Annotated in this window: 99 protein-coding genes, 4 pseudogenes and 1 CRISPR repeat array; of the genes and pseudogenes, 61 read left to right on the top strand and 42 right to left on the bottom strand. The window is 40.7% G+C overall.

Going from position 1 to position 96666, the window contains the following annotated elements; all coding sequences use genetic code 11:
- From AACV33_RS00870 to AACV33_RS00890, 5 genes are all read left to right on the top strand, one after another.
- Window positions 1-778: TraM recognition domain-containing protein (locus tag AACV33_RS00870; protein WP_182699656.1), on the top strand; the 778-nt coding region annotated here is incomplete at its 5' end.
- A 13-nt stretch (window positions 779-791) separates the two neighbouring features.
- Window positions 792-1325 carry a hypothetical protein gene (locus tag AACV33_RS00875; RefSeq protein WP_182699657.1) on the top strand — a complete coding sequence of 178 codons (534 nt, stop codon included), beginning with the start codon at window positions 792-794 and terminating at the stop codon, window positions 1323-1325.
- Between the two features lie 3 nt (window positions 1326-1328).
- Complete coding sequence (gene mobC / locus AACV33_RS00880; RefSeq protein ID WP_182699658.1) at window positions 1329-2066, top strand: MobC family replication-relaxation protein; 738 nt, start codon at window positions 1329-1331, stop codon at window positions 2064-2066.
- Window positions 2067-2144: 78 nt separating this feature from the next.
- Window positions 2145-4385 carry a DNA topoisomerase 3 gene (locus AACV33_RS00885; RefSeq protein WP_182699659.1) on the top strand — a complete coding sequence of 747 codons (2241 nt, stop codon included), beginning with the start codon at window positions 2145-2147 and terminating at the stop codon, window positions 4383-4385.
- 272 nt (window positions 4386-4657) lie between these two features.
- Window positions 4658-5269 (top strand): endonuclease, encoded by a 612-nt coding sequence (locus AACV33_RS00890; RefSeq protein WP_339379713.1) that lies wholly within the window; start codon window positions 4658-4660, stop codon window positions 5267-5269.
- 49 nt (window positions 5270-5318) lie between these two features.
- Here the strand turns inward: AACV33_RS00890 and AACV33_RS00895 are convergent, their stop codons facing one another.
- From AACV33_RS00895 to AACV33_RS00905, 3 genes are all read right to left on the bottom strand, one after another.
- Window positions 5319-5471, bottom strand: coding sequence for a hypothetical protein (locus AACV33_RS00895; RefSeq protein WP_182699660.1), 153 nt, complete (start codon window positions 5469-5471; stop codon window positions 5319-5321).
- A gap of 81 nt (window positions 5472-5552) precedes the next feature.
- Entirely contained in the window at window positions 5553-6449 is an 897-nt protein-coding gene (locus tag AACV33_RS00900; RefSeq protein ID WP_182699661.1) for an ArdC family protein, read from the bottom strand.
- A 142-nt stretch (window positions 6450-6591) separates the two neighbouring features.
- Window positions 6592-7005, bottom strand: coding sequence for an antirestriction protein (locus tag AACV33_RS00905; protein WP_182699662.1), 414 nt, complete (start codon window positions 7003-7005; stop codon window positions 6592-6594).
- Window positions 7006-7994: 989 nt separating this feature from the next.
- Between AACV33_RS00905 and AACV33_RS00910 the strand changes: the two genes are divergently transcribed.
- Window positions 7995-8270, top strand: a complete 276-nt coding sequence (locus AACV33_RS00910) for an HU family DNA-binding protein (RefSeq protein ID WP_182699663.1) — start codon at window positions 7995-7997, stop codon at window positions 8268-8270.
- Between the two features lie 154 nt (window positions 8271-8424).
- Here AACV33_RS00910 and AACV33_RS00915 read toward each other — a convergent pair whose 3' ends face one another.
- The 6 genes from AACV33_RS00915 to AACV33_RS00940 all read right to left on the bottom strand — a co-directional run bounded on the left by AACV33_RS00915 (window position 8425) and on the right by AACV33_RS00940 (window position 10913).
- The gene (locus AACV33_RS00915; protein ID WP_255458497.1) at window positions 8425-8808 is read right to left on the bottom strand and encodes a hypothetical protein; all 384 of its coding nucleotides are present in this window, start codon (window positions 8806-8808) and stop codon (window positions 8425-8427) included.
- Between the two features lie 2 nt (window positions 8809-8810).
- Window positions 8811-9101: a hypothetical protein gene (locus AACV33_RS00920; RefSeq protein WP_012548868.1), complete on the bottom strand. Its 291-nt coding sequence runs from the start codon at window positions 9099-9101 to the stop codon at window positions 8811-8813.
- A gap of 22 nt (window positions 9102-9123) precedes the next feature.
- A complete protein-coding gene (locus AACV33_RS00925) occupies window positions 9124-9573 on the bottom strand; it encodes a hypothetical protein (protein WP_182699664.1) in 450 nt (149 codons plus the stop codon).
- Window positions 9563-9946 (bottom strand): helix-turn-helix domain-containing protein, encoded by a 384-nt coding sequence (locus tag AACV33_RS00930; protein WP_182699665.1) that lies wholly within the window; start codon window positions 9944-9946, stop codon window positions 9563-9565. Before AACV33_RS00930 ends, AACV33_RS00925 begins: the two co-directional genes overlap by 11 nt.
- Window positions 9947-10016: 70 nt before the next feature.
- Window positions 10017-10463, bottom strand: coding sequence for a RadC family protein (gene radC, locus AACV33_RS00935; RefSeq protein ID WP_255458498.1), 447 nt, complete (start codon window positions 10461-10463; stop codon window positions 10017-10019).
- A 66-nt stretch (window positions 10464-10529) separates the two neighbouring features.
- A complete protein-coding gene (locus tag AACV33_RS00940; RefSeq protein WP_255458499.1) occupies window positions 10530-10913 on the bottom strand; it encodes a type I restriction endonuclease subunit M in 384 nt (127 codons plus the stop codon).
- A 502-nt stretch (window positions 10914-11415) separates the two neighbouring features.
- Between AACV33_RS00940 and AACV33_RS00945 the strand changes: the two genes are divergently transcribed.
- Both AACV33_RS00945 and AACV33_RS00950 read left to right on the top strand, forming a co-directional pair.
- Complete coding sequence (locus tag AACV33_RS00945) at window positions 11416-11703, top strand: type II toxin-antitoxin system RelE/ParE family toxin (RefSeq protein ID WP_182699668.1); 288 nt, start codon at window positions 11416-11418, stop codon at window positions 11701-11703.
- A 9-nt stretch (window positions 11704-11712) separates the two neighbouring features.
- Window positions 11713-12030 (top strand): HigA family addiction module antitoxin, encoded by a 318-nt coding sequence (locus tag AACV33_RS00950; RefSeq protein ID WP_182699669.1) that lies wholly within the window; start codon window positions 11713-11715, stop codon window positions 12028-12030.
- A 160-nt stretch (window positions 12031-12190) separates the two neighbouring features.
- Window positions 12191-14798: direct repeats of the CRISPR family, unit length 28 nt; unit sequence TTTCTAAGCTGCCTGTGCGGCAGTGAAC.
- Window positions 14799-14934: 136 nt separating this feature from the next.
- Here AACV33_RS00950 and cas6f read toward each other — a convergent pair.
- From cas6f to AACV33_RS01015, 13 genes are all read right to left on the bottom strand, one after another.
- Window positions 14935-15486 carry a type I-F CRISPR-associated endoribonuclease Cas6/Csy4 gene (gene cas6f / locus AACV33_RS00955; protein ID WP_182699670.1) on the bottom strand — a complete coding sequence of 184 codons (552 nt, stop codon included), beginning with the start codon at window positions 15484-15486 and terminating at the stop codon, window positions 14935-14937.
- A gap of 8 nt (window positions 15487-15494) precedes the next feature.
- A complete protein-coding gene (gene csy3 / locus AACV33_RS00960; protein ID WP_182699671.1) occupies window positions 15495-16478 on the bottom strand; it encodes a type I-F CRISPR-associated protein Csy3 in 984 nt (327 codons plus the stop codon).
- 24 nt (window positions 16479-16502) lie between these two features.
- Window positions 16503-17474: a type I-F CRISPR-associated protein Csy2 gene (gene csy2, locus AACV33_RS00965; RefSeq protein WP_182699672.1), complete on the bottom strand. Its 972-nt coding sequence runs from the start codon at window positions 17472-17474 to the stop codon at window positions 16503-16505.
- A gap of 1 nt (window position 17475) precedes the next feature.
- Window positions 17476-18822 carry a type I-F CRISPR-associated protein Csy1 gene (csy1, locus tag AACV33_RS00970; RefSeq protein ID WP_182699673.1) on the bottom strand — a complete coding sequence of 449 codons (1347 nt, stop codon included), beginning with the start codon at window positions 18820-18822 and terminating at the stop codon, window positions 17476-17478.
- 226 nt (window positions 18823-19048) lie between these two features.
- Complete coding sequence (gene cas3f / locus AACV33_RS00975; protein ID WP_182699674.1) at window positions 19049-22450, bottom strand: type I-F CRISPR-associated helicase Cas3f; 3402 nt, start codon at window positions 22448-22450, stop codon at window positions 19049-19051.
- Window positions 22447-23442: a type I-F CRISPR-associated endonuclease Cas1f gene (cas1f, locus tag AACV33_RS00980; protein WP_182699675.1), complete on the bottom strand. Its 996-nt coding sequence runs from the start codon at window positions 23440-23442 to the stop codon at window positions 22447-22449. The genes cas3f and cas1f overlap by 4 nt, the downstream gene beginning before the upstream one ends.
- Window positions 23443-23770: 328 nt before the next feature.
- Window positions 23771-28600, bottom strand: a complete 4830-nt coding sequence (locus tag AACV33_RS00985) for an RHS repeat domain-containing protein (protein WP_182699676.1) — start codon at window positions 28598-28600, stop codon at window positions 23771-23773.
- Window positions 28601-28701: 101 nt separating this feature from the next.
- Complete coding sequence (locus AACV33_RS00990; protein ID WP_182699677.1) at window positions 28702-29817, bottom strand: hypothetical protein; 1116 nt, start codon at window positions 29815-29817, stop codon at window positions 28702-28704.
- Between the two features lie 795 nt (window positions 29818-30612).
- Window positions 30613-31074 carry a hypothetical protein gene (locus tag AACV33_RS00995; RefSeq protein WP_182699679.1) on the bottom strand — a complete coding sequence of 154 codons (462 nt, stop codon included), beginning with the start codon at window positions 31072-31074 and terminating at the stop codon, window positions 30613-30615.
- Window positions 31075-31091: 17 nt separating this feature from the next.
- Complete coding sequence (locus tag AACV33_RS01000; RefSeq protein WP_182699680.1) at window positions 31092-31535, bottom strand: hypothetical protein; 444 nt, start codon at window positions 31533-31535, stop codon at window positions 31092-31094.
- A gap of 66 nt (window positions 31536-31601) precedes the next feature.
- A complete protein-coding gene (locus AACV33_RS01005; protein WP_182699681.1) occupies window positions 31602-32063 on the bottom strand; it encodes a hypothetical protein in 462 nt (153 codons plus the stop codon).
- Window positions 32060-32524, bottom strand: a complete 465-nt coding sequence (locus AACV33_RS01010; RefSeq protein WP_182699682.1) for a hypothetical protein — start codon at window positions 32522-32524, stop codon at window positions 32060-32062. Before AACV33_RS01010 ends, AACV33_RS01005 begins: the two co-directional genes overlap by 4 nt.
- Window positions 32524-33504, bottom strand: coding sequence for an OmpA family protein (locus AACV33_RS01015; protein WP_182699683.1), 981 nt, complete (start codon window positions 33502-33504; stop codon window positions 32524-32526). Before AACV33_RS01015 ends, AACV33_RS01010 begins: the two co-directional genes overlap by 1 nt.
- A gap of 859 nt (window positions 33505-34363) precedes the next feature.
- Here AACV33_RS01015 and AACV33_RS01020 point away from each other — a divergent pair.
- From AACV33_RS01020 to AACV33_RS01060, 9 genes and pseudogenes are all read left to right on the top strand, one after another.
- Window positions 34364-34540, top strand: a pseudogene (locus AACV33_RS01020) (IS91 family transposase); the annotation flags it as partial.
- Between the two features lie 65 nt (window positions 34541-34605).
- Window positions 34606-35346, top strand: coding sequence for an IS6 family transposase (locus AACV33_RS01025; RefSeq protein ID WP_182699684.1), 741 nt, complete (start codon window positions 34606-34608; stop codon window positions 35344-35346).
- Window positions 35347-35525: 179 nt separating this feature from the next.
- Window positions 35526-36335, top strand: a complete 810-nt coding sequence (locus AACV33_RS01030) for a tyrosine-type recombinase/integrase (protein ID WP_182699685.1) — start codon at window positions 35526-35528, stop codon at window positions 36333-36335.
- A 465-nt stretch (window positions 36336-36800) separates the two neighbouring features.
- Entirely contained in the window at window positions 36801-37976 is a 1176-nt protein-coding gene (locus AACV33_RS01035) for a DUF3440 domain-containing protein (RefSeq protein WP_182699686.1), read from the top strand.
- Between the two features lie 9 nt (window positions 37977-37985).
- Window positions 37986-38609 (top strand): ParB N-terminal domain-containing protein, encoded by a 624-nt coding sequence (locus AACV33_RS01040; RefSeq protein WP_182699687.1) that lies wholly within the window; start codon window positions 37986-37988, stop codon window positions 38607-38609.
- Between the two features lie 277 nt (window positions 38610-38886).
- A complete protein-coding gene (locus tag AACV33_RS01045; protein ID WP_220488565.1) occupies window positions 38887-39099 on the top strand; it encodes a hypothetical protein in 213 nt (70 codons plus the stop codon).
- 7 nt (window positions 39100-39106) lie between these two features.
- Complete coding sequence (locus AACV33_RS01050; RefSeq protein ID WP_182699688.1) at window positions 39107-39475, top strand: hypothetical protein; 369 nt, start codon at window positions 39107-39109, stop codon at window positions 39473-39475.
- A gap of 21 nt (window positions 39476-39496) precedes the next feature.
- Window positions 39497-41344 (top strand): methyl-accepting chemotaxis protein, encoded by a 1848-nt coding sequence (locus tag AACV33_RS01055; RefSeq protein ID WP_182699689.1) that lies wholly within the window; start codon window positions 39497-39499, stop codon window positions 41342-41344.
- Window positions 41345-41403: 59 nt separating this feature from the next.
- Window positions 41404-44322: an Ig-like domain-containing protein gene (locus AACV33_RS01060; RefSeq protein WP_182699690.1), complete on the top strand. Its 2919-nt coding sequence runs from the start codon at window positions 41404-41406 to the stop codon at window positions 44320-44322.
- 1 nt (window position 44323) lies between these two features.
- Here the strand turns inward: AACV33_RS01060 and AACV33_RS01065 are convergent, their stop codons facing one another.
- Window positions 44324-44497: a hypothetical protein gene (locus tag AACV33_RS01065; RefSeq protein ID WP_182699691.1), complete on the bottom strand. Its 174-nt coding sequence runs from the start codon at window positions 44495-44497 to the stop codon at window positions 44324-44326.
- Between the two features lie 160 nt (window positions 44498-44657).
- Here AACV33_RS01065 and AACV33_RS01070 point away from each other — a divergent pair, with 160 nt between their 5' ends.
- Window positions 44658-45395: an IS6 family transposase gene (locus AACV33_RS01070; protein WP_182699692.1), complete on the top strand. Its 738-nt coding sequence runs from the start codon at window positions 44658-44660 to the stop codon at window positions 45393-45395.
- A 201-nt stretch (window positions 45396-45596) separates the two neighbouring features.
- Here the strand turns inward: AACV33_RS01070 and AACV33_RS01075 are convergent, their stop codons facing one another.
- From AACV33_RS01075 to AACV33_RS01085, 3 genes are all read right to left on the bottom strand, one after another.
- Entirely contained in the window at window positions 45597-46544 is a 948-nt protein-coding gene (locus AACV33_RS01075; protein WP_182699693.1) for a hypothetical protein, read from the bottom strand.
- Window positions 46544-47539 (bottom strand): OmpA family protein, encoded by a 996-nt coding sequence (locus tag AACV33_RS01080; RefSeq protein WP_255458502.1) that lies wholly within the window; start codon window positions 47537-47539, stop codon window positions 46544-46546. The genes AACV33_RS01075 and AACV33_RS01080 overlap by 1 nt, the downstream gene beginning before the upstream one ends.
- Window positions 47540-47695: 156 nt before the next feature.
- A protein-coding gene (locus AACV33_RS01085) for an IS3 family transposase (RefSeq protein WP_182699695.1) occupies window positions 47696-48852 on the bottom strand; the annotation gives its coding sequence in 2 pieces (ribosomal slippage) (window positions 47696-48615 and window positions 48615-48852; 1158 coding nt in all).
- Between AACV33_RS01085 and AACV33_RS01090 the strand changes: the two are divergent.
- A pseudogene (locus AACV33_RS01090) lies at window positions 48850-49263 on the top strand (DDE-type integrase/transposase/recombinase); the annotation flags it as partial. The gene AACV33_RS01085 and the pseudogene AACV33_RS01090 overlap by 3 nt on opposite strands.
- 200 nt (window positions 49264-49463) lie before the next feature.
- Here the strand turns inward: AACV33_RS01090 and AACV33_RS01095 are convergent.
- From AACV33_RS01095 to AACV33_RS01105, 3 genes are all read right to left on the bottom strand, one after another.
- Window positions 49464-49592 carry a hypothetical protein gene (locus AACV33_RS01095; protein WP_255458503.1) on the bottom strand — a complete coding sequence of 43 codons (129 nt, stop codon included), beginning with the start codon at window positions 49590-49592 and terminating at the stop codon, window positions 49464-49466.
- Between the two features lie 141 nt (window positions 49593-49733).
- Window positions 49734-50009 carry a helix-turn-helix domain-containing protein gene (locus AACV33_RS01100; RefSeq protein WP_182699696.1) on the bottom strand — a complete coding sequence of 92 codons (276 nt, stop codon included), beginning with the start codon at window positions 50007-50009 and terminating at the stop codon, window positions 49734-49736.
- Window positions 50006-50326: a type II toxin-antitoxin system RelE/ParE family toxin gene (locus tag AACV33_RS01105; RefSeq protein ID WP_182699697.1), complete on the bottom strand. Its 321-nt coding sequence runs from the start codon at window positions 50324-50326 to the stop codon at window positions 50006-50008. The genes AACV33_RS01100 and AACV33_RS01105 overlap by 4 nt, the downstream gene beginning before the upstream one ends.
- A gap of 264 nt (window positions 50327-50590) precedes the next feature.
- On the opposite strand from AACV33_RS01105, the gene AACV33_RS01110 reads away from it, so the two are divergent.
- The 4 genes from AACV33_RS01110 to AACV33_RS01125 all read left to right on the top strand — a co-directional run bounded on the left by AACV33_RS01110 (window position 50591) and on the right by AACV33_RS01125 (window position 52892).
- Window positions 50591-51226 carry a recombinase family protein gene (locus AACV33_RS01110; RefSeq protein WP_182699698.1) on the top strand — a complete coding sequence of 212 codons (636 nt, stop codon included), beginning with the start codon at window positions 50591-50593 and terminating at the stop codon, window positions 51224-51226.
- 39 nt (window positions 51227-51265) lie between these two features.
- A complete protein-coding gene (locus tag AACV33_RS01115) occupies window positions 51266-51466 on the top strand; it encodes a hypothetical protein (protein ID WP_044583687.1) in 201 nt (66 codons plus the stop codon).
- Between the two features lie 379 nt (window positions 51467-51845).
- A complete protein-coding gene (locus AACV33_RS01120) occupies window positions 51846-52388 on the top strand; it encodes a recombinase family protein (RefSeq protein WP_182699700.1) in 543 nt (180 codons plus the stop codon).
- A gap of 24 nt (window positions 52389-52412) precedes the next feature.
- A complete protein-coding gene (locus AACV33_RS01125; RefSeq protein WP_182699701.1) occupies window positions 52413-52892 on the top strand; it encodes a hypothetical protein in 480 nt (159 codons plus the stop codon).
- A 192-nt stretch (window positions 52893-53084) separates the two neighbouring features.
- On the opposite strand, the gene AACV33_RS01130 is transcribed toward AACV33_RS01125, so the two are convergent.
- Together AACV33_RS01130 and AACV33_RS01135 are read right to left on the bottom strand one after the other, a co-directional pair.
- Window positions 53085-54053: a ParB family protein gene (locus AACV33_RS01130; protein WP_182699702.1), complete on the bottom strand. Its 969-nt coding sequence runs from the start codon at window positions 54051-54053 to the stop codon at window positions 53085-53087.
- A 1-nt stretch (window position 54054) separates the two neighbouring features.
- Window positions 54055-55305 (bottom strand): ParA family protein, encoded by a 1251-nt coding sequence (locus AACV33_RS01135; protein WP_182699703.1) that lies wholly within the window; start codon window positions 55303-55305, stop codon window positions 54055-54057.
- 183 nt (window positions 55306-55488) lie between these two features.
- Here AACV33_RS01135 and AACV33_RS01140 point away from each other — a divergent pair.
- Together AACV33_RS01140 and AACV33_RS01145 are read left to right on the top strand one after the other, a co-directional pair.
- Window positions 55489-55690: pseudogene (locus AACV33_RS01140) on the top strand (IS6 family transposase); the annotation flags it as partial.
- Between the two features lie 318 nt (window positions 55691-56008).
- The gene (locus tag AACV33_RS01145; protein WP_182699704.1) at window positions 56009-57091 is read left to right on the top strand and encodes a formylglycine-generating enzyme family protein; all 1083 of its coding nucleotides are present in this window, start codon (window positions 56009-56011) and stop codon (window positions 57089-57091) included.
- Between the two features lie 78 nt (window positions 57092-57169).
- On the opposite strand, the gene AACV33_RS01150 is transcribed toward AACV33_RS01145, so the two are convergent.
- From AACV33_RS01150 to AACV33_RS01180, 7 genes and pseudogenes are all read right to left on the bottom strand, one after another.
- A complete protein-coding gene (locus AACV33_RS01150) occupies window positions 57170-59611 on the bottom strand; it encodes a LysM peptidoglycan-binding domain-containing protein (RefSeq protein WP_182699705.1) in 2442 nt (813 codons plus the stop codon).
- 15 nt (window positions 59612-59626) lie between these two features.
- Window positions 59627-60220, bottom strand: coding sequence for a DUF4123 domain-containing protein (locus AACV33_RS01155; RefSeq protein ID WP_182699706.1), 594 nt, complete (start codon window positions 60218-60220; stop codon window positions 59627-59629).
- Window positions 60202-62467, bottom strand: a pseudogene (locus AACV33_RS01160) (type VI secretion system Vgr family protein). The gene AACV33_RS01155 and the pseudogene AACV33_RS01160 overlap by 19 nt, the downstream one beginning before the upstream one ends.
- Window positions 62468-62537: 70 nt before the next feature.
- On the bottom strand, window positions 62538-63056 hold the full coding sequence (locus tag AACV33_RS01165) for an Hcp family type VI secretion system effector (protein WP_012548873.1): 519 nt from the start codon (window positions 63054-63056) through the stop codon (window positions 62538-62540).
- A 218-nt stretch (window positions 63057-63274) separates the two neighbouring features.
- On the bottom strand, window positions 63275-63856 hold the full coding sequence (locus tag AACV33_RS01170; protein WP_182699707.1) for a DUF2913 family protein: 582 nt from the start codon (window positions 63854-63856) through the stop codon (window positions 63275-63277).
- Between the two features lie 9 nt (window positions 63857-63865).
- Window positions 63866-64474 (bottom strand): DUF2913 family protein, encoded by a 609-nt coding sequence (locus AACV33_RS01175; RefSeq protein ID WP_182699708.1) that lies wholly within the window; start codon window positions 64472-64474, stop codon window positions 63866-63868.
- 169 nt (window positions 64475-64643) lie between these two features.
- Window positions 64644-64874, bottom strand: coding sequence for a DinI-like family protein (locus tag AACV33_RS01180; protein ID WP_182699709.1), 231 nt, complete (start codon window positions 64872-64874; stop codon window positions 64644-64646).
- A 535-nt stretch (window positions 64875-65409) separates the two neighbouring features.
- Between AACV33_RS01180 and AACV33_RS01185 the strand changes: the two genes are divergently transcribed.
- Window positions 65410-65574: a hypothetical protein gene (locus AACV33_RS01185; protein WP_182699710.1), complete on the top strand. Its 165-nt coding sequence runs from the start codon at window positions 65410-65412 to the stop codon at window positions 65572-65574.
- 283 nt (window positions 65575-65857) lie between these two features.
- Here AACV33_RS01185 and AACV33_RS01190 read toward each other — a convergent pair whose 3' ends face one another.
- Complete coding sequence (locus tag AACV33_RS01190) at window positions 65858-66685, bottom strand: hypothetical protein (RefSeq protein ID WP_182699711.1); 828 nt, start codon at window positions 66683-66685, stop codon at window positions 65858-65860.
- A 501-nt stretch (window positions 66686-67186) separates the two neighbouring features.
- The gene (locus AACV33_RS01195) at window positions 67187-67372 is read right to left on the bottom strand and encodes a hypothetical protein (RefSeq protein ID WP_182699712.1); all 186 of its coding nucleotides are present in this window, start codon (window positions 67370-67372) and stop codon (window positions 67187-67189) included.
- Window positions 67373-67568: 196 nt separating this feature from the next.
- On the opposite strand from AACV33_RS01195, the gene AACV33_RS01200 reads away from it, so the two are divergent.
- From AACV33_RS01200 to AACV33_RS01355, 32 genes are all read left to right on the top strand, one after another.
- Entirely contained in the window at window positions 67569-67808 is a 240-nt protein-coding gene (locus AACV33_RS01200) for a hypothetical protein (protein WP_182699713.1), read from the top strand.
- 111 nt (window positions 67809-67919) lie between these two features.
- On the top strand, window positions 67920-68420 hold the full coding sequence (locus AACV33_RS01205) for a hypothetical protein (protein WP_220488567.1): 501 nt from the start codon (window positions 67920-67922) through the stop codon (window positions 68418-68420).
- A gap of 1 nt (window position 68421) precedes the next feature.
- Window positions 68422-69072 (top strand): isoprenoid biosynthesis glyoxalase ElbB, encoded by a 651-nt coding sequence (gene elbB / locus AACV33_RS01210; RefSeq protein ID WP_182699714.1) that lies wholly within the window; start codon window positions 68422-68424, stop codon window positions 69070-69072.
- A gap of 594 nt (window positions 69073-69666) precedes the next feature.
- Window positions 69667-69873 (top strand): hypothetical protein, encoded by a 207-nt coding sequence (locus AACV33_RS01215; RefSeq protein ID WP_105064454.1) that lies wholly within the window; start codon window positions 69667-69669, stop codon window positions 69871-69873.
- A gap of 214 nt (window positions 69874-70087) precedes the next feature.
- Window positions 70088-70237, top strand: coding sequence for a hypothetical protein (locus AACV33_RS01220; RefSeq protein ID WP_182699715.1), 150 nt, complete (start codon window positions 70088-70090; stop codon window positions 70235-70237).
- A gap of 70 nt (window positions 70238-70307) precedes the next feature.
- Complete coding sequence (locus AACV33_RS01225) at window positions 70308-70514, top strand: hypothetical protein (protein ID WP_182699716.1); 207 nt, start codon at window positions 70308-70310, stop codon at window positions 70512-70514.
- Window positions 70511-70867 (top strand): hypothetical protein, encoded by a 357-nt coding sequence (locus AACV33_RS01230; RefSeq protein ID WP_182699717.1) that lies wholly within the window; start codon window positions 70511-70513, stop codon window positions 70865-70867. Before AACV33_RS01225 ends, AACV33_RS01230 begins: the two co-directional genes overlap by 4 nt.
- Window positions 70864-71178 (top strand): hypothetical protein, encoded by a 315-nt coding sequence (locus AACV33_RS01235; RefSeq protein WP_105064456.1) that lies wholly within the window; start codon window positions 70864-70866, stop codon window positions 71176-71178. The genes AACV33_RS01230 and AACV33_RS01235 overlap by 4 nt, the downstream gene beginning before the upstream one ends.
- Before the next feature lie 12 nt (window positions 71179-71190).
- Window positions 71191-73695: a VirB4 family type IV secretion system protein gene (locus AACV33_RS01240; RefSeq protein WP_182699718.1), complete on the top strand. Its 2505-nt coding sequence runs from the start codon at window positions 71191-71193 to the stop codon at window positions 73693-73695.
- 2 nt (window positions 73696-73697) lie between these two features.
- Window positions 73698-74495, top strand: a complete 798-nt coding sequence (locus AACV33_RS01245) for a hypothetical protein (protein WP_182699719.1) — start codon at window positions 73698-73700, stop codon at window positions 74493-74495.
- A complete protein-coding gene (locus AACV33_RS01250) occupies window positions 74492-75412 on the top strand; it encodes a type IV secretion system protein (protein WP_182699720.1) in 921 nt (306 codons plus the stop codon). Before AACV33_RS01245 ends, AACV33_RS01250 begins: the two co-directional genes overlap by 4 nt.
- Window positions 75413-75432: 20 nt before the next feature.
- Window positions 75433-76161, top strand: a complete 729-nt coding sequence (locus tag AACV33_RS01255) for a VirB8/TrbF family protein (RefSeq protein WP_182699721.1) — start codon at window positions 75433-75435, stop codon at window positions 76159-76161.
- A gap of 5 nt (window positions 76162-76166) precedes the next feature.
- The gene (locus AACV33_RS01260; protein WP_182699722.1) at window positions 76167-77021 is read left to right on the top strand and encodes a hypothetical protein; all 855 of its coding nucleotides are present in this window, start codon (window positions 76167-76169) and stop codon (window positions 77019-77021) included.
- On the top strand, window positions 77021-77392 hold the full coding sequence (locus AACV33_RS01265; RefSeq protein ID WP_182699723.1) for a hypothetical protein: 372 nt from the start codon (window positions 77021-77023) through the stop codon (window positions 77390-77392). The genes AACV33_RS01260 and AACV33_RS01265 overlap by 1 nt, the downstream gene beginning before the upstream one ends.
- On the top strand, window positions 77389-78726 hold the full coding sequence (locus tag AACV33_RS01270; protein WP_255458504.1) for a TrbI/VirB10 family protein: 1338 nt from the start codon (window positions 77389-77391) through the stop codon (window positions 78724-78726). Before AACV33_RS01265 ends, AACV33_RS01270 begins: the two co-directional genes overlap by 4 nt.
- Complete coding sequence (locus tag AACV33_RS01275) at window positions 78723-79100, top strand: hypothetical protein (protein ID WP_255458505.1); 378 nt, start codon at window positions 78723-78725, stop codon at window positions 79098-79100. The genes AACV33_RS01270 and AACV33_RS01275 overlap by 4 nt, the downstream gene beginning before the upstream one ends.
- Window positions 79100-79897, top strand: a complete 798-nt coding sequence (locus tag AACV33_RS01280) for a TcpQ domain-containing protein (RefSeq protein ID WP_182699724.1) — start codon at window positions 79100-79102, stop codon at window positions 79895-79897. The genes AACV33_RS01275 and AACV33_RS01280 overlap by 1 nt, the downstream gene beginning before the upstream one ends.
- Window positions 79897-81333 (top strand): type II secretion system protein GspD, encoded by a 1437-nt coding sequence (locus AACV33_RS01285; RefSeq protein WP_182699725.1) that lies wholly within the window; start codon window positions 79897-79899, stop codon window positions 81331-81333. Before AACV33_RS01280 ends, AACV33_RS01285 begins: the two co-directional genes overlap by 1 nt.
- A 5-nt stretch (window positions 81334-81338) precedes the next feature.
- Window positions 81339-82460: a hypothetical protein gene (locus tag AACV33_RS01290; protein WP_182699726.1), complete on the top strand. Its 1122-nt coding sequence runs from the start codon at window positions 81339-81341 to the stop codon at window positions 82458-82460.
- Entirely contained in the window at window positions 82457-83113 is a 657-nt protein-coding gene (locus tag AACV33_RS01295; protein WP_182699727.1) for a hypothetical protein, read from the top strand. The genes AACV33_RS01290 and AACV33_RS01295 overlap by 4 nt, the downstream gene beginning before the upstream one ends.
- Window positions 83100-84650, top strand: a complete 1551-nt coding sequence (locus AACV33_RS01300) for a GspE/PulE family protein (RefSeq protein ID WP_182699728.1) — start codon at window positions 83100-83102, stop codon at window positions 84648-84650. The genes AACV33_RS01295 and AACV33_RS01300 overlap by 14 nt, the downstream gene beginning before the upstream one ends.
- Entirely contained in the window at window positions 84651-85688 is a 1038-nt protein-coding gene (locus AACV33_RS01305) for a hypothetical protein (RefSeq protein WP_182699729.1), read from the top strand. It abuts the gene before it with no gap.
- Window positions 85689-85720: 32 nt separating this feature from the next.
- Entirely contained in the window at window positions 85721-86212 is a 492-nt protein-coding gene (locus AACV33_RS01310) for a hypothetical protein (protein WP_105064469.1), read from the top strand.
- Window positions 86213-86214: 2 nt separating this feature from the next.
- The gene (locus tag AACV33_RS01315; protein ID WP_182699730.1) at window positions 86215-86682 is read left to right on the top strand and encodes a hypothetical protein; all 468 of its coding nucleotides are present in this window, start codon (window positions 86215-86217) and stop codon (window positions 86680-86682) included.
- A 9-nt stretch (window positions 86683-86691) separates the two neighbouring features.
- Window positions 86692-87651 (top strand): type II secretion system protein, encoded by a 960-nt coding sequence (locus AACV33_RS01320; protein WP_182699731.1) that lies wholly within the window; start codon window positions 86692-86694, stop codon window positions 87649-87651.
- Between the two features lie 36 nt (window positions 87652-87687).
- On the top strand, window positions 87688-88170 hold the full coding sequence (locus AACV33_RS01325) for a hypothetical protein (RefSeq protein WP_182699732.1): 483 nt from the start codon (window positions 87688-87690) through the stop codon (window positions 88168-88170).
- A gap of 155 nt (window positions 88171-88325) precedes the next feature.
- Window positions 88326-89315: a trypsin-like serine protease gene (locus AACV33_RS01330; RefSeq protein ID WP_182699733.1), complete on the top strand. Its 990-nt coding sequence runs from the start codon at window positions 88326-88328 to the stop codon at window positions 89313-89315.
- 225 nt (window positions 89316-89540) lie between these two features.
- The gene (locus AACV33_RS01335) at window positions 89541-89843 is read left to right on the top strand and encodes a hypothetical protein (RefSeq protein WP_182699734.1); all 303 of its coding nucleotides are present in this window, start codon (window positions 89541-89543) and stop codon (window positions 89841-89843) included.
- Window positions 89844-89964: 121 nt separating this feature from the next.
- The gene (locus tag AACV33_RS01340) at window positions 89965-90606 is read left to right on the top strand and encodes a hypothetical protein (RefSeq protein WP_182699735.1); all 642 of its coding nucleotides are present in this window, start codon (window positions 89965-89967) and stop codon (window positions 90604-90606) included.
- A gap of 90 nt (window positions 90607-90696) precedes the next feature.
- Entirely contained in the window at window positions 90697-91197 is a 501-nt protein-coding gene (locus tag AACV33_RS01345) for a lytic transglycosylase domain-containing protein (RefSeq protein WP_182699736.1), read from the top strand.
- Entirely contained in the window at window positions 91194-91682 is a 489-nt protein-coding gene (locus AACV33_RS01350; protein WP_182699737.1) for a hypothetical protein, read from the top strand. Before AACV33_RS01345 ends, AACV33_RS01350 begins: the two co-directional genes overlap by 4 nt.
- 45 nt (window positions 91683-91727) lie before the next feature.
- Window positions 91728-92741, top strand: a complete 1014-nt coding sequence (locus AACV33_RS01355) for a CpaF family protein (RefSeq protein ID WP_182699738.1) — start codon at window positions 91728-91730, stop codon at window positions 92739-92741.
- Between the two features lie 7 nt (window positions 92742-92748).
- Here AACV33_RS01355 and AACV33_RS01360 read toward each other — a convergent pair whose 3' ends face one another.
- A complete protein-coding gene (locus AACV33_RS01360) occupies window positions 92749-93105 on the bottom strand; it encodes a hypothetical protein (protein ID WP_182699739.1) in 357 nt (118 codons plus the stop codon).
- Window positions 93106-93193: 88 nt separating this feature from the next.
- Complete coding sequence (locus AACV33_RS01365; RefSeq protein WP_182699740.1) at window positions 93194-93607, bottom strand: hypothetical protein; 414 nt, start codon at window positions 93605-93607, stop codon at window positions 93194-93196.
- Window positions 93608-93772: 165 nt separating this feature from the next.
- Between AACV33_RS01365 and AACV33_RS01370 the strand changes: the two genes are divergently transcribed.
- The 3 genes from AACV33_RS01370 to AACV33_RS01380 form a co-directional block, all read left to right on the top strand.
- Window positions 93773-94201, top strand: coding sequence for an H-NS family histone-like protein (locus AACV33_RS01370; RefSeq protein WP_182699741.1), 429 nt, complete (start codon window positions 93773-93775; stop codon window positions 94199-94201).
- 2 nt (window positions 94202-94203) lie between these two features.
- Window positions 94204-94485, top strand: coding sequence for a hypothetical protein (locus AACV33_RS01375; protein WP_182699742.1), 282 nt, complete (start codon window positions 94204-94206; stop codon window positions 94483-94485).
- 845 nt (window positions 94486-95330) lie between these two features.
- On the top strand, window positions 95331-96666 hold a 1336-nt coding region (locus AACV33_RS01380; protein WP_182699743.1), incomplete at its 3' end, for an MFS transporter.

Below are 96666 nucleotides of genomic sequence, written 5' to 3' on the forward strand. Positions count from 1 at the left end.
CATCGCCATTTTTTTAGCCGAGCTGAAATACCACTTATCAAAAGCGGCCATCGAAGGATTAGGGGCCGCACGAGATAAAGGCATTCATATCATCATGGATCATCAATCGGTGGCCGATTTAAAAGACTGCCCCGCCGACTTAAATGGCGATGCCGTTGTCGGTGCCGTGGTTGAAAATACCAAGTTCAAATTGGTGTACAAACTTCAAGATCCCGAAACCGCCGAATGGGTCTCAAAAATGTCAGGCACTATTTTAGTGGATGATGAAACTAGACAAATAGAAAGCAGTCGAGTGCTCACTGAAAACGTCTCAACAGATCGCAGTGTTCGCCTTGCTGAACGTTATTTTGTAGACACCAACATGTTGCAAAGTTTGCCTAATGGCGTCAGTTATATTTTCACCCCAAGCGAGCCCCCAAGACCGTCGTTAATATCACCTATCAAAGTAAAAAAGGAAACATTGAAATACCACACAATGCCAGAGCAAAAAGAAATCAAACCCAAAACCCCGCTAGACAAAACAGACAAGGCGGAATTTAGTATTGATTCAAAAGAAACCGAAGACAACCTCTCATCCTCCCCAGAGAAGTCACTCACCGAATCAGCGCCCCAACAGGAAACCGATGAATGTCAAAGTGAGCAAGACTTAAATAAAGACGATCCCAAAGAGAAAAAGAGCTTTGGCTTTGGCGTCGTCACGTCAGAAGACAGCCCCACTGAATTATTGAAAGAAGAATCAGAAAATAAAGCCAACGAATTATTTAAGCAACTAACGTAAAGGAACCTTCCCCATGAAATTTCATAACAAAAAACTGGCCTTACTGTGGCAACATGATTTATTAGCGTCAGCATCAAAAAGAAAACCAATAGATGGGCAATTTATTTTCAGCAGTTTGTTTTCGGTGTACGCCTTTTCAACCAAAAACGATCACACACTGCCCACCGTCTTTGCAAAAAAAGTCATCGAAAAAGTCGGGGATGATCTTCGTGCGTTTCGCCTCTCGATCAAAAAAAACACCGCTCAATTTAAAGAAAGCATCGACCCCATTGAGCTTCGCGTGTTTGAGCCCAGCAACGAATACGACTTAAATCTTGTTCAGGACAAGCTCAGCCCTCAAAACACCATGCTCGTAAAAATATTCCTTGCCACCGATGCCTTCATCATTGAACTCAACAAAGCGTTATTTAATGGCGAGCTGAATAAAGAGCAAAAACAAGCGTACCAAAATGGGGCATTAAACGATCTCACCGTCTTGCTAATGAAGCTCAACAAAACATGCATTGAATTTCATCAACTCAGAAAAACACAATTAGAAAAAGGATGAGGCATGATAATTAGCGATCCAAAAAAAAGAACATCACGAAATGCAGAAAAATTCACGCAAGTCTTAACTTTTTTAAAACAAGAAACCTACAGTGACTTCACTAACCTGATGTTGTTATTGAGCTATAAAAATAGAGCACCATTAGACCGCTTACTAAGAAAAATGAAAAAACATGGTTTTATCGAAAAGTTTGAATATGGGTTTAGGGACATCCAAGTCAAAGTATGGGGCATAACCGGTGAAGGAATGACCGAAGCCGTTGAGTCCGGCGATACCGAAGACTTTCAACACTTTGAACCCTCAAAAATAAAAACATGGACCATGGTTCATCATTTAATGAACCAAGAAGTTCGTATTTACTTAGAGCGTAAAGGGTGGACGAATTGGCAAAATGCCGACCGATATTCATTTAGAAAAAAATACCCTGTGCCTCACCGACCTGACGCCCTGATTGTTGCCCCCAATGGACACACCATTGCGATTGAAACCGAGCGAACCTTAAAAACCAAACCTCGATACCAAGAAATAATAAAGAGTCATTTGCTTGCAAAAAAAGACGACTATTGGATAAAAGTTATTTATGTCGTGCCTGACATAAAAACCAAAATTGCCCTCACTAACCGCTTCAACAACATCACTTACGTCAACATGAACGGCTCACGAATAACCCTGACTGATGAGCACAGAAGTACGTTTCATATATTCACTCTTGATGAGATGAAAACACTCGTCATTACCTAACCCTCTCACTTTTTTCATTAAGGCACTTCACTCATCAAGTTAAGTGCCTTTTTGCTGACTAAAAATTAAGGACACCCCATGCGCGTATTTATCGCTGAAAAACCAAGCCTGGCCGAAGCCATTTGTATTGGCCTAAACGGAAACCCAAAAACCGACAAGAAAGCCGGTTACTATCAAACAGGAAGTGACATTGTCACTTGGTGTTATGGCCACATGCTCGAATTATTCGATCCAGAAGACTACGATCCAAAATACAAGAAGTGGACGCTGGACGATTTACCGATTAAAGCCACTTACCCACCCAAAATGAAAGTCATTAAAAAGACGCAAACTCAATTCAACGTAATTAAAAAACTGATAAAAGAGGCAGACTCGATTGTTCATGCAGGGGATCCCGATGAAGAAGGCAATTTATTAATCGATGAAATATTAACGTATGTGGATAACACCAAGCCGGTATCACGGGTACTCATTTCAGATTTAAATGAAAAGCCGGTTAAAGACGCGATAAACACCCTTCGCCCTAACAATGAGTTTCAACACCTCACTCAAAGCGCCCTTGCCCGCTCTATTGGTGATCAACTGTTTGGTTACAACCTAACGCGAGCTTACACACTCAAAGCGCGTGAGAAAGGATTTGAGAGCGTATTAAACGTAGGTCGAGTCCAAAGTGCGCTTTATGGGCTAATCAATCAACGCACCCTTGCTAATTTGAATCACAGTGAGTCTTTTTACTACTTACTCAATGGTCAATTTTCGATTGCTGGCCACACACTTCATGCCAGGTTAATTCCCAATTCAAGCAGCAGTGAATTGGATGAGAAAAACCGACTCATTGCTGAGCTCGATGCAGCCCTACTTAAAGAGGTTTGTGATGGAAAGTCGTCACACATTCATTCAATCGAAAGTAAAAAAGAATCAAAGGCAGCCCCACTGCCTTTTAATCTGTCCACCTTACAACAAACCTGTGCAAAAAAATGGGGCTACACTGCCACTGAAACCCTTAATGTTGTTCAAAAACTGTATGAAACCCATAAATTATTAACCTACCCGCGCTCAGATTGTCGTTATCTATCTGACGCCCATCTGCAAAAAGCAGGGGATATTATTGAGGCGATTACCCAAACCGATACCACATTAGCCTCGTTACTTTCAGACGCCGACCTAAGCGTAAAACACAGTGCGTTTAATAATGGGAATATTACAGCGCACCACGCCATTATCCCTACAGAGAAAAATGGCCATGCCTGTACGCTTTCTGAAAAAGAAAGCAATGTGTACCGCCTTGTGGCCACGTCGTTTATTGCACTTTTCTATCCGCCATCAAGTCGAGATAAAGTTAAAGCCACAATACATTGTGGTCAACAGGTGTTTGTGGCCACACAAACCACCCTTGATAAACAAGGATGGGAGGTACTTTATAAAGGGGAATACAACGATGAAGCCAACGAAAACACCCTTGATTTAGCGAGCTTGCAAGAAGGCGGTGAAGGCACGTGTGAATTGGTCACTATCGATAAGAAAAAGACCAAACCCCTTAAGTTTTTTACAGAATCAACCCTATTGGCCGCCATGAGTAATGCCGCTAAGTACGTAAGCGATCCTATTCTAAAAAAAGCCCTGGAGGAAAAAGACAAAGGCAACAAATCAGAGCATGGCTCGATTGGTACCGAAGCGACTCGTGCTTCGCACTTAACCAAGATACAAGGAAACACGCACCTTGTGAGTGTCGTCGCCGAAAAAGGCTATAAAGAAAAAGTGTATAAAACCACAACCGCAGGACAAGAGTTCTGCGCCTTATTGCCAGAAGAGATCATTACTCCAGATACATCGGCACTGTGGGCAGATTATCAAGCCAGTATTAAAAAAGGCGAGCTTGATACAAAAACCTTTGTTGGTTACATCGATGCGTACTTGGAAACGCAAGTTCAATTGGTGAAAGACAACGGTGTGGACATCACTGCAGCTGAGCGAATTGTCTGCCCTACCTGCCAAAAAGGAAGCATCACCAAACGCAAAGGAAAGAATGGCGTATTTCATGCGTGCAATCGCTTTCCTGATTGTAAAACCGCGTTTCAAGATAAGAAGGGGAAACCTGATTTTAACCCGACACCAAAAAAGAAAACCGGTCCCTCGAACGCTGAAAAGTTTGGGGCCATCAGTGAAACTGAGTTTTGTAAGCAATGTTCAAAACCATTAGCCAGAAAGCCCGCCAAAAAGGCGGGTTCATTCTGGTGGGGATGCACCGGTTTCCCGAGCTGTAAGGTTCGTTTCTTTGATAAAGACGGCAAACCTGATAGAGATAAAGGGGAATTATAAAGTTTGAGCAAAGGTGCACAAAAAAACACCTAATAACCACATAAAAAACCCAACTGTCTTATTATACATTCGCAATAAAAATCGATAATACCAAGTCATGTTTCTAACCGAAGCATGGCTTTTTTTATTTAATAATAGCCACAATTAGGCGGCAGGTTTCCTATGAATAAGATCCTTATTATCTCTTCATTATTTATCTCTTTCCATGCCTTTGCGGGTGGAAATACAACCATAGATTCTTTCAGTAAAGCAAAAAAACATTAGAAAAAAGTGTGTATTTCGATCATAGGACCACCATTTATTGTGATGCGACATTCGATGCAAAGAAAAACATTACCTTACCGTCAGGGTTTGACTCTGAAAAATACCTAAAACGCTCAAAGCGAGTCGAATGGGAGCACGTCGTTCCAGCGGAAAACTTTGGTCGAACGTTCTCGGAATGGCGAGACGGCAATAAAGCGTGCGTCACTAACAAAGGAAAAGTATTTAAAGGCCGTCGATGCGCAGAAAAAACAAATGACGAATATCGTTTAATGCAATCTGATATGTACAACCTTTATCCTGCTATCGGCTCAGTCAATGCGATGAGAAGTAATTATAATTTTGTCATGCTACCAGGTGAAACGTCCGATTTTGGGGCATGTAAAATGAAAATTGATAATAAAAAAGCAGAGCCACCGGAGAATGCTCGTGGACGCATCGCTCGTAGCTATATGTATATGGAAAGCGCCTACCCTCGCTATAAAATGAGCAAATCACAAAGACAACTGATGAATGCTTGGGATAAACAATACCCAGTGTCAGCATGGGAATGTACACGAGCGCAACGCATAGAGAAACTACAAGGTAATACAAATACAATAATTAAAGAGCGCTGTAATTAATAATAAATACGCCCCATGATACAAAGTATCATGGGGCATTTTTGTGTTATCACAGTGGATATTCAGCAGATAAACCACAATAGTTGCAATCAAAACTTTCAATACCAGTCTCATGGTTTTTATAAATAACACCATAATCAGTACCACAATGAAAGCAATCCACATCTTCTTGAACATCTTCTGAAATAGAACGTATCGTCATTTTGTGTTTCTCCTAAAGCAATAAAAAGAAACACCCCAAAGGATATTCCTTGGGATAGTAAACTTAGTGATAGCAACCGTATCATGCCGCTTTATCTGCATTATGATGGTCAACTACATTTCGTAAAAATTGATGCGCTTTACTGGCTTGACTTGCTGCTTTGAAAATATAACGTTTGTCATCTTTCAATGCCGTCAACCAATTAGCGATATAAGATTCATGTTGAACCTCACCCACAATGCCTAAATCAGCCATGAGAAAAACACTTCCCAATTCAGCAATTAACTCTTCAAACGCATAGTCTTTAGAGCCAAATGCATTGCCATTTTTACGCTCTAATCGGCTTTTGTGCCCCGTCCAATGAGTCAGCTCATGCAATGTCGTCGCATAAGCATCTTCTGTGGTCGAGAACCGATGTAAATCAGGTATCACTATTTCATCCGTAGATGGGCGATAGAAAGCGCGTTGCCCGTTATAAACGATATTCGCACCGGTTGCATGAAGGAAGCGTTCAACGTGCTCTAATGAGCGAACCGGTTCCTCATCATTGGTTGCCACAACAGGGCAATGCATTGACTCTGGTAACCCGTCTATTTGGTCAATATTAAAAACACTGTAGGTTTTTAACATCGCATAGCGTTCTACTTCATCAGTACCCTTATCTGTTTTTTCAATCATATTGTAAAAAAAGATATGAGTGCCTTTTTCCCCTTTGCGAACCTGACCGCCCTTTGCTTTTGCTTGCTTAAAAGTCATCCAAGATGACGACGAAAAGCTCTGCATAGTGGCGCTCATCCATAACAACATAATATTCATGCCGTTATACTCTGCCCCTGTACTTGCATTGGATGGCATACCCGATTGCTCTGTTTTATCCCAAGGGCAAACCCAAGGTTTAACACCAGACTCAAGCGCTTCAATGATTTGATTGGTAATTTGTTGGTAAAAATCCGGTTTATTTTTAGTGTGCGTCTTCATAAGGACGTTTCCTTTCGTTGAATTGATAGCAATGGAATGAACCAATTCAACGGGCATTCGCCAATTAAATTGGCAAATGTGGAACGCGCTTTAGAGCGCTAATGCAGTCGTTGTAGAAATGGAAAAATAGTGGGGTGTTAGGTTAATCAATAAACGCTAAAATAAACTCAGCGTCTTCATGCATTAACGCATAATCACGTAATTGGTGGTAAAGCGCGTACAAGCGTTCATTGTCTTCTTCATCGTCATTACGATGAGCCATCGCCGTAAATTGACTTAACGCCATCAGCGTAATGCAAATACCGTAAGCCTCTGAGCTAAACGTAACGTCTATTTCATTATAAGAATTAACCGCTCTAACAGACTTACCAAGGTCGGGGTACATAAACTTCCCACCATTACTCAGAGACACAAACTGCCAATGAGCTCCTTGATAATCCTTTGAGTACTTCTCTGCAAATGAGAATAGTGTGACTTCAAAGCTCAGAAATTGTGTCGTAATTGATGGTAAAAACGCAAGACGCTCCTTTACAGGAACAATTGATGAAGTGAGCATAATGTCACCTTTAAGATTGGTGGATTGATAAACGGAGTTATCAATCATAGTCTGAGGGCTTTTATGCCACTCAAATTATGAGTGACAGCTAAGTCCAAAGACAGCAATACGCGTTGTATTGCCCTTTCATTATATTAGAGTATGAAAATTAGGCAATAAAAAACCATAAAATGCAGGAATTCGCTTTATCAACAGGATTAAAGATTATGTGAAAACACCAAAATTAATGGTTCTGGTTACGTACTTATTACGGAGTCTGTATCGACGTCATCTAATGATAATTGTGCCGTAACTACTTTTTCCCGATCCAATCATTGCTTCAAAGGACGCATTTTTAAAGTCAGCGTTTAAGCTCTCGAATATTTCATTTTTATTTAATAAATAAAAAAAATGGCTCAGTATAGACTGAGCCAAAAAACCACTACGCATGAGAGATTACCTGTCTAAAAAAATAGTAGTCTTAATAGGTTGTTCCTGGTTGCATTATCTAATCTATTCTTATACGCCTTCTCTTTCTACCGTAAAATCTAACAGGTTGAATTGTAAATTTCAGCATGATTAGCCAACATATAACAAGGCTATACAAGCAGACCCCCCCAAAAAGGTAGTGAAATAAAAGCAGTAAAAACGTTTAACGTGAGTTCTGACATTGGCACTTTATTTAACTTTTCGCTGAGAAATATGACGGCTCAAATTCGCTAACCGTGGAGACTGGATAGGCGTTATCAGAGAACTAACACAGCAAGGGGGAAAATCCTTTTTCGGAAATGAAAACACCTTAAATAAGTATTAAAAGTAACGATTTAAGTCATTTAATTAACGCACAATGACGTCATCATTTACAAAAACTCGTCTACCATTAACCGTAATGGCTTCCCCCAACCAACACTGGGACTGATTTAACTCAATGTTGACTGAGAGTAAATGGTTTTCATTTACGATAATGGCCATTGAATACGAATGATCGTTTATCTATAGGAAATATAAGCATGAACAAGAAAGACTTAGCAACACACATTGCAGATATCGCGGATTTATCACAACAAGAAGCAACAGCGGCGTTAAATGCCACTGTAGAAATCATTACTAACGCATTAAAAGACAGTGAAGAAGTCACGTTGATTGGATTTGGCACATTTAAAGTCAACCCGCGAGCGGCGCGTGAAGGTCGCAATCCTAAAACAGGCGATACCATTCAAATTGCCGCAAGCAATGCACCGGCATTTAAAGCCGGTAAAGCATTAAAAGAAGCGGTGAATGCATAGGATTTAAAAAGCAATCAATCTAGAATGGATTGTCCGCTGAAGAAAAACATTAGTAAAAAATAGGCTATTAAAAGATCGTATTTTTTATTTATGACATTGTACCGTCTATCAGTCGGTACAATGACTTACCCTTATCATCACTCATCTTCTCCCTTTAATAGAAGTCGAAAAGCTGCTTGTGGCATTGATAATGATCATATGCCCCCATCACCAGCTCAGGGATAGAGATCGCATCATCAATCATTGTTTTTTCTATTTGCTTTATTGACCACCCAAAGAAAAGAGGCGAGTCAGAAAAATCACTACCATCCCTCCATTCCCCCTCAATCAACGTCCTACGTAAATCGTTCGTGAAATGCCGAACTGAGCCCCGTCCATATGATCCCCAAATCGACTTATCATTATTTTCAGCCATGAATTTCTCACAAACGTCCAATTGTGCAATTAAACATGGATGGCCCAAAGGCTGCTTAAAATTCTCGCGGACGTCTTTTATTGTGGCACGAAACCATTTGATTTTTTCGACAGTCTCACTCATCTTTAGCCTTCCTGCTCGCCGAATATGACTTCAACAGCCTGTAGGTAATCTTCCGGCGTTTTGTTAGTAAGTAACTTTGCTTTGAATTTATCACCACGTACGTAGCATCTCAAACTCACATCATGGTGCATATTGTTAGGACACAACCCTCGATACTGAGTAAATAGAGAGCTAATTTTTTGACGACCTAAACCAAATGCGCGTATCACCTCTGTTGAGGTGATACGACCCTCGATGGATAACTTCGCATCTATAAATTTAAGCACCGTTTCGTCCAGTAATGCGCGTGACATCTCGATCACCTCTTAATTTAACCTAGCCAAATAAAATAATGTCTTGTTTGCATCGAGCAATCGCTTCATCAAGAGTCGCAAACATTCCTAGAGTACTAGAGCGATCCCATGCACCTCCAGTAAGACAACGGGATTCAAAACGTTTACCTGTTGGCCATGCTGTAAACCAACTTTCTTTACTCCGCTGCTGACTCTCATAGAACTCAGTTTCCGACTCAATTTCAAGTTCGCACCTAAACTGACTCATTCGCGTCACGTAATCTTGATAGGTTCCAAAGGTAAACTCTTCAATATCAATGTATGGACGCCCAAACCAGTGTTCTAACTCCAATGAATGGCGATCTTCATTGGGTGTGCTATCAAAATCATCCCTTAACTTAGGACTGATAAAATAACCCTGCACTCTTTCGCAGGTTTGATTTTCTGGATAATACTCGGGTAAATAATCTGAAATTTTTTGATCAATTGTCATCGTTCATCTCTCCCTTAATATGACACCCTAATCTATATTGCTCTGAAGCTTCAATTATTTCATCAAGAAAAATGACCTCGGCCGCTAATAACATAAGCTGCCAGGCACTGTAATTAATAGGTCGATATTCTTTACTTTCAATATTGCTTTCCCAACGCCTAACCGCTTTACAGCCTTTGTCATTATAAGATCGCCCCACTAATGCCCCGACTCGACTCTGTGTAAAGCCTAAAAGCTGACGTAACGATCTCACCTCTTCAGGTGTAGGCGGTACATGATTTTGATCTGTTATTGGTAATGAGCACGGACGATTGCGAAAGGCTTCAACAGTAACAGGGGGTTCTGTGAGATAACCCGCTTTAATTTTACTCATAATAATTGTCCATTGTTGTATAAATGGGCTGCTTTGCAGCCCTACACTATTTAATCGTCAAACCTGACGATTAAATCCATCCTCTTTTAGAGAAAGCGACCGTCTCACCGCACCCAATAACAAAATGATCAAGCACTCTAACGTCAATTAATGCTAATGCATCCGACAATCGAGCCGTTATTTTTCGGTCGGATTGACTCGGCTCCGCAATGCCAGAAGGATGATTGTGTGTAAATATCACGGCGGCGGCATTATAATGTAATGCTAATTTAACCACTTCACGTGGATACACTGACGCACTGTCGATCGTCCCAACACAATGCTCTACAAACTCAATTAAACGGTGCTGATTATCCAATAACAAAATACCGAATACTTCATGCTCTTTATGTACTAATCGATTAGTACAAAATTCAATTGCTAAATCAGAAGTCGTTAGCTCAGGCGTCGTACGGATTTTTGTTTCAATAATCGCAGCGGCTTGAGCAAGGGTTGTTTTTTCATTTTCAGTAAACATAAGATGCTTCCTAATCATTGAACTTATTATACCGCCCTTTATGGGCGGTTTAAAGGATGAAGTTAATTAATATTCACTTGGCAATAAAATGGTCGTCACACGGCGATCATGCTCAGTAATGATCCAAATGGTTGTCTCTTGAAAATCGTACTGTGACATAATGCGCTCTCCGTTATGGGTCGCTTCATTATTAAGCTCGCCATCTTCCGCCGCCGTTGTGCCCCAATCGCATAACGCGTGACGTTTAACAAATTCATCCATTGCTTCGTGTTTACCCTCGCATAAAATAGTAATCCCTTGCGTCAAAACCACCGTACCTAAAAAGAATGGAATAGGGTCAATGCGTTGCTCTTTGCTCTGAATAATTTCATTTTTGCTTGAGCCTGCCTTTGCTTGCATCGCTTCTGTTTCTTTAGTGATTGTTGAGTTGATAGCTATTGAATGAGTCATGGCTGTTTTCCTATGTTTGAGTGAGTTTTCATCTTCGTTTCGCCTGACTGTTCGATTTCTTGCCATCGTTCTATTGGGCAAGGGCGCGTAGCGTTTATATACCCTTGACCAATAGGTTGTGGTGAGAAACGATTTACAGGAAGTTGCGAGGCGAATGTGAAAACACACACATAGGAAACAATGATTCATGAAAGTGATAGCGACGATTACAAACACTTTAGATACAGAAGAGAACGCCCTTGATGTTGATTTTGGCTCTTGATTTTCTCTTTTTTGATATTGCGATAAGGATTGTCTATCAGGAGCGTAGAGGACGATTAAGCTTGCTTAAATACGGCATCACGTTATCGATGGGAGGAGCTTGCGACAAAAAGCCGGTTAAATCGCCCAGAGATTATTGTCGTTGGATCGACCAATCTCAATGTACACACCTTAACTTGCGCACATTGATGCTGTGCGTTACTATTACCTTATTGATGCACAACCAAGCAGTGCAACGTAAATGTCATTAGAATTTAAAGTAAAGTGGTTAGAGGAATTTTACGAAGAAGATAAACGCCATCGTTTAATCCCTAACAATATTGAAAATGCTTTATATAGAAAGTTAGAGATCCTAGATGCCGCTCAATCTGAAGTTGATTTGAGGATCCCACCAGGTAATCGATTTGAGCACCTAGAAGGCAACCTGAAAGGTTGGTGCTCTATCCGAGTGAACAAACAATATCGTTTAATTTTTCAATGGGTAGATGGTGTGGCTTTACATACCTATTTAGACCCTCATAAGTATTAAGGTAAGTGTATGCGCAAAACAAAACGCCGCCCAGTAAGCGTTGGTGAGATGCTTAAGATTGAATTCTTAGAACCAATGGACATTACATCGAAAGCATTATCTGAAGCGATAGGGGTTCATCGCAACACGGTAAGCAATTTACTTAATGGTGGGATTTTAACCGCACCCCTTGCAATAAAGTTAGCGGCCGCCTTTGGTAACACCCCAGAGTTTTGGTTGAACATTCAGCACTCAGTTGATCTTTGGGACACACGTAATCGTTACCAAGATGAAGCCAAGTTGGTTAAACCTTTATTTATTAGTTTAGAAAAACAAGTTTGTATATAGGCTTTCTCGATTTCTGCAGTATGAAGCTCAACGAGATGTTAATCACCCTAAACGATAGCCGGGGGGTTAGTTTTCCCCGTCCTATTTATTATCATTTATTTAACTCTTCCATCGAAATATGACCCTTTCAAACTATACGTGTTTTCACTTGAGGGTGCGCTTTCTAAGCTGCCTGTGCGGCAGTGAACTTTAACTAAGCTCGATGTTTTAGAGTTAGATTTTTCTAAGCTGCCTGTGCGGCAGTGAACTTTGTAATCATTATCTAATATCCCTCAAGCTATTTCTAAGCTGCCTGTGCGGCAGTGAACCTTCCCAGTGCTTGAAGTTTACGGCACGCATATTTCTAAGCTGCCTGTGCGGCAGTGAACAGTTAACCAGCCGTGGTGAAGATGTGGCGACATTTCTAAGCTGCCTGTGCGGCAGTGAACGCGCTATTGACAGTGAAACTGGTGCGTCTACTTTTCTAAGCTGCCTGTGCGGCAGTGAACGATCTTGATGATATGTTATGGTCCATTCCCAATTTCTAAGCTGCCTGTGCGGCAGTGAACTGCCGCTTGTTTTATGCCGGCTCTCAGGGCCGTTTCTAAGCTGCCTGTGCGGCAGTGAACGTCACCCCATTAAGCACCATATCCCAAGTTGCTTTCTAAGCTGCCTGTGCGGCAGTGAACATTAAAAAGCATGGTTTACTTTTTTATAGGTGTTTCTAAGCTGCCTGTGCGGCAGTGAACTGAAATTAACCATTCTCTTGCAAAATTCTCAGTTTCTAAGCTGCCTGTGCGGCAGTGAACATTTTGATCCAAAAGCTGATATGCCCTTTGAATTTCTAAGCTGCCTGTGCGGCAGTGAACTTAACTGCTGCTTTCTTTTTTTTTATCAAAAATTTCTAAGCTGCCTGTGCGGCAGTGAACGTTAAATAGCGTCATTAGTACGTCATCAGGAGTTTCTAAGCTGCCTGTGCGGCAGTGAACGATCTCTATGCAAGAGTACAACCGCCTAGCATTTTCTAAGCTGCCTGTGCGGCAGTGAACCCGATCGATGTGTCTTTATTGATATTCCTCTTTTTCTAAGCTGCCTGTGCGGCAGTGAACTATCAATAAACACCATATTAACTGATAGTAATTTTCTAAGCTGCCTGTGCGGCAGTGAACAATAAGGAAGGTAATATTTTGAATGCAATAAATTTCTAAGCTGCCTGTGCGGCAGTGAACGGCTTGAGTGACGCATTGTACAATATCGCAATTTTCTAAGCTGCCTGTGCGGCAGTGAACCGATTGGGATTTCAGAGACGACAGTCAGTACTTTTCTAAGCTGCCTGTGCGGCAGTGAACGAGTAAACAACGCCTTTTGGGTTTCCGTTAATTTTCTAAGCTGCCTGTGCGGCAGTGAACGTTTACGGGCAATCAGCACTTTAATTCTTTGATTTCTAAGCTGCCTGTGCGGCAGTGAACTTGATTTCTAATTATTATTTATACCATGTTATTTTCTAAGCTGCCTGTGCGGCAGTGAACATCATATTACTTTTAGCTTTAATTACCTGTCATTTCTAAGCTGCCTGTGCGGCAGTGAACCAATATATCCAAATGAGCCGATAACCCCTTACTTTCTAAGCTACCTGTGCGGCAGTGAACGTAAAGCCACATCAATAAAATTAATCAAAGCATTTCTAAGCTGCCTGTGCGGCAGTGAACAAAGCTAATGATGAACTGCAATATTTCCTTTTTTTCTAAGCTGCCTGTGCGGCAGTGAACACATCATTAAAGGCTGCTTCATCTTCCTTGTTTTTCTAAGCTGCCTGTGCGGCAGTGAACCAAAGGGGCATTTGTTGTTTTTACTCTATTCATTTCTAAGCTGCCTGTGCGGCAGTGAACTCTCAGGTTGATAACCAACAGGCACAGGGATCTTTCTAAGCTGCCTGTGCGGCAGTGAACTTGATCTTGATGAGGACGGTTGTGATAGTGATTTTCTAAGCTGCCTGTGCGGCAATGAACCATACAAAGACGCCGAATACAAGTCAGTAACATTTCTAAGCTGCCTGTGCGGCAGTGAACTTCTAGTAAAAGGCGAGCGATGCTTTTTTATATTTCTAAGCTGCCTGTGCGGCAGTGAACTTCATGCTGGTTTATATTCTATTTGTCCGTTTTTTCTAAGCTGCCTGTGCGGCAGTGAACTGGTTTGTTCGCGAAGTTGGTCTTTTTGATGATTTCTAAGCTGCCTGTGCGGCAGTGAACAAACATAGCAATTACCAAACATGGCGGTAATCTTTCTAAGCTGCCTGTGCGGCAGTGAACTAACATTCCCGACGATAAGAGAAATATTAAGATTTCTAAGCTGCCTGTGCGGCAGTGAACTGGATGATTTACCTGGTATCGATGCGGCGCAATTTCTAAGCTGCCTGTGCGGCAGTGAACCAGTTAGGCCGTCCCTCACTTGTTACCACTAATTTCTAAGCTGCCTGTGCGGCAGTGAACCGACAATCAAGAAAGTGATACACACCCTGATTTTTCTAAGCTGCCTGTGCGGCAGTGAACTTATTTTGTCTGGGTTATCAAGCAAGCCATAATTTCTAAGCTGCCTGTGCGGCAGTGAACTGTCAAACATGGATGATTCATTCTCCAGTGCCTTTCTAAGCTGCCTGTGCGGCAGTGAACTGAGGGGGAAACCTTTAATTTTAGTGCTTTCATTTCTAAGCTGCCTGTGCGGCAGTGAACCCTTATGTTGGCGTTGTCGATTACATATTAGATTTCTAAGCTGCCTGTGCGGCAGTGAACATAGAATATCAGCACAAAAATAAGTTACAACAAGTAGATAAGTAAAAATACCCATTTTTACCTAATTTCTTATACCTATTGTAACTTACTGATTTTATTGACTCGTTTTTAAAGAGCAATTTTTTGGTATTTTTGGTTAAAACCAGGGAACCGTTGCCAATGAACTTAACCCATAACGAGTAAACTGCCCTGCAACTTCCTTATCTTGCAAACTTCCATGCTCAATAAACAGCTTCATCACCTGCCCTGTCGATGAACTTTTTAATTGAACAAATGGTAAGCTCAGCAATGTTTGCTGTTCATTGCCAATTTTCAATGTCGCTTCTTCTGCACTAAGCCAACCCTTAGCAATAGAACGCTTGCGTTTATTGTCCGCACTTTTAGCTTGTTTACGTTTTACGCAACGATATTGACACTCTTCTGGCACCATTAAAGTTAATGTTTGAGTGCAATAATCACGTAAACCTTTAAGCCAATTTAAGTCAAATAACTGTTTTAAATGGGCCTCATCACCGTGCAGACGTAACGTATCCCCTAGCGTTTTACCCACATTTGGAAAGCTAACTCCAATATTAACTTCTTTTAACTCCACCAAAGCTCGATGTAATTTCGCCATCAAATTACTAATGAGTACAGGCTCTGATGCTTCTGGATCAGGTAATACTTTAATATCACAGTAAAATTTCATGATCACCTCTACTCACCAAACACGCCACCGCGGATCAACATCGCCATAATATAATGTTGTTGCTCTTTCTCTGGTTGTTTATCTTTTAACATCCAACCATCCAACAATTTATAAAAATCGTTATTCTCTTTTGGTTGACGATACGCAGCACCGCGATTAGTTACCGAGCCGTATGGTTCAACCGCAATTGGTCCAACCTCTTCAAAAGCCGGATGCCAAGTATCAATCGTGCGTAATGCATTACCAATTTTTTGCGAGTGCATTGCCGCTTGACCATTTAATTGATACAAGAATTTGCTCTTGTCTCCTTTTTCGCCACCCATCACTAATTCCTGTGATGGATACACTGCTTGGCCTTCACCTAAGTGTGTAAATGCTTCGACTTTGATTAGTGCATGATCCTCAACGAGACCTTTTTCAATAATCACTGCTAGTTCATCAACCGACGGGTTGTTATCAAAACTACGTAAATTGAAATCATGACTATCAAACGTAAATTCTTTTCCTTCTGCTGTTACTTTTACTACAACATTCTCGGCACCAACACGGTTGCGCCACAAGAAACGACCATTAGCAATATTCTGAGCATAACGCTTTGCTAACTCAGTAAAGCCTTCTTCCTGTTGGTAAATCTCAATTTTCTCCGCTAATGCGGCTTGATACTCTGGATGATTACAGGTAGATGGCACTTGTAAATCACTCAATACACGCAAGGTAAACTGTACTTTTAATGTATCTGTTTGATGATTTAAGGCTGCAATGTCAACCGTTTGCAAGTTTGCTTTAGATACTTCCGCATCTAATTTAGTTGGATCATTTGCCATTGCTGCTTTTAAGCGATTTGAAATCGTACCGCGCACGGCTTTTTCTCCCACCATAATTGGTGTCCATTCTTGCTGCTGCCAGTTACCTGCAAACATCAATGCATCAGATGGAAGTAATTTTGCTTCAAATGCTAGGACTGACGGTGTTTTTAAGTTTGTTTTAGCCATTTTAAATTCTCTCTGTTTTATAATCTAAATTTCTTCGTCATCTTCATCAAGCTCATCTATAGAAAGCTTAATGATAGGGTCTATAAACGGGTTTGTTTTGGCTACATACCAAGGTTCACAATGCTCATAACGCCAAATTGCATTATCTATGTTTGCTAAACGGTGCGGACTCATCCATTCAGCAATACCATAAGCTGCCTCTGCAAAAACAACCGGAACAGTCGTATCTCGAACCTTTTCAACCTTACCGGCTTCATAAAGAGGCGAGATAGCACAATAGCCCGACATAATTGGCACCAAATAACCCATTTTAGGTTTTGGCACAAAATCCCACTTTGCTTTATTGCTTAGTTCTTCTTGGTCTTCTATATCACTTTCTACGCGAATCGCTTGATATTTTAATTTGTAAAAATCACACCACGCATCAAATACGGTACATTGATCATCTTGTTCATTTTGATTTTTAACGTGCTCAGTTAAATAGTCACTACGATCTAATAGAACAAACCCCGGCATTAAACGACGTAATACTTTTTTATCATCACCTTTGTTAGTCAGCGATATAGATCCAATTTGAATAATTTGACCACCCGCAATTCTTAACCTAGGAATAAGATGTTTCACACTATTAACTAATGAGTTTTCCTGTTCTATTGCGCCACCCAGTAAACCATGTACCTCAATCAATAGAGAGATTGTCATGTTCATACGACCTTCTTCATTAATTGGGGCAGTTGCTCCCTTTTGAGTTAACGGATTACGTGTTAACGCAAAGACATAATCTCCCCACTCTTGAGGTTGCCTTGCGTGAACAATATTTTCATGACTGATCACCGCAACGCCTCCTAATGTGGTAGATAACTCAGAAGGTAACTTACGTGATAGCGCGTGAGCAAATCCCAAAAAATTCGTTATGGCAGGGAAACCATAAGTTAAGCCTGCAATGGCATTAGCATTCTGCACACTAATGTCTTTTAGCAACAAATATCGACTCATATTACAACTCCCTTAATTTTGGTGTCGAACGTTCAAAGTGCTTTAGCTGATGTAAAAACAGCTTTGAAAAATAAGCATGTTCAATATCACTCAAAATATATTTCTCTTTATTACCCTTTAATTTATGAGTTAACCAACCTGCAAAATCAGTAGCGATAAGAGTTAACCAATCGCCTTTTTTACGACTCTGTTGAAAGGTTTCATCGCTGTTATAAACATCTAGCCACAATGCATGATTGGGCTTCATTTTACATTCATCACTATTTGACCAACCTGCATCATCTGTCATCATTTGAATGACAGCTACATGATTTAATACTGTGTCTATTATTGGTAAAAGATAGGCATTATCTCGCTGACGACGTACATGTACATTGCGATCATCTTCTCTTAGGTTTTCAAGAAACAATCGAAAGTCACGTGTCAATGATGCCGTTTTGAAACTTAACTCACGACCAAATAGACTTGAACTACTGACTGGCGGCGAAGCGATACGCTTCCAATTCGGTGGCGCGCAATGTAATAAAAAGGTTTGTCCATGACGTTCATTATTTAATTGCGAAATATTCTGAGGTTTAGAACCACCAAAATTTTGCACAGCAAGATTAAGGAAACGTTCATCCAGATTTTCATGATACTTATCTGCTTTTCTTGCATCACGGATCTCTTTTGAATCGCCATATCGAGTTCGTCTTACTTCATGATATAACTCATGCGCTAGGGATGATGAAAAAAGAGGGCATAACAGATGATATTCAACTGACGTTTTATCTTCGCCAATTAAAGGAAAATACAATTGCTTACTTAAAGTATGACTAGATAGCTTTGTATCACCAAGGGCTTGTTCAAAACCAGATTTCCACTCTTGTAACTGCTCCTCATCGCTAGCAAGAGGACCCAATGCATTAATGTGACCTTGCTGTAATTGAGTAATTAAGCTTTCACCATCACACTCTAGCTTGAGTAATCTTGCAACGTCTAAAGCGGCGGCATTACCTACTGCATCAATTGCTTTCTTAGTTAAAGATGCTGTCACCAAATAGTTTGAATCATTCCACTGTTCGGTCACCAGCATACTACTGGCTTTGGCATCACTGTGAGTAAACTTTGCTGCATGGGTAGCAAGACTTGTCTGTTTTGCTCGTTTTGCTGCATCAGAAAGCCAAACATCAGGGACAAATGATGCTTCTATCGGTGCAGCTGCTTCTGCATAAGTAGCTTTCGCCTCAGTAATTTCAATAAGGTCTTCACTTTTATCTAAGACATTATTTAATGCCTTTTGTAATGGTTCTAGCTTTGTTTCTTTTCGTTGCTGAATATAATCAACAATGGTATTTAATAATGTCATTCCATCAACCTTTTAGAACATTGCTTATGTATCAATTGACTTAAGTTTGGCACCGTCAATAAAAATGATCAACCTAAATGTTATTATTAATTAAATTTATTTTTTAGAGCGTGACATAGCCGTCACTATTCATTAAAATTCACTGACTACTGATAATAGGTAGCTTAGAAATAAATTTTATTCTTAATACTTTAACTACCGTACAGGTAGAGTGTTCAATACATTTTTATGCATTGAACACACCCAACTGCTCATTCCAACTCCAAGTAAGCACCTGGTCTTCTTTTGCTGCTCTTAAGCTAATACCGCCAAAATATTGCCCAGTACTTTCTACTATTTGTTCTAACTGTTCTGCTAAATTGATATAGATGGTTTCTGCATCGGTATTCATCCACCAATAATTACCTTCTGATAACTCAATGCTTTGTGTCACTACTCTATGATTTTGTGGCGTAAATACCCATTTCTTTTGCGTTGTGTCTTTTTGATGCCAACCTAAATCGTCCCACTCATCGGTTTTACACAAAATGAATTCTTCTTGCGAGTCTGATTTTCTGAACCTAGTTTGGTTGATAAACTCACCATTCCAATCAGCATGATAGTTATCTTTCCACCATAACAACGCTTCTTTAGCACTTTGATAATAAGTAACTTTCTGTCCTTGTTTATTTGGAGATTCAGGCAGACCAAGAGCTAGCTTTAATGCTCTATGCTCTTGAATTACAAATGAGTTAACCCCAAGAGCCACTGCTTGTCCCTCAGATAATTTAATCTCTTTTTTTGTTATCTTGGGCTGCTCAATCCGTGAAATTGCAGAGATATTTTCTAACTCACCATTTAATAGTTCATTCAAATCATGAGTCGACAAAGGCAAATATTTACTTTCAAAACCCGGTTTACAGTAAGCTGGGGTATCACCTCTTAATGCTCTGATATTTTTATTCAATACCATTAAATTACTGCTGCTCGGCTCTTGTTGGCGATGACGTTGAATACGGCCAGCTAATTGAATTAATGCTCGTAATGAACTTGGCTCTGCAATTCCCCAGTCATAATCGTGATCTCGCCCAACTTCGACAACCGAAGTGCCAACCACAACAAATATATTATTGGTCGTCGTAGTCGTGTTTAATGCTGCAATTATTTCTGGTTGTTGCCAAAGTTGCGCTTCGTCATATCGAGTCAACGTGTTGTCTAAACGATTCTCTTTGTGAGATCTCACTGCTAATGGAAACTGTGAGTGGTATACACAAAAGTGAAGACTGTAGTCATCTTGTGGCGACATTTCTGACAGGCATTTCATCACATTAATCATTGGGTCAATATTCGCCATTCGCACAACACCACAAGAGACTTTTCGTCCTGAACGGTGCTTTACATGGTGGCGATCGTGTAATTGATGGATCTGGCTATGAATGGTTGTCGCTACCGACTGATAAATATGATCATCGTCTTTCTTGCCACTTAACTCATCATCAAGATGAACGGTGACTAATTCTCCTTTACGCAGTACTTTTTTATTTTCATTCAGTTTCTTAATGCGTTTCTGAACAAATATATCGTTCTCTTCTGTAAATACATCCGCAGTTTTTATCTCGGCGACATGACTTTTATTCTCATCAAACCATCCACACACCACACTTTTTTGATGCCCTTCGGGAAAGTTTGCTTCATTAAAGTGCTTTCTTCCTTCTAAATAGGCGTGATATAACGCACTGATTAATGACGGAGGTAAGGTTGCAGAAGACAATAAAACACGAGAACCTAGCATTCCTGCCCAATTAACCAATCGACATAATGCAGGTAAGTCTTCTAGGCCAAAATCATCAGGCTCATCCAAAATCAGATCTGAGGTTAATAAACGCAGCATAGGTGCAATTTGTTTACCTCCACGCAGGCTTTCAGTTGCAGGCATTAAGTGATCAATGGTGCTAACCACTACAGGCGCACTCACTAGTTGCTCTAACTTAGGGTTGCCTTTTAACCAATGCTTTAAACGTCCATCATAAATTTGACCATCATAACTAATGAAAAGTTGCTCAAAAAAGTCGTCGCTTGATTCGCTGCCAGAACTCGGTTTCTCTTTATTTGATTCTTTATTTACTTGATGCAACGTTTTAACCGCTTGCGAGCCAATTAATACCGCCAGTTCATCGTCACCTAACTTTAGTAAATCACGGTAACTGTCGCCTGTTTGTAATGTTAAAGTTCTTAAGCCTACAGCGACAGAGAAGCGACATCCTTCTCTTTCATCAGCAAGTGCATACATAATTCGAGCATTGGCAATGGTTTTACCACAACCTGTTGAGGCCATATTGATCCCAAAGAAGCCCTGCTTTTCACTTAATCGAGCATACTCTTTAGCTGCTTTATAAGCTTTATCTTGCCATGCAAATTTTTTAGGTGCATTACGGCTGAATAATTTATGCTGCCCAATAGCTGGCAATGCGTATTTCAATGCAGGTAAATTTAACGCAAAATGCATGGCATTATGAGCGACACCTATATTATGCTCATCCAATTGCTGTTTAAACACCGCTTGCCCTTCAAGCTGAGTCGCACTCCTATCGGTATTGGCTTTCGGTAAGTAACCTTTATCTCGCCACTCTAATTGAGAGCGGTCAGCTTCTAAAGAGGAATAATAATGGTCAGATAGCATTAAAGACAAACGTGATAAATGGGCAACAAAACGTTGTTTTAACCATGCTTGGCCATCATTTAATTTTGAATTCTTTAATGTTCGATACGCCAATTTAGACGCTTGTTTTTGCCATGTTTTACTAATAAACGGAGTACCTTGGCTGAAAGTCCAATTACTATTGATTATCTTAAGGTCAATCTGATCTAAGTGTTCCGCATTACTTGAATTCCAATCACAATTAAAAACGTGAGTTAGCCACATTGACATTTTTTCGTTATCTACATTTTTTGTCTGTTCTGTTTGAGGTCTCGGTAAGCGGTGGTGAGATACAATCAACCAAGCGATTAATGTTGCAAATGGGGCTAGCGCTTTAAATGGAGAAAGTGAACCAGTACGATGATCATAATGCAGACCCGTTAATACTGAACATTCAATAAGTTCGCCATTTTCTGAGCGATTAATTTCACTTAATTCAGATAGCCATTTTTGATCTGCCTTTCCTTTTACAAATGCCTCAAATAAGCGTAAAGAGATCCACTCATGTCGATAAGGCTCTCCTTTTGCTCCACTTGTTCCCCGTAACTTTGCTTGAAATAAATCATTAGCTTTACCAAAATCATGAAACAAGCCTGCAATACTGGTTGCATTCGCGATCACTTCTAGCTTATCCCAACCATTTTCCCACTCTTTATGATCAAAGTTTAAACCGGTTCGATTCACTGGCACTACGCCCTCGGCATTAAACTTTAAGCGATTTCCTACCACCCATAAAAACTGGCTGCGAGATCGTGAACGTATCCAATGGCAACTGACCGCGGTGCTTTTACTGGCGGTTTGTCGCAGCATTTTCTTTACGGTTAATAGACCATCTTCGGTAATAATGGTCTGCCATGTGTTATCACCAATGCGGTTAGCAAAAGCATCTAATACTCTACGTGTTTTTTTTAAGGCATTTTTCTCACACTGGGAAACAAAAGTAACCATCATCGAGCTTGCTCTCCATCATCGACCAACTTAGGTTGTTTATACGACAAGGCCACCTCTTTCACTGTATCAAACATAAAATCCAATACTTTATGATCGGTAAACGCTTGTAGCACTTGCTGACGGAACTCTTGTTCAGTATCGTTTTCTTTGGCGCAAATAAATGCCCAAGGCAGCACTATGGTGTCTTTAATCAAGTCCGCGACATCAAAAACTAGAGCTCCTCGTCGGGTTTTTCCATGCATTAAAGCAAAACCATGCGGGATACCTAATACCCATAATGTCGTTGCTGCCAAGCCATACGCCAAATAGTTACCGTGGTTCAAAAAGTCATTGGCTTTATCGGTTGATTGATGTTGTCTTTTAAAGTCTTGTAACTGGACATTGTTAGCGGCAAATTTATATAAATACTTCGTCAACTGCGCCTCTGTTAACAATAAATCACTCTGCTTTGTTGCTGCTTCTGTACGTTCTTCAAACCGTTCAAACGCTACTTGTAGCCCAGTATCTTTTACATTAAATCCTTCTTGCTTTAACTCTCTATCTTTTCCCCAGATCTTTTGTAAAAATATTAGTCTTTCTTGTTGGAAAGCCTTTGCCGCTGCCAAACGTTTTTCGTCGTCAAACCAAAATGACATCCAACCTTGTAAATATTCTGTTGGGCGATATTCACTCTGCGGTGTAAACCATTCAATCGGCTGCTCTGCATCATTAGCCATGTAAAGCGGTGTTCCTCCACCTCCACTAAAACCAACTAAAACCCCCGCTTGAGCCAACATTCTCATCGCGGCTTGAGTAATAGACGTGCCATTACCTAAGAGTAGAACCGTTGTATTGGCTATTGGGATATTAAAGTATTGGTTTTCATTCTTGGCTTCTGTTAAATACAAAACACGACCGTCTTTTTGCATGACTCGGCAATATTCTAGATAAAACATATTTGCACGTTTAGAATGCAGTATGCTTTTAAGATCGGAAGAAGAAAAATTGTCCATATTGCCTTTAATCTCAAAAATTTGAAAAATAAGGGCAATGTTATGCCAAAGAGGTATTTATTGAAAATACAAGTTGTGAACTATTCAGTATTTATGGAATTAATATGTTTAGATACGTAGAGTCGACTGCAATTTGGCAGCCCTTCTCATTCTGGTTACGTTAAATTGCGTGACTCTGTAACAAAAAAGGTCGCTAATTAAATTTAGGCGACCTTTACTGTGATTCTTACTACGGATGTTATGTTAATACCTTATGTGTTTAAGTTTTTATCTACGTTTGCGCTCTGTTCGTTTTGCAATCATCCAGCGCTTTGTTAATTGCTCTCATTTATTTTCTTCTGAAACATTTTAAAAAACCAAAACGTTTATTTTTAACGCTTTTAGGGCTTAGATTTTGCAATCGTTCCAAGTCATTTGCCGATAATAACTCTAAAGGGTGTTTGAGTCGCTCTGACCAGAATTCATGAAAATCGTCCATTTGGGTACCTTGCTCGGCTAACTGCCATCTGACCTGTTGATTCGCTGTACTTTGGGATAAAATTACTTCAGCCATATAGCTGGAATTCATCGATTTAAAGTGAATAGTGTTTATTTCCTCAACATCACTACCCCTGACATACGCAGCTAAAATTTTTGGATTACCTCCGTAATTTTTTGCAGCAGCATCAGCATAGTATGACGCGTTTCCCGACGAATTCGTAATATATATTTTTGTATTAGCTTCACTCCTGATGAGAGCATTTGCTCCTTGCTCGCTAGATCCATGAAAACCAATAAGCCGCATCTCGGAACTACTTTCTCTTTCCCTCAGTTCTACCGCCTCCACTGTTCGGTTACGCCTATCTCTTCTGCGCAGTTTGGAAGACGCTCCTCCCATAGCTACTACTGATGTTAGTCCTAGTATACCCGCTACCACCCCTGCCACCTTCGCACCCTCTGCATTTTCCGAAGCCGCCATGCCTGCACTTGCCGTCACGGCACTAATTTCTGCCACACCCATCATCACCTCTACTCCGGAGGCTCCGCCGGTCGGCGCCATCAGTATCAGCCCAGTAACAATACCCAGTATGTTACCCAGTATGTTACCCAGCGCCGCACCAACACCCATCATGCCACTCGGGTCCGCATAATTCACCGAATCTCCGTGGCAATATCTGTACGGGTTCATGTCTCCACCTGACAGCGCCGATAACGGGTCCTGCGATGTAAAACATCCCAGCGAAGGCTGGTACAGACGTACCCCTTGGCCCAGCATATATCCGCCGCTCACAGTGTCCTTCAGTTCCCCATTGTAACCAAACAAACTGTCGTTTCCGTAATCTTCCCCCCCTGGAGTGTATGTATGCAGATCTGTCTTCGTATTCCGGCTGGTCGCCACCACGCTTCCCTGCCTGTCTGTCGCATACATCTGCGTTTCAGCTCCGACACTGGCCGTTATTACTCCGCCATGGCGGACAAACCTTGTGGCTGTCCCGTTCTCTTCAATACTGTGTACCCGTTGCCCGAGGTAACGGAAGTTACGCTCTCCCACGCGCAATTGTCGTCCGAACGTGTCATATCGGTACACCACACCATTCACCGAACTTACCTGCCCCCGGACGCTATAAGTCAGCGTTTTCTCATTACCCGGTTTGTTGATTGACGTCATATTCCCTTCTGCGTCATAGTCAAATCTGACCGCCTCCGGGTAGCCGTTCTCGCCTTCCGTCAGCGTGTGATTTATGGTCGTCAGCTGTTGTCCTAGGTAGCTGTACGTTCCCGTATCCTGCTCCCCGTTCGGGAACATTGTGACCAACGAGTTTAAATTATCCAGACCGTCATAACTGAACAGCAGACCAATAATACCTCGTCCGTCTTCATCGCGGGGTAACAGCCCTTCTGCATACCCAGATTCCACCGCATAACGGTGCAGGCGGCCCCGCTTGTCATAATCATATGTTTCAGCTATCTGCTCATCCCCCGTTCGGGTTGTCCGCTTGACCAGCCGGTTTTCCTCGTCATACACATACTTATGCTCCAGCCAACTCCCGCGCTGCAGGAACTCTGTTTTCCGCGTTGTCTCCCGTGAAAAAACATCATAGGTCAGTCGCGTGCCCTGAATCATCACCCCGTTTTCTTCCACAAAAACTGCACAGACCCGATTTAAGGCATCATATTCCGTGTGTGTCGTGAACGCGCCGCTCGTTGAATGACTCAGTCGTCCATATTTGTCAAAGGTCTGGCTCTGTGTACCATCAGGTGTAGACTCTTCCAGAGGAATACCTTGTAGGGTATTCCGGAGCACATCAACACTGTACACTTGCTCCCCGGAGGTCTGTACTGTCCGAACCACCATTCCCGTGGCATCATACTGATACTGATAACTGCCGTTATCACAGACCGCTGACTGTAGAAGTCCTTTAGGTGTATCCGGTTGTTGTGCGTAGCTGAACGTCACTGTCTCTTCAGGCTCTTCGTTGTCCCCCACATATGCTGTCACGCCCGTAGACATATCCAGCTCCGGCAGATAACCAAAATCAAGCCGATTACCGTTTCCCGTAATGCAACCGCTGGGGGTGCTGGCAAACTGTTCAAACAGATACTGACGGCGATTTCCTCCGACTTCTGAAGCACTCAGGCGGCCCAGGTCATCAAACGTCCGAGAGCCCAGACTGTTCAGGGTCTCTCCCCTTTTCGCCGTCAGTGAGGAAGGACTCTTGATGATAGGAAATGTCTGTGGATATTCCGCCCGAATTTCAACGCCATCACTGACGCTGTACGACAAAACGCGATCAACGTCATCATAGAGGTTGATGAATGTCTGGTTTTTCAGGGGAGAGATAAATGTTTTCAACCGGTTAAAGCCGTCATATGTTTTCGTCCATTCACTGTACGGCTCGTTTTCACTGGTGCTGCGGAGTTCCTGTTTTACAACAAAACGTGCTTCGCTTTCCACCTGACCGGAAGCATTCCACGTCCGGCGGACCGACGCAGTTCGGGTTCCATCTTCTCCCTGCAGGTATTCCGTGACACTCAACGACAGAGGATCTAGATGGCGTACAAGGGTCGGGCCACTGTTATCAATTTCCCGGGTAATTTCCCCCCAGGCACCGTACTGGTAATCCCGTTGTCGGTGTATCTGGGGTGTATTATCCGGCACAATACCCACTTCATAGTCATAAGAGGATTCGCTGATTTTTCTGCCCTGAGCGTCATACGTTATCTCAGAAATTTTATGCATAGCGCCATTGTTGTCTGAACGATAAACAGCCAACTCTTTTTGTTCGTGGTTGAAATATTCTTTAACGATACCACTTTCAGAAAAAATGGTGACGCAATTGCTTCCCTGCGATTCTAGGCACTCTGCAGATGTTTCAGGATAAGTATATTCCGCCGTAATAATGGACTCATATACGCTCCCCGCGGCCTGCTTCACTGCCGTGCAGCGTCCCAGCACATCGTAACTGTACTCCGTTCTGACACCCTCGAGTGATGTCTGCGCCAGCACCTCACCAGTCCAGTATTCTGTTTCTTCTTCCTGCGTCACCACTGAACCACCGCATCCTGTCAGGGTGGTTTTTGTAACATAACTGTTTCCCTGCCCCGGCAGATACTCCATTGAAGTCACTGTATCCTGCCCGGCGTACGTTTGCGTCGTACTCTTCACCTCTCCGGCATACGGCCCCTCATCAAAATACTTCCGGGATTCCATGTATCCGTGATAGGATAGAGTGTCAGGAGCCACAGGACTGAAAGCCCCGTATCCGCCGGGAAGGGCTTTATAGGTGTACAGGGATGTCCTGGTTTCATTATCCAGAGAAACAACGGTATCTAATTTTTTATAGGCGACCATGCCGAACGGATGGGGGGGACATAACAGTGTGTTGTTCTCGTCTTTTTCACCGGAGGCAGAATAATACACTGATTGCCGGGTGATACCGCTGATGTCTACTTTCTCTTCCAGATTTCCCCACAGGTCAAACTGATATTTTTCTTCAAAAATTGTAGAGGCTTTATCACCCACATAGAAGACCACCGTTTTTTGTGCGGCAAGCTCATACCGAGCATCCAGTGCCGGATCCGACAGGGGTATACTGGCATCTCCATAATATTCATAATTGACAACATACCGGTTCCCGGTGGGGATGTGGGTATCTGTACGCTCTGTCAGTGAATGAAATTTGTTATAACGGTATGTGCTGCGATGCTCTCCACTTGTGGTCGTTACTGTGTATTCATATGCTTCAGCCAGCTCTGCAAGATTGTCCTGAGGTAACGCCCAGTCCACGGACGTATTGTTGCCCCAGTAGTTATTCGCATCCAGAGCGATTTCCTCAAACAGAACCTCAATGTCTGGTTGAAGAGAGGAGAGGCTTTTTTTATAGGAGGACATGGCCGGAATATCGGCGTATAACGCCCCGGCTGGTAACGGCATCCGGTGTCCGTACGTTACCCATTCTGCGGCACCGGTCGGATAGTTCACCTGACTGACGAACTGTAGACCAGTATCAAAATCCTCAAAATACTGAAAATCAATTTTTGCACCATCAGGCTGAGTCACGGACATCAGCATCTGTGCAGACAGTTCCAGCGAGATGGTTTCTTCCTGTTCGCCGCCCGGAAGGTAAGTAAACGTCACCTGCGGGTCCGTGTAATCCACCGCCAGCAGACAGTTATCCTGCTCATCGTAAACCCGATCCAACGTTGCGGGCGTGGTCAGGTTGTATTCAAACCGGAGGAACCGGCCGGATTTATCTACCAGGCGTTTCTGATAAGCGTCACCATAGCGGGTATCAATTTCCAGCTCTTCGATGCTGCCATCTTTGTAATAGATAACGATTAAACCATCCTGTCGGGCCACCCTGATATCATTTAATTTATGTGATAACTGCCAGTTATTGTCATCAAAATCATCCAGTACGATATAGGTTTTATTACGCAGGGTCAGCTGTCGGCTCTGACTCTGGTATGATGATAATGACAGTCCCCATCCTTTTCCGAGTCGCGCATTATCCGATGCGGAATTCATCGGGGAAAACATAAGGGATACATCAGCACAGGGGTTAAGACCGTACTGGCTGTTCAGACTGAATAATGCATGACTGAAGCTGAATATTCCGGTCTGGGGGTCTGGTTGCCCCATGGCTATATTGGTATTATTAAATGCGGATGAATACATACGAAAGCCTCTCTTTTTTTAGATGAAGTGGGGCGTATTTCTTCGTAAAACAGAGCCCCACGGATTAACTATACGGGTGAAAACATCATGTTCCGTCGGCGTTATGCTTTTTCCACTTTGGTGACAGCCCAGTCTCCCCACCAGTTATCATCATTCCAGTTAATGGTAATTTTCATTTTGTTTCCGAAGTTATCCGTCAGCGTGTGTTCATTATCTTCGAAGCTTAATTCAACACAACCATAGTTAACATATTCGCAACGCTGCATCTCGAGCTTTTTCTTTGATAACTTCACCATAGGGATGCCGCCGTCCAGATAGATTTGTTTTACAACGTTTACATCTAGACCCTTGGTGTCCATCCAAGTACCTGACGTAGTTCCTGTATAAACAGTAGCGGCATGACTGGCAGGAAAATTCGAATTGCCATGAATATGGTAATCACCCGTAACTTCATTCCGGGCATCCCCTGTTTCGGAGGTCTGGAGGACATCATTTCCCCTGACATACGAATAATCAGGGGCATATGCCACCTCATAAATGCCAGCGCCAGGAATCCCGTTTCCGGGCATCAGAAACACTCCGCCCTTATGTCCCGGCCAGGAGTGAATCATTGACATGACAGTAAGATAATAACCGGGCTTGGGCGGTTCATGCGTAAAAGCTACACCCAATGGTTCCCAGTGGGTGAGATGATGATTTGTGGGAAAGTCAATATACAGCTTACGCAGATTGGCTCCATCGTAATGATTGCCTGTGTCTTCGATTTTGAGCTTAAATCCTGATGGTTCAAAATCGATAACGCTGACAGTAATGGCTTCAGCTTGTGAAATGCTCACACCACCATATGACGCCAGCACGCTTGTTGTCGTTGCAGAGGTAGGGACTGTAAAATAAACTGGTGCTCTGGTGGTACTGTATGTCTTGTTGTTATTTTCAGATGATAATATTTCTTTTTGCTCTGAAGACGCCACGTCATGACCATACGGGCCTGCCTCACCCCCCATGTGCGTCCAGACAGACATATCCCCGGCCTGGCCGTGGTAAATCGTGAGATTCTTCTGCACATCGCTAATGGCGTCACTTTCAGACACATCCTGGTACTGAATTTCAGCCCAGATCGCCAGCCGCATGATGCCATTGTTATAGACGGTACAGGATTTTTCTATTCCAGTACTTCCGTACTGATGAGTGTAGATATTAAGTAATTTAATGGCCATAACGAATATTCCCCTTATGATTAGATTAACCTCCAGATAAAAAATAGAGGCTTTGTTGCTGAATTTAGTTTATGAGCGGACGCTAACTAAATCGCGGGATCTTTAAACAATATGCGGTTCCGTCGCAAGTAGATGTAGTGACGCGACAGAACCTTTATTTTCAATAGTATCACTATCAATGATTTCCTTTACATGTACATGCTTAAACATTTTCAATGTTTAAGATACAAACAATTAACAATAACCCTCAGGGTTATAAATAAATTAAAGGCATCATTGCAAATTATAATTAATAAGCCCTATATTGAACTGACACCCAATTATTGGGGGTCAGTTCGATATAGGGCTTATCAAAAGATGAAACTGAGCGAGCTCAGAAAAAATTAATTCATTATTTATCGAGATAATATATCAATTGCTACATAGACTTCACGATTAACTCCTATTTAGTTATTCACCTAATATTAACGTTGGATTTTCAATACAGAACACACTTTTATGTGATATGTACCTTCTAGTGTTATTGTGCACACTTTTTTATGAGAGCTTCCAACTGGGGTCTTTATTTTCAAAGGAATAACAAATACCTCATTGGGTTCAAGTAAAATTTTTCCAACTGATTTTTCATTAACAAAGACCTCGAACGTAGTGGGGCTTGATGCTGAATTTTTTACAGGAAAATCGACATCAGTCATATCACTGTAAGCAATAATGTTTTTTTTCGCAGTTGTTATTAAATGTTGGTTTGCTTGAGTTGAAAAAGAAAAACATAATGAAAATATAAATATAAATAACCTAATCACACTCGATTCCTACTGTTAGATCAACTTCGGGCTTACTAACCATTAAATCTTCAGCATTGTATTGCATTGTTAAACTTACCTCGTTATCACCTAACGGTATTGTGTAATAATTAGTATCGTCACCATCTATATCTAAACTCAATGGTTTTAGGTGAAATATAAAACTATCTAAACGATAACTACCACAGAGCTCACCACCATAATTAACTGGGTAATTCATGCATACTGTATTTATCCTGAAATTAATTTTAGGATACTTACCTGAATTGTTTTCCACTTTAAATTTTAAAGACTCACCGGGAATATCTAAAAATCCAAGTACGGCCTCATTACCGTCATAAAATGTCGCTCCGCATACTTGTCGTATTGTTTTTTGAAATGGTATTGATTTGTTGATCATAGAAGAAGCATTAAATGTTATTAATAAACCAAAAAACAATAGCAATAATCGCATATTATCATCTCTTTAAATTAAGGGCATTTTATATGTAACTGGGTTGTTATTTCCATTACCCCTGAAGGTAAATCTTGACTACTTTTAGTTGTACTAGCTTCAATAAAGTGAGTTTCCCCAGCCGTAATAGGAATTGCTATGGAGGCATCGTTATTTGTAAACTCTTCTCCAGTTTCCAATGTATATATTATGTCTTCTTTTTCTAAAAATGAAGAGGGGGAAATAGTAAAAGTACTAATAGACATCTTCACTGAATAAAAGCCGTTATAATTCACTACAAAGCTTACTTTATCTGTCATACTTCCACTGTCTGAAAATTTAATTCCCCCTGTTGCATCATTCACAGTCAATCCACACACAGGTTGAATTTCTCCGCGAAATATTAATCCGTTAAGGTTATCCGCAGCAAATGATGAAGCAGAAAAAATAAGCATAACTAATACAAAAACAATATTCTTCATTGTCGTTATCTCAGAGTTATATTTGTGTATGTAACCGCAATCTACAACACGCATTTATGTGTAAAATTAACTACAATTAAGTTCAAGTAAGGGCGTAATCTCAACCTTTGAATTTGCTTCAAATTCTCCAATATCTTTGTTAGTTACTTTAGCTCTTATAATGTATTCACCTCTTTGAATTGAAAACGAAGCGCTTCCTCCTGTCACATTTGAGAGTGACGCGCCTGTAACCGATTCAAATGAATACTCAATAGTAGTATCTGTGTTACCAAGCAAATCTGTAATAGATTGTTCTGGAATGGTAAGGGTTAAAGCACCTATTGAGTTGCCTATAATTTTTAAATTCACACCACCTTTTTGGTTTGGTTCGTCAGCAAATTGAAGTCCACCATCACCCGTTGCAGTAATTCCGCACTTAGCGGGAATAGTTTCAGTAAAATGAACTATTGCTGAAGCTGAATCTGCTGCAAAAGCAGAAATGGGGGCGAGGCTTAATAATATAATTAATATGCTCTCTTTCATTTTCATTGTTCGATAAACTCCATATTATTTCGGTTAAGAATTCTTTCTTTTTCAGACTTTATTTTTAACATTTCAAGCTCATGCTTTGCCGCATTTAGTTCATTTTCTCGACGTTTAGTTTCTAGTTCCATTTTATATAAAACAGAGCAATCAATTCGTTCGGTTCCACCAAATTGATAAGTCAATCCAGCATATACCCCTTTGTCGCCTTCGGACGTTGAATTAATATTCCATAGACCATTTTGATAATTAGAATCTAAATTCCCATTTTTACCATAACCATTTTCACCATAAACCCCTATTTGAGCGGTAATACCTGTCGCAACGGCAGATTCACAAGTAGTACCATCTGACAACCTAAATTTATCAGTTCCCGATGGGTTTGATATATTTGGTATCATTGTTGCGTACGAGGAAATAGGAGACAGTAAGTAGAAAACTGGCAACAAGAAATCGGACATCTTCATTACTTTATTCCGTTATATTTAATAGGTTTGTCCGTCGACTTAAAATAAATTTCGACTCGACGATTCATTGCTCTTCCTTCTTTCGATTTATTATCAATCTCTGGATAATTTTCACCATTGCCTAAAACAGTGATTTGTGTAGGACTAATTCCTGAATTTATAAAGTAATTAGCAACTGCTAAAGCTCTTTCTTTAGAGAGCTTAATATTATAAGAACTACTTCCTGAACTATCTGAATAACCGATAATCTGTAAAGTATCCAATGGGTTATTATTACGTTTCATTTTTTCTACTATTTTTATCATTTCTTTCGAAACATGAAGTTCTTTCGAATTAAAGGCAAAGATAACACTACTTTCTAAATATATAGAATTTGTAGAAATTAAAGAAAAAGGAGGTGAGTCTACTTTATTACCAACGTTAGGCTCTTTTTTGAAGTAATAGGTTAAACCTATAAAAGTAGAATAAAGATCAGCTCGTTTATCACCATTACCGATGCCATTAATAAATTGATATTCACCTTTTACTGCCCAGTTAGTTGAAAATCGATACTCAGAGCCAAAACCAATGGCCGGTTTAAATTGAGATTTAGAATAAAAAGAAGCATTATCATATAAATAACTAACTCCTACTTTCAAATAAGTAGATAAATTGTCAGTCCACAAATATGGCGTTTTCACACTAAACTGAATATCTCTAAATTCACTATGATTCCAATTTGTCTTTACTATTCCATAGTCATTCACCGCACCTTCAAAAGAAATCCATGGAGCCAATGTATATCCCCCATAAATTCCGTAATTAAAAGATGTTTCATCACACATCATAAATATATCGGAGCAAGCATCATTATAATAACTGGCACCTAAAGCAGTACCAAAATAAAAATCCTTTGTATATAAATTAGATGCATAAATATTAAAACATCTAAATGTAGCTAATAAATAACACATATACATTAGTATTCGATGGCCATTCATTATTACAATTCCTTTCTCTAATCATCCCCATAAGCCCATAAGGTTGACATAACCGTTACTGAGATAGTATTACTCTAGCCAAATAATCAAGTCATAGATAGCATCTATTTTCAATGAAACCCGACATTAGTAGTCCATATATATTCCATATTTCCAGTTATAAATGAGACATGCTTTATAAATATTTTCACATTCTTTTGTTGCTGCATAAACTGTTTGATTCAATAGTATTTTAGGCATAATGATTTCTTGTAAGTGTCTTAGAAAAGACAATCTCATTTTTGTTTCTAATATTAACGATATCTATTTTTAAGAGAGGTAAGTTAAAGATGTAAAAGTTCGCCCAAATAAAATTAAGTTATTCAGGTGGTTTTTAATAATCTAAAATGAGTCGAAATAACCTGTTTCTATTTAACAAATGCATAAGATTGTAATCTACCGAGCAATATGCATATTTTTTAATAACTTAATCGATCGGGGCACATTTACATTTTGTTACTTTATTTAACTTGATAATAAATATTTGTTTATTCCTTTGCAACTCCCCCCTTCTAGGTTCATACCTTTTATTAAACAAAATTTATGCATTTGTTAAATAAACGATGCTTAAATCACCTTTATTTATAATGAAAACCAAATAAACCAATCGACTACCATTTACATCATGAGTCAATAGCGTGTTTTTTTGCGGTCTATGTAGTAATTAATATATTATCTCGATAAATAATGAATTAATTTTTTCTGAGCTCGCTCAGTTTCACCATGATCAAAGGTTTGTTGGAACAATAGGCGCTTACGGCGCAAGTCAAAAGGAGTCAACCTCTTCCATTGTTGCTAATAAATCGTTTATCCTATCGTCATGCACGCATATAAGCCCCTGAAACAATTATTTAATAGTCAAAATAACTGGTTTAAATTTCTTTATAATAACAAAGCTAACCTAAGAGCGCTCGTGATTGAAAATGCCACAAAGATGCTGTCCTGTGGCATGAAAACCACAGAGCGATGGATACAAAAGCAACAACATGTCTTCCCGAGTTTGTTGCAAAAAATTCAGTTTAACGTCAAGATCCCACAATCTTTCATATCATTTTGTAGCTAATGATCAATTCTGAATTTAAATGGAAACACTTTGCACCAGAAATAATTCTTTGGTGTTTACGTTGGTATGGTTCAACACCAATGAGTTACGCAAATCTCAGTGATATGCTCGCAGAGCGAGGCATATCGGTTAATCGCTCCACTATTTACCGTTGGTTTATTGAATATTCCCCTAAATTACGAAAAAAGTTACGCCGCAATTATCAATTCATTAAAACCGACTCATCCTGGCAACTTGATGAAACTTACGTGAAAGTAAAGGGGAAATGGAACTATCTGTACCGAGCGATCAACAAGCAAGGGGAAACTTTAGACTTTTATTTCTCTCACAAGAGAAATAAAGAAGCAGCTTATCAATTCCTTAAACGTTGCTTGAGATATTATGACCAAGAACAACATCCCAAAACGTTAAACACAGATAAACATTCTTCATACGCGAATGCCATTGCACGATTAAAGGAAGAGGGACGACTCCGAGCTGATGTTAAGCAACGCCAAGTTAAAACTCTCAACAATGGTATTGAATCCGATCATGCCCCCATTAAGAAATTGGTTGTGGCCACTAATGGTTTCAAATTGAGGAAGCGAGCTTGGTCAACGATCCAAGGATTTGAATCTTTACGAATGTTTAATAAGGGACAATTTGATTTCTGGTTACGTAATGATAAACGTGAAACCGTAGTACGGGAGAGATCCGCCTTCCTCAATCGCTTATTCAATATTGAGGTCGTTTTTCAATAATAATGAGTTAATTATAAGGCTTATTTATCAACTCAGATTAGTTGCAATAGACCCATAAAGAGAGAAGATAGTCCCATAATTGCATCAAGAAGTAGATTCTTTTTTTTATTGGACGCCTTTACAATTAGTTCTCAGCTACTATAAGCGATTCTGCTCATAAATCTAAAGGAGACTATTATATGGCTTACGTAGAACCAATAAAAAAACGAAAGCAACTTAAGCTTGTAGAAAAATATCTAAAAGACCATCACGACCCTGCCTTTCTTCTTATTTGGAAAATAGGTATAGAAAGTGGGCTTCGCATCAGTGACATTCTTAGGTTACGTTATCGCGATATCAATTTAACTAATGGTCGATGTCAAATTATAGAGAGCAAAGGGACACTTGCTCGAGAAACCAAAGCTAAATATAAAGTATTAAAACAAGTAAAAGAAGAACTATTACTTCATTACCAATCCAAAGGGTTAATTAAAAAAATGGGATGCATATACCTTACCCCATCGAATAAGATTATGTCATTCATACCAAAATCTTGGCAACTAAGCGTGAATGCAAGATTAATCTCCGCAACGAAGGCTGCGCTTCCTGTAACGAAAGAATTTTACTTAAGTTCCTCTGTTATGACGATAATAAAAGAGCGTCAGCGGCAATATAGAAACCTACAATGTGATTCTATCTTTAGTCGAAAAACTCTTTCCAGTAATCGTGCAAAAAAGCAAGAAGGGATATTAACCAGACAAGCATGCTGGCATGTTTTTTCTAAATTAACGACGGTACTAAAAAAAACAGGTGTTGATGTCAAAGTTGGATGCCACACTTTAAGAAAAAGCTTTGCTCGGCACTTATATTTCGCTACAGGAAAAGATATTAGTTTGTTAATGACGATGATTGGACACCAATCAGAGCGAATGAGTTTACGCTATATAGGGCTCTCAAAAGATGAAACTGAGCGAGCTCAGAAAAAATTAATTCATTATTTATCGAGATAATATATTAATTGCCACATAGACCGCAAAAAAACACGCTATTGATTCATGATGCAAATGGTAGTCGATTGGTTTGTTTGGTTTTCATTATAAATAAAGGGAGTTTAAGCATCGTCTATTTAACAAATGCATAAGATTGTAACCTACCGTACAATATGCATATTTTTCAATAAGTTAATTGACTCGAACACATTTTGTTACTTTATTTAACTTGATAATAAATATTTGTTTATCCCTTTGCAACCCCCCCCCTTCTAGGTTCATACCTTTTATTAAACAAATTTATGCATTTGTTAAATAGAAACAGGTTATTTCGACTCATTTTAGATTATTAAAAACCACCTGAATAACTTAATTTTATTTGGGCGAACTTTTACATCTTTAACTTATCTCCCTTAAAAATAGATATCGTTAATATTAGAAACAAAAATGAGATTGTCTTTTCTAAGACACTTACAAGAAATCATTATGCCTAAAATATTATTGAATCAAACAGTTTATGCAGCAGCAAAAGAGAGGATAAACAATATATTAAATGATTTTCCTTACTTTTATGTTTCATTATCAGGTGGAAAGGACTCTGGCGTTCTTCTTAACTTAGTAATCGAAGAAGCAAAAAATCAAAATAGATTACCTATTGATGTCCTTATTATTGATATGGAAGCTCAATTTCATCACACCATCTCTTATATACAGCATTGTGTTGAACGTGAAGAGGTAAATGCCTATTGGATATGTCTTCCCTTAAGCTTAAGGAATGCAAGCTCTCAATTGCAACCTAAATGGACATGCTGGGACAAAGAAGTATCCCACTGGGTTAGACCTCTCCCTTCTCATCCATCCGTAATTAGTGAGCATACTTATTTTGATTTCTATAATTATGCAATGGAATTTGAAGATTTTGTTGCAGGATTCAATCAATGGTTTCAAGAAAAAAAAGGAGGGCTTTGTGCGGCTTTTATTGGCATTCGAGCTGATGAATCACTATATCGTTATAACACCATAAAAAACACCCAAAAGTCCCACTTCAAAGATTTTTTATGGACAACAAAAGAATGTGAAAATGTTTATAAAGCATATCCCATTTATGACTGGAAATCAGAAGATATATGGATTGCTAATGGCAGGTTTCATTGGAAATACAATGCTATCTATGACTTGATGCATTTGGCTGGAGTAACGTTATCTCAGCAACGGTTATGTCAACCTTATGGGGATGATCAGAAAAAGGGGTTGTGGTTATTTCACGTTTTAGAGCCAAAGACATGGGAAAAAATCGTATCTCGAGTTGAAGGTTGTCAGTTTGGTGCTAAATACAGCAAAAAACAAGGGCATATTATTGGTTATTATAAATTTGATTTACCTACTGGGCATACTTACCGTAGTTATAGTCGTTTTTTATTAAATTCGATGCCAAGGGATTTATCGAACCATTATAAAACTAAGATCATTAAGTTTATTTTATGGTGGAGAAAGCAAGGTTGTCATCATATTCCTGATTTCTCTAATAAAAAATTGGAAGCCCAAAAAAAAGTACCTAGTTGGAGGCGGATATGTAAGGTCTTGATTAGAAATGACTATTGGTGTCGTGGGCTTTCATTTTGCCAAACTAAAAAATACAACAAAATTGACGATAAAAGTTGAGATATTAATATGAAATTAGTTGAAAGTCGTATCTCAGAACTGTTTGATTCCTTCACTTCTGAGTTTTCTCGTATTGAAGATAAGATCACCATTTATAATAACATTAATAATCACCTATACCATTTTTTAGGGATAACTCATCCCGTTTTAAATATTCAGTTATTACCGTCAAGCAAAGTGAATGCTAATAATTATAATCCTAATGTAGTGGCGAGCCCTGAATATAAATTATTAAAACATTCAATAATGTCAGATGGATTGACTTTGCCCATCGTCGTAGGGGCAAGTCACATCAATAATGAGCATGTAATTATTGATGGTTTCCATCGAAGTAAGATAATAAAAGAAACCACGGAAATAAATTCATCATTATATGATTACATTCCAACTGTATCTTTAAATAAAGAATATGAAGAGAGAATGACATCAACAGTCAGGCATAATGCGGCAAGAGGGATACATCAAGTAGAGTTAACATCCGAATTAGTTCGTAAGTTGAAAGAGTCTAACTGGGAAGATGAAAAAATAGCAAAAGAAATAGGGATGGATATGGATGAGGTATTACGGTTAAAACAAGTTACTGGATTAGCTAATATATTTTCTGATGCTGAATTCTCAACAGCATGGAAATAAAATATTCATCATTTAAAGATCTATCAGATATGGATAATTTAAGACAAAGAGTTTACACGAGATTTTATAAATCACTTAACGCTTGCGGGCATTTATCTTTAGAATCAATAGTTTGTAGCTATCACCTGTATGGGGGCGGGTGCCATCACAATTTAAATTTTAAAGTAAGACGAAACATGGTGGTTAATGAAGATTTTATTATATGCATAACAAAAGAAAGCTTTCCGTCAGAATTTAATGCAAAGAAAAACATTTCAAAACATATTAAGGGTTAAATATGTCAAAAGAAAAAGAAAAAGAAAAAGAAATTAAAACTTTGATAGCTAGTACATACCAATCATTTGTTGATATGTGCATAAATGATATGGTCAAAGGTTACAAAATACATTGCACATTCCCATTAATGACTTATGAAATAGATAGTTTAGAACGGTTATTTTATGAGAGTGGCGGGTTAGAAATGACGGTAAGTAAAATTCATAAAAAATAAGTAAATCATGTTGTATATTGAAAATATAAATAATTTCAAAATTAATTATTCTGGAAATGTAGATGTTACATCTAAGGAATACAATTTAATATCAGGAAAGAATAAGAGTGCTTATAATTTATCTGACTTCATTGTGTCTTATTTTTCATACTCTAAAAAATACCAACTAATTACTATTGCACTCGAAAATAATATTGAATTAAATCCTATTGATTTTAAAAATGAAGAGATATGTTTTTTAAAAACAAATATAACAATTAAATATTGTTTAGCTATAAGGAAAGTAATCTGTATTTATTTTGATAATGACAGTAAAAATATTTCAGCAAAACTACATAACTTTGAGTTTAGTATCGATTTTATAAACTCATTTTAAGAAACATTAAGGAATAATTGTGTGAAAAATAAAATACTGAAAGTTTTCTTATTACTATTTTCTATTGTTGGGTTACTTACAATAAGTCTAAATTATTACGTGCTATCAAGCGATCGCACCTTGGATATGCAAAAGTTAGCAGATAAAACATGGACGAACGAAGCTAATGAGTTCTTAGATACTCTTATGCGACTATCACATAAAACAGCTGAAATGGCGGTACTATTATCAGTAGAAGGTACAGATAAAAACGAATTATTTAATCGCCTTACTCATGTTACAAAACTTAGTACTTCAATCATTGATGCTTATTATGCCAACTTCGATGGAGAAACGATAAGCGCACAAGAAGGTGGAGAAATTGAAGGTTATAACGCTCGTAATTTAAGTAAAGAATGGTTTTTGCCTGTTATTTCAGGCATTGAAAAGGTGCATATATCTAACGCTACAGTCAATCTTTCTGGTGACTTCATGGTTACAATATCGGCACCAGTGATTGATGTCGATGGGAGAATTATTGGTGTTTATGCGATGGATGTCGATCTTGGTAATAATATTCCCAAGTCCTCGGTTGAGTTCGCAATAACAAATCCCGCAGGTCTTGTTATCACTGCACCTCACAACCCTGAATGGGTTGCAAAATCAATATATGAAGAGCGCCCTGTATTGAAAGGGGCTAACGATAAACTTCAGACTTATATTTCAAACGGCGAAGAATTCGCGGTTATCACTAAGGCGATTAACGATAAATTTTCACTGTTTGTTTTTTTACCGCAAAGTGACGATGTTGCCGAAATGCATTCGTTGTTGTTCTTGTTTTCTGGTTCATTGATTGCTCTCGCTCTTATTGTCATTTTTGGTTTGACCATCATTCTTAAGCGAGAGTTGAGTGAGTTACCGTCAATAGTAAATATCATTGAGAAAATGGCACTCGGTAACTTTAAGTCGTTTGAGGTTAAAAGAAGTAACAATGAATTAGATATGATCGCTGATTCATTAAAAAAAATGCAATCCAATACTGCAAAAGCGATGAGCGAAACAAGCATTGCGGTTGGTAATCTACTTGAGAACCAAGGTGTCATTAGTTCTAAAATGGCGACAGTTTCAGAACAAGTTAGCTATGAGCTTTCATCAGCTGAACAGGTAGCGACAGCGGCTACTGAAATGTCAGTTGCTGCTAATGAAGTTGCTCGAAATGCAGTGGAAGCAGAAGAGTCAATCTTAAATTCTAAAACGCTGATTGATAATGGATGTAAGAAGCTTGTTGAATCAGACAAAGTATCTGAAGAGATTAGTACATCACTAAAAGAAACAAAAGATACCGTGATGAACCTTAATATGTACTCTCAAGAGATAAGCTCTGTATTAGAGATCATTAACTCAATCTCTGAGCAAACCAATCTACTAGCTTTAAATGCGGCCATTGAAGCGGCAAGAGCAGGCGAACAAGGTCGAGGCTTTGCGGTAGTAGCTGATGAGGTTCGAGCGTTAGCAAGCAAAACTCAAGATTCAACAGTATCTATTCAAAGTATCATTCAAAAACTTCAATCTGAATCAAAAACCGCTTCAAACTTGATGGAAGATAATACGACATTGATTCAAAACTCATTGTCGATTTCGCATGAGTTGAATGTCGCTTTTGCAACGATCTCTGAGCAAGTTGATGCCGTATCAAACATTAATTCATTAGTAACGACAGCATCAAGCGAACAAACGAGTGTAACGGCTGATATATCAACTCAGGTCAATAGCATGAATGAGATGATACAAAGTAATCAAGATGAGTTTGGACAAGTAAGCAGTGCAACAGAAAGTAGTAAAGAATACCTAGAAGGGATTAATGAGGTCGTGTCTTTCTTTAAATACTAATTAATATTTCTCTCTACCCATAATTGTAAACTATATTTATAAAAGAAGGTTTTTATCAAATGAAAAAAAACATATTAAGCGCCTCAATTCTTGCGGCACTAACACTTACTGGCTGTAATAGCAGTGATAGCAGTAGTGATTCATCAATCACAGCCCCAATCATTAAACCTGCAAACTCAATTCCTGTTGCAAAGCACGATATCGCCCTTGTTGGTCAGTTTGACGGTTCACAGAATCAAGTTATTGACGTTGACGTATTAGCGAATGATAGTGACGCAGACAACGACAATTTGATCATCATTGAAGCTAAGGCGGCTTACGGTGATGTGCAAATTGAGAGTAATCAGATTTCATACCGTGGCATCGAAAAGACACCAAGCGGCCGTGATGTGATCTCATATACAATCGAAGATTCAAACGGCGCAATTGCATCGAGTTCAGTTAGCGTATTTGCTGCGCCTGACAACGACAATGGCTTTGGTCAAAATCCTGACAAAGGCAACGACAATGGTTTTGGTCAAGATGTGATTGACCCTAACAACGATAACGGCTTTGGTCAAAATCCTGACCAAGGTAGCGACAATGGCTTTAGTTATGATATGCCACTTCAAACTGAAAGCTTTAATTTACAATTAAGAGCGAATGAGGCTTTTGATTTAACGAAAGCGATCCTTGCTCACGTTGGTTCTAAAACAGCAAGTATTGCTGATGTTTCTGCGAGACTAGGCAAGGCTGACGTAATGCAATCTGATAAAGGTAGCATGTCGTTAAGAGCTGTTTATAAGTATGATCGTGAAAATCATGACGGCATTCAAGATACTGTTATTTACGCTGTTGAAGATAAGTTTGGTAATGTAGGTATCAATACTATTAACATTGATATCGTTGAGACTCCAGATATTGATGTACCTATAGTGGGTCGTCCAGATATTGATGTACCTATAGTGGGTCGTCCAGATATTGATGTACCACAAATGGACAGTGTTTTTGATATTAAAGATCACAAAACCTCAGATATAGAAACCCCTGAAGGGGTGTCAATCTATAAAATATCAATAGGTGAAAAATATAAAGGGTGGGCAGTTGATCCTACTGTTGGGAAGAATGGTATCAATGCTATTTATGGCACTGCTTATTTAGCCTCAAAATCAATGCCCCTTGATTATTTCTATTATGCCCAAAGTGCAGAGCACGTTCTGTCTGAAAAAGTTACTGATGTGGCAATATTAAGAATCATCAATCCAAAAAACCTAGAAACTAAGACTATTACCATTCAGTTGAAAGACTCAGAAATACACACTTGGGATGGTCACGAAAAGCCTACGGTAGCACCGAAAAAAGCATTATTTTCGTATGACTCGCCATCAAGTGAAAAAGATGTAGATGGTTCAACTATGTATGATTTCGCTATGATACAACCAGATCCTAAATTTGTGATTAACACATTCTGCATGAGAGCTGATAGCGATAGCGATTGTGAGGAATTAATTCCTGTTAAAGTAATCAATACAGGAACAAATTATCTCTATTCGTTTTCTGCTAAACAACTAACTGACGGTTATGAATTGTTAGTTCAAAGTGGGTATCAAAGAGGTAATAACGACGATTATCAAAACACAAATCTAGATAGCGTTACCGAGTCTGATATTCTAACTATTGGTGTTGACGTCCACATTGTTAGAACCATTGATACAAACGCTGCCGCTGAACCAATGCATGACGCAATGGCGGCCGCAGCTAGCGACCCTGCCGTTGAAGATGTTTTAGAAAAAGCATTTAACAGTGATGGTTCATTGGTAGATGATGTGAAGTTTGAGACTTACGGCGGCACTTCTATCATTCGAGCTAAAAACCATCTCAGCGGAGCACCAAGAACCGATGCGGATAAATATGATTATCAGAAAGTAACCGTAATGACTCCTAACGGAAAGGTTAAGGTATTTACAGGTGATGACTTTATTGTAAGTAAAGACGGTTCAACAATGGTGTATTTGCATGATAACCTTACGTGCTCAACGACGAACATGGACGACTGCGCGCTAGTTAATATTGTAGATCTAACCAGTGATAATCCAACTCCAAGCTCTATTAGCGATCTTGAGAAATCAGTTGTATCCATTCCAGTTGGTAAAGATGGTAATTACTTGCCACAGGGTAGCTTTGGGAAAGAAGCTCAGGTTTCTTTTGAGGCAACAAGTCGCTTGCATATTTCCGATGATGGAAAGTATGTAGCCTATTTCCTAGCAGATACGTCTGGTAAATCGATAGATATCAATGGATGGACAAAGCGATCAGATACAGCCAAGTACTGGCGAACTATTGATTTTAAAGGTGCGATGAGTGACGTTCCCTCATCATTTAAGGCATCGTACTTATACGGTGCAACTATTGATGATGGTAAATTATACATTCATAACACTAGCGAGGACGCGAACTCTATCGTGGCTAACCTTAATGACGGAAGCTTTGAGGTAGCAATACCGCCTTATCACAGCGGAGGTGACATATCAGACAGCGATTTCTTTGATAGTGAAAACGCAGTATACAAATTTAGCGGGGCTAATAATCGACCATACTGCGGGCATTCAGAACATTCAGGATATGGATACGCACTAGCTAATAAAAATGACCGTTCAGTGGTAAATATACCTGCCGCTGCGGGCTATCCGATGCTTGGTGATAGCAAGGTGGCTATAATGGATGTTGGCGTGCCTTATGGTAGCAACGCTGGCTCAAGTAAGAGCGAAGACAACTTCCTTGGTGTTAAGATATACAGCTATGAAGGTAAGGAGTTATCACGATACCCTATTGACGGCCTAGCTTGTTACGCTAATGACAGCGGATGCGACAAAGGCATATCTCAAACCGATATTAAGGCTTACCCTGTATCATTCGCCGCAGAGGGTAATGGTTTTAGAGTGGTAACATCTAGCAAGCCAAACGGTAAAGGTAAAATTAACACCTACCTATTAAACTAACCTAGTTAGATTTTGGTAATATTAAAGGGCGGCTTATGTCGCCCTTTTTACTGCCACCTTTAAATTCAGTGTACTTGATTTCTTTGAGTGCACCGCCTTCAGCTCGAAATGGGATCTTATATCGCTTCACTTGATTAAACGAAGTCGAGTCTTCCCTTCCTGGTTTATTCGTCATTTTCACTTCTTCCACTTTCAAAGCTCTCTTTTCGATACTCCTCAGTTTTTGGAATTGGTGCAAGGATGGTATTTCCAGACTCGATACTTTGAAGGGGGTTGTTGCAAAAAATTCAGTTTAACGCCAAGATCCCACAATCTTTTATATCATTTCGTAGCTAATGACCAATTCTGAATTTAAATGGAAACACTTCGCACCAGAAATTATTCTTTGGTGTTTACGTTGGTATGGCTCAACACCAATGAGTTACGCAAATCTCAGTGATATGCTCGCCGAGCGAGGCATATCGGTTAATCGTTCCACTATTTACCGTTGGTTTATTGAATATTCCCCTAAATTACGAAAAAAGTTACGTCGTAATTATCAATTCATTAAAACCGACTCATCCTGGCAACTTGATGAAACCTACGTCAAAGTTAAGGGGAAATGGCACTACCTTTACCGTGCCATTAATAAGCAAGGAGAGACTCTCGATTTTTATTTTTCCCACAAGCGCAATAAAGAAGCGGCCTACCAATTCCTTAAGCGTTGCTTAAGATATTACGACATAGACAATCAACCTAAAACGTTAAACACGGACAAACATTGCTCATACGCCAATGCTATTGCTAGACTGAAGAAGGAAGGACGACTACGAGAGGATGTCGAACAGCGGCAAGTTAAATGCCTCAATAATGGCATTGAGTCCGATCATGCCCCCATTAAGAAATTGATCGTGGCCGCCGGTGGTTTCAAACTGAGGAAGCGAGCTTGGTTAACCATTCAAGGATTTGAATCTTTACGAATGTTGAATAAGGGACAATTTGATTTCTGGTTACGTAATGATAAACGTAAAACTGTAGTACGGGAGAGATCCGCCTTCCTCAATCGCTTATTCAATGTTGAGGTCGTTTTTTAATAATAATGAGTCAATTGTAAGGCTTATTTATCCACTCAAATTATTTGCAACAGCCCCGTTTCAGGGGCTTATATGCGTGCATGACGATAGGATAAACGATTTATTGGCAGCAATGGAAGAGGTTGAGTCCTTTTGATTTGCGCCGTAGGCGCCTATTGTTCAATTTTTTAACAACCCCATTTATCTAGATTGAATATTTAGCTATTTAGATATACATGATGCGTACATTTCTGAAGCAAAAGAAGCGCTGCCAATCAATCCATCATAAAGTCTCACCGTCTTGAAAGAATCACTACTTTCAGGAGTGGAGCTCCAATAGAGCTTATATTTTGCGCCTGGCCAACCATAATTAGCAGTCATGTCACCTTTAGCGAAATATAATCCAGAAGTAAGTACATTATCATGCAATTCGGTTTGTAAAGTTCGTTGCCAATTTTCTTTCCCTGCAAAATTTATAGACGATAAATTCTGACACCACCGATCATATTGTCCATTTACACCAAAGCTATCTCCCCCTAGCTGATCAAACAATCCGTATTTACCATACGGACCATAAGTTCCGTCTTCATCATAAACATTAGCATAGGTTTTGTCATTACCACTATTCCCAACCTCCTTTGAATATCCAAAATAATTTAATAATTCAATACTTGGTGATGATGTAAACCAGTTTCCTTTGTTATCTTGTGCTATTTTTAAACATTTTGTAGCAGCGTTATTCCTATCATTATTATCAATTGCTGTAGCTATTAAATTCCCTACATCATGACCACAAACCAAAGATTTAATTACATTTATATTACCTTCATTGCTAGTTATTCCTTTTATATTTGCGATTATTTTAGTTGTTCCTATATTTTTAGGCGTTACATAACCCGAAGATAAGCTGCTTGCTACAATATTATCTAATACTTTCCATGTTACTATGTTTGTAATATCTGCTTCTGTACCATCATCATATTTTCCAGTAGCTAAATATTGTTGACCTAAATATATATCTACATCACTTGGGCTAACAACAATATCATATAGTTCAGCTTTTTTTTCTAATTCAGCCTCCCCATTTTCAAAAATATCTTCTGAATTACACCCCGTTAAAATAAATGAGGTAATAAAAGTAAACATTTTCAACTTTAAGTGTGATTTCATCAAAAACTCTCTTTATTTTTAGATATAACAATTTCAACTCGACGATTTTTTGAACGTCCTTCTTTTGTTTTATTGCTAGTAAAGGGCATTATCTCTCCTTTTCCTTTAATTGATATACGTTGTACATCAATACCATTTTTAATAAAAAAGTCAGCGCAGGATTGCGCTCGACGCACCGATAGTTTTTGATTATGGTATTCTGAACCACTTGAATCTGTATGACCGACGATTAATACTGTTGTTCTCAAATCTTCTTTAAGTATTGATAAAGGCTCTTCTAATAAACTCTTAGCATTATTTGTCAATGTATTATTATTTAAAGCGAATGTAACTTGAGAAGATTCTGGTTTTTCTACTATTGTTTTTTTATAAACAGGTATGGAAACTGGCTTTTTATTTGTTATTATCGGTACATAGTTTTTATTTTTAACAAAACTATAACTTATACCTACCACAAAAGAATGACTGTCAAACTTTCCTGTATTATAACTACCAATTTCATCAATATACTGATATCCAGTATTTATCGATATATTTTGTGAAAGTGAATAACTAATACCTAATTCGCTTAATGGGGATAATCCAGAAGCATCGGTATTATTTCCGGATAAGTTTTGTTTATCAATTGTCCAATATGAAAAACCTAACCTTCCATATATACTAGTATTATCTGAAATATACCAATCATAACGTAAAGCACTCTCAATTAATGAAATATCCAATTCAATTTCAGTTGCATTAGCTTTAATCTTTGACCAGTATTGATAACCAATATCCCACCGCCAATTTTTATCAAATGCGACACCTCCAGAAATACCAAATAATCCAGAGTCAGGTTTATCATAGTCATAATTATTATCATCACTCATCTGATAACCTCCTTTCGCACCTATAAAAGGGACCGGATATACGTTATTCTCATTCGAATAACCTGAAAATGATATTAATACTCCAATAATAGGGGCTATCCGTATACATATATTGTTGTTACACATTAAAAAATACCTATTCAATAAAATTGAATAGGTATTTTAACACTTTATTTCCAATTAATTTGTGATTATTGTAGAACATTTTAATCATTTCACTTCTAATTTAGTATGATGTATATATATACCAACCATGAGAATTATATGCATAAATTGTAGTGGTCAAGTAAAACTGGCCACCGATTTATATTCTAACCAATACTGTTGCTCTGCAAGGTTAGGTGGTAATCCATCATTGTGCTGATGAGGCCTAGTACTGCTGAAATAACCTATGATATATTTAGTTATTGAATGTTTTGCTTCAGCAAAACTTTTATATCCATTCTTAGGAACCCATTCACTTTTTAAACTTCTAAAAAACCTTTCCATTGGGCTATTATCCCAACAATTCCCACGACGACTCATGCTCTGAATTATTTGATATTGCCACAATTTCTGCCTGAATTTTAAGCCGGTATAGTGACAGCCTTGATCGCTATGGTACATAACATTTAATGGCTTTCCTCGTAACTCATAAGCCATTGAAAGCGCATTGCTTGTAAGGTTACTATCTGGGGTAAGTGATAATGACCAACCAATCGGTTTTCGTGAAAATAGGTCAATAACAACAGCCAAATAAGCCCATCTTGTACCTATCCAAATGTAAGTCACATCTCCGCACCAAATTTTATTTGGTTGTTTAACATCAAATTGTCGTTTCAATAAATTAGGAGCAATAATACTTTCATGGTTTGCTTTCTTATAGCTATGCTTCGGTATTTGCGTACTTACTAAGTTGAGTAATTTCATTAACTTAGTTGCACGGTAGCGACTAAGTGGTATCCCTCTCTGGGATACCATTTTAGCTATACTTCTCGCCCCTGCAGAACCATTACTACAACGATATACCTCTTTAATTTCTGAGCATAAGTCTAAGAATTCACGGTCTATATTTCTTGGTTTTGCCTTCCAATACTTATAGCTACTCCGATGTATACCAAAAGTTTCACAAAGAATACTTATGCTGTGGCTCTGTCTGAGTTTATCTATTAATGCGAATTGTTCAGTGAGTCTGACATCAACAGAGCCGTAGCCTTTTTTAGTATTTCATTATGCTCCTCAAGACGAGCAAGTTTTTTCTTTAACTCACGAATTTCTATTTGCTCGGGAGTTATAGGTGATGCCGTTGGCATCACTCCGCTTAATTCACTTTTTAGCTGTTGAACCCAATTAGTCATCACTGATTTACTTACGTTCATAGCTTGAGAAGCTTCAGTAACTAACTGAGCTGCTTCTAACTTGTATGACGCGCTATAGTTCTTTCTTGGACGTCTTGTCATTATGTACACCTATTTAATTCTGAAATGATTATATCATTTCTAACTAGGTGGCCAAATTCACTATGCCACTACAAACAACATCCCAAAACGTTAAACACAGATAAACATTCTTCATACGCGAGATTAAAGGAAGAGGGACGACTACGAGAGGATGTCGAGCAGCGGCAAGTTAAATGCCTCAATAATGGCATTGAGTCCGATCATGCCCCCATTAAGAAATTGATCGTGGCCGCCGGTGGTTTCAAACTGAGGAAGCGAGCTTGGTCAACCATTCAAGGATTTGAATTTTTGCGAATGTTGAATAAGGGACAGTTTGATTTCTGGTTACGTAATGATAAACGTGAAACCGTAGTACGGGAGAGATCCGCCTTCCTTAATCGTTTATTCAATGTTGAGGTCGTTTTTCAATAATAATGAGTCAATTGTAGGACTTATTTATCAACTCAGATTATTTGCAACAACCTCGGTATCCCTTACTGCCATATGACAATGGAGTTATGACTAGTTCTAGCTACATTTGAATTAAAACGTGATCACGAGCTAAAAGAAAGGTCGCCAATTTAGGCGACCTTTTCAATTCCTATAACGTTTGTTGAATTAAACAAATGTTATTATTTTCCTGAAGATTTACTCGGTTTTAAACCAGAGCTGTTTCCCGGAGTATCTTTATTGTCACGTCGACGTTGGTCAAGTTTACCTGTTGATTTAGCAATTGGTTTTGGACCAGGCTTAAGACTCATAATAATTATCCTTAAATTTTAGTATCTAAGAGGGAAATCCTCTATTAAAGATATATGGATAAAGCACTGTGTATTCAACCATCATGTGAAAATAAACATACCAATAAAGAGTTATGCTTGATTTTCGTTATTTATAACTAATCAAGCGTTCTTGAAACCAAGGTCTAGTTTAAACCCACATGCTTGAGCATAATTAATTAAAGTTTTAAGACTAGGGTTTGAGCGTCCTGATTCTAATCGAGAAATATTTGGAGCTTTTGTGCCCATTATCTTAGCGATTTCATTTTGAGTTAGCCCTGATTTCTCTCTCATTGTTATCAAAGAGCTGATCAAATCAAACTCAGAATCTAAATCATCATAAGCTTTCTTTACTTCTAGGTTTTGAAAGGCACTCTTTTTTAATGCGGATAAACTCATAGCTTCACCTCTTTTATTCTATCTCTGGCCAGATCTATTTCTTTTTTTGGTGTCTTATTCGACTTTTTCACGAAAGCTCTTAATACGTAAACATGTTGTCCTTTTAAATAACAAAACAGTCCTCTACCTATGCCTTCTTTAGTCTTCGCTCTTATTTCAAAAAGACCGTCACCCATTGACTCTGTATGTGGAGAGCCAAGATTTGCTCCATGTAACTCAATTAATTCGAGTAATTTAATCATACGAGCTTGAATTTTAGGTGGCATTGATAATATGTCGTCCTCAACCCCTGAGTAAAATTCAATTTTCCAAGCCATTCTATAATTACCGATATATATCATATATGATAGCTTACTTTACCACCATTCACCTTATAAAATCAAAAGGAAGGTGAATAATAGATGTGAACAAACTTAAAAGCAGATCTATCAAGTGTTTTTTAGAATGACACTCCGTTTGGGGTGTGACATTAGAGTACAGATAAAAGTCACTGCCTGTATTTTGTCTTCTTTATCTCTTTGTCATAACCTTTTTGTCATGTAGTATTAGATCATTACTTAAATGACATGTTGACTCCGTATATGTACATATTTGGCTATTTAAGAGCATCAACTAAAGAGCAAGATGCAAAAAGAGCGCAAGACAGCTTAAAGTCATTTATTGAAGAAAAAGGTGCTCGAATAGCTGGATGGTACATTGAAAATGTTTCTGGCGCCTCACTGCAAAGACCTGAATTAATGCGATTACTTCAAGATGCAGAAAAAGGCGATGCGATCTTGATAGAGCAAGTTGATAGACTTTCACGTCTTAATGATGACGATTGGGAGACACTTAAAGAATTAATAAATAAAAAACAATTAAAAGTGATTAGTTTGGATTTACCAACCAGTCATGCTGTATTAATGAAGCACCAGAGTGATGATTTTACATCTGCTATGTTTAGAGCCATCAATAACATGATGTTAGATATGCTTGCTGCCATAGCTAGAAAAGATTATCAGGACAGAAGAAGACGCCAGGCTCAAGGGATTGACAAAGCCCAAGAGGAAGGAAAATTTAAAGGACGACGACCGGATTTAGATATGCATGAGAAGATAATTCAGCTTCGTGTCCATAATGAATTGAGTATTAATTCTACCGCTAAGCTAGTCGGTGTTTCTGCAAGAACGGTGATTAGAATTGTTAAGCAATATAAAGAGAAAATGGGTCCAATTTAGTTTAATACATTGGGTGTGGAAATTAGTAAAGGAATAATAATGCCAGCGTTTAAAGTTAAATACCTTAACTCTAAAAAAGAGTTATTACATTGTGAAAGTATTTTCATGAAAAATATTGGAGCGGCTAAACGTTCTTCATCGTCAATGGCGCCAATGAATACGGAAAGCATTGAGATTTATGATGTAGGTGAGAAATGGTTAGCAACAAAAGAGTTGGGGAAATGGAAATCGATAGAATAAGCTCACTTATTTTTATTGGACCCTGTAAATAATTTTATTTGTTTCTTCTAACTCGTAAGTGCCCCATTGTTTGATGGTGAGTTGTTGCAAAATATTCGTCAACATTAACTAAGTACGAATTCTGTCTAGTTGACTAGACTAAAAATAAATTCAATTGTTCGAGTTATATAAAAAAGTTCTCCTTATCTATTGAACGGTAATTTATTCTATAGTGGTCTTTAAATCAATCCCTATAGTCAGGGTTAATTACTGCCCAGAAAGGTGTACCTTTTTGTACTCTCCTAATCTCCCACTAAACCTGTTCAAAAAGTCTTATTGATAATTAATGTACATGACCATAAAGTAACACATATCTTTTTGAACACAATTAGGCCAAATTATGCTCCTTGGTTACGCACGAGTCAGCTCAAAAGAACAATCTCTCGATATTCAGATAAAACAGCTTCAAGAATTAGGCTGTGACAAAATCTTCCAAGAAAACGCGAGTGGTAATGATTCAGAGCGAACCCAATTAAATGCGATGATCGATTTTTCTCGTGATGGTGATGTAATCCATATAATGAAAGTAGATCGACTTGCCCGTAATACTATTGATGCATTGAAAATTGCTGATCAGTTAGCAACTAAAGGCGCGGGTTTGGTTTTTCATGATTTGGGTAACCTCGATATAAATTCAGATGTCGGTCGTATTATTTATACTACCATTTCAGCCTTCGCCGAATTGGAAAGAAAACGTATCCTAGGGCGTTGTAATGAGGGCAGGGAGCAGGCAAAAGAAGAAGGTAGACACCTCGGCCGTTTTCCTAATAAGACGCTTCATAATCGAATTAAAGAGCTTGCGAGTGAAGGGGTGAATAAAAACGCGATCAGTAAAGAATTAGGATGTAGTCGAACGACGGTTTATAGTGTGTTGAAGGAATAACAACCTAATACTTAAGGAAAAGTAGTGAGCAGAAAGAAATTTATAGGTTTTATTATATTAGTTTATTCAACCCCTGGATTTGCTCACTTACATTCGTGGAGTAATTCCTATACGCCCACATTACAACTCTATGAGCATTACACAAAAAACGATTATTCTACTTTTTCTATTGGGTGTGGAAAAACCCAAGAGTATACGTTTTTAACGTTGAAAATTGCGAGCCAAAAGCTCACAAAAACAAAGGGCGTTTTAGATTTTAATATATCCATAGATGGTTCTGATAGTTACGAACTTAAAGCCGGATTTCATCCTGATAATTCAACAATCATGGTAACGAGGCCCGCGCAAACGCTGATACAAGAAATCAAAAAAGGCCACATTGCAGATATTGAAGTGTATTCAAAAAATAAATTAGTATTCAAGAGCATCTATTCGTTATCGGGGTCTACAGACGCACTTAAAAAGATTTATGAGAAATGTGCCTTGCCATTTAAAATTCTTTAAATGACTTCTTAAAAAGATGTGTAAAATTACAACGCCTTCCGAATAACTCCATATTGGGGTTGTTTCAAATAATCTGAGTTGATAAATAAGCCCTACAATTGACTCATCATGAGTTCAGTAGTCCAACACATTGTAGTTTCTAGATGGTTGTTTTTTCATGATATTTTAAAAACAACCCCCATTGTCCCCAGTTTAATTATTTACCGATCCAGCTTTCACTTTATCAGATACATACTTGATAATGTCATCGTAAAGTTCAGATGGTAAACGGCTTAACTCAATTTTTAAACCACGATTATCACTGCTTTTTAGTACTTTAGCGTAGGTGTTTTTATCATCAAAGTCGGCTAATGTTGTCGTATCCCAAGTTACTTTATCTGTCGACTTTTTAAGTTTGGTTTCAATGATATTCAAGATGGCTTTTTGCTTATCTTCAACGCTAGCCTCTTCTTCAACTTCATTGAGTTTCAGTGATAAAATGAACTTGGTAACGCTTGTCTTTTCTTTAGATAATTGTTTTTCAATCTTTGCCAATTTTGCATAGTAGCCATTTGGGATACCTTCACAATCTGGAAATACCGAAATTAACGCGTGGTCGATAGAGGCGGCAACGTAACGTTTTCGACAAGTCTCACGACCTAATGATAGATATTCAGCCAGTTCATCAATCTTAATGAAACCGCCCTCTTTCATTAGCACTTCGTAATCAGCTCCAAGCTCACGATAAGATAAGCGCTTTACCGATTGAGTCGTTTGGATAAATGCGATTAAATCCGCGTCATCGATACTCTCTTCAATCACCCATAGTGGTAATTCTTTTTGTGCATGAAGACAGCTAAAACGGCGGCGAGAACTATCAAGTAATTCATAAATGCCCTGGTCGTTTTTGGTAGCAACACCTTCTGTATGAACACCCTCTTGTTCAATGCTAATTAAAATATCTCGCACTGAAGCTAGTGTTAGCGAATCTTGTCGTCTTGGATTTAATTTATGAATCGCGGTTTTGTTGTTTAACTCATTTGCCGGTACCACAATACGTATAGCGTTAACGGTCTTGCCACTAGCAAAGGTGAAGGTTTTTTTTACGCCTTCGTTTTTTGGTAATTTGCCAAGTTTATTCCCTTGATTAAAGCTTGTGCGTTTATCTTGAGGTCTTTGCATCTTACAGTCCTTTGGTTGCCAGTTGTTTAATTTCAGTGATGAACTGGTGGTATACAGCATTTACTGAAGTCATTGCTAAATCGAATTGTTTGCCGCTGCAGACTTGTTCAGATTTTCTGATATCCAAAACCGTTCTATTGCTTTCTGCTGCTGCAACAAAAGCTTCTGAATGTCGAATAGAAGTCGATAATAAATGCCCTTGCGCGGCACGTAATAATTTATCGAATACCTTCACTTCATGAGCGCTCTTTTCATCAAAATTTACGGGTAATAATTTTGCCCATTTAAGGTTTTCACCTTTTGATGGTAATTCTCTAAAAGTACTTGGCATTGTGGCCATGTAATTACTGGTTGAAGCAAAATCAAACTCGCGTGGCGTCACAGGAATAAGTACAGCATCAGCCGTTTCGTTTACCGCCCATAAAATAGGTGAGTTCTGTGGCGGTGTATCGATGAAAATTAGATCATATTCATCTTTTAATACCGATAGAATTTTTTCACGAAGGAGCTTTAATAATTCTTGTTGCCCTTCTGCATCTTGTCCCCAATAAGCATCAACAAAACGCTCGTCCGATGGAAAAGCAGGGATGACATCAAGGTTTGGTAGGTGGGTTTTAAATGGGATGGCTTTGACCAATTCAGCGTAATCGTAACCAGAGTCTAAATATTGCGAGAAATACCCTTCAGGTTCTAACTCTGATAACGCGACATCAACAGCAGTCATATATACAGAGTCTTCATCTGCTTGATGAATTAGATTTTGTCCCGTCGAACCTTGTGGATCTAAATCGATAATTAAGCATCGTGCATTTAGGTTTAAATCTAACGCTGCCGCAGTCGCTAAAGTTACCGTCGTTGTTGATTTACCAGTACCGCCTTTATGGTTTTCGACCACAATAGTTGTTGGTTTAAAGCGTTGTGAATATTTTGGGTATTCCATGAAGTTCATGAAATTGGCAACATCAAAACGGTTGTATAAATGGGTTCGGCCTTGAATGATTGGTTGCCCAATAATACTTTGCTCAATTGCTTCATCGATACGAGTATTGAATGTTACGCGAGATAGGCCAAACAGTTCTTGAAGCTCTTTCTTTTTTAAACAGTGGTTGTAGATAAGACGATCAACACTGTCTTTAATCTCAGTGTCGGTGACTTTAATTTGCATTCGCTCTTTTATCACCGCTTTTAAATCAGATTGCTCTTGTTGCATTCGCTCTGAAACAAGATCTAAAGAATCAAGAATTGTGCTCATTCTATTGCCTCGGTATTCATGAAAAAACTATGAATACATAATAAAGCACTAGAGAGTTAATTTAAACCATTAAAGAGTGCTTTTTTCAATTAATGGTTTAAAAATCCTATTTTAACGCCTGATTTTTGGGGACAATGGGGGTTGTTTTGGAAAATCCCTTTAAAAGAGCAAGTAAAAATATGCCCTATCAAAAAGCTAGTCGTTGCCTCGGGTGGTTTCAAATACGAAAACGGGCTTGGTCAACCATTCAAGGATTTTAATGTTTACGAATGCTGAATAAGGGACGATTCGATTTTTGGTTGAGCAATGATAAACGTAAACGACAGCGCGGGAGAGAGCCTCCTTTCTCAATAGCTTACTCAATATTGAAGTTGTTTTTCAATAATAATGAGTCTGTTGTAAGAGTTATTTACAAGCTCAAATTATTTGCAACAGCCCCTCAGTCTGAGTTAAACCACAATCAAACCAAAAAATAGCTAATATCGAACATCAAATTAGAGCTAAAAATAGCCGAAAAAAAATGGAGGTTCAAATTATCTCATTGGCTAACTTTGATACGAAAGGTATGTAACTCGTATTTTAATAACAGTTCTTACTCGTAGTGAACTTAATGAATAGAAAACTGAGTAAACCTCACAGATTACTTCCTGCAATTCAAGCTCAAATAGCTTAAAATAAAAACATAAAATTATAAGGAAGAATTATGAAAAACAAATGGTTAGGATTGGCTTGTTTACTGCCATTATTAAGCGGCTGCAACGATGCCAACTCCTCTATCAGCGCATCAAGTGAAACGGTATCAAAACAACAGATTGATACCGTCATTACCAACATCAAAAAATTGTACCCTGATGCATCAAATGAATTGAAACAACATACATTAAATACTGCAATTCGTGCTATTGAAAATTTAGTCTTTGTAAAAGGCGGAAGTTTTGAAATGGGGGATTTTAGAGCTCCTTGTGAAATTCCAAGTGGGACAATCAATCGAATAGATTGGGAACCAGATTCACAATGTTTTGCTTCCCCATCAAGCACAACCACAGGTGCTAATAATATACACAAAGTAACGCTTGATTCTTACTCTATGTCTACCTATGAAACCAGTTTTATGGATATGGAGTGGATGCGCCAAATTAACGGGTTACCTGTCGCTGCTGATAAAATGGATGGGTATCATATTATTAAAGGCGAAGTTATCGAAAGAGACTCTAAAGAATATAAATACCTATTAACACGCAGAACTAATCGTGCAACAAGAACAATTAATTGGCAGCAAGCAAAAGGTTACTGCCAATGGTTAGGTAACCTCACAGCGCTGCCTTTTGACTTACCAACCGAAGCGCAATGGGAATATGCAGCCCGCAGTCGCGGTAAAAAACTTTACTATGCAACTAACAATGGTTATCGACAACTTCTTGGTTCTGGTTATAACAACCCTTCAACAGGCTATCGTGTTAATTATACCGATGAAGAAGCCAATTCCAGCACAGAAATAGAAGCTTATATTGGGCGCTGGTCAGCCAACCCATTAGGAGTATATGGTATGAGTAATAATATCAGTGAGTGGGTTAATGATTGGTATTCACCAACCTATTACCAAGAATCACCAGAGCACAATCCACTAGGGCCAAAAACAGGGAAAGAAAAAATAATGCGAGATGCGGGAGGAGCCACAATGACTTTTGCCAGAATCCCGAACAATATTGAAGAAGATAGATATTACCCAAGTAATAGTTTTCGCTGCTCTCTTCAACAAGAAACGCCAGCTACCTCTCGTAATTAACCTTTAACATTTATCGCCCCTAACTTTAGGGGCGTATCTTTATTAAGTTACCGCTTTCTTTCCACTACCTAACAATCATCAACTTAGTTCAGCTTTTGGAGTAAATGGCATGGACATTAACTCTGACTGTTTTTTCGCTTTTGCTAAACGATAAACCCAACCATTGAACTCTCTTTGCTGCTCTCCATCTAACACCGTATTAATACGTTTTAAATTAGCAAATAACTTTTCGTAGCCTGCTTCTCTCGTACCAAAATCGTTCATGCGAGATAAAATTTCTTCAAACTTACGCCAACTGTAAGTGGTTTTTTTTAATAAGTAACAAATAGCGCTTTCTTGAGCTTCTTCACTTCGCAAGAAAAAGTCTTCCACTAAGGTGTTGAGCATCATACCAACCACTTCAGGCAACAATTGGTCCGAGGGAATACCACTAAACACTGCTTCATTCATGATACGCTGAGAGAGTATGTCAGCTTCTTTTTGACGTTGAAGTGTTGCATCTCTCTCATTCCATACAAAGTTGATAGCTTCTTGACCTAACATAACACCTTGCTTTAATGCTTCAACAGGGTCTTTAACAATATCAGAAGCAAAGGTTAAATAACTGGCCTTAATTAAATAGTTGTAAGCCTCTTCATCTATATTTTCAAGTAATCGATACCCTACCCATTGAAGTCCTTGAAGGATCACTTTCGCCAGCTCCCACAACTGCTCTAAGTTAATCAAAGAAGCAAAGCTGCCACTCCCTCCAGGACCACATACCAAACGTCCTGAGCACGCAAAGTAAAAAGCCCCTTCCCTAAAAGCTAATTGAAAATCGACACCAGCACCAAGACCACCAGCGATGTTTCCTTCTCCTGAAATTTCAGCTAATTTTTGAAAATCAATGTGAGTGCTCTCTTTCACATTCGGTGGGGCTTGCCATTCCGCACTGCCGGTAACTTTACCGCCGACCTGCATTCCTGCAAAACCACCCACTTTAAGACCTACCTGACCGCTACTATTTGAGGTCGCTATAGCAACATTAGGGCTGTACATGGCACCAATACTGCCATCCCCTTGAGGTATTTTTCCAGCTGAAGCACCAGCACTCACCATTCCGCCAGCAAAGGCACTTAATTGCATTTCACCTTTGAGCCTAAAACACCCAAAAGCATAGGTGGCGGTTTTTTTATTTGCATCGGTATACGTTAACTTAGCTGCGTAGCCCCCTTTATAAGGTAAGAAGCCTTCTATTTTTACCGAAGCCTCTGCAAGAGAAACCGACGCATCTCCACCAATAGCAATCCCAGTTTTATCGATGGTCGCTGCGGCATTCGCCCCCCAGCGAAGTAATTGTGCTTCATAACTCACGGCTATTTTGGTGTTATCCCCTTCTCCCCATAAGTTATATTCCTTCTTGGATTCAAGCCAATTCCATCCTTTTGCATCCCATTTCGCGATCTGATTTTTTAATGGACCCTCTTTTATATTACTTCTTATATCAGCACTAATGTCTTTTACGACGGCTTTCATGACGCCTTTTTTATTATTATCAATGAACGCTTGTCTGGTATTGGTTCTATCTGGTAGCTGACGCCAGTGCTCTCGTTCTCGGTCAAAAAAATCAGCACGAATATAAATATATTTATTCTCAAGCACCGAAAAAACTTCAATTGAATGACGCTTTAACTTATTTTTTCCTTTTATATTTGCATGATTGACTGACTGATTATTTGGTTTTATTGGTGATGGTTTACTTTGCGCTTTCTCTGCACTTTTTTGTACGATGATCAGTTGTTGCTGACGTAATAAACCTAGGTCGGTATCAATACGCACAAGCGCTTCTGATCTTAATGCACCAACAGAAACGTTATCGACATAAAAACCATTCTCATCGTAATTAGTCACAAACGCCTTTGCCTTTTTAAGCTCGGAAATTTGTGTTTCTATAAATTCCGCATTTTCATTGTTTTTCTCGTTTGTTTGTCTTCTTGCTTCATTTCTTTGACTTTGCCTATCAAGACTTGACTCAGATAAGTGGATAGCTCCTGCATAACTCGCCGCCTCTAACCACGCTTGTCTTTTTTTTGCATGTAATGCCACTTGCTCTTTTGTTGCACTTTCTTCATTAGGTGTTGCATTAAGAAGTTCGACATAACCTTTAATCAGCTTATCCGTCTCCTTAACTTCTTCTTTTACAAATTGATGCGCCTTCTCTCCCACACAGTAAAAATCCGTTTTATGCTCGCCTGTCACAAATAAGATGTCATGCACCTCCTTTGGTTGACACACTGGTGGAGACATCAATGTACAGGTATCTGATACAGGACGAGGGTGCACGGGCTCAATAATATACCCCTGTTTTACCACCTCATCGTTCAGCACTTCAGGAAGGCGAACGCTATCACCCACATGAATTAAATCAGGATTGGGCTGATATTGTGGGTTTAACTCAAGCAGGGTGGTAAAAGCAACGTCATTATTAATCGCAATGTTAAGCAACGTATCGCCACGTTGAACAATATAAGATGGACTCATGGTGTGATTACTCCTTTACCACTGAGTTGAAATGGATGTCATCGACGCAAGATGCAGCTCGGTCATACTCCATTGATAATCGGAAAACGGGGCCGCAATAGGTGCCAATACAGAAACACTTAACCACCTCTTGTTAAACCACGTTATTTTATTGATAGGAGAAAAATAATCACGACGCTCTTCATCTGAGAGGGAGGCGACTAGTGGCAATAATCCTCTCGGATCGTAATATCGAAGAAAGAGATCACCAACGCCTTTTTTAACGACTAACGCATTACGTAGGGAGTACATCAACTCACTGCGACTTGTTGTACTTGCCGTATGAAATAATGCACCGCAATGGGTGGTACTCATTTTTTTTATACAGATATTCAACAAGACTTGAGCGCTCGTTATGTTAATAACAACGGGCCCATTTTTTATCGCACTAAATGGGGTTGCATTAAATAAATTAACGATTTCTAGCTCATGGGTATGAGGGCTTAATTCGACGTTCCACTCAGGCCATAATTCGGGTTCAATAACCGCATAAAGGATCTCTTCCTCCCCAAAGACAGGGACTTCAATGCCATTAACTCGCCATTGTTTGTTTAACTGTGCAGTTTGCATATATCCCCCTGACCGCATTGACATAGCTCTTTAATAATTGAGCCTTCTTGAACCATTTCACTGTACACCGAAGAATTCATCACAGGCTTGGTTGATGCCAATGGCGACATTGAAAAAGTACGAGGAGGGTTAACGCTCACACTGCTACTTTGACTGGCCGCCGCGCCAGGGTTAATCGCAACACTCCCCCCAACTAAGGCGACCGAGCCTGAGCCATCAATCGTAATATTTGAGCCATACAAAGTGATGGTGCCGTTATTTTTTAAAATGAAACCGGAACTGCCTACTGTCGCGTTAATTTCATCCGCACTAATAATCGTATACTCACCATCGGATTTCATGGAGGCATTGCTTCCGACCTCTACTGTTAAGAGTTTGCCAACAGTTAACGTATCGTCAGCGCTAATGTCACTGCTTCTTGCCCCCATAGTGATCGTGCTTTTATCACCAGAAATCGTCAGTTCATCATTTTTTCCCACCGTACTATTACGATCCCCATGAACCTCTAACGTTTGTTTAGCAACAACGTTCTTTTCCATATTAGCGTTGTAGCTGACCTTGACATCTTGCTCAATCGTTTCCGTGAACGTTTGCTTAGTGATTGAAATTTTATTACCTTCAATGGTTTCTTTTCTGTCTTGCTTGATGGTATTTTCTTGATTACGTCCAACGGTTAGCGCTTCATCATTCCCTATGGTTCTGAATCGGTTATTAAGAACCTTGGATCTCATGTCTTTTTGAGCATGAAAATAAACTTGCTCTTGATTGGCTTCGTCTTCAAACGACATTTCATTGTAGCCCTCACCCTTGTGAGTTTGGGTACGAAACACCGTTTTAGTTTTGTTCTCAGGTAATGGGTAGGGCGGGGTATTCACTCCGTTATATACCGTACCAGTTACTAATGGTCTATCAGGATCCCCATCTAAAAAGGTCACGACCACTTCGTGTCCTATTCTCGGTAAATAGACCGCGCCCCAAGTAGGCCCCGCCATTGATTGACACACACGAAGCCAACACCCTGCATACTCATCATTATTTCCATAACGATCCCAATGAAACTGCACTTTAATGCGTCCGAGTTTATCGGTGTAAATCTCTTCCCCTGCCGGCCCGACAACGACAGCCGTTTGAGGTCCGTCAACCACAGGAGCGGAGAGTGTAGGGGAGCGGAACTCAACGTCTCGTGGCAAACAAATAAACTGGTTCTGATAAGTGGTCGGTAGACCGCTGGACTCTTCTTCATGCACTTGTGGGTTATGACCAGAGTGGCTTACTGACAGTAACGTATAATCTCTATTTATGGCTTTTCTTGGATGTCTTATCAACTCGAAGCTATAGCCTGCCGTTAAGCGCATAATGCTGCTTTCCGCTTCTATTTGATGGCTTTCAAGATGATTATCCGCTAAAAGAGAAACCGCTTGTAACTGACCTTGAGAGGCTTCAGCGTAACGACCTGGGGAATCAAAAAACGCCAAATCAGTATCTCGATCCCTTTGTTGCTCCACTTGCAGAGGAATACGGGGTTGCTCGTAGTTATAATCGGTTTGAGTCACGTGACCGGTACGAACCCGATGATAAGTGCTTAACTCAAAGACGTGCTCCCTATCTGCATTTCCGCCCCCCCTCAGATTGATACACGAATGGTCCCATATAAGAAGCATTTTCTGGTGAGCTGATAATTTCTGGTATTGCATCATTTTTATCGACAATCACTAGCGTATGATTACTTTCACTATGCTCAAAGTAATACCATAATCCCTGCTCAGCCAATAAACGTTGAACAAAATGGCTGTCCGTTTCACGATACTGAAGCACGTATTCTTGAGGAGGGTAGGCGGCAGAAAGCTCAAAACGATAATCGGTCACAGCCCCGCCATCAAGCACCTCAGTGACAATATCAATTACAGATTTATCTTGAAATATCCGACAATCTTGACGCTGAGTTAGAAACCATAATTGAGGGGAGAGGGTGATTTGATAACGGGAAAATCGACGACCAACCCCTAAGTAACGCACCTCATTCACAACACCATGAAATTGACGACTATTCCCCATCCCCTGACCCATCAGAGTCAATAAAGCAGGTTTTCGACTTAATCCATCAAACGCGATATCCGCATCAAGTGAAAGTAATGACAAAGTGACGCGAAAAGGGCGAGACAACTCTTCAACCACATGAAAACTCTCGACACGAAACTCATGGGCTGTGCCAAACACCGTAAACGTAAATTCTATCTCTTTACTCATGTCTTTTACCTGATACTAATACGACAAAAGGGCCAACAGGGCCCTCATTTAAAATTATGTCTTCGCGTCATTACGCTTCGCGAGGTTTACGCCAATCGTCATCGCCAGCCGTACCACACGTTTCGTGCGTTACTTCAATGGCACGATAAGTAAACTTCAGAACTTCTTCTGTTACGCGATCTGAGGTTGCGGCGTCTTGGCAATGAGCCATGCGAGTTTGCACATCAACCAATAATGCATCGATAAGTTTAATGGTGTAGTAATGCTCTTGCTTACCAGACGTGGAAGTACGGTAGAAATTGATGCTACATTCCGGTAATTTCTCACCAGACACTAACGCATTAAATAACAATGGAGAGCATCGATCTTGTTGCTTAGTCACGATCACCGGACGGTGGACACGTTGGCCAGTAGGTTGGCCACTTTGTGGATCACGTGGAACGGTTAATACATGATCAAGCTCTTGAACTAAAAATTGATCGATGTGTGCTTCCTGCCAGGTATTACCGACAGAATCTGCTGAATAGGCATCTTTGGTGATATCGCCCTGAACTTCGCCTTTTATTGACATATACGCAGGAGTTGGCATCGTTGTATTCCTTATTTTGCATTCTATTTAGGAGCGTGTGTTACACGAGTTAACCTAGATAGAGCAATTAGAATGCCAACATTAAAATACCTATATATCAATAGGTTAAATAAATTCAATTTTTATCTTTTTATTTATCGACCAATAAATTGGATCAATAACCAAGAAGTTGTTCTGGTTAACTAACCAAAAGTATGACAAAAAACCTCCGATTTTTATTACTCAGGGACTCGTTTTAGTATCACTTGAGAATACTTATTTTCGTCAATAATGCCTCGTTCCGCACAAAATAACGTCCCCATCTCATTAATCGCTTGCACCAAAAAAGCGGCACTCAGACTATCAATATAAAAAGACAACGGGGCAATAAAGCGGTTATGTTCATCAAAAGAGGTACTCAATGCCTTTTGGTTCGTGTAAATGACTTTACTCTCACGATAAAGATCTTGCTCATCAAGCATCGACTCAAACCCGTGATCTTCATACAAATGATAAACCAACAAATTCAGAATATCCGCGTCCGTTTGCTTGGCGTTATAATCCAGGTTCAATTGATGTAACTCATTCAATCTCGCCTCCGCATTTCCGCCTTTTTTGGCAACGAAGACTAAGAGCTTGATGTCTTTTTTTATCAATACGTTCCGGGGTAGTACTATTTGTTGCTTAAAGAATTTAAGCAACAACTCATTGCGTTTTGTTTTAGGCATAAAACGAGAAGAAGAGGCAATGTAACTGTAAAGGTGAAGCAATGCGTCGGTCGTAAACTCATTAAATACTCGGTGATAATGTATATTGTGCATTATTTCCTCCTATTTTCCCGGGGATGAAGAAGGGCTAGTCTCCACTTTCTGCAGTACAATCGTCGCACATCCCTCAGTTGTCGAGCTTGAGGCCAGCTCAGCGACAAACATTCCTCCATGACCATTAATTAATTCAACCAGCCGCTCAGGCTCATCCATAATGATAAATAGAGGTAATGGGGTAATTAAAAGATTGTCGTCATTAAAGCAAGTATTGATCTCCTCACTGCTGGTATAGAGGATCCCTTTTTCTCGGTGACTTTCGGGCTCATCCAGCGAAGAGGTAAAACCGTGTTTTTCATGAAGGTAAGTCAATAAAATAAACAAATGATCTGCGTCAGTAAATTTATCGCCATACAGGTTGTTTACTTTATGTAACGCCCACAATTTAGTTTCGATGTTATTGCCTTTTCGGGCGCTTACCATCAACGTTTTAATGTCTTTTTTAATGATAGTGTTACAAGGTAACTTCATGTGTGTTTTAAAAAATCGGATGAACATGTCATTGCGTTTTTTAACTGGAACAAACTGTGAGGTTCTCTCGATATAACTGTATAAATGAAGCAGAGCCAAGGTCGTAAAATGAGTCAAGGTTTGGTGATAGTTAAGTTTACTCATGGATCTCGCTACTAAAAAAAGGGCGTTGATTTCGTTAGGACAACGTCCTAAAGAAAATCAGTATTGAGGACATATTTTATCAGAAAATCAGAAAGATATACGGTATTCCCCTTCAATTTTATGGACTCCGTCTCACCGCGATAATTAAATTGATAAGAGCAAAGGCACACTATGTATATAACCACTCCTCGGCCTCATTAAACATCTGCTCAACAATTTCATTAGCGGCTTTTTTATCGTCTTTAGGTGCGTAGATATCAAGGTGATTATTGGCGCCTTTTCTAATTCGAATACGCGCATCGGGGTAAGACTCCCAGACTCGACGTTCCATTTCTTGTTGAATAAGCGAAATACCTTCTTTCGGGAGTTGAGCTGTGGTGATCATCATTTCAATTCGCATAATACTGCTGCCTTTTACTGTGTGTACATACAGTGTATATCATTATTTAAGGATCAACTAAACAAAGTGAGTATTACTGAAATGGATTAGAAAAACCGAAACGAATAAGAATAGGAGTTAAGTTAAAAGTGTTCTGATCTCCTTTCATAATTAACGTACCTAATGATATCTATATATTAGTTTCACTTGGAGAAACCGCTTTTAGTTTAGAGCTTTGTAAAATAAGCTCGATTTTCTGTGATTTGCCGAGTGCAACGAGCCCAATCACAAAAAATGAGTACCACTTCTATCATGATGATCTGTTTAACGTGTTAAAACTGTTTTTAAATACAAAGCGCTGGTTTAAAGAGAGCTGAAAGGGTCATGACTGGGTGATGGAATGAGTTAACAGTTTAGGGCGATTTATTACCACAAGATTGATTGTGAGCGCATAGAGAAAGAAATAACACCTAATTAACAGCAACCTCTGCTTCTTTCCTGCCAAGATGCTCTTAAGTGCGTTGATTTTTCAGGGTGCATTGGATTTTCCTGTCGTATGACGAAAGAAATGTTCAGCGCAGCCAGTGATATAGATGAACCTATTTATAACGATGGTTTGAACTGGCTGGGGGCCCGTTCATTTTTTATCGATGGCGTTAGTGAGAGAGATAAGGGTGATAAAAATGAATGGGAGGTACTTATGCTCTTATTCTTTTGTTAAATATTTATTTACTTATTTATTTAAATACAAAGTACTAATACGTGAGTACTCATAACCGCAGTCGCTTATTGTTTCCAATTCTAGGGCTTTTTTTTAAGGTGACTTTCTTGCACTACCTTAGTTGTGGATAAAGAAATAGAGAGGACATTGATAAGAAAGGACCTGATAATGGAGGCGTTAAGTCTTGATTGCCCTGGTATTTCGATATAAAAGGGGAGTAAAAGACGTATTCAATAGGCTCAGACGTGCGAATACCTCCGCTTGCGCGGATACGTTTATCACATCAATGGGGAGAAAGGTGAGGCTGATACGCTTCAAAGACGGTTTTAACGCTCTGAGCAAAGCCATTGAGCTTCTCAGCGTTAAAGACTTCTTGTACACCAGAGGCGATTTCTCGGAACGACATCCAAGAAAAACGTAATCCTTTTTGCTCTTGGCGTTTTCGAGACGCAATAATCAACGCACAAATATTACTGTAACGAACGACTTTTAAATCAGAGAAGAAACGCTCAGTGAATTGTTTATAGGCAGGCGCACTACGAATCGTACCCTCAGTCATATCAACACATACGTTAACACGTTCACTGTGTAAATAACCGGCGCGTTTTAGGTACGAGATCGCTTTAGCGAACGACTTAGGCGAAATAAAACGTCCAAAACGTAACGCATAATCTTCTTGTAAATGATCATAACTAATGGTTTTAAGGCCAGCTTCCGTCGGCAATCCGATACGGCCACCGATTAAGTCGGTATTCACAATGATGCAAGCAAGCACGCTCGCCACTAATCGTCGGCATTGAATGTTATTCACGCCTTCACCGCCCCAGGCATTCAGCGCAGGAAAACGATTAGGGTTATCAATGAACTCTTCACACGATTTTAAAATACGCGCGTATTCAGGCGGCAAAGTTTCCCATTTACCGCTGCGCAGCAAACGTCGAGAGCGAAAATCAAATTTAAAGGGATTCTTAGGCTTCTTATTGTTTTCTTCTTCAACCACAGAATGATGAAGCGAGATCAGCTCTTGCTTACGCACTTTACGTTTAGCACGATACTCAGCGTCATACTCTTTTTTGGATTGGAGTGTAAAGTGAAGATCAGAAGGCTTCATGAGACACATCCTCAACATAATCACACAAAGCATAAGCTAAGGTATTACGATGATAGGAGTGGTGTCTGGGTTTTCTCTGCTGCAAGAGGCAGCCATAGATTGTATTTGGCATAATTAGATTCTCAACTGTTTATAGGGTGTTTGGGTCTCACTCCAAACAATGGATCCAATCTATAACAAATGATCACAAAGATCAACTGATTGTTTTTTGACAAATTTTAGGTACAAAAAAGCCGACCCAGTTGAGGAAGTCGGCTTTTTTGCAAATGCTATATCGTTGGATTGAGAGTCCAACACATTCTAATTCTGAAAAATACACTACATAGAATACTATGTAGTAGCGTGCTATGTAATGCACTTTTGACTCCAGAACCTAAACGCATTATAGATTTAGCGATAAAAAATGTCCAGTTTAAAAACACAATTTACATTAAATTAATGTTATTAATTTAATTGATAAGCTAACAGCTAAGCATTCAACATTGAAAAAAATATTAGTCTCTAATTCTTTAATGTTTTTTTAGCACTACTCGTCAAGACATCTCGAGCCCAATCACTAACAGAGCGGTGTTCTTTAGATGCTAATTTCCATAACTTTTTATCATCTTCTGTACAACGTATTTCTTGTTTTTTATCAAGAGTAATATCCTTCTCAGGACGCCCTCTCACTCGTTTATCATCTTTCATTAGTATGATTCCACTATGCCATTATAGAAATTTAACATATTTGATTTTCCTACACACCTATGTATAATTATTGTCATGACATTAAATGTAATTTACTTATATAAAAAACCAGTACTATGTGCAAATTTCAATCGCTAACTAGGTAGGCTGCAACCTACTTAGTTAGCTAAACACACTAAATAAAAAGGTATTTAGCATGTCTACACTAAAGCTTATCAATAAAGACGTCACAACAAAACTATTTCCTGAACTTACGGAGAAACAATCCCAAGTTCTCATGTTTTGGGCTCTAGGCGGAAATCTATCAGCATACGCTAAGTTTACAGGCCTAGATTTATCTAACCTGCGTAGAACCTTAGTTCGGTGTGAAGAAAAATTAAACGTAAAAGAAAAGCAATTACGTTCATTAACATTGATGAGAGTAATAATTCAGTGATATTTAATAAATATCACTCTATTTCACATGATATTTCTGGATAAAACATCTCAGAAAATTTTTAATAAATAAGCTACCTTAATATAATTAATTAAATTAAGGTGGCTTATTTTGAAATTACAACGTTCAAATATACTGTTAGCTTCTTTTTCTTTATTTGGATTACTTGGCTGGTTTTTGTATATATTTAACCCTCAAGTTAATGAACCCCATCCCCTTCAATATGATTTGTTGTCTCCATCAATGACCGTTTCTTACGTCAGAAGCCAAGTTTGGTATCACTCAAGAGGAAAGTTGGTTGAACTAAAATCAATACTTGGTCAAAACTTAAATAATCGAACACTAAAAATTAAAATAGAAAACATGTTAAAGCATAGAACATCGGTTTATATAAACGAGTTTAACAGTTTAAAATCATCAATTCCTAGGCTAGGAAATTGGTATAAGGAAAATTTTGACTTTAAAAACTTTCTGAATGATGTAAATATCATTGCTTGCGATGAAAAGAAATCCATTCCTGTAAAAATAGATGAAATAACGGATGTTATGGAACTCTATCAAAATAAAACGACTGAAAAACTATCCTATAAATTAAAAAATATCAGAGGCTAACATGAAAAAAAATATCGCTATAATATTATCTGGATGTGGCTATTTAGATGGTGCTGAAATCAATGAATCCATATTAACAATGCTTGCATTAGAAGAGGCAAATATAAGCTATAACATTTTTTCTTTAAATAAAAACCAACACCATGTAGTAAACCATCAAACCGGAGATGAAGAAGAAGGTGTCAGAAACATACTCGTCGAAAGTGCAAGAATAGCGAGAGGTAACATACAAGATATCAAAGACTTGGAAGCCGAAGAATTTGATGGCATCATTGTCATTGGTGGTTTTGGCGTTGCTAAAAACCTATCTAACTTTGCGATCCTAGGCGAAAAGTATTCTATCGATAATGATATTGAAAAAGTGTTATCTCAATTCAAAGAGCAACAAAAAGCGTCTGCGTACATGTGTATATCGCCAGTTCTACTTCCTAAGATTTATGATAAACCTAGATGCACCATCGGAAATGACGCAGACACAGCCTCTATTATCGAGAGCCTTGGAGGCCAGCATATAGAAGTACAATCAGATCAAGTTTGTATCGATCAAAAAAATAAAATTATCACTACACCTGCCTATATGCTATGTGGTTCTATTTTAGAGGCGAGAAAAGGAATATCAAAGCTAGTTAATGAATTTAAACAGATGCTATGATTTTCTTTTTATCTATTACTATAAATTTCATTCTCTTTTTACTATTACTGAAAAAAGAGAACATTCACACTGGCGAGATTATATATATAAAAGATACGCGAGAATTATATATAGACACAATGATGTTATGTTCATTTAGAGAACGCTCATCTAATCATCAACTATTTGAATTTATTCTAAATAATAAACGTGTTACTTTTTACGATATTAAAGTGAACATATTTCCACACGTAGATAAAAACATTAAAAAATCAATTGCATCATTACGATTACCTAATGATTTCATCATATTAGATGGCGATAATGTATTTTTATCAAAAAATATAAAAACACGCTAACTATAGTAGAAGTGGGTTACCCACTTCTACTCACTTCCTCTAACAGCCACCTACTTCTTACCCACTTACATCATCAATATTTACATCAATTAAATTAAACATAACAATAATGACCATAAAACAATAAAAAAACTCGTACATATAATTTAAGTACATGATATTAAAATTGATTATTTTTGTTCTTAATCACCACGAAATAAATAATACATTAACTTATTATATCTACATTACATTAATCAAATTAATAGGTACTTATATGGCACAACTATCTATTCCTGTTAGAGATGGATTACCTAGCGACATTACCGATCTAGCAACTGAATTTGGATATAAAGTACATGGTAATGGTGGGACAACAAAATTAATTTCCGATATTTTAGAATCGATTATCTTGAAACATAATCACCCTAAATCTAATTTTGACCTAACCCAATTAATTGAAAAAAAAGCCAAACCTAATTAATAAAACTTTTGCTCTTTAATAACCAGCGCCAAGGCTTATCATCTCCCGGATTATTCACGTGTGAACGTCAAGACGCCCTCTTTGATGATTAACGACAAATGCCCGTAATAATTTGTCAGTGTCCCAAGGACATATCACCCCCTATTTGGCAGGGTAATCAATGCATCCGATTGATTGTAATGTGAGTTGGATTTTACTTTTGGAAGGACCCATTATGTCAAAACTTAAAAAAAGCAACGTAGATAAAGCCATCCAATTTACTCAACCTCTTTCTTATCGCGTATTACACTGGCACCGAGACAACAATGGTAATGTCATTAAAACTTTTATGCCTCTCAAGCCATATCAAACCCTGCAACGCTAATATCTTAAGTTTCCTAATCTCATTTTACTGAGTGATATTAGGTAACTTCCCTCTAAAAAGTAGGCCATTAATGATTATCATCTCACCTACCCGTATAGGAAAAAGCTCACCTCATCGACTGTTTTGGGTAACCCCTTCAATGAACAGTAAGGACAACGTAATGAAGCCGGTACAAACTCAAGAGATCATCGACAATCCATTGATGTCGTTGAGCTGGAAACCAAAAAAATGCATCGCAAACCCCAACTGGTTTAACAATCGAGCGGGGAACAAATGATTTCAAAAACAATTAATCCAAAACTCAAACACACCTCAGCCCTAAAAAATATCACCCTAATTCTTGGCCTTCCTGTAGAAGTCTTCGCCATTACCTTACTCTTTAGTGGGTTTGGTGCAGGCTTATTGATTTCATTGAGTGGGCTTTTTATTGGTTTATTACTTGGGTTTGGGTGGTCCTTACTGCTGTTTACCCCAATGCGCCACATTCATAAAGACGATCCTTATGCATGGCGACTTTGGATGCACTCCTTAGTTCGCCCCACCTTTAGTTCAATGAATATTGAAAAAAAAGACGTTCGCGTCTTATTGACTCATCGAGTCATTCCTTTTTATCAATGGAGAAAAAAATGAAACACACCCACATTAATCTTTTGCTTCTTCCTCTGTTTCCCGCTCTAGCTTACGCGCGCTCTGTCGATTTGGGCTCAAGTGGCGGTGGTATCTTTGGTCCCATTGCCGACTTCTTCCAAGAGATCGTCGATTTTCTTGGAGGCACTGGCACTCTGTTTGTCATTTTTGTCGCTCTGGTGGCAGGCATTGGCTTATGGGTATTCATCCCCAAACAAGCAGGTGCCGCCATGGGTTGGGTTTTTCGAGGTTGTATTGGTGCCATTGGATTATTTGGTATCGGTACGCTCATCACTTGGTTACAAGGATTCTAAACAGGAGACATTATGGCCGCATTAAATCACGCCATTCACACCTTTGCGGCCATGGATTCCATGGCCATCACTGATACTGGCCATGTTATTGGCGTTCTTGAACTGTCAGGCGCCGAGCCCGCTCTGCTCAGTGACACCGACAAATCCCTAATTACACAGCTATTACGCTCCCTCATCCAACGCTTACCTGTTGATGCAAGTTTGACGCAATATTACTTTCACCAAAATAATATCCCTGTGACATTATCAGAGCGCGATAACCCAAGAAGCAACCTTGTATCCACGCGTCGTGCTGAGTTCTTAACGAACAAGCGAGACATCAACCAGTCTTTTCTTTATTGGGCGATTGATATTGCCCCTTCATCATCACTGACCGAAGGCAAGGGACTGATTACTGCCTTTTTTAATGCACTCTTTAATAAAGACAAGAGACATGAGTTGCTTTTAGCGTTATCTCATCGAGAATGTCATTTACTCGAAGGTAGAGCGTTGCTGGCTCAAATGGACGCACTCAATGACGCCTTAGATAAGTTACTTTTAGGATTAAGCTTTCGCTCACTCTCAAACAATAAGCTCAATGATGGTCAACTCTTTTTTCTACAAAAAGCCTTAGTGCATTTATCCCCGTCTTATTTATCGTGCTCGAACGAAATGGCCCCTTGCTCTGATTGGGATAAATACTTGGCCACCGTGGAAGTTCAACCGGTTGTCATTAATGGCATTCATTATTTAAAAGTCACCGCAGAGCAAACCATTTATGCCCGCATTGCCAGTGTGCAAGGCGTCGGAATGGAAAGTACCCCAGAGAGCGCATGGGGCTCAGAGCTTGCCCCTTCACTTGAAAAAGGCAATTACCTCTTCTTTACTCGTTTCACTCCCTTCTCAAATCCAGAGAAGCATCGAATGGTAAAGTCTCGTGAAGATGAGATTTATCGCTCACAAGTGACCATCACCGATTTAGTCATGGGCACCTCTTCATCCGATTCAATGAGACAAAAAATCAATGCTAATCCAAGACTCAAGGCAACGTTATCTGAATTAGATGGCATCAATCACGACTCAGATAAGTACGGCACCTTTAAATCCACAATCGTTGTCTTTGATACTACGCCGAATTTAGTTAATGAAAGGGTTAAGCGCCTTAATTCAGTCCTGGAGAACGCGCACTTTCATTTGCTATGGGAAAGCATTGGACTGCTTGATGCGTATGAAAGTATCTTGCTTGGTGCCATGCCCACTTCGCTTCGTACCAGCACCATCAACACCACCCAAGCCGCCGCCCTGTCTCTTTTTTATCGCTCAAACGTGGGATTGCCTTTATGGGAGTTTGGTGCCTCAAAAGAAGAAGCCTTATACATCTTAGAGAGTGATGACGGCGTGCCGTTTCATTACACCCCGTTTGTTGGCGATAAATGCCTAGTCATAGGTGTGGGCCCAACCCGAAGCGGAAAAACCTTTTTTAAAAACTGCGTGGCCACCCATTTTTCAAAGCTAGGCGGCATGTATTGCGCCATGGACATTGATAACGGCTCTGAGCCCATTGCGCGCTTTTTTCAAGAAGAAGGCGCTATTTTTCGCTTAAGTGACACCCAAAGCTGTGAAGGATTTAACCCGTTTATGATGGCCACTGGAAGTAATGATGACGGCTTTCGCCGCCACATGATGGGACTGATACGTCTCATGCTTCAAGAGAATGAAGCCATTGAGCTGCAGACGCTCACCTCAGAGGAGCAACAACAATTAGACCACGCCATTTTGACCACTATCTCCCAAGACAATGAGGCGCTGAAAAACTTCTCCGCCATGCTTGGGCAATGCGCACCAAGTGTTCATAAGAAATTGGCGTACTTTAAACGAGGCGGGCTTTATGGCCGTTTGTTTGATAATGACGTGGACGCCATTGGCGTCTTAGACAAACCGTTTTCGGTGTACAACACCGAAGGCGTCAAAGATACCCCTCGTTTAGCGGCGTTAGTGAACACCGAGCTCTTCTTTCGAGCGGTTCGCTTGTTTGAAAACCCTGACTATCGAGAGCGCGCTAAATTTTTAGAAGTCGATGAGTGCCAATACGTTCTTTCCCAAAAAGGCGCCGCGGAATTTCTCATTAAAAAAGCCCGAACGTGGTTTAAACATGGCGGCGGCATGGGATTTTGGACTCAATCTCCTAAGCACTATTCCTCTCTTGATGAATGGTCCACACTGCGCAGCGCCGCAACCACCTTTATTTTCATGAGTGACAAAGAAATGAGTGAGCACGAGTACATCGACGCCTTTCCTTTTCTTTCCCCTCACGAATGCCAAGTCATTTTAAATCTCATTCCAAAGCAACAAGCGTTCATTAAACAAATGGACATTGGTGTCGCTAAAGTTGTGAATTTGCACGTGGAGCCAGAGCAATACGTTATTGCAACCTCAAGGCCGCATGAAGCCGCCCTTGCGGTCCGTATTTACGCCCAAGAAAGCAACATTGATGTGGCCATCGACAAAATAGTGAATGAGCTCGGATTAAGGAAATAAATATGCAGATCGTTAAACGAACTCTCATTGCAGTAATGATAAGCAGTAGCTTATCACTGCCCGCGTCAGGAACCGGTTTTCCAACAATCGACGTCGCAAATTTAATGCAAGCTGTGATCCAATACACTCAACTCATCAAAGAGTATGAGCAAATTCTTAAACAAACCGGATTAAACACCGACCAACTCCTAACCGCCATCGACCAATACACTCAAACCCTAACGGAATACCAAGTACTTCTTAATCAAGTCGAAGGATTAAAAAACCAGTTAGAGCGAAAAGATTATCGCGCCATCAGCAGTGACATGAACCGATTGTATGAGAACCACACCAAAGACACGGATGTCCCCCAAACCGTTGAGCTTAACCGCCGCTATGATGACATCGGCACGCGCAGTGATACAGAAGCACTTGCACAAGACGCCCTAACTTACGTCCCAAGCGACATTGCTTTTTCTTACAATCGCGCCAGTGATGCGAACAATCAATCGGTAGAGCGCGCATTTTATCGAAACCTCAATGCACAAAGCCGTGAAGACATCGCGCACGTTGATAAACAACGGGTCAATTTAGGCTCACAAAGTGAGCTTGCAACCTTACAACTCATGGTTGAACAAAACCAAATACTGATTGACCAAATCGCCACCAATAATGAAATGAAACTCTCTTCAATGGGCGCCGACAATAGCTTAAGTCATCAAGCCGCACGATTAGAGCTCGAAGCCAAACTACGTCAATTAGAGCGCATCAAAAAAACCAAAGCCGATGGCATTGTAATTGATGAGAGGCCAATACGATGAGTGCCAGTAGCAGCTTTAGAGACATGTTCGCCCAAGACATTACGGTCTTTGTCGATACTTTACTCAACAACAGTCAGATAAGCGCCTTCACTTGGAGTTTATTTATTGTCCTGGTCGTGATTGTTTATTTCACTGAATGGGCCAAATTCATGCTCGATGGATTTGACTTAGAAAGTGCCGTGAACGCCACCATCATGGTCTTTGTGTCCTTGCTTTTGTTTACCAGTTATCAAGTCGCTTTTGATAATGCCGTCGCGCTATTTGATGAGCTTGGGCTCATCATTCAAGAAGTGGCCACAGGGCATCGGGATCCCTTTTTCTTATTTAAGTGGGTCACTCATGCGTTTAACTCCATGTATAACGAAGACGTCTCCATTTTTATGATGCCTGTAGGGGATGTGATATACGCGGCGCTGTGGTATCTCGTGGCCATTATTTTACAACTGGTGATGTTCGCCATCAGCTCGTGGGCAGTATGGACCTTAGCTCTAGCCAAGATACTGGGGGTTTTATTTATTCCCCTATTAATACACCCAGCCACTCGAAATTTATTTGACGGTTGGTTTCGATTCACCCTTGGCAGCCTCTTTTTATTGATTGTGCTTAGAGCCACAGGCTCTTTGGTAGCCTTAGCAATTAAAGCTCAGTTCTCTTCCATCGGCGCCATTGTTTGTGGCGATTCAACCGATTTTTCATCCTGCGGCTCTACAGACAGAGTCGTCAATATGGCAATGAATGGGGCCGATAATATTGATGTACTGGTCACCGGTATTTTAAGCATCATTCTTGTGGTGTCTTCATTAACTATAACGACGGCTTTAGTCGGCGCAGTGGCCTCCCCAAGTCGAGGCGCGTCCTCTGGTGCCTCCAAACTCACTAAAATGGCCATGGGGAAATTCATGCCGCCATCCACCTAAACTGTTTATAAGGAATGTCTATGCAATCCAGTGTTGTTGTCGATACGCCAAGTGGCACCGAGGCCATTGAGCGTGAACATCGACAAAAAGCGGCGCTTCGTGCTGAGCGCAATCGATGGTTCGCCATTACTCTTTCACTCGTGTTGGTTCTTTTTCTTGCTATTGCCTTTGCCTGGTTTGCCTTTTTAAAGGCAAACAACAACAAAGAAATCGTGTACGTCAAACTCGCTCCGAATGGATCATGGTCCATCGTTGACTACCACCCTCAAGACAGTCAGCTCTATTTTAAAACCACCATTGACAGTTTATTGAGTCGATACGCCACCCTTCGTTATCAAATCAATCCATCAACCATTGCCATTGATTGGTCTGACGCTGCGATATTCATGGGTGAGTCATTAAAAAATGACTTTCTCTCAAGCAATGGATTTAACGCCATTGAAAAAGCCGCCAGTATCGCAACAAGTCGTGACACTGTCACGATAGAGCTGCGCGATGGCATTGAGCATTACGACCAAATCACCGCCATTCAAGTCGATGGCAGTGAAAGTGATGTGGTCCGAAGTAATATTTATTTAACTCGGACGACGAAACGAATGGGCAAAAGCACCAAAGAAAAACTGGTACTAAGCCTGCAATGGCAATTAATGGATAAATACGAGTTAGCCACCCAATCCATTGAGTTCTTACGACTCAACCCCATCGGCATTATTGTGCTTTCCCAACAACTGAACATTGAACGTGAGTAACCATCATGAAGACTGTCTTTATCTTGGCTCTTTTCTGGGCCTCGAGTTTTAGCGTGCACGCGGCACGTTGTGAACAAATCAAATTCAATCACGGGGACATTGTCACGGTAAAATCAGCCTTAAATATGGGCACCCGTATTCAACTGCCTGCCAACCTTATCGCCAAACCCGCCATTTCCAATAATCACTTATGGGATGTTGAGGGGATCGTCGGTACGAATCAACTGGTGCTAAAACCCAACTCCGCCCTAAAGGAAGGGGAAGGCACCTTAATTTATGCCTTTATGGATGATGGCAACGTGATTGACATCAGCGCGAACCGATCCAACCTAAAGGCCAATCAGGCCTGTATCGTGTTAGATCCAACCCCGAGTTTTTTTGATGATAACGCCAGAGGCGCCATCAAAGGGTTTGCTCATCGTGCGCCACAACCCGTCGTCCCTACTCGCTCAAGTAATGACATTGCTCGAATTAGCCAATTGGAAAAGCAAGTGGATGTCGTTAAACAAACCGCCGAGCTTGAGCGAAAAAAATCCGTCATCACCGCCTTAAAAAAATACCGTTTTCGTATTTATACCCGTTATTCATGGGAAGAAGGCACCGAATTTGTGGGACGCAACACCATCAGTGATGTGTATGACGATGGCCAATTTACCTACATTCGCTTAGCCAATCCCAACCGAGGGATATTAAGCGTCGAAACCTTCATTGGTGGTAAGAACGCCATCGCCCCAACCGACTACATTGATGAATACGCGATGTACAAAATCACAGGTATCTACCCACAATTCACCCTGCGGGTGGATGAGGTCAGCTTAACCATCACTCGCTCAGACAATTCAACCAAAGGGAATTTATAATGACCACGCTTTCTCTTCTGCCTCACATGGGGAGCCTCTTAAATTACACTTCAAAAATCGCCATGACCATTCGCCTCAACAGCAATTACTGTGGAAAAGAGACGCTAGATGAAAATACATCACGCGTGTCCGTCATGTGGCTTTCTGACATGCTCCATAATTTGCATTTTATTGGCTCGGCCATGCAAAGTAACGATCACTTACGCTTAAGTAACGCCCTTGAAAAACAGCACACTTATTGGCGTCATCACGAAAAAAACATAGAGCAAGCCATTCATTACACTCATGGCACGACCGCCAATTGGTCCGTTGAGGAAGGCTGCGCCATCATCAAACGCCTTCAACGTGATATCGAAAAAGGAGATGGATGATGGATAAGGATAAAAAAGAGACCGAGCCACCCATTGCTGCCCCCTCGAATGACACCGCCGATCACAAAGAAGAAACCGTCGATAACAAGAAAAAAGGAATGATCTATTTTGGGCTCGTTTTTGGGGGGATTTGTTTGTTATTTCTGCTTAATACGCTCAGTAACGATAAGGCGGATAACAGTCAAGACATTGCTCCCAAATACCAACCGCCCTCATCGAGCGTCAATACCAGCGCGAACTTTGAGAAGAAGGTCTTTGATAACATCGTGACAAAGCGCCCGCCAGCAACCGAATCCACCGCGCTTACTCCGGCCTCTTTTTCCAACACCAACTACAGGAGCAACACACCGACAACCGATGAGGTAGGCAATTATTTACAACCCGATCCCGTTGAGCAAGAAAAGAAAAAGCACCAGGCACTGGAAACCAAACGCGCGCAACTGTCCACTCGCTCGACTTGGGGGTTAACTCCTCCGGTGAGCTTACCGGCTCAATCAACCAGCGATACGAAAGAAGACATAAAACCGCACCAACCCGCGACGTTACCTGACGAATTTCTCTCAAGCGATGAGCAGCGGGCAATGATAGCGCGCCGATTGCAACAAGCCGACGCGCTCAAGCAGCGCATTTTAAAAGGGGACACAAGCACATTAGACAGAAGCCAGCTCAGCGACATAGAAGCGTCATTTTCAGAGCCACCATCCAACATTGTTGGATTTACCAAAGAAAATACCTACAACGCCTCCACCGAGGGACGACTTAAGCTGCCTATCGGCACACTCATCCCCGCCATTACGATATTCAAAACCAACAGTGATTACTCCGGCTCGTTTAAAGCCACGGTGTCACAGGACGTGTTTGATATCAGTGGCGAGTACGTTCTCATCCCTAAAGGGGCTCAAGTCATTTTGAAATCGGTCTCCATTGGCAACGTCAATGAGCCCATCAGCAATCGCATGGGCATTACCGTCCCGTGGATTGTGTTGCCAAACGGCAACAAAATCGACATGAGTAAGTCATCTGGACTCGATAGAGAAGGCATTAGCGCCCTTGGTGATGAAGTCGATAGACACTTAATGGCGCAGTTCTTTGGGGTCGCCGCTTACGCCTTGGTGGGAACTCAAACCAGTCGAGACGGCTCTGGCGGTGACAGTGATTCCAGTTACTTGGGCGACGTAGGTGAAAGCAGTCGAGAGCAAGTTGCCCCTCTTGCTCAAAAATACTTATCTCTCAAACCCACGATTACCCTACGTGCGGGGCAAAGCATGAACATCATGATTGAGGAGGAAGTCTTTCTTTCCCCTTGGCGCAATATTTACGAGGACTATCTATGAACAGACGCACCCAACTTAAAACAAAAATAAAAGTAGGCATTGGCCTGCTTTTTTTCTGCACGACACTTAACGCCGCCCCACTACTCAATAATGTGGATCCACTTCAAGTCTCCGTCAGAACCGTGTGGCCACCCGAGTTGACTACCGTTAGACACGCCATTGATTGGCTCATCACCCCACTTGGTTATCAAGTGGTGACGGAATACCCCGCCCCCAAAAACGCCAATACGATGCTTAACGTACCTATTCCTGCGTCCGCAAAGCTGCATCGCACCATGCCAGTTCTCGATGCCATTCAAATATTGATTGGCAGTGACAACACGATCCTACTGGATAAAAAACACCGCCTACTCAGTGTCGCACGAGGTAATTAATGAAACTATCAATAAGAACCCACAGAGCACGCCGTCTTATTATGTTGAGCTCTTTCTCCTTACTGTTATCCGCATGCAGCAACAACCAATATCAGGGACAAGGCGAATATTTTGCGCTTGCCACTCGCCACGTTCTTGAAATGGACTTGTCCATTTTAAAACCCACCGTGACGTCACAAACGCGCTTAAGCGCCGAGGATTTAGCCAGAAAACAAGCCCTTGCCCAAAGTCAGGTCAGTGAGAAAAATGCGTCACCATTAAACAATAAGATGCATCAATTCAGCCTCAGCGCTGGCGAGTCTTATCGCGTCGCGATACGACGATGGAGCAAAAAAGCCGGTTATCACAATCTGGTCTGGTCAATGACGGACACCCACATGAAAACCATGAGCGCCAAGGCCACTGAGGCCATGGACTATCACGGGACCCTAAAAAAAGTCATGAGCCAGTTGTCCAATACCTTACGTACCCCTTTGCGACTCACCGCTTCTGAAAAAGACAATGTGCTTGGCATTTATGATTTTGATGAAGAGCCCCGCTTAACCCACATCAAAGGCAGCTCATTGCAATCGGTGGTTCACAATGTCGTCATCAATTATGGCTTTCATTGGAGTGATGAGAAAACCGCCGCCCGAAGCTGGTTGGCCCTGAATGACTACACCTTTGGGGCGGAATATTATCTGCTGACCAAAAGAAATGACATCAATAGCGCCCTAAGTACGGTGCTTTCAACCTACCCTGTGCGCTCTGAGATTTTAGAGTCCACCAATCAAGTCTTTATCCTTGAGGAAAACTAATGAAGCCCTTTATTCTATTGATTGTCCCTTTGTTGTTGCTCGGTTGCAGCTCCCAAGAGTACAAAGACAACCTAAAAAAGAACAACGAGATACACCAAGAAATTAGCGACTACACCACCCAAGCCAAACGCAACAAAGTCGGCTACATTACTTTGCCACCCGCCTCTCAATCCATTATCACCCAAGACATCGACACCGCGTGGCTCAACGATGACATCACCGTGAACGTTTCTGACATGCCCCTATCGATTGTCATTGAAGAGATAATGAATGGCATACATTTACCCATTTGGTTTTCCGAAGAGGTGGAGCCCAACAAGTTGGTCTCACTCAATTTCTCATCCACGCGCTTGGATGTGTTAAATCTGCTCTCTCGTGAAACCGGTTATGGCATTTCAGCCAACGCCAACCGACTCGAAATCACGCAATACGTGACCGACACTTTCTCCATCAATATTCCGGCGGGGAAATATTCGGCCCAACTTGGCTCACAAGGTGAAGAAGGCGACTCCGATTCGGCCCGAGTGGAAGGTCAGTTTTTAAACGTGGAATACAATGAAGTGCAAATTGTCGATGAGATAGCCGATGGAATAGTCAAGTTGCTTGGGGGCGATGACGCCGCCGAGAACGCCGTCTCCACCGCGCCCTCACTCTCAAGCATCACCGTTCGTGCAACCCCCGATAAGATGAGAGAGGTCAATCGCTTAATTGATAACGCGCAAACCGCCTTATCAAAACAAGTCATGCTCGACATTCGCGTCTTAGAGTTCAAATCCAACCTCGGCACCGAGCGCGGCATTGACTGGAACATTGTTCGTGAAACCAGCAACGGATTACTCCAGTTTTTTGTGCCAGGAACAACAACGGTATCAAAAGGGGCCGGATACGGTCTGGCCTTTACCGGCACCGGAAAATGGTCAGGCACCGAAAGCTTGATCACGGTGCTGAAAAAACAAGGCAGTGTCTCAACCGAGACCCCAATCACCGCCATGGCCCTCAATAATCAACCGGCAAAAATAACCCAACAACAAGTCGTCCCTTACTTCTCCGAAGTATCCAGTGATTCAAGTGAAGGCGTCGTGTCAGCCAGTGTGACCCGTGACACCGAGGTGGAAGGCGTTGATATGATGATCACCGCCAACGTCAAACGCAGTCATGTGTGGCTCAGGATTTCAGGTCAACTGCAAAAAATCACCAACCGAGAAGATCAAAACGTCGCCGACATTGACCTTCAATTATTAACGGTACAAAAATCTGAAATCACCTTTACCAACAAATTGCGCTATGGCCAAACCTACGTCATCGCCTCCATCAAACAAACCAGTCGTTTGGCTGAAAAAACCGAGAGTTTTTGGAGCTCATGGCTTGGTGGTACGGGCTCAAGTACCGACACCGTTGAAACCTTGGTGTTATTAACCCCAAGAAAAGTGGAGTAACAACTATGGAACTGGCCTCACTTGCCACCCTTTCTTCTCATGAGTTACCATTGCACCGAGCTCAATTCCCCGCCCCATATGAAAAACTCATCACTACCTCGACGCACATCCATCGCTACTATGGCCACTCGCCATTGCTTTGCTATGGCGAATACGTTCGGGAGTGCTTGAATAAACCGCATCATTTGTCGGTTTATCTTGAGCAACGGGAGAGTCATTCATGGTATGGCTGCGTAATGGACGCCGATGGCGTCCTACAAGAAAAGATCGGCTCCTTCTCGTTATTGATGGACGTCTTTTCTTATGACATTCATCAAGCAAAGCACGTGTATACCTCAAGCACATTGCCTTCATTGGAGGGGATGGATGAGAAACAGATCGAGCCTGTTTCTCAGCCCCTCTTTGATGAAGGCACCCTCAGTCCTTATCGATTAACCAAATTCAAAGCCAAAGGCAATCGCATCAATACGATTGTGTTTTTGATGATGGTGATGGGTGCCGGTGTTTTTTTTCTTATGCCAGAGGATGCACCACCCAAACCAGTGGTGATAACACTCAGTCCAGAAGCCCAATGGCTAAGTGCCTATCAAGACGCGGTCATTCCATCGACGACCCTCAACAATGCCGAGCGTGCTCTTGTGATGGGCGCGCTTATGCCCGATGGCGTTGAGGCCAACAAGATTGTGCTTAACGACAAACGGCTCGACATGAGCCTTACGTTACTTAATACCAGTAATCGTAAGGAATGGACGCAGTGGCAACAACGCCATCCCACACAAATGAGCTACTACTCAAAAAAAGAAGGCGAGTTTCACCTGCCTTTAGCGACGTACCACGCGTATCGTGAATTGCCTATCTACAACAAAGAGAATGAGCAACAGCTGATTCAACAATGGCAACTGCTGGGGATTGTGGTTGCACTCATGCCAGAGGCCAGCTCAACCACACAGCGACGCCTTCATGACTACCAACTCACCCTTACCGGATTGCCACTGGGCGCACTATCAACATTGAGTGAGTCACTACAAAGCTCAATGCTCACGCTCAATCAACTGGATCTTAGTCTGGACAAGGGCGCTCTTTTATCTGGGCAATTACACCTCACTCTACAAGGAGTCACCCCATGAACCCCAAGAAAAAAATAGGGTATTCACTGATGGTTCTCGCCGCCATTGCGATGAGTGGACACCTTCTGCTATCGAGCATTGATAACCAAAGTAAAAGCAAAACCCACGACACGTTAGCCCTTCAACGACAAGTCTGGGAGCAACAAAAAACCCAAAATCAAACGCCAAAGGCGCATCAAAAAATACCCAAAGAAACCGTTATTGTTCTACCTATCACTAAAGAAACCAACGACATTCTTGATTCACTGCAGCAAGCCTATGCCAGTGACATTAAGACCCGTGAGCTCAAAGCGAAAATTGAAGAGAAAAAGGCCTCACAAACTTATGATCTCATCGCCAACCCACCCAAGGCGCCCGTTGAAAAAAAACCAGTGATTAACGTAGTCCCACAGTTTAAAACGCTCTCAATGACCCAAGGCATCACCGTCAAAAGCATCTTTAAAAGAGACGACCGCGTTGTCGCGTGGGTTGAGCTTGAAGGCCAACTCATTCCGATTAAAAAAGGCGCCCGCCTCAATCACCTTGTGGTTGATGACATCACTAAAAACGCCGTGATATTTAACGATAACGGCCAACGTATTACCCGTTACATGGCCAAACCAACCATCAAGCGCTCGGACAATGAAGAGGAAGAGGTGAATGGAATTAACTAACCTTGTGAGCAACGATGGCCTTAAATCCATTTACTTTACTCACCAAAATGCCCTGCTTCATCAAGACGGGGATATTTATACGTCTGATTTTACCAGCCCTGCCATCAATGAAATTAAGGCGCTTGTCACCAAAACGCCCTCCCTTCTGGAGGATGCCCTGGGCAAACGCCTTCACGTCATTCTGTGTGAGCAAAGCGTCATCACAAGGGTGTTGGAAGAGAGCCAAGAGACCCAGTCGAGTGTGGTGCTCGATGACGACAAACAATCGGAAGTGGCGCGCCGTGTTCGACGTCTATTGCAAAACGCCGTTAATAAAGGCTCCTCTGATGTTCATATTGAGCTGTATAAAAACGAAACTCGCTTATTGGCTCGTGTCGATGGCCAACTGGTTTACATGGACAAGAACATTCCTGAGTACCGCTATGGTTTGGCTTTGTTTGGGTATTTGTTTAACGAGCTTGCGGTCGATAAGGACGACGATTTCTATGTGTCAAAAATCAACAACGGTCGTGTTATTTTAACCCTTGAGTGTGATGGGGTGAAACGTGACACCATTTGGCGTGCCGCGTACATTCCCGCCAAAGACAAAGGTGGGCAAGTGACCCTTCGTTGGCTCAATAAAGACGAAACCATTCCACACCTTGATGAGCTGGGTTGGGAAATTGGCCACGTTCTCGCCATGCGAGACTTTGCCAATAGCCCTTCTGGCGTGTGCATTCTCACAGGCCAAGTGGGCTCAGGAAAAACCACGGCCATCGCTGCGACCCTTAGTGAGTTAAAAGACCAAGGCCGCTCGATTAACAGCTTAGAGGATCCGGTGGAATTTGATTTAGGGGTGATTCAAACCTCGGTCATCAATCTTGGGGATGACGCCGATGGCTTTTTCACTCATGCCAAAGCGTTACTGCGTCATGATGTGGACATTGAATCGCATGGGGAAATGCGAGACAAAAAAGGCGCCATGAGCGTGTGTCGCAAAGGGGAAACAGGCCAAATTATGTTTACCACGATGCACACCTCCAGCGCCATGGGGATTGCTCACACCTTAAATGAACAAATGCACGTCCCCAAAGCGGTCATTGCCGCGCCCAACCTAATGAAACTCTGGGTCTATCAGACCTTGGTTCGTACCCTTTGCCCTCATTGCAAATTACCCCATGAAGCGTTGTCTCTTCATTATGAAGAGACAACGCTTGCCAAGATAAACCAGTGGCACAGCGAATTGGATGGCCATCTTGACGGCATTCGTTACAAAAACCCAACAGGCTGTGAGCACTGCACCCAAGGGGAAAAAGGCCGAACCTCTTTAGTGGAAATGATTGTCTTGGACAATCAAGACCGCCAATTCATTTTCAATCAAGACTACTTAGGCTGGGAAACCGCCTTACAACAAAAAGGGTTTAAGTCTGTAAAGGATCATGCACTGCTGAAAATAAAACGCGGTGAGATGGATGTATTAACGTGCGCGGGCCGAGTCAATGACCTCTTGGTGGACACTAAGACCAATGTGTATGACGGCTTTTTTAAGGAGGAATAAATGGACATTGCTTCATGGAAAAAAAGTCGTCAATTCAACGCAAAAAAACAAGCCAAATTTCTGCATAAGATAGAGCGGCTTTCCAGTGCTGGATTGCATCAAAAAGCCATCATTAACCAAATCATCACCTATGGGGATGACACTGAGCGACAAGTGGCCACGGACATCAAACGCTCATTGGGCGCGGGTGCCGGCTTTTCACAAGGCATAAAAGAATGGCTTTCCCCCATCGCGTATCAGAGTTTGCTGGCGGGTGAGCACATTGGGGATTTTCAACAAGGACTTAAGGATGCGCTCAACGCCATTGAAACCCAAAGCACGTCAACCACGGTATTGGCCAAGGCCCTCGCGGGGCCCATGGTAGGCATTATCGCCCTACTCGGTGCCAGCGCCCTGATTGCTCGGTTTTTGTTTCCCATGCTTGAGGAGCAACTGCCAAAACGACGATGGGGAAGCCTCGCGTCTTTTGCCGATTCATTCGGGCGGTTTTTTATCGACTATGGCGGTGTGCTTCTCATTATATTAATACTGTTATCAATAGCACTCGTTGTGGCGCTGCCCAAATGGGTCAACCCCAACCGAAAAAAACTGGATAACGTCCTTCTTTTTCGTCAATACCGCCTCATTCATACGGCGCACTTTTTAACCTCCATTAGCCACCAAACTCTGGCTGGCATTGGATTAAAAGACGCTCTCATTCACTACCAAGACAGCGCGCCCCCTTATGTGGTGTGGCACACAGCAAGAATGCTCAATCAAATACGCGCAGGCATCACCAACATTGGTGCCATTTTTGATGTGGGTTTGCTCAACAAAGAAGAGCAAGACACCTTGGCCCAACTCGGAGAAATAGGAAAAACCCCTGAAACCTTAAAAAAGAGCGCCGACATGCACAGCGAGCTGTTGCTGCATGAAGTCGCGCTTATCGAAACCCTTGCAAAGAACACCTTAAAAATACTGGCGGCGATGGTTTTCGCCCTCAGTGCCGGTGGGCTTATCTCCCTTATTTTTACCATCGCAACACAGCAACGACTGTAATTAATTCCCCCTTATTTTTAGAGAGACAGACTATGAAAAAAACACCGAATACCTTCGCTCAACGCGGCGCGATGAGCGTGGATGCCATGCTGATATCTGGCTTTATCATCATTGCGCTTATCTTCATCATTTCACAGGGCCCAACACTGGCCTATAAATGGAATAAAATTCAATTTAGCACCGACGTATCCAACATCATCAGCGCCACCCGCGATTGGAAAAAACGCCGACCGAACTACGAAGGCGTTAGCCTAGAGAAAATCTGCGTCGTCACCGATTTAAGTGATTCAATTTGTGGCTTATCAGGGGATGGGAAATCGACCAACTCGTTTGGGGGAGATTGGACGGTCAGTGTGAACGCCTCAAAAGGACTGTTTGATATCGTGGCGACGCTGCCCAATGACACAGACCGCCTGGCGGACATTGCCGATACCATGGCGCCGAGTACCCGCGAAGGCTGTATTGAAGCGGCTGGGTGCTCAACCATCAGCACGGGCTCTGACCGTGTCACAATGTCCTTTTAATTATGGTGCATCAGCAAGGGTTACTCAGTGTTGATATGCTTCGCACCCTTGTCTTTCTCTCCTTGTTTGTCGTCCTGTCCCTGAGTTTGAGCTCAACACTCAGCAATAAAGTCGATGCGTTATCAATAGAAAATCACATTGATGCGCTGACGCTAGAGGCTCAGCATCACTACGCAAAGCAAGTGTTAGACTCAAAATGCTTGGCTCAGCCAAGCCTTGACCCTACTGAGTTAGACATCGAGTTAATGGATAAATTGGGCACCTATGATATTCAATATGACCATCTAGCACCCGCAACGCCTCACTCATTAAACGTGAGTTTTTCATTCACCGAACTCAACACAAGCGCTGTCGCCCGTTACCTTACCCCTGACTCACGCGATGACACCACTTTTTACTACCAACGCCCTTTAGGTTACCAACGTGCTGACTTTCAACACATTGATAACGCCACGGGGTGCCTCCAATAAGGATCACTAATGCAAAGCCCAAAAAAACAAGGGGGGTTTGTGGCCATGGTGGGGTTATTGATTGCACTGAGCTTTCTCTCTTATGCGTTTATCTTGTATGGCGAGCAAACTCAGAAACAACGCATCAAAGAAGACGCTGATTCGTTCTACAATCGATTACTTTTTTTAACCCATCAAATCCACGCCTACAACGCAGACCAATATCAAGCGGGCACCCCCATCAATGCGTCGCGCCTGTTTCCAACCACCCTCAGTGACTTAGAAGGCGATTATGTCCCCACCTGCTTACCCGCCGACAACGTGCAAGGGTATTGCATGAACATAGATCAAAGCCCATGGGGCGTCATCACGTATGAGCGCCAAGCGTTCATTACCCCAACCGGTGTTGATACCTATCGTGCGGTATTAACGTTCACCCTGCCCGATCCAACGTCACTCGCATTCAGTGCTGAGCACAGCATGTCTTTAGCCATGCTCACTCAATTACCGAACCTGACTTATAACGAGCCGAATAATCTCATTACGTTATACGTAACTCGCCCTGACATGGCCTTTGCGTATGACGGGTTGGTGAAGCGAAGTGGCGATGACTCGACCTTACTTGATGATTGGGATGTGGGCGGTAACTTTGCCATAACGAACGTGAAAGACGTCACCATTAAAAACAGTAATGGTACCCAAACCGTCGTCTCTGACGGGTTGGTTAATACGTTCTCAGCCAAGCACGACGGGCTCATTGATAGACCCAACTGCCCTGATGAAAAAGAGAGCATCATTCACTTAATGATAGGAGAAATCACAACCCCAACCAACACAGAAAGTACAGGACGCATTCGTGCGTACTTAAAATCAACCACCGCTACGCAGTGGCGTGTGGGTCTCGATAACATTGTAAAAAACAGCAGTGGTACAAGCCAAATTAATCATTCTGGTTATGTCATCGCCTTAACCCAATGCAAAACCCCATAAACCCATAAGGAAATCCCTATGTTAAAAATCACCCTCATGGCCAGTCTTCTGGCTTTAACCCTTAGTCCACTAGCAAGCGCCAAAGTCACTTATGCGGATGCGGTAAAAGACCAATCTGCTTACAACGTCAAAATGAAGGCCTTGGCTCCACCGCCAGCAAAAGGCTATACCGCCACTGATTTAGCAGATATTGGAACCGAAGAATGGAAAGAGCTTTACTCAGGAAACACCACAAGCAGTATCACCATTCCAGGCAATGCCAAGATGGTGATGGTGCAAACCAGTGAAGGCTCTGCAACTTTCCCCATAAACAGTGGCAGTTTAACCCTTGCCACCGTTACCAACACCGAATCCACTTGTGGACTCAGTGCCACTGCCAATGCCATTTTTACGGGGTCTCAAGTCAGAGGAGGCGAGCAATCAAGCAGCAAAAACTGCGGAGGTCATAAACAATCCGACCAACGTTGGGGCAGTGTTCAAGCCAAAATTACCATCCAAAAAGTGCTTATTTTAAAATAAGAACATCATCCAGAGAGGCGGTTAACGCCGCCCTCTTCTTGATCATAACCAAAGCGTTTTTTAGACCAAAAGATCATAACCAAAATAACGGCAACTGACTATTTTTCAATCAAAAAATGATACACTATAATTTATAAAATAAGAGGGCTAGCAACATGAAGCACATAAAAAAAACACTCCTGATAATGGCGATATCAAACAATGTTTATGCAATCACCGATGGCACGGCCGTTGATTGGAATAATTATCAAGACATGGTCACCATGAACTGCACAGGAACCCTCATCGCGGGAAAATTTATTTTAACCGCAGCTCATTGTGATGAGCCCGATATGATCCGATTTTCAGATCATACCATTGTCGCTAGCACCCAACGTAGCGACCATCCTGATTGGGATTTATCAGGGGCTAAAGTTGATGTCTCTTTGTGGTCACTTCAAAACTCACGAAAAACAACTCAAATTCATTATTTTTCAGATTTAACCAAAAACACTGTACAAGATGCCGATACGTTAACACTGTTCGGTTTTGGCTCAACCAGTAACGCTGATATCCCCCTTCATTATGCAACAGTCAATGCTGAATTTGACCCAACCTACCAGCAAGTAATTAATGGACTTTTTGCCAACCAAGGCCAAGGCATAGGCGGTGACAGCGGCGGCGCATGGCTAAACAATAATAATGAGATTGTGGCCATCAATAAAAGTATTTATGGAACAACGACCTTTGGCACCAACTTACATTATGCCGAGGCGTTCATTCGCCAAACTATCGATGGCTGGCACTACCCAACTCTTGCCAACACCTCTAATGGATCAGCCACGATAACGGTTCAATCTCTGCATCAAAACACGGTCACTGACAGTGCTTACACATCAGGGGACGTTCAAATTATCGGAGGAACCTGTATTGAAAACGGAGAAATTAATTCCTATGATAAATGTACGTATGTGATTGAGAGTCAAGGGGGAGAAGGCAATCTCATCTTAGGTCGCAGCGATGAAGTCATTCAAATAAACAAACCCGTACCGGTTATCGATAATGGCTCAAGCTCCAGTGACGGCGGTTCATTTGGCCTGTTGAGTTTACTTCTATTCAGTGGGTTTGGTTTTTATAGAAGAAAAAACAGTGGTTCAGAACATTAAAGCCCAATAAGAAGATCCAAGGAGATAAAATGGTAACAATAGATCAAAAGAAGCAAGCCCATAAGCTACTCCTATTTTTAAATAATGAAAAAAGACGATGCACGTATAAAGCGTTCGGTCAGGTTCTCGGCATTTTTCAACGCAGCGTCTCAACACAATTGCTTGGAGAGCAACACCCTTATCTTTCCTGGGTAGTAAACAGTAAGACTGGAAAACCGAGTAATTATGAACCCCAAAATTTACACCCAGATCTCTACACTAATGAACACATCATTAGGGATGAGCAAGAGCTCAGAGCGCTTGCCGATCATTACTGGAGAGAACAACCGAATGGCTTATGAATGGGATCAACGAAAAACCAGCCTATACGCTTTCAAACAAGATTTAGACACTTATGGTTATGTTTCTTTACTGACTTTAGCCACTTGGAATAATAAATTCCCTCCACAAAAAGGGCGCCTCCAAGCCAAAAAGACCCACAGTTTATCAACCCAAGCCCCCCTTTCAAAAGAGAAAAAAGGCGAGTAAATCCGCTAACTTTTCGACGGAAACATTCCTAATACACAGGACTTTCTTACTTTTATTTGTGAAAGGGCGTGTGACCCACTACGCTTTATATATCAATAGTTAACCGACCAAGGAGCGGCCTATGGTGTTTGAACTCATTCTTTATTTACTTATTTTTGGCTCAGCGTCGTTCTTGCTGTTTCCAAAGTTCGGCTTGCTCAATCAACGTATTGCTCTTGATGCGAACTATCAATACACCGCCTTAAAGCAAGCCGCAAAAGTGACACCCTTAACCTTTTTTCTTCTGCTCAATGCCATTATTAATCACGTACCTTGGTTTTTTCTTCCTCTGTACTTACTCTTACCCACGTTATTACTGACCATCCCACTCATCGCAAGAAAACACCGGCACAGTTTATTGGCAGTAGAAACCTCAATCATTCAACCTCACCACGTGCGAATACACTTATCGACAATAGACCAGGCATTTAATCGGCAAACGTTTATTGAGTTGTTGCAATTGACTGACTTACTGAAGAAAAAAGGAATAACCACCATCACCCTTTCCTCTCCTTTGTTTTTTAAAGGAAAAAAACAGAGAGCAATGCATCACTTTATTACTCAATTAGAAAAACACCACATTACGGTACAATCCAAAGTCTCTCACTGGGTTACCTTTCCACTGGGCACCTTGATGCTGATGTATTATAAACACCTAAAAAAATCACCCAGCTTAACCAATACCCCTCTTACCCACTGGCATACCTACACACTGCATCTTTAATTTACACGCTTAATGAGATAAATCAGTCATGATTTACTTGAGCTAAGTGTGCAACAAGCGCAGTGCGTTAGGCTTCTACAAAGGCTCTTTATGACACATTCATTTACGGCATTGGCCATCGCGCTCATGCTGAGCACCCTTTCGTCTTCTGTTTATGCCAGCGCCCGCTCTTATGACGGCTGGACGTCAACCTATTCTCGCTCAAGCCCGTTACGGGCGTGCCCAAAACATTGCGAGTTAATCACAACAAGCAGCCAAGTCTATGGCGTTCCTAGCTCATTAATTTTGGCCATCATCAAACAGGAGAGTAATTTCAATGCAAACGCCCAGAGTCACAAAGGCGCCAAAGGGTTAATGCAGTTAATGGACATGAACTCGACGGGCATTGACCCCTTTAATCCCAAAGAAAACATAGAAAGAGGCACGGCTTTGCTGTCTCGTTTGCTTGGTCAATACGACAGTATTGAGTTAGCCCTGGCCGCGTACAACGCGGGAGAGGGAAACGTCAGAAAATATGGCGGTATCCCGCCATTTAAAGAAACACGAAACTACATAAAAAAAGTCATGCATTACTATCAAGGATACCAATGATGAAACGACACCTACCGCTCTCTTTTCTTTTGTGCCTACCTCTCTTTATTTCACTCACTTACTCACCACCATTAATGGCCGCCTCTGATGACGCCTGTGCCATTTGGATGTGTTTACCGACAGGGTTTGGTGAAGGGTGCGATGGACCCCACCGAGAATTTAGAAAACGAACGTTAAGACATCAACCGGCGATGCCGAGGTGGTCTTCTTGCCAAAAAGAAACGGAGGTTGGCCCTCCAGTTCGAGACGTTTACACCAATAAAACGGGCGTTGCTGCCGTCATCCCCGCGCATACGGTGTGTGCACGTCATGATAAAAATGGCTGTCTTTTTTCTCAACACATTGAAGAGAAAATAATCAAAGACCGTCAATGTCGCTATAGCTCAAAAAATGGCACGCGCACACCGACGGGCTGCACGCATACCCTCAATTACACCGAGATTTATAAGAACGGTTTTCTCTTTGGGAAAACGTCGTACTACTAATCTTATCCACAAAAAATACGCACAACCTGTACATGGACATTATCAATGAATAACACAATAAGTACTATCTTTGGTGAGGTGCCGATTGCTAAGCAGTATGAATGGCAATGGGTTGAAGATAATTTCAAACCCCTTAAAAAGTGGTTTCAATGTGAAGGCGTGACCGAAATCTTTGTGGATAGGTTTGATTCGATTTCCATCGAGAGAAATGGAAAAATAGAAAAAACTGACAGCACCTTTGGCAATGAGCAAACGCTTCAAAACCTCATTACTCAAATTGCACTGTGCCTCAACCAAACCTTAACCGATGAATCCCCCATCATGGACGCAAGATTGCCAGATTGTTCTCGATTGTGTTGCACCATGCCAAGCGTCACGCCTCAAGGCGCAACCATCACGTTACGTGTGGCACCCAAAGACTTAATCAGTCTTGAACAATTGGTTGAGTTTAAAACCCTGAGCGCTGACATGGCCAACACCTTACAGAGACACATTGAACAAGGCAGCAACCTCATCGTTTCTGGAAATACCGGCTCAGGAAAAACAACACTGCTTCGCGCCTTAGCGCGATTCATTCCTCTGAACGAGCGCATCATTACTTGTGAAGATACTCAAGAGTTGTATTTAGATTGGTTGCGCTATCGCGTATCACTCGAAGCCCCGAATCGAAAAGGCAGTGAAGTCGAAATGAAGAATCTGATTGAAACCGCCCTTCGTATGAGGCCCGACAGAATATGGGTCGGTGAAATAAGAAAAGCGGCGGCCGCCGATGCCTTTCTGCAAGCCATCAACACGGGCCACTCAGGTTGTGTGACCACCATTCACGCCAACAACACAATTGATGCGGTATCGCGCTTACAGTATCTCATTGCAAGCCAAGGCCTGATTAGTTTTGAGTTAGCAGAAAAACAAATCATGGGCTCTGTAAATGTCCTGATCCACGCCAGTCGTCATGCCGACTACGGCAGACGAATAACCGAAATCACGGAAATTAAAAACGGAAAATTCATTCCCGTTTTTACGTTTAATCCTCAAACCATGGAGCACGAAATAAACTAAAGCCCGATCACTTATCATTCGTGGGAAGTTCAATTGGCCATGGATAAATAAGTACTTGTTTAAGGATCTCTTGCCACAAAAAGTGACTTTTAAGTGGGTTGTTATGCTTTGCCGGTACATTAGATGCACTCGCCCAAAAACGCGGCCCCGGTTCATTTGTTGTTTGAGAAACAACAAGCGCACTTAACGCTGGCGCACCAACCTCTGCGAGTCGTTGATTTAGCTGACTCAAGGAGACTTCCCAAGACTGAGGTGAATACCACTCTCTCGTTTTAAGTTTATAATCATTCGTTAAATCAGAATACGTTTTCGGGTTCTTCCATGACACCAAGATGTCATAAATAATATGGATATCTGCGCTCACTTCTCTATCCTTTTTATAATAACCGATGATTAACATATAGTTATAAAAAGAGAAATACTCTAGCTTAAAAAGAAAAATATAATTTTTTCTACACAAACCTGTGTACTGAGCCTTTAAATGAAGTCATCCCCTTATTAACTAACGCCTGATATTGGTACTTCATCAAACAACGTCCCTCTTCTTCGTTGATATATTGAGCCCCTTCAATTTTTATCTTCAAAGATAAAAATGAAACACGATCCAACAATGCACTATCAACCCCCTCAAGATGTGAATACCCTTGGACCAACATTGATAAATACCTTTCATCATTTCTATTAATATTCGTGTTAATAAAAAACCCATTAAGAACGTGTAGTCGCTCCCCATTATCTTTAACGACACACACCAGATAAACATAACGATACGGGAGATCATTGCTCGTTAATTCATACACTGTATGTGACATTTTATTGTCGTTGAAAACACAAGAAAACGGAACGTAAGCGCGTTCATTTCTCATTTCAAACCCTCATCAAATCAACTGCCTCCACTGTACGTTGATACAACAAATTGAACATGTACCGAACGTGAAGTGACTCGAAAATCACAAAGCATTTAGAAAAGAATCTCATCGAGCTCAACAACCAACCCTCAAAAACTAACTCTTAACATCAAAGGATCTCCTATGACTCCAGTATTAAAAACACTCTTAAACACACGAACGCTTCGTAAAGCACTTAACCAAGCCACACTAAAACAACGTGAAAGCGTACTTAATAACATCACTCTATTGAACGATGAAATTAAAGCCACACTCCAAAAAAAAGCCGAAGAGGACGCACTAAAACAGCAAGAGCTTGAGCTATTCAAACAACACATCATTGAGAAAGGCATCGACTTTACGGCTCTCTCAAAACTCATGACAGGCAAATCCAAAGCCAACAAGAAACCCGTAAAAGAAGCCACCGACAAACCACAAACCAATCCCATTTATCACTACGAAAAAGACGGTGAAATGAAACAATGGAATGGCAAAGGTGACACACCAAACGTCATAAAAAAAGCCCTTGAAAATGGATTAGAATTATCCGACTTTCTGAGAAAGGAGTCATAACGATGAGTCAGATTGATAAATTAAGCGGCTGCGAAATAAGTAAAATTATCGAAGGGATTGGTTACGATAATCTCTCTTTGTTTTGTGATAAAGACGAATTCATTTCTCGTTTATCCAATGAGGCTTTACTCGATTCTATCGTCAATGATAACAACAGAGACATCGAGAGGTTAATCCTCCAACTCTACTCAAGCTTGCTTGAGTATCCAGAAACGGCGGCCAATAAAACGAAAATAGAAGCCATGAAAAAACGCATTTCACTGGAAACCCTCTATTCGACATAGCAAGGCCTTTGCTTTTTTAAATCGCTCTTTCTGTCTTTTCAATCACGTCCTTTCCTCGCTTTTTCTTCTCTGTTTTTTTCTCGTCACCCTCTCGTCTTTCTCTAAAAAATAAGAGCGACATTTCAATCCTTAAGGATTGCTAAATGGCTCGAATGCTCAAGTGAAACACAACGAGCCCAAGCGAGAAAGTGAGCTGTTTTTCAAACTTAACGACGACGTGCCACGCACGAGAGAAGTTTTAGTTTGTCCTGCTTAAAAAAAGAGTCAATCGCTGAAAGCGTCCCCCATCGTGGGGGGAAGAGCGTAGCGAAATTGGTACTCTTTTTTTCAGTGCGAAGCATCTAACGCTGCGTTGAGCCCCGCGAAACCAAGTTAGACGGGGGAGCCGAAATAAACGTGTAGCCCAAGCGTAAAGCACGAGCCTCCCCAGAGGCGTTTTATTTTGGGGGCTTGCCCCGCACAACCGTTGAGTAACACGAGACCAAGCCCGTTTTGGTAGATGATTAGGCTAATTTTGAGCAAGTTAGGAACGACACGGCCAAAAGAAGCAGAAATCACCTTCAAAAGGGGCTTGGTCTCGCGTAGCGATACGGTTTGCGCGCTCTTGACTTACTCCCTGTCGGACGTTCAGGACAGAGGGGAGATGTCTGTTGACCTTGACCTTAAGAGGCTGAAAAAACACGTTTTTTATGTATCTTTAACTCGCAAGCGAGTGCCTCTTCTCGCTTTTTATTTTTCTCTCTCTCGGCTCTTGCTCTCGGCTCCACGGCTTGGCTTCCCTATAGAGCCAAGAGCAAGAGCCAAGCGGTAGAGCCGAGAATCACAATATGTTGAGGTTATTCACCATGTTCGAGTTCATCGAATTCACGCTCTTTAAAATCGCCATTCTTACAGGGTCGGCACTCTACTCATTCACCGACACCTGGGGATGGCTTATCTCTTTACTGGCAGGCGTGGGTCTACCCACGATCTACTTCGACAAACCAAAAACCGAACGAGAAGAGACGATCACCCGTCGCGCCCTCATCGCCGTATCAGTTTTATTTTTTATCTTTGGTACGCTTTCAAACATCACGATCCCGTGGGTTCTGATTTGGATCCAAAACGCCCAACTCGATCACGTTGTTACGGTTGAATATTCATGGAAAGCGTATTTATTGTGGCCAAGTTTGTTCGTTGGAATGACACTTCACATCGTCGCTCGTCGTCAACTTTCACCGTTAAAAAATAAAATCAAAACGGACTTAACAAAAAAATCAGTCCTCGTTCGAGAAGAGCGAACGGACGTGAGAAACATTCGTCAGTTTTTACCTGAAACCATTGATTACAATCCACTGGATCACATTGATATTACTAAAGGGTTATTTATTGGGTTGGATAGATATCAGAAAGCTCAATTCATCCCAATGGCGGATTGGCAAAGCCAACACGCCGATATTTTAGGAACCACAGGCGCAGGTAAAGGGGTTGCTTCAGGGATGCTGCTTTATCAGAGCATTATGGCTGATGAGGGTGTCTTTGTTATGGATCCAAAAAACGACGAATGGGCACCCCATTTATTTAGATATGCATGTGAGAAAGCTAAAAAACCCTTTTATTTAATCGATCTGAATCGTAAAGAATATCAACTCGATTTATTTGCAGGCATTAATGAAGATCAAATTGAAGAACTACTCGTGGCCGGATTAAGTTTGGCCGAAAAAGGCGACATCGCCGACTTCTATCGTATCGCTGATAGAAAAGCCGCTCGTGAGTCACCTCAACTCGCCAGCACAGAAGAAAGAAGATCCATTGAGTCATTATTTAACAGTGATCATGTCCAAAGCCTTGTTGAATCAGCAAAAGCCTTTCATGGAAAAATGGAAGAGCTTGCCTTGGTTAAATCCATCAATGCCATTGGCGGATTAAACTTAAAAGATATTTTTGATAACGGGGGGTGCTGCTACTTCATCGGCTCAATGCGCAACAGTAAAGTTATCATTGCACAACGCATGATTTTAATTCGATTGTTTCAATTGGCCGAAGAGCGTGACCGTGTAAAAACCAAACCCAGACCCATCGCCATTTTTTTAGCCGAGCTGAAATACCACTTATCAAAAGCGGCCATCGAAGGATTAGGGGCCGCACGAGATAAAGGCATTCATATCATCATGGATCATCAATCGGTGGCCGATTTAAAAG

This window comes from Aliivibrio sp. SR45-2 (genome assembly GCF_963890165.1).
Classification (GTDB): domain Bacteria; phylum Pseudomonadota; class Gammaproteobacteria; order Enterobacterales; family Vibrionaceae; genus Aliivibrio; species Aliivibrio salmonicida.

Bases quoted from the DNA above. Each gene is read 5' to 3' on its own strand.
- AACV33_RS01260 (WP_182699722.1), top strand. From the start codon at position 76,167: ATGAAGACTGTCTTTATCTTGGCTCTTTTCTGGGCCTCGAGTTTTAGC.
- AACV33_RS01115 (WP_044583687.1), top strand. From the start codon at position 51,266: ATGCCAGCGTTTAAAGTTAAATACCTTAACTCTAAAAAAGAGTTATTA.
- AACV33_RS01095 (WP_255458503.1), bottom strand. From the start codon at position 49,592: ATGAGTCTTAAGCCTGGTCCAAAACCAATTGCTAAATCAACAGGTAAA.
- AACV33_RS01000 (WP_182699680.1), bottom strand. From the start codon at position 31,535: ATGAAGAATATTGTTTTTGTATTAGTTATGCTTATTTTTTCTGCTTCA.
- AACV33_RS01105 (WP_182699697.1), bottom strand. From the start codon at position 50,326: ATGGCTTGGAAAATTGAATTTTACTCAGGGGTTGAGGACGACATATTA.
- AACV33_RS01130 (WP_182699702.1), bottom strand. From the start codon at position 54,053: ATGCAAAGACCTCAAGATAAACGCACAAGCTTTAATCAAGGGAATAAA.
- cas6f (WP_182699670.1), bottom strand. From the start codon at position 15,486: ATGAAATTTTACTGTGATATTAAAGTATTACCTGATCCAGAAGCATCA.
- cas1f (WP_182699675.1), bottom strand. From the start codon at position 23,442: ATGGACAATTTTTCTTCTTCCGATCTTAAAAGCATACTGCATTCTAAA.
- AACV33_RS00915 (WP_255458497.1), bottom strand. From the start codon at position 8,808: ATGAGTGAGACTGTCGAAAAAATCAAATGGTTTCGTGCCACAATAAAA.
- AACV33_RS01325 (WP_182699732.1), top strand. From the start codon at position 87,688: ATGGCCAGTCTTCTGGCTTTAACCCTTAGTCCACTAGCAAGCGCCAAA.
- AACV33_RS00905 (WP_182699662.1), bottom strand. From the start codon at position 7,005: ATGCTCACTTCATCAATTGTTCCTGTAAAGGAGCGTCTTGCGTTTTTA.
- AACV33_RS00900 (WP_182699661.1), bottom strand. From the start codon at position 6,449: ATGAAGACGCACACTAAAAATAAACCGGATTTTTACCAACAAATTACC.
- AACV33_RS01180 (WP_182699709.1), bottom strand. From the start codon at position 64,874: ATGCGAATTGAAATGATGATCACCACAGCTCAACTCCCGAAAGAAGGT.
- AACV33_RS01100 (WP_182699696.1), bottom strand. From the start codon at position 50,009: ATGAGTTTATCCGCATTAAAAAAGAGTGCCTTTCAAAACCTAGAAGTA.
- AACV33_RS00945 (WP_182699668.1), top strand. From the start codon at position 11,416: ATGTCATTAGAATTTAAAGTAAAGTGGTTAGAGGAATTTTACGAAGAA.
- AACV33_RS01120 (WP_182699700.1), top strand. From the start codon at position 51,846: ATGCTCCTTGGTTACGCACGAGTCAGCTCAAAAGAACAATCTCTCGAT.
- AACV33_RS01280 (WP_182699724.1), top strand. From the start codon at position 79,100: ATGAAACTATCAATAAGAACCCACAGAGCACGCCGTCTTATTATGTTG.
- AACV33_RS01040 (WP_182699687.1), top strand. From the start codon at position 37,986: ATGAAATTAGTTGAAAGTCGTATCTCAGAACTGTTTGATTCCTTCACT.
- AACV33_RS01145 (WP_182699704.1), top strand. From the start codon at position 56,009: ATGAAAAACAAATGGTTAGGATTGGCTTGTTTACTGCCATTATTAAGC.
- AACV33_RS01110 (WP_182699698.1), top strand. From the start codon at position 50,591: ATGTACATATTTGGCTATTTAAGAGCATCAACTAAAGAGCAAGATGCA.
- AACV33_RS01370 (WP_182699741.1), top strand. From the start codon at position 93,773: ATGACTCCAGTATTAAAAACACTCTTAAACACACGAACGCTTCGTAAA.
- AACV33_RS01340 (WP_182699735.1), top strand. From the start codon at position 89,965: ATGGTGTTTGAACTCATTCTTTATTTACTTATTTTTGGCTCAGCGTCG.
- csy1 (WP_182699673.1), bottom strand. From the start codon at position 18,822: ATGACATTATTAAATACCATTGTTGATTATATTCAGCAACGAAAAGAA.
- AACV33_RS01270 (WP_255458504.1), top strand. From the start codon at position 77,389: ATGATGGATAAGGATAAAAAAGAGACCGAGCCACCCATTGCTGCCCCC.
- AACV33_RS01300 (WP_182699728.1), top strand. From the start codon at position 83,100: ATGGAATTAACTAACCTTGTGAGCAACGATGGCCTTAAATCCATTTAC.
- AACV33_RS01065 (WP_182699691.1), bottom strand. From the start codon at position 44,497: ATGACGAATAAACCAGGAAGGGAAGACTCGACTTCGTTTAATCAAGTG.
- AACV33_RS01215 (WP_105064454.1), top strand. From the start codon at position 69,667: ATGGCACAACTATCTATTCCTGTTAGAGATGGATTACCTAGCGACATT.
- AACV33_RS01240 (WP_182699718.1), top strand. From the start codon at position 71,191: ATGGCCGCATTAAATCACGCCATTCACACCTTTGCGGCCATGGATTCC.
- AACV33_RS01295 (WP_182699727.1), top strand. From the start codon at position 82,457: ATGAACCCCAAGAAAAAAATAGGGTATTCACTGATGGTTCTCGCCGCC.
- AACV33_RS01080 (WP_255458502.1), bottom strand. From the start codon at position 47,539: ATGTGTAACAACAATATATGTATACGGATAGCCCCTATTATTGGAGTA.
- AACV33_RS00995 (WP_182699679.1), bottom strand. From the start codon at position 31,074: ATGCGATTATTGCTATTGTTTTTTGGTTTATTAATAACATTTAATGCT.
- csy3 (WP_182699671.1), bottom strand. From the start codon at position 16,478: ATGGCTAAAACAAACTTAAAAACACCGTCAGTCCTAGCATTTGAAGCA.
- AACV33_RS00940 (WP_255458499.1), bottom strand. From the start codon at position 10,913: ATGACTCATTCAATAGCTATCAACTCAACAATCACTAAAGAAACAGAA.
- AACV33_RS00920 (WP_012548868.1), bottom strand. From the start codon at position 9,101: ATGTCACGCGCATTACTGGACGAAACGGTGCTTAAATTTATAGATGCG.
- AACV33_RS01030 (WP_182699685.1), top strand. From the start codon at position 35,526: ATGGCTTACGTAGAACCAATAAAAAAACGAAAGCAACTTAAGCTTGTA.
- AACV33_RS01275 (WP_255458505.1), top strand. From the start codon at position 78,723: ATGAACAGACGCACCCAACTTAAAACAAAAATAAAAGTAGGCATTGGC.
- csy2 (WP_182699672.1), bottom strand. From the start codon at position 17,474: ATGAGTCGATATTTGTTGCTAAAAGACATTAGTGTGCAGAATGCTAAT.
- AACV33_RS00895 (WP_182699660.1), bottom strand. From the start codon at position 5,471: ATGACGATACGTTCTATTTCAGAAGATGTTCAAGAAGATGTGGATTGC.
- AACV33_RS01335 (WP_182699734.1), top strand. From the start codon at position 89,541: ATGAACCCCAAAATTTACACCCAGATCTCTACACTAATGAACACATCA.
- AACV33_RS01035 (WP_182699686.1), top strand. From the start codon at position 36,801: ATGCCTAAAATATTATTGAATCAAACAGTTTATGCAGCAGCAAAAGAG.
- AACV33_RS01235 (WP_105064456.1), top strand. From the start codon at position 70,864: ATGAAACACACCCACATTAATCTTTTGCTTCTTCCTCTGTTTCCCGCT.
- AACV33_RS01310 (WP_105064469.1), top strand. From the start codon at position 85,721: ATGAAAAAAACACCGAATACCTTCGCTCAACGCGGCGCGATGAGCGTG.
- AACV33_RS01230 (WP_182699717.1), top strand. From the start codon at position 70,511: ATGATTTCAAAAACAATTAATCCAAAACTCAAACACACCTCAGCCCTA.
- AACV33_RS01010 (WP_182699682.1), bottom strand. From the start codon at position 32,524: ATGAAGATGTCCGATTTCTTGTTGCCAGTTTTCTACTTACTGTCTCCT.
- AACV33_RS01075 (WP_182699693.1), bottom strand. From the start codon at position 46,544: ATGAAATCACACTTAAAGTTGAAAATGTTTACTTTTATTACCTCATTT.
- AACV33_RS01175 (WP_182699708.1), bottom strand. From the start codon at position 64,474: ATGAGTAAACTTAACTATCACCAAACCTTGACTCATTTTACGACCTTG.
- AACV33_RS01345 (WP_182699736.1), top strand. From the start codon at position 90,697: ATGACACATTCATTTACGGCATTGGCCATCGCGCTCATGCTGAGCACC.
- AACV33_RS01330 (WP_182699733.1), top strand. From the start codon at position 88,326: ATGAAGCACATAAAAAAAACACTCCTGATAATGGCGATATCAAACAAT.
- AACV33_RS01190 (WP_182699711.1), bottom strand. From the start codon at position 66,685: ATGAAGCCTTCTGATCTTCACTTTACACTCCAATCCAAAAAAGAGTAT.
- AACV33_RS01005 (WP_182699681.1), bottom strand. From the start codon at position 32,063: ATGAAAATGAAAGAGAGCATATTAATTATATTATTAAGCCTCGCCCCC.
- AACV33_RS00930 (WP_182699665.1), bottom strand. From the start codon at position 9,946: ATGAGTAAAATTAAAGCGGGTTATCTCACAGAACCCCCTGTTACTGTT.
- AACV33_RS01375 (WP_182699742.1), top strand. From the start codon at position 94,204: ATGAGTCAGATTGATAAATTAAGCGGCTGCGAAATAAGTAAAATTATC.
- AACV33_RS00910 (WP_182699663.1), top strand. From the start codon at position 7,995: ATGAACAAGAAAGACTTAGCAACACACATTGCAGATATCGCGGATTTA.
- AACV33_RS01320 (WP_182699731.1), top strand. From the start codon at position 86,692: ATGCAAAGCCCAAAAAAACAAGGGGGGTTTGTGGCCATGGTGGGGTTA.
- AACV33_RS01315 (WP_182699730.1), top strand. From the start codon at position 86,215: ATGGTGCATCAGCAAGGGTTACTCAGTGTTGATATGCTTCGCACCCTT.
- AACV33_RS00875 (WP_182699657.1), top strand. From the start codon at position 792: ATGAAATTTCATAACAAAAAACTGGCCTTACTGTGGCAACATGATTTA.
- AACV33_RS01225 (WP_182699716.1), top strand. From the start codon at position 70,308: ATGATTATCATCTCACCTACCCGTATAGGAAAAAGCTCACCTCATCGA.
- AACV33_RS01025 (WP_182699684.1), top strand. From the start codon at position 34,606: ATGATCAATTCTGAATTTAAATGGAAACACTTTGCACCAGAAATAATT.
- AACV33_RS01350 (WP_182699737.1), top strand. From the start codon at position 91,194: ATGATGAAACGACACCTACCGCTCTCTTTTCTTTTGTGCCTACCTCTC.
- AACV33_RS01165 (WP_012548873.1), bottom strand. From the start codon at position 63,056: ATGCCAACTCCTGCGTATATGTCAATAAAAGGCGAAGTTCAGGGCGAT.
- AACV33_RS01170 (WP_182699707.1), bottom strand. From the start codon at position 63,856: ATGCACAATATACATTATCACCGAGTATTTAATGAGTTTACGACCGAC.
- AACV33_RS01290 (WP_182699726.1), top strand. From the start codon at position 81,339: ATGGAACTGGCCTCACTTGCCACCCTTTCTTCTCATGAGTTACCATTG.
- AACV33_RS01060 (WP_182699690.1), top strand. From the start codon at position 41,404: ATGAAAAAAAACATATTAAGCGCCTCAATTCTTGCGGCACTAACACTT.
- AACV33_RS01195 (WP_182699712.1), bottom strand. From the start codon at position 67,372: ATGAAAGATGATAAACGAGTGAGAGGGCGTCCTGAGAAGGATATTACT.
- AACV33_RS00925 (WP_182699664.1), bottom strand. From the start codon at position 9,573: ATGACAATTGATCAAAAAATTTCAGATTATTTACCCGAGTATTATCCA.
- AACV33_RS01185 (WP_182699710.1), top strand. From the start codon at position 65,410: ATGACGAAAGAAATGTTCAGCGCAGCCAGTGATATAGATGAACCTATT.
- AACV33_RS01265 (WP_182699723.1), top strand. From the start codon at position 77,021: ATGACCACGCTTTCTCTTCTGCCTCACATGGGGAGCCTCTTAAATTAC.
- AACV33_RS00985 (WP_182699676.1), bottom strand. From the start codon at position 28,600: ATGTATTCATCCGCATTTAATAATACCAATATAGCCATGGGGCAACCA.
- AACV33_RS01050 (WP_182699688.1), top strand. From the start codon at position 39,107: ATGTTGTATATTGAAAATATAAATAATTTCAAAATTAATTATTCTGGA.
- AACV33_RS01155 (WP_182699706.1), bottom strand. From the start codon at position 60,220: ATGCAAACTGCACAGTTAAACAAACAATGGCGAGTTAATGGCATTGAA.
- AACV33_RS01015 (WP_182699683.1), bottom strand. From the start codon at position 33,504: ATGAATGGCCATCGAATACTAATGTATATGTGTTATTTATTAGCTACA.
- AACV33_RS00990 (WP_182699677.1), bottom strand. From the start codon at position 29,817: ATGGCCATTAAATTACTTAATATCTACACTCATCAGTACGGAAGTACT.
- AACV33_RS01365 (WP_182699740.1), bottom strand. From the start codon at position 93,607: ATGAGAAATGAACGCGCTTACGTTCCGTTTTCTTGTGTTTTCAACGAC.
- AACV33_RS01245 (WP_182699719.1), top strand. From the start codon at position 73,698: ATGCAGATCGTTAAACGAACTCTCATTGCAGTAATGATAAGCAGTAGC.
- AACV33_RS00885 (WP_182699659.1), top strand. From the start codon at position 2,145: ATGCGCGTATTTATCGCTGAAAAACCAAGCCTGGCCGAAGCCATTTGT.
- elbB (WP_182699714.1), top strand. From the start codon at position 68,422: ATGAAAAAAAATATCGCTATAATATTATCTGGATGTGGCTATTTAGAT.
- AACV33_RS01135 (WP_182699703.1), bottom strand. From the start codon at position 55,305: ATGAGCACAATTCTTGATTCTTTAGATCTTGTTTCAGAGCGAATGCAA.
- AACV33_RS01200 (WP_182699713.1), top strand. From the start codon at position 67,569: ATGTCTACACTAAAGCTTATCAATAAAGACGTCACAACAAAACTATTT.
- AACV33_RS01255 (WP_182699721.1), top strand. From the start codon at position 75,433: ATGCAATCCAGTGTTGTTGTCGATACGCCAAGTGGCACCGAGGCCATT.
- AACV33_RS01250 (WP_182699720.1), top strand. From the start codon at position 74,492: ATGAGTGCCAGTAGCAGCTTTAGAGACATGTTCGCCCAAGACATTACG.
- cas3f (WP_182699674.1), bottom strand. From the start codon at position 22,450: ATGATGGTTACTTTTGTTTCCCAGTGTGAGAAAAATGCCTTAAAAAAA.
- mobC (WP_182699658.1), top strand. From the start codon at position 1,329: ATGATAATTAGCGATCCAAAAAAAAGAACATCACGAAATGCAGAAAAA.
- AACV33_RS01070 (WP_182699692.1), top strand. From the start codon at position 44,658: ATGACCAATTCTGAATTTAAATGGAAACACTTCGCACCAGAAATTATT.
- AACV33_RS01285 (WP_182699725.1), top strand. From the start codon at position 79,897: ATGAAGCCCTTTATTCTATTGATTGTCCCTTTGTTGTTGCTCGGTTGC.
- radC (WP_255458498.1), bottom strand. From the start codon at position 10,463: ATGTTTACTGAAAATGAAAAAACAACCCTTGCTCAAGCCGCTGCGATT.
- AACV33_RS01220 (WP_182699715.1), top strand. From the start codon at position 70,088: ATGTCAAAACTTAAAAAAAGCAACGTAGATAAAGCCATCCAATTTACT.
- AACV33_RS01305 (WP_182699729.1), top strand. From the start codon at position 84,651: ATGGACATTGCTTCATGGAAAAAAAGTCGTCAATTCAACGCAAAAAAA.
- AACV33_RS00950 (WP_182699669.1), top strand. From the start codon at position 11,713: ATGCGCAAAACAAAACGCCGCCCAGTAAGCGTTGGTGAGATGCTTAAG.
- AACV33_RS01150 (WP_182699705.1), bottom strand. From the start codon at position 59,611: ATGAGTCCATCTTATATTGTTCAACGTGGCGATACGTTGCTTAACATT.
- AACV33_RS01045 (WP_220488565.1), top strand. From the start codon at position 38,887: ATGTCAAAAGAAAAAGAAAAAGAAAAAGAAATTAAAACTTTGATAGCT.
- AACV33_RS01355 (WP_182699738.1), top strand. From the start codon at position 91,728: ATGAATAACACAATAAGTACTATCTTTGGTGAGGTGCCGATTGCTAAG.